98 protein-coding genes and 5 pseudogenes (2 of these 103 only partly in view) are annotated in these 115,343 nt (G+C 61.2%); 54 read left to right on the top strand and 49 right to left on the bottom strand.

Features of this window, described 5'->3' with window-relative positions; all coding sequences use genetic code 11:
• The 7 genes and pseudogenes from GIB19_RS09180 to GIB19_RS09210 all read left to right on the top strand — a co-directional run.
• On the top strand, positions 1–52 hold the 3' end of the coding sequence (locus GIB19_RS09180) for a GMC family oxidoreductase (RefSeq protein WP_238213912.1). It extends 1,733 nt beyond the left edge of the window; only the last 52 of its 1,785 coding nucleotides appear in the window; its start codon lies off the left edge, out of view; its stop codon occupies positions 50–52.
• 12 nt (positions 53–64) lie between these two features.
• A complete protein-coding gene (locus GIB19_RS09185; RefSeq protein ID WP_274885267.1) occupies positions 65–1,357 on the top strand; it encodes a cytochrome c in 1,293 nt (430 codons plus the stop codon).
• A 557-nt stretch (positions 1,358–1,914) separates the two neighbouring features.
• The gene (locus tag GIB19_RS09190) at positions 1,915–2,937 is read left to right on the top strand and encodes a LacI family DNA-binding transcriptional regulator (RefSeq protein ID WP_085272906.1); all 1,023 of its coding nucleotides are present in this window, start codon (positions 1,915–1,917) and stop codon (positions 2,935–2,937) included.
• A gap of 63 nt (positions 2,938–3,000) precedes the next feature.
• Complete coding sequence (locus GIB19_RS09195) at positions 3,001–3,780, top strand: sugar phosphate isomerase/epimerase family protein (RefSeq protein WP_274885268.1); 780 nt, start codon at positions 3,001–3,003, stop codon at positions 3,778–3,780.
• Entirely contained in the window at positions 3,773–4,723 is a 951-nt protein-coding gene (locus GIB19_RS09200) for a sugar kinase (protein ID WP_274885269.1), read from the top strand. The genes GIB19_RS09195 and GIB19_RS09200 overlap by 8 nt, the downstream gene beginning before the upstream one ends.
• 53 nt (positions 4,724–4,776) lie before the next feature.
• A pseudogene (locus GIB19_RS09205) lies at positions 4,777–6,043 on the top strand (MFS transporter); the annotation flags it as partial.
• 37 nt (positions 6,044–6,080) lie between these two features.
• Entirely contained in the window at positions 6,081–7,055 is a 975-nt protein-coding gene (locus GIB19_RS09210) for a 2-hydroxyacid dehydrogenase (RefSeq protein ID WP_085272905.1), read from the top strand.
• 18 nt (positions 7,056–7,073) lie between these two features.
• On the opposite strand, the gene GIB19_RS09215 is transcribed toward GIB19_RS09210, so the two are convergent.
• The 7 genes from GIB19_RS09215 to GIB19_RS09245 form a co-directional block, all read right to left on the bottom strand.
• Positions 7,074–8,039, bottom strand: coding sequence for an endonuclease (locus GIB19_RS09215; protein WP_027593346.1), 966 nt, complete (start codon positions 8,037–8,039; stop codon positions 7,074–7,076).
• Between the two features lie 198 nt (positions 8,040–8,237).
• Positions 8,238–9,875: a BCCT family transporter gene (locus GIB19_RS09220; RefSeq protein ID WP_274885271.1), complete on the bottom strand. Its 1,638-nt coding sequence runs from the start codon at positions 9,873–9,875 to the stop codon at positions 8,238–8,240.
• Between the two features lie 72 nt (positions 9,876–9,947).
• Positions 9,948–11,084 (bottom strand): hybrid-cluster NAD(P)-dependent oxidoreductase, encoded by a 1,137-nt coding sequence (locus GIB19_RS09225; RefSeq protein ID WP_274885272.1) that lies wholly within the window; start codon positions 11,082–11,084, stop codon positions 9,948–9,950.
• A 5-nt stretch (positions 11,085–11,089) separates the two neighbouring features.
• Positions 11,090–12,283 carry an aromatic ring-hydroxylating oxygenase subunit alpha gene (locus tag GIB19_RS09230; RefSeq protein ID WP_374707389.1) on the bottom strand — a complete coding sequence of 398 codons (1,194 nt, stop codon included), beginning with the start codon at positions 12,281–12,283 and terminating at the stop codon, positions 11,090–11,092.
• 320 nt (positions 12,284–12,603) lie between these two features.
• Complete coding sequence (locus GIB19_RS09235; protein WP_371918125.1) at positions 12,604–13,791, bottom strand: MFS transporter; 1,188 nt, start codon at positions 13,789–13,791, stop codon at positions 12,604–12,606.
• Positions 13,792–13,986: 195 nt separating this feature from the next.
• Entirely contained in the window at positions 13,987–15,216 is a 1,230-nt protein-coding gene (locus tag GIB19_RS09240; protein WP_274885273.1) for a pyridoxal phosphate-dependent aminotransferase, read from the bottom strand.
• Positions 15,213–15,881, bottom strand: coding sequence for an RraA family protein (locus GIB19_RS09245; protein WP_274885274.1), 669 nt, complete (start codon positions 15,879–15,881; stop codon positions 15,213–15,215). The genes GIB19_RS09240 and GIB19_RS09245 overlap by 4 nt, the downstream gene beginning before the upstream one ends.
• Before the next feature lie 104 nt (positions 15,882–15,985).
• On the opposite strand from GIB19_RS09245, the gene GIB19_RS09250 reads away from it, so the two are divergent.
• The 3 genes from GIB19_RS09250 to GIB19_RS09260 all read left to right on the top strand — a co-directional run bounded on the left by GIB19_RS09250 (position 15,986) and on the right by GIB19_RS09260 (position 19,362).
• A complete protein-coding gene (locus GIB19_RS09250; RefSeq protein WP_274885275.1) occupies positions 15,986–16,882 on the top strand; it encodes a LysR family transcriptional regulator in 897 nt (298 codons plus the stop codon).
• A 93-nt stretch (positions 16,883–16,975) separates the two neighbouring features.
• A complete protein-coding gene (locus tag GIB19_RS09255) occupies positions 16,976–17,791 on the top strand; it encodes an alpha/beta fold hydrolase (protein ID WP_274885276.1) in 816 nt (271 codons plus the stop codon).
• Positions 17,792–17,919: 128 nt separating this feature from the next.
• Positions 17,920–19,362: an alanine/glycine:cation symporter family protein gene (locus tag GIB19_RS09260; RefSeq protein ID WP_274885278.1), complete on the top strand. Its 1,443-nt coding sequence runs from the start codon at positions 17,920–17,922 to the stop codon at positions 19,360–19,362.
• Between the two features lie 278 nt (positions 19,363–19,640).
• Here the strand turns inward: GIB19_RS09260 and GIB19_RS09265 are convergent, their stop codons facing one another.
• The 10 genes and pseudogenes from GIB19_RS09265 to GIB19_RS09310 form a co-directional block, all read right to left on the bottom strand.
• Positions 19,641–20,636: an aldo/keto reductase gene (locus GIB19_RS09265; protein ID WP_186702758.1), complete on the bottom strand. Its 996-nt coding sequence runs from the start codon at positions 20,634–20,636 to the stop codon at positions 19,641–19,643.
• 116 nt (positions 20,637–20,752) lie between these two features.
• Positions 20,753–21,600 (bottom strand): annotated as a pseudogene (locus GIB19_RS09270) (LysR family transcriptional regulator).
• A gap of 37 nt (positions 21,601–21,637) precedes the next feature.
• A complete protein-coding gene (locus GIB19_RS09275) occupies positions 21,638–22,258 on the bottom strand; it encodes a TetR/AcrR family transcriptional regulator (protein WP_274885280.1) in 621 nt (206 codons plus the stop codon).
• A gap of 2 nt (positions 22,259–22,260) precedes the next feature.
• A complete protein-coding gene (locus tag GIB19_RS09280; RefSeq protein WP_265967648.1) occupies positions 22,261–23,085 on the bottom strand; it encodes an HpcH/HpaI aldolase/citrate lyase family protein in 825 nt (274 codons plus the stop codon).
• A complete protein-coding gene (locus tag GIB19_RS09285; RefSeq protein WP_274885281.1) occupies positions 23,082–23,924 on the bottom strand; it encodes an FAS1-like dehydratase domain-containing protein in 843 nt (280 codons plus the stop codon). Before GIB19_RS09285 ends, GIB19_RS09280 begins: the two co-directional genes overlap by 4 nt.
• Positions 23,925–23,964: 40 nt before the next feature.
• Positions 23,965–25,167 carry a CaiB/BaiF CoA transferase family protein gene (locus GIB19_RS09290; RefSeq protein WP_027593334.1) on the bottom strand — a complete coding sequence of 401 codons (1,203 nt, stop codon included), beginning with the start codon at positions 25,165–25,167 and terminating at the stop codon, positions 23,965–23,967.
• 63 nt (positions 25,168–25,230) lie between these two features.
• Positions 25,231–26,394, bottom strand: a complete 1,164-nt coding sequence (locus GIB19_RS09295) for an acyl-CoA dehydrogenase family protein (RefSeq protein ID WP_274885283.1) — start codon at positions 26,392–26,394, stop codon at positions 25,231–25,233.
• A 69-nt stretch (positions 26,395–26,463) separates the two neighbouring features.
• Positions 26,464–27,060: a thiamine pyrophosphate-dependent enzyme gene (locus tag GIB19_RS09300; RefSeq protein WP_027593332.1), complete on the bottom strand. Its 597-nt coding sequence runs from the start codon at positions 27,058–27,060 to the stop codon at positions 26,464–26,466.
• Complete coding sequence (locus GIB19_RS09305; RefSeq protein ID WP_027593331.1) at positions 27,048–27,578, bottom strand: thiamine pyrophosphate-binding protein; 531 nt, start codon at positions 27,576–27,578, stop codon at positions 27,048–27,050. The genes GIB19_RS09300 and GIB19_RS09305 overlap by 13 nt, the downstream gene beginning before the upstream one ends.
• Before the next feature lie 201 nt (positions 27,579–27,779).
• Positions 27,780–29,147, bottom strand: coding sequence for an MFS family transporter (locus GIB19_RS09310; protein ID WP_027593330.1), 1,368 nt, complete (start codon positions 29,145–29,147; stop codon positions 27,780–27,782).
• A gap of 190 nt (positions 29,148–29,337) precedes the next feature.
• Between GIB19_RS09310 and GIB19_RS09315 the strand changes: the two genes are divergently transcribed.
• Positions 29,338–30,261 (top strand): LysR family transcriptional regulator, encoded by a 924-nt coding sequence (locus GIB19_RS09315; protein ID WP_274885284.1) that lies wholly within the window; start codon positions 29,338–29,340, stop codon positions 30,259–30,261.
• On the opposite strand, the gene GIB19_RS09320 is transcribed toward GIB19_RS09315, so the two are convergent.
• Together GIB19_RS09320 and GIB19_RS09325 are read right to left on the bottom strand one after the other, a co-directional pair.
• The gene (locus GIB19_RS09320; RefSeq protein ID WP_274885285.1) at positions 30,258–31,457 is read right to left on the bottom strand and encodes an MFS transporter; all 1,200 of its coding nucleotides are present in this window, start codon (positions 31,455–31,457) and stop codon (positions 30,258–30,260) included. The genes GIB19_RS09315 and GIB19_RS09320 overlap by 4 nt on opposite strands.
• Before the next feature lie 92 nt (positions 31,458–31,549).
• Positions 31,550–32,485: a LysR family transcriptional regulator gene (locus GIB19_RS09325; protein WP_274885286.1), complete on the bottom strand. Its 936-nt coding sequence runs from the start codon at positions 32,483–32,485 to the stop codon at positions 31,550–31,552.
• Positions 32,486–32,591: 106 nt separating this feature from the next.
• Between GIB19_RS09325 and GIB19_RS09330 the strand changes: the two genes are divergently transcribed.
• Positions 32,592–32,864 (top strand): PepSY domain-containing protein, encoded by a 273-nt coding sequence (locus GIB19_RS09330; RefSeq protein WP_027593326.1) that lies wholly within the window; start codon positions 32,592–32,594, stop codon positions 32,862–32,864.
• A gap of 7 nt (positions 32,865–32,871) precedes the next feature.
• Here the strand turns inward: GIB19_RS09330 and GIB19_RS09335 are convergent, their stop codons facing one another.
• Positions 32,872–33,795: a LysR family transcriptional regulator gene (locus GIB19_RS09335; RefSeq protein ID WP_274885287.1), complete on the bottom strand. Its 924-nt coding sequence runs from the start codon at positions 33,793–33,795 to the stop codon at positions 32,872–32,874.
• A 102-nt stretch (positions 33,796–33,897) separates the two neighbouring features.
• On the opposite strand from GIB19_RS09335, the gene GIB19_RS09340 reads away from it, so the two are divergent.
• Positions 33,898–34,650: an SDR family NAD(P)-dependent oxidoreductase gene (locus GIB19_RS09340; protein ID WP_238214000.1), complete on the top strand. Its 753-nt coding sequence runs from the start codon at positions 33,898–33,900 to the stop codon at positions 34,648–34,650.
• 50 nt (positions 34,651–34,700) lie between these two features.
• Here GIB19_RS09340 and GIB19_RS09345 read toward each other — a convergent pair whose 3' ends face one another.
• Together GIB19_RS09345 and GIB19_RS09350 are read right to left on the bottom strand one after the other, a co-directional pair.
• Entirely contained in the window at positions 34,701–37,247 is a 2,547-nt protein-coding gene (locus tag GIB19_RS09345; protein WP_274885288.1) for an HWE histidine kinase domain-containing protein, read from the bottom strand.
• Between the two features lie 186 nt (positions 37,248–37,433).
• A complete protein-coding gene (locus tag GIB19_RS09350) occupies positions 37,434–38,441 on the bottom strand; it encodes a zinc-binding alcohol dehydrogenase family protein (RefSeq protein WP_274885289.1) in 1,008 nt (335 codons plus the stop codon).
• Between the two features lie 234 nt (positions 38,442–38,675).
• Here GIB19_RS09350 and GIB19_RS09355 point away from each other — a divergent pair, with 234 nt between their 5' ends.
• Positions 38,676–39,620 carry a GlxA family transcriptional regulator gene (locus GIB19_RS09355; protein WP_099429285.1) on the top strand — a complete coding sequence of 315 codons (945 nt, stop codon included), beginning with the start codon at positions 38,676–38,678 and terminating at the stop codon, positions 39,618–39,620.
• 39 nt (positions 39,621–39,659) lie between these two features.
• Here the strand turns inward: GIB19_RS09355 and GIB19_RS09360 are convergent, their stop codons facing one another.
• The 5 genes from GIB19_RS09360 to GIB19_RS09380 form a co-directional block, all read right to left on the bottom strand.
• Entirely contained in the window at positions 39,660–41,036 is a 1,377-nt protein-coding gene (locus GIB19_RS09360) for an amino acid permease (RefSeq protein WP_099429286.1), read from the bottom strand.
• A 331-nt stretch (positions 41,037–41,367) separates the two neighbouring features.
• Positions 41,368–42,756 carry a tripartite tricarboxylate transporter permease gene (locus GIB19_RS09365; RefSeq protein WP_099454212.1) on the bottom strand — a complete coding sequence of 463 codons (1,389 nt, stop codon included), beginning with the start codon at positions 42,754–42,756 and terminating at the stop codon, positions 41,368–41,370.
• A complete protein-coding gene (locus GIB19_RS09370) occupies positions 42,753–43,229 on the bottom strand; it encodes a hypothetical protein (protein ID WP_274885291.1) in 477 nt (158 codons plus the stop codon). The genes GIB19_RS09365 and GIB19_RS09370 overlap by 4 nt, the downstream gene beginning before the upstream one ends.
• Positions 43,230–43,287: 58 nt before the next feature.
• Positions 43,288–44,190: a hydroxymethylglutaryl-CoA lyase gene (locus GIB19_RS09375; protein ID WP_099429289.1), complete on the bottom strand. Its 903-nt coding sequence runs from the start codon at positions 44,188–44,190 to the stop codon at positions 43,288–43,290.
• Positions 44,190–45,599 (bottom strand): hydroxymethylglutaryl-CoA reductase, degradative, encoded by a 1,410-nt coding sequence (locus GIB19_RS09380; RefSeq protein ID WP_274885292.1) that lies wholly within the window; start codon positions 45,597–45,599, stop codon positions 44,190–44,192. Before GIB19_RS09380 ends, GIB19_RS09375 begins: the two co-directional genes overlap by 1 nt.
• A 15-nt stretch (positions 45,600–45,614) precedes the next feature.
• Here GIB19_RS09380 and GIB19_RS09385 point away from each other — a divergent pair, with 15 nt between their 5' ends.
• The 4 genes from GIB19_RS09385 to GIB19_RS09400 all read left to right on the top strand — a co-directional run bounded on the left by GIB19_RS09385 (position 45,615) and on the right by GIB19_RS09400 (position 51,304).
• Positions 45,615–46,994, top strand: a complete 1,380-nt coding sequence (locus tag GIB19_RS09385) for an aminotransferase-like domain-containing protein (protein ID WP_274885293.1) — start codon at positions 45,615–45,617, stop codon at positions 46,992–46,994.
• An 85-nt stretch (positions 46,995–47,079) separates the two neighbouring features.
• Positions 47,080–47,502, top strand: coding sequence for a PA0061/PA0062 family lipoprotein (locus GIB19_RS09390; RefSeq protein ID WP_027593315.1), 423 nt, complete (start codon positions 47,080–47,082; stop codon positions 47,500–47,502).
• A 14-nt stretch (positions 47,503–47,516) separates the two neighbouring features.
• Complete coding sequence (locus GIB19_RS09395; RefSeq protein ID WP_274885294.1) at positions 47,517–48,134, top strand: dTMP kinase; 618 nt, start codon at positions 47,517–47,519, stop codon at positions 48,132–48,134.
• A gap of 320 nt (positions 48,135–48,454) precedes the next feature.
• Complete coding sequence (locus GIB19_RS09400; protein WP_274885295.1) at positions 48,455–51,304, top strand: HD domain-containing phosphohydrolase; 2,850 nt, start codon at positions 48,455–48,457, stop codon at positions 51,302–51,304.
• A gap of 108 nt (positions 51,305–51,412) precedes the next feature.
• On the opposite strand, the gene GIB19_RS09405 is transcribed toward GIB19_RS09400, so the two are convergent.
• The 3 genes and pseudogenes from GIB19_RS09405 to GIB19_RS09415 all read right to left on the bottom strand — a co-directional run bounded on the left by GIB19_RS09405 (position 51,413) and on the right by GIB19_RS09415 (position 53,909).
• The gene (locus GIB19_RS09405; protein WP_027593312.1) at positions 51,413–52,054 is read right to left on the bottom strand and encodes a 3-oxoacid CoA-transferase subunit B; all 642 of its coding nucleotides are present in this window, start codon (positions 52,052–52,054) and stop codon (positions 51,413–51,415) included.
• Positions 52,055–52,062: 8 nt separating this feature from the next.
• A complete protein-coding gene (locus tag GIB19_RS09410; protein WP_027593311.1) occupies positions 52,063–52,758 on the bottom strand; it encodes a 3-oxoacid CoA-transferase subunit A in 696 nt (231 codons plus the stop codon).
• 246 nt (positions 52,759–53,004) lie between these two features.
• A pseudogene (locus GIB19_RS09415) lies at positions 53,005–53,909 on the bottom strand (LysR family transcriptional regulator).
• A gap of 114 nt (positions 53,910–54,023) precedes the next feature.
• Between GIB19_RS09415 and GIB19_RS09420 the strand changes: the two are divergent.
• From GIB19_RS09420 to GIB19_RS09445, 6 genes are all read left to right on the top strand, one after another.
• A complete protein-coding gene (locus GIB19_RS09420) occupies positions 54,024–55,214 on the top strand; it encodes a CaiB/BaiF CoA transferase family protein (protein WP_258704110.1) in 1,191 nt (396 codons plus the stop codon).
• A gap of 16 nt (positions 55,215–55,230) precedes the next feature.
• Positions 55,231–56,196 carry a hydroxymethylglutaryl-CoA lyase gene (locus tag GIB19_RS09425; RefSeq protein ID WP_027593308.1) on the top strand — a complete coding sequence of 322 codons (966 nt, stop codon included), beginning with the start codon at positions 55,231–55,233 and terminating at the stop codon, positions 56,194–56,196.
• Positions 56,193–56,570 carry a VOC family protein gene (locus GIB19_RS09430; protein WP_027593307.1) on the top strand — a complete coding sequence of 126 codons (378 nt, stop codon included), beginning with the start codon at positions 56,193–56,195 and terminating at the stop codon, positions 56,568–56,570. The genes GIB19_RS09425 and GIB19_RS09430 overlap by 4 nt, the downstream gene beginning before the upstream one ends.
• A gap of 38 nt (positions 56,571–56,608) precedes the next feature.
• Complete coding sequence (locus GIB19_RS09435; RefSeq protein ID WP_274885296.1) at positions 56,609–57,550, top strand: D-2-hydroxyacid dehydrogenase; 942 nt, start codon at positions 56,609–56,611, stop codon at positions 57,548–57,550.
• Between the two features lie 35 nt (positions 57,551–57,585).
• Entirely contained in the window at positions 57,586–58,884 is a 1,299-nt protein-coding gene (gene dctA, locus GIB19_RS09440; protein WP_274885297.1) for a C4-dicarboxylate transporter DctA, read from the top strand.
• 257 nt (positions 58,885–59,141) lie between these two features.
• Complete coding sequence (locus GIB19_RS09445; protein ID WP_274885298.1) at positions 59,142–61,211, top strand: hybrid sensor histidine kinase/response regulator; 2,070 nt, start codon at positions 59,142–59,144, stop codon at positions 61,209–61,211.
• Between the two features lie 48 nt (positions 61,212–61,259).
• Here GIB19_RS09445 and GIB19_RS09450 read toward each other — a convergent pair whose 3' ends face one another.
• Complete coding sequence (locus GIB19_RS09450; RefSeq protein ID WP_446731373.1) at positions 61,260–62,207, bottom strand: AraC family transcriptional regulator N-terminal domain-containing protein; 948 nt, start codon at positions 62,205–62,207, stop codon at positions 61,260–61,262.
• A 192-nt stretch (positions 62,208–62,399) separates the two neighbouring features.
• Here GIB19_RS09450 and GIB19_RS09455 point away from each other — a divergent pair, with 192 nt between their 5' ends.
• Both GIB19_RS09455 and arfB read left to right on the top strand, forming a co-directional pair.
• A complete protein-coding gene (locus GIB19_RS09455) occupies positions 62,400–63,593 on the top strand; it encodes an MFS transporter (protein WP_274885299.1) in 1,194 nt (397 codons plus the stop codon).
• A gap of 27 nt (positions 63,594–63,620) precedes the next feature.
• Positions 63,621–64,034, top strand: coding sequence for an alternative ribosome rescue aminoacyl-tRNA hydrolase ArfB (gene arfB, locus GIB19_RS09460; protein WP_085272877.1), 414 nt, complete (start codon positions 63,621–63,623; stop codon positions 64,032–64,034).
• A 311-nt stretch (positions 64,035–64,345) separates the two neighbouring features.
• Here the strand turns inward: arfB and GIB19_RS09465 are convergent, their stop codons facing one another.
• Together GIB19_RS09465 and GIB19_RS09470 are read right to left on the bottom strand one after the other, a co-directional pair.
• A complete protein-coding gene (locus GIB19_RS09465; RefSeq protein ID WP_274885302.1) occupies positions 64,346–65,422 on the bottom strand; it encodes an aromatic ring-hydroxylating dioxygenase subunit alpha in 1,077 nt (358 codons plus the stop codon).
• 36 nt (positions 65,423–65,458) lie between these two features.
• Complete coding sequence (locus GIB19_RS09470; protein WP_274885303.1) at positions 65,459–66,412, bottom strand: PDR/VanB family oxidoreductase; 954 nt, start codon at positions 66,410–66,412, stop codon at positions 65,459–65,461.
• A 285-nt stretch (positions 66,413–66,697) separates the two neighbouring features.
• Here GIB19_RS09470 and GIB19_RS09475 point away from each other — a divergent pair, with 285 nt between their 5' ends.
• From GIB19_RS09475 to GIB19_RS09530, 12 genes are all read left to right on the top strand, one after another.
• Positions 66,698–67,168, top strand: coding sequence for a MarR family winged helix-turn-helix transcriptional regulator (locus GIB19_RS09475; protein WP_099429307.1), 471 nt, complete (start codon positions 66,698–66,700; stop codon positions 67,166–67,168).
• Positions 67,169–67,537: 369 nt separating this feature from the next.
• Entirely contained in the window at positions 67,538–69,217 is a 1,680-nt protein-coding gene (locus GIB19_RS09480; RefSeq protein ID WP_274885304.1) for a DUF1302 domain-containing protein, read from the top strand.
• 12 nt (positions 69,218–69,229) lie between these two features.
• Positions 69,230–70,594 carry a DUF1329 domain-containing protein gene (locus GIB19_RS09485; protein WP_238214138.1) on the top strand — a complete coding sequence of 455 codons (1,365 nt, stop codon included), beginning with the start codon at positions 69,230–69,232 and terminating at the stop codon, positions 70,592–70,594.
• 58 nt (positions 70,595–70,652) lie between these two features.
• Positions 70,653–71,741, top strand: coding sequence for a WD40/YVTN/BNR-like repeat-containing protein (locus GIB19_RS09490; RefSeq protein ID WP_274885305.1), 1,089 nt, complete (start codon positions 70,653–70,655; stop codon positions 71,739–71,741).
• 4 nt (positions 71,742–71,745) lie between these two features.
• On the top strand, positions 71,746–74,211 hold the full coding sequence (locus tag GIB19_RS09495; RefSeq protein ID WP_274885306.1) for an efflux RND transporter permease subunit: 2,466 nt from the start codon (positions 71,746–71,748) through the stop codon (positions 74,209–74,211).
• Positions 74,212–74,323: 112 nt separating this feature from the next.
• Positions 74,324–75,529 carry an MFS transporter gene (locus tag GIB19_RS09500; RefSeq protein WP_274885307.1) on the top strand — a complete coding sequence of 402 codons (1,206 nt, stop codon included), beginning with the start codon at positions 74,324–74,326 and terminating at the stop codon, positions 75,527–75,529.
• A 46-nt stretch (positions 75,530–75,575) separates the two neighbouring features.
• Positions 75,576–76,148: a cupin domain-containing protein gene (locus GIB19_RS09505; RefSeq protein ID WP_274885308.1), complete on the top strand. Its 573-nt coding sequence runs from the start codon at positions 75,576–75,578 to the stop codon at positions 76,146–76,148.
• Complete coding sequence (locus tag GIB19_RS09510) at positions 76,145–77,137, top strand: fumarylacetoacetate hydrolase family protein (protein ID WP_274885309.1); 993 nt, start codon at positions 76,145–76,147, stop codon at positions 77,135–77,137. Before GIB19_RS09505 ends, GIB19_RS09510 begins: the two co-directional genes overlap by 4 nt.
• Positions 77,128–78,108, top strand: a complete 981-nt coding sequence (locus GIB19_RS09515; protein WP_274885310.1) for an NAD-dependent epimerase/dehydratase family protein — start codon at positions 77,128–77,130, stop codon at positions 78,106–78,108. The genes GIB19_RS09510 and GIB19_RS09515 overlap by 10 nt, the downstream gene beginning before the upstream one ends.
• Before the next feature lie 11 nt (positions 78,109–78,119).
• The gene (locus GIB19_RS09520; RefSeq protein ID WP_274885311.1) at positions 78,120–78,908 is read left to right on the top strand and encodes a cyclase family protein; all 789 of its coding nucleotides are present in this window, start codon (positions 78,120–78,122) and stop codon (positions 78,906–78,908) included.
• Between the two features lie 18 nt (positions 78,909–78,926).
• Positions 78,927–80,564 carry an arylsulfatase gene (locus tag GIB19_RS09525; protein ID WP_274885312.1) on the top strand — a complete coding sequence of 546 codons (1,638 nt, stop codon included), beginning with the start codon at positions 78,927–78,929 and terminating at the stop codon, positions 80,562–80,564.
• Complete coding sequence (locus tag GIB19_RS09530) at positions 80,561–81,568, top strand: formylglycine-generating enzyme family protein (protein ID WP_274885313.1); 1,008 nt, start codon at positions 80,561–80,563, stop codon at positions 81,566–81,568. Before GIB19_RS09525 ends, GIB19_RS09530 begins: the two co-directional genes overlap by 4 nt.
• A gap of 124 nt (positions 81,569–81,692) precedes the next feature.
• Here the strand turns inward: GIB19_RS09530 and GIB19_RS09535 are convergent, their stop codons facing one another.
• The 3 genes from GIB19_RS09535 to GIB19_RS09545 all read right to left on the bottom strand — a co-directional run bounded on the left by GIB19_RS09535 (position 81,693) and on the right by GIB19_RS09545 (position 85,085).
• Positions 81,693–82,628: a VOC family protein gene (locus tag GIB19_RS09535; protein ID WP_274885314.1), complete on the bottom strand. Its 936-nt coding sequence runs from the start codon at positions 82,626–82,628 to the stop codon at positions 81,693–81,695.
• A 22-nt stretch (positions 82,629–82,650) separates the two neighbouring features.
• On the bottom strand, positions 82,651–83,808 hold the full coding sequence (locus GIB19_RS09540) for an alpha/beta hydrolase family protein (protein WP_274885315.1): 1,158 nt from the start codon (positions 83,806–83,808) through the stop codon (positions 82,651–82,653).
• A gap of 353 nt (positions 83,809–84,161) precedes the next feature.
• Entirely contained in the window at positions 84,162–85,085 is a 924-nt protein-coding gene (locus tag GIB19_RS09545) for a LysR family transcriptional regulator (RefSeq protein WP_027593285.1), read from the bottom strand.
• 219 nt (positions 85,086–85,304) lie between these two features.
• Here GIB19_RS09545 and GIB19_RS09550 point away from each other — a divergent pair, with 219 nt between their 5' ends.
• From GIB19_RS09550 to GIB19_RS09570, 5 genes are all read left to right on the top strand, one after another.
• Positions 85,305–86,432, top strand: a complete 1,128-nt coding sequence (locus GIB19_RS09550; protein WP_274885316.1) for an FAD-dependent oxidoreductase — start codon at positions 85,305–85,307, stop codon at positions 86,430–86,432.
• Positions 86,433–86,496: 64 nt separating this feature from the next.
• Positions 86,497–86,886 carry a Rieske (2Fe-2S) protein gene (locus GIB19_RS09555; protein ID WP_274885317.1) on the top strand — a complete coding sequence of 130 codons (390 nt, stop codon included), beginning with the start codon at positions 86,497–86,499 and terminating at the stop codon, positions 86,884–86,886.
• Positions 86,868–87,791, top strand: coding sequence for a LysR family transcriptional regulator (locus GIB19_RS09560; RefSeq protein ID WP_274885318.1), 924 nt, complete (start codon positions 86,868–86,870; stop codon positions 87,789–87,791). Before GIB19_RS09555 ends, GIB19_RS09560 begins: the two co-directional genes overlap by 19 nt.
• Positions 87,792–87,899: 108 nt before the next feature.
• Positions 87,900–89,288, top strand: coding sequence for a metal-dependent hydrolase family protein (locus tag GIB19_RS09565; protein ID WP_274885319.1), 1,389 nt, complete (start codon positions 87,900–87,902; stop codon positions 89,286–89,288).
• Positions 89,281–89,718, top strand: coding sequence for a GlcG/HbpS family heme-binding protein (locus tag GIB19_RS09570; protein ID WP_099429322.1), 438 nt, complete (start codon positions 89,281–89,283; stop codon positions 89,716–89,718). The genes GIB19_RS09565 and GIB19_RS09570 overlap by 8 nt, the downstream gene beginning before the upstream one ends.
• 146 nt (positions 89,719–89,864) lie before the next feature.
• Here the strand turns inward: GIB19_RS09570 and GIB19_RS09575 are convergent, their stop codons facing one another.
• The 5 genes and pseudogenes from GIB19_RS09575 to GIB19_RS09595 form a co-directional block, all read right to left on the bottom strand.
• Positions 89,865–91,895 (bottom strand): pyrroloquinoline quinone-dependent dehydrogenase, encoded by a 2,031-nt coding sequence (locus GIB19_RS09575; RefSeq protein WP_274885320.1) that lies wholly within the window; start codon positions 91,893–91,895, stop codon positions 89,865–89,867.
• Positions 91,896–91,906: 11 nt separating this feature from the next.
• Entirely contained in the window at positions 91,907–92,305 is a 399-nt protein-coding gene (locus tag GIB19_RS09580; RefSeq protein WP_027593271.1) for a glucose dehydrogenase, read from the bottom strand.
• 31 nt (positions 92,306–92,336) lie between these two features.
• Positions 92,337–93,638, bottom strand: a complete 1,302-nt coding sequence (locus GIB19_RS09585; protein WP_274885321.1) for an MFS transporter — start codon at positions 93,636–93,638, stop codon at positions 92,337–92,339.
• A 128-nt stretch (positions 93,639–93,766) separates the two neighbouring features.
• The gene (locus GIB19_RS09590; RefSeq protein WP_027593269.1) at positions 93,767–94,768 is read right to left on the bottom strand and encodes a transketolase family protein; all 1,002 of its coding nucleotides are present in this window, start codon (positions 94,766–94,768) and stop codon (positions 93,767–93,769) included.
• Positions 94,765–95,623 (bottom strand): annotated as a pseudogene (locus GIB19_RS09595) (transketolase). The gene GIB19_RS09590 and the pseudogene GIB19_RS09595 overlap by 4 nt, the downstream one beginning before the upstream one ends.
• 150 nt (positions 95,624–95,773) lie before the next feature.
• Here GIB19_RS09595 and GIB19_RS09600 point away from each other — a divergent pair.
• The 8 genes from GIB19_RS09600 to GIB19_RS09635 all read left to right on the top strand — a co-directional run bounded on the left by GIB19_RS09600 (position 95,774) and on the right by GIB19_RS09635 (position 103,896).
• Positions 95,774–96,664 carry a LysR substrate-binding domain-containing protein gene (locus GIB19_RS09600; RefSeq protein WP_085272854.1) on the top strand — a complete coding sequence of 297 codons (891 nt, stop codon included), beginning with the start codon at positions 95,774–95,776 and terminating at the stop codon, positions 96,662–96,664.
• A gap of 164 nt (positions 96,665–96,828) precedes the next feature.
• Complete coding sequence (locus GIB19_RS09605; protein ID WP_085272853.1) at positions 96,829–97,740, top strand: LysR family transcriptional regulator; 912 nt, start codon at positions 96,829–96,831, stop codon at positions 97,738–97,740.
• 98 nt (positions 97,741–97,838) lie between these two features.
• The gene (locus GIB19_RS09610) at positions 97,839–98,759 is read left to right on the top strand and encodes a hydroxymethylglutaryl-CoA lyase (protein ID WP_274885322.1); all 921 of its coding nucleotides are present in this window, start codon (positions 97,839–97,841) and stop codon (positions 98,757–98,759) included.
• Complete coding sequence (locus tag GIB19_RS09615; protein ID WP_033694013.1) at positions 98,759–99,961, top strand: CaiB/BaiF CoA transferase family protein; 1,203 nt, start codon at positions 98,759–98,761, stop codon at positions 99,959–99,961. The genes GIB19_RS09610 and GIB19_RS09615 overlap by 1 nt, the downstream gene beginning before the upstream one ends.
• The gene (locus tag GIB19_RS09620; protein WP_027593263.1) at positions 99,962–100,486 is read left to right on the top strand and encodes a gamma carbonic anhydrase family protein; all 525 of its coding nucleotides are present in this window, start codon (positions 99,962–99,964) and stop codon (positions 100,484–100,486) included.
• Between the two features lie 67 nt (positions 100,487–100,553).
• The gene (locus GIB19_RS09625) at positions 100,554–101,870 is read left to right on the top strand and encodes an MFS transporter (protein WP_099429327.1); all 1,317 of its coding nucleotides are present in this window, start codon (positions 100,554–100,556) and stop codon (positions 101,868–101,870) included.
• 38 nt (positions 101,871–101,908) lie between these two features.
• The gene (locus GIB19_RS09630; protein ID WP_099429328.1) at positions 101,909–103,192 is read left to right on the top strand and encodes an OprD family porin; all 1,284 of its coding nucleotides are present in this window, start codon (positions 101,909–101,911) and stop codon (positions 103,190–103,192) included.
• 188 nt (positions 103,193–103,380) lie between these two features.
• Positions 103,381–103,896 carry a hypothetical protein gene (locus GIB19_RS09635; protein WP_172960358.1) on the top strand — a complete coding sequence of 172 codons (516 nt, stop codon included), beginning with the start codon at positions 103,381–103,383 and terminating at the stop codon, positions 103,894–103,896.
• 226 nt (positions 103,897–104,122) lie between these two features.
• On the opposite strand, the pseudogene GIB19_RS09640 reads toward GIB19_RS09635, so the two are convergent.
• A pseudogene (locus GIB19_RS09640) lies at positions 104,123–104,299 on the bottom strand (winged helix-turn-helix transcriptional regulator); the annotation flags it as partial.
• A 28-nt stretch (positions 104,300–104,327) separates the two neighbouring features.
• Between GIB19_RS09640 and GIB19_RS09645 the strand changes: the two are divergent.
• Together GIB19_RS09645 and rfaD are read left to right on the top strand one after the other, a co-directional pair.
• Complete coding sequence (locus GIB19_RS09645) at positions 104,328–105,032, top strand: NADPH-dependent F420 reductase (protein WP_446731374.1); 705 nt, start codon at positions 104,328–104,330, stop codon at positions 105,030–105,032.
• 933 nt (positions 105,033–105,965) lie between these two features.
• Complete coding sequence (rfaD, locus tag GIB19_RS09650; protein WP_274885325.1) at positions 105,966–106,997, top strand: ADP-glyceromanno-heptose 6-epimerase; 1,032 nt, start codon at positions 105,966–105,968, stop codon at positions 106,995–106,997.
• Positions 106,998–107,079: 82 nt separating this feature from the next.
• On the opposite strand, the gene GIB19_RS09655 is transcribed toward rfaD, so the two are convergent.
• From GIB19_RS09655 to paaY, 7 genes are all read right to left on the bottom strand, one after another.
• A complete protein-coding gene (locus GIB19_RS09655; protein WP_274885406.1) occupies positions 107,080–109,470 on the bottom strand; it encodes a TonB-dependent siderophore receptor in 2,391 nt (796 codons plus the stop codon).
• Positions 109,471–109,585: 115 nt separating this feature from the next.
• On the bottom strand, positions 109,586–110,434 hold the full coding sequence (locus GIB19_RS09660; RefSeq protein ID WP_274885326.1) for a FecR family protein: 849 nt from the start codon (positions 110,432–110,434) through the stop codon (positions 109,586–109,588).
• Positions 110,431–110,952 carry an RNA polymerase sigma factor gene (locus tag GIB19_RS09665; protein WP_238214287.1) on the bottom strand — a complete coding sequence of 174 codons (522 nt, stop codon included), beginning with the start codon at positions 110,950–110,952 and terminating at the stop codon, positions 110,431–110,433. The genes GIB19_RS09660 and GIB19_RS09665 overlap by 4 nt, the downstream gene beginning before the upstream one ends.
• 88 nt (positions 110,953–111,040) lie before the next feature.
• Positions 111,041–112,255, bottom strand: coding sequence for a type II toxin-antitoxin system HipA family toxin (locus tag GIB19_RS09670; RefSeq protein WP_274885327.1), 1,215 nt, complete (start codon positions 112,253–112,255; stop codon positions 111,041–111,043).
• Positions 112,255–112,599 carry a helix-turn-helix domain-containing protein gene (locus tag GIB19_RS09675; RefSeq protein WP_274885328.1) on the bottom strand — a complete coding sequence of 115 codons (345 nt, stop codon included), beginning with the start codon at positions 112,597–112,599 and terminating at the stop codon, positions 112,255–112,257. The genes GIB19_RS09670 and GIB19_RS09675 overlap by 1 nt, the downstream gene beginning before the upstream one ends.
• A gap of 135 nt (positions 112,600–112,734) precedes the next feature.
• On the bottom strand, positions 112,735–113,658 hold the full coding sequence (gene paaX / locus GIB19_RS09680; protein ID WP_186681513.1) for a phenylacetic acid degradation operon negative regulatory protein PaaX: 924 nt from the start codon (positions 113,656–113,658) through the stop codon (positions 112,735–112,737).
• A 77-nt stretch (positions 113,659–113,735) separates the two neighbouring features.
• Entirely contained in the window at positions 113,736–114,335 is a 600-nt protein-coding gene (gene paaY, locus GIB19_RS09685; RefSeq protein WP_274885330.1) for a phenylacetic acid degradation protein PaaY, read from the bottom strand.
• Positions 114,336–114,690: 355 nt separating this feature from the next.
• On the opposite strand from paaY, the gene paaF reads away from it, so the two are divergent.
• Positions 114,691–115,343, top strand: partial view of a 2,3-dehydroadipyl-CoA hydratase PaaF gene (gene paaF, locus GIB19_RS09690; protein WP_027593250.1) — the 5' portion only. Its footprint extends 121 nt past the window's final position; only the first 653 of its 774 coding nucleotides appear in the window; its start codon is at positions 114,691–114,693; its stop codon lies beyond the right edge, outside the window.

The following is a 115,343-nucleotide window of genomic DNA, read 5'->3' on the forward strand; positions in this document are numbered from 1 at the left end:
GGCGATCCGTGAGCAGTACCTGAAAAACCCTGGCCCACTGGTTCAGGCTTGAGGAGCGATGAGCATGAAGACAATGTTGATCGCAACGATCCTGTGCGGTGCAAGCCTTTCAGCCCAGGCGGACAGCGCGTTGGTCAAGCAAGGCGAGTACCTGGCGCGCGCGGGCGACTGCGTGGCCTGCCACACGGCCAAAGGCGGCAAGCCATTCGCCGGCGGGCTGCCCATGGAAACCCCCATCGGCACGGTGTACTCGACCAATATCACCCCTGATGCCAGCGGCATCGGCAACTACAGCTTCGAAGACTTCGACCAGGCCGTGCGCCATGGCGTCGGCAAGGACGGCAGCACGCTGTACCCGGCCATGCCGTATCCCTCGTATGCACGCGTCAGCGATGACGACATGCGCGCGTTGTATGCCTACTTCATGCAGGGCGTCGAGCCGGTGGCGCAGCCGAACAAGGCGACGGACATCCCCTGGCCGTTGAGCATGCGCTGGCCGCTGGCGATCTGGCGGGGGTTGTTCGCACCGCAGGTGAAGGCCTGGCAGGCCTCGGCTGCCGCCGACCCGGTCGTCAACCGCGGTGCTTATCTGGTCGAAGGGCTGGGGCACTGTGGCGCATGCCATACCCCGCGCGCCCTGACCATGCAGGAAAAGGCACTGAGCCCGCAGGATGGCGAGCAGTTTCTGGCAGGCAGCGCCCCGCTTGAAGGCTGGATTGCCAAGAGCCTGCGCGGTGATCACAAGGATGGCCTGGGCAGCTGGAGCGAAGCGCAGCTGGTGCAGTTTCTCAAGACCGGCCGAAGCGACCGCAGTGCGGTGTTCGGTGGCATGAGCGATGTGGTCGAGCACAGCATGCAGTACATGAGCGAGGCTGACCTGACGGCCATTGCCCGGTACCTGAAAACGCTGCCGCCCAGCAACCCCGATGACCAGCCGCATGCGTATGACAAGCAGGTCGCCGAGGCGCTGTGGAACGGCGATGACAGCAAGCGCGGCGCGTCGGTATACATCGACAACTGTGCCGCGTGCCACCGCACCGATGGCCATGGCTATAGCCGCGTGTTCCCGGCACTGGCTGGTAACCCGGTGGTGCAGACCGCCGATGCTACCTCGCTGATCCATGTGGTGCTGGCCGGTGGCACGGTGCCTGCGACGCACACCGCCCCATCGAACTTCACCATGCCGGCGTTTGGCTGGCGCCTGAGCGATCAGGAGGTCGCTGATGTGGTGAGCTTCATTCGCACCAGCTGGGGCAACCAGGGCGGGGCGGTGAAGGCGGGTGATGTCGCCAAGCTGCGCACGGATGACCTGAAACACACCTCTGGGGATGACCTTGGGCAGGTAACGAGCCACTAATACTGCGCAAAATTCAGTGCTTGCACGCCCCCCTGTAGGAGCAGCCTTGTGCTGCGAAGAGGCCGGTCCAGACCACAGAAATTCGTGGCTTATACCGGCCTCTTCGCAGCACAAGGCTGCTCCTACCTTCGCGCCAGCTGGGGTGAGGCGAGCGATGTCGTGAAACACACCTCTGGGGATGTCCTTGGGCAAGTAACGAGCCACTAATACTGCGCAAAATTCAGAGCATGCACCCCCCTGTAGGAGCAGCCAGCTGGGGTGAAGCGGGCGATGTCGTGAAACACACCTCTGGGGATGACCTTGGGCAGGTAACGAGCGACTAATATTGCGCAAAATTCAGCACTTGCACGCCCCCTGTAGGAGCAGCCTTGTGCTGCGAAGAGGCCGGTCCAGACCACAGAAATTCGTGGTTGGTACTGGCCTCTTCGCAGCACAAGGCTGCTCCTACCGGGAACGTGTAAACTTGCCGACGAACGGTAGGTGACGAAACGCGCCGGTTTTGGTGTATTGAAACCGGTTTCATAGCCTGTCACCGACAATAATCACAAGGGACACCCATGACCGATATGCCTGCCAATGCCCGCGAGCGGGTGACCATCAGCGAAGTAGCCCGTGTGGCCGGTGTGTCCAAGGCCACCGTCTCGCGCTATATCGGTGGCGATCGCCAGTTGCTGGCCGAGGCGACCGCCAAGCGCCTGGAAGAAGTCATCGAGCGCCTCGGCTATCGCCCCAACCAAATGGCCAGGGGCCTCAAACGCGGCCAGACCCGGCTGATTGGCATGCTGGTGGCAGACATCCTCAACCCCTATTCGGTGGCGGTGATGCACGGCGTCGAAACCGCCTGCCGCCAACACGGCTACAGCCTGGTGGTGTGCAACACCAACCGCGACGACGATCAAGAGCGCCATCACCTGGTGGCCCTGCAGTCCTACAACGTCGAGGGCCTGATCGTGAACACCCTCGGCCATCATCCCGGCGAACTGCTGAACCTGCAGCGCGACATGCCCATGGTGCTGGTGGACCGCCAACTGCCTGAACTCAATGTCGACCTGGTCGGCCTGGACAATGCCGACGCCGTCGAACAGGCCCTGGATCACCTGCAGGCGCAAGGCTACCGCGACATTCTGGCGGTAACCGAACCGCTCGATGGCACCAGTTCGCGCCAAGAGCGAGTACAGGCGTTCGGCGCTTCCATCAACCGGCGCCCGGGCATGCGTCAACAGGTGCTGGAAGTCAGCCCCGACCTTCACGCCGGCCTGGCTTCATTTCTTTCGGCCAGCGGTCATGGCCCTCAAGCAATCTTCACCTTCAACGGTGTGGCGACGCTGGCCGTCACCCGAACCCTGCACGACGCCGGCTGCGGCTTGTTCGACGACGTTGGCCTGATCGCCCTCGACGAACTGGACTGGTACCCCTTGGTCGGCAGCGGCATCACGGCATTGGCCCAACCCACCGAGCGCATCGGCGTGGCGGCATTCGAGTGCCTGCTGGGCCGCCTGCGCGGCGAACGCGGGGCGCCACGGCGCATCGACTTCAAGGCCGACCTGATCATCCGAGGTTCAACCCACTCACGCGACTGAACGAAAGGCACGTTGCGGCTTGACGTGCATAAAAATGAAACCGGTTTCATAAGGACAATAACAATGCGCTCGAACCCCGTTTCCATCAGCCTCTCCAGCTACGGTGCCAGCTTGGTACGGCAGCGCGGACAGGCGCATTTTCTGGGCATGCTGGCCGCTGCTGGCGTAACCCGTGTCGAATTTCGTGAAGAGCTGTTCGAAAGCGCGCCGGACACCCACGCACTGGCCGCCGCCGTCACCGCGTTGAGGCTCGAATGCCTGTATTCCACGCCCCTTGAACTGTGGACGGCGCAGGGCCTGCCAGACCCACGCCTGACGCAGAAACTGGCGCTGGCCCGCGCGATGGGCGCGGTGGCCCTGAAGGTATCGCTGGGGCATTTCGATGACACCTGCGATGTGGCGGCCTTACGCTCGCTGTTGCCTGACGATGGCCCCCAGCTGTTGGTCGAGAACGACCAGACCGAGCAAGGCGGGCGCATCGCGCCGCTGCTCACGTTCTTCCAGCGCGCCGATGACCTTGGGCTGGCGCTGGGCATGACGTTCGACATCGGTAACTGGCAATGGCAGGGCGAGCCTGTGCAGCAAGCGGCTCGCCAACTGGGGCATTGGGTGCGCTATGTGCACTGCAAGGCGGTCGAGCGCCAGCCCGGTGGGCGACTGGTCGCCGTGCCGCCGCAGGCTGACGATCTGCAAGCGTGGGATGCCTTGCTGGCCGCGTTCACGCCCGGCGTGGTGCGTGCCGTGGAATACCCGTTGGCCGCCGACGACTTGCTCACGCTGACCCGTGCCCAGGTAGTGGCGTTGTCCGCGCTGGGCCTGGCCGAGGAGGTCAGCCATGCATGAGCATGACGTGCTGTGCTTCGGCGAAACCATGGCCATGTTCGTCGCCGAGCAGGTGGGGGACCTGGCGCATGTCGGGCAGTTCGGCAAACGCATCGCCGGTGCCGACAGCAACGTTGCCATCGGCCTGTCGCGGCTGGGCTTCAAGGTCCGCTGGCTGAGCCGGGTGGGCGACGATTCTCTTGGGCGTTTCGTCCTCGACAGCCTGCGCCGGGAAGGCCTGGACTGCAGTGACGTTGAAGTCGACCCGCAACACCCCACCGGTTTTCAGCTCAAAGCCCGCTGCGATGATGGCAGTGACCCGGCAGTGGAATACTTTCGCAGCCATTCAGCGGCGCGCCGTTTGTCCCCGGCATTGATCCGCCCACATTGGCTGCAGGCCCGCCACCTGCATGCCACCGGCATTCCGCTGGCGCTTTCAGCCGAGTGCAGGGCCTTGTCGCATGCATTGGTGGATGGCATGCGCGCTGCCGGGCGCAGCATTTCCTTTGACCCTAACCTGCGTCCATCGCTGTGGCCGGACCGCACGCACATGATCCACGAGATCAACGCCCTGGCAGTCAAGGCTGACTGGGTACTGCCGGGGCTTGAAGAAGGCCGCCTGCTGACCGGCCAGCACGCACCGGCGGACATCGCCGCGTTCTACCTCGACAAAGGGGTGGAGTTGGTGGTGATCAAGCTGGGGGACGAAGGCGCGTATTTTCGCACCGCCAAAGGCGATGGCCAGGTAGCCCCGGTGCCGGTGGCCAAGGTGGTGGACACCGTCGGTGCGGGTGATGCCTTTGCTGTCGGCGTGCTCAGTGCGCTGCTCGAAGGCCGTGAACTGCACGAGGCGGTGGCGCGTGGCAACTGGTGTGGCAGCCGCGCCGTGCAGTCGCGCGGCGACATGGAAGGTTTGCCGCTGCGTCACGAACTCGAAACCCATGACCTGCGCATAAGCGCCTGAACGCCTGGCCCCTACCTGTTGCGACAAAAACAAAAAGCTCAGGAGTACACATGATGCAAACGACAAGTCTCGCGCGTCGCCGTTGGTGGTACATCATCCCAATCGTGTTCATCACCTACAGCCTGGCCTACCTGGACCGTGCCAACTATGGGTTCGCGGCAGCGTCCGGCATGGCCGACGACCTTAAAATCACCCCGGTGCTGTCGTCGTTACTGGGGGCGCTGTTTTTCCTTGGTTACTTTTTCTTCCAGGTACCTGGGGCCATCTACGCCGAAAAACGCAGCGTCAAGAAGCTGATCTTCGTCAGCCTGATCCTCTGGGGCGGCCTGGCCACCCTGACTGGCATGATCAGCAATGTGTACATGCTGATCGGCATCCGCTTCCTGCTTGGCGTGGTCGAAGCCGCGGTGATGCCGGCGATGCTGGTGTACCTCTGCCATTGGTTCACCCGTGCCGAACGGTCCCGGGCCAACACCTTCCTGATGCTCGGCAACCCGGTGACCATCCTGTGGATGTCGGTGGTGTCGGGCTACCTCATCAAGCACTACGACTGGCGCTGGATGTTCATCATCGAGGGCCTGCCTGCGGTGATCTGGGCGTTCTTCTGGTGGCGCCTGGTGGACGACCGCCCGGCTCAGGTCAAGTGGCTTAGCGAGCAGGAAAAGACCGATCTGGAAAACGCCCTGGCAGCAGAACAACAGGGCATCAAACCGGTGAAGAACTACCGCGAAGCGTTCCGCTCGCCTCAGGTGATCATCCTGTCGATGCAGTACTTCTGCTGGAGCATCGGCGTGTACGGCTTCGTGCTCTGGCTGCCGTCGATTCTGAAACAGGCGGCCAACGTCGACATCGTCCAGGCCGGCTGGTTGTCGTCGGTGCCCTATCTGGCGGCGGTGCTGGCCATGGTCGGGGTGTCCTGGGCGTCGGACCGCTTGCAGAAGCGCAAGCGCTTCGTCTGGCCGCCCCTGTTGATTGCGGCGCTGGCGTTCTATGGCTCCTATGCCTTGGGCAGTGAGCACTTCTGGTTGTCCTACGCATTGCTGGTGGTTGCCGGCGCCTGCATGTATGCGCCCTATGGGCCGTTTTTCGCCATCGTGCCGGAGATCCTGCCCAGCAACGTCGCCGGTGGCGCCATGGCCTTGATCAACAGCATGGGCGCGCTGGGTTCGTTCGGCGGCTCGTGGCTAGTCGGTTACCTCAATGGCGCCACCGGCGGGCCGGGCGCCTCGTACCTGTTCATGTGCGGTGCACTGCTGACGGCAGTCGCGCTCACGGCGGCGCTTAAAACCTCACACACCACTGGCCGGGCCAAGCGCGGCGGCTCTCATCTGGCCACGAGCCACTAGGAAATCCTGCTATGAAGAAGCGAATCGTCCTTTACAAGCGCCTGTCCGACACGTTGATGGCGCGCCTGCAGCAACAGGTTGACGTGACCTGGGTGGACACGGCCGGGCCCGATGGCCTTGCCCGCCTGCGCGATGCGTTGCCGGGCGCTCAAGGGCTGCTGGGTGCCAGCCTGCGCTTGGACAGCAGCCTGCTGGACCTGGCCCCGCAACTGGAGGTGGTCGCCAGCGTGTCGGTAGGCGTGGACAACTACGACATCGCCGACCTGACCCGGCGTGGCGTGATGCTCACCAACACGCCCGATGTCCTGACCGAAACCACTGCCGACACCGGCTTTGCCTTGATCCTGGCCAGTGCGCGTCGGGTCGTGGAGCTGGCGGGCTGGGTGCGTGACGGCCAGTGGCAAGCCAACCTTGGGCCTGCGCACTTCGGCACGGATGTGCACGGCAAGACCTTGGGCATCATTGGCATGGGGCGCATTGGCGAAGCGTTGGCCCGGCGCGGCGCGGCCGGTTTTGGCATGCGTGTGCTTTACCACAGCCCACGCGCCAAGCCTGCGGTGGAGGCCCGTTACGACGCCCGCCATTGCAGCCTTGACGACCTTCTGCAACAGGCCGATTTCGTCTGCCTGACCGTGCCGCTGAGTGCCGCCACCGAGGGCTTGATCGGCGCGCGTGAGCTTGCCCTGATGAAGCCTGAGGCAATGCTGGTGAACATTGCGCGTGGGCGTGTGGTGGACGAAGCCGCGCTGATCGAGGCCTTGCGGGAGAAACGCATCCGCGGTGCGGGCCTGGATGTGTTCGTCCAGGAGCCGTTGCCCAGTGATTCGCCGCTGCTGCAACTGGACAACGTGGTGGCGACCCCGCACATCGGTTCGGCCACCCACGATACCCGTGAGGCCATGGCGCGCTGTGCGGTAGACAACCTGCTCAGCGCGCTGGCCGGTGAGCGCCCGGCAAACCTGGTGAACCCAACAGCCGGGCGTTGATGCACCGAAGCGCAGCGGTTACCGGCAGTTGCCCGCCTTGCGGTAGCCGGCCGCTTGCGCCTCGCCCTCGGAGCCGAACATCACCTGGTTCTTCGAAGCCACCTGGGTGTAGCCCGGGCAGCCATTGGCCAGGTGATAGACATGGCTGTTGCGGTTGCCGAGCACAGCGCCTGTTGCTGCAGTGCTGGCCAGGCTGGGCTTGGCCGCTTCGCTGACCGGTTTGGCCGGCATGGCTTGCACCACGCCACTGCCAGCAGGCTTGTAGTCGGCTGTCCATTTGCGTTCGCCCGTCACGAACGGGTTGGCGTGCCCCATGATGGCGGCGATGCGCCGGTCACGTTCTTTTTCCCAGGCCGAGACGGGGTGCTGTTTGTCCCAGGCCATCAGCAGTTGCTGCTGTTGACGCGACATGCTCAGCTTGTAGCGGTCGAACATGTAGAAGGTGGTACGGGCAACCAGGCCCTTCACTTCGTCACGCGGCTCGGCGGCGCGCTGCACGAAATCGACCTTGGTCGAGCACTGGCCGTATTGCCCGGCGTTGCCAGCGACCATGCCGTAGTTGAAGTTGCTGCGGTCACCGTTGACTTCGCCCACGGCCGGGTAGAGGTTGAACAGGTCGGCTTCCATCGCGCGGAAGACCGGGTCGTCATCGACACAATGCTCGCGGCCGCCGTTTTTCCAGCATTGGCGCTGATTGCCGAAGGTGTAGGCCGGCACGATGTGTTCCCACTCGGTACGCTCGGCGCGGTTTTGCTGTTTGCGGGTTTCATAACCGCAGGAGGCAGCATCGATGCGCCCACCTGACTTGCCCACCCAGGTCCATTTGCAGCCGCAATACAGGTCGCCCATGGCGCTGCTTGCCTGGTCCAGGTAGACCTTTTGCTTGGCGACGACCTTGGCTTCGGTGAAGGTGGAAGGCGGGTTGGCGAAGGCGGGGAGGTTGACGGCGAGCAGGAGCGATACGGCATAAAGCAGTTTTTTCATGGGGGGCAGCAGGTCTCAGTTAAGGAACTGCATTCTAATCGAAATCTAACCTATTGATTTGGATTGAATCCCCCTCCGGTCAAGCGCGGTCCTGGTAGGAGCAGCCTTGTGCTGCGAAGAGGCCAGTACCAGAGACAAAATACTGTGGTCTGTACCGGCCTCTTCGCAGCACAAGGCTGCTCCTACAATGCGATGACGTCAGCTAGCTGCCAGTTCGTTGGCAGGCCGTGGGGTTTCTGCGCCCGCATGCACCGGCGCCGGTCCAGTAATCACCGCATCACTGGCAAACAAGCTGCGCATCAGGCTGTACCCGGTCAGCAGCATGTAGAACGCAATCGGCAGGCCGACCACGATGCTGGCCATCTGAATCGCCAGCAAGCCGCCGGCAATCACCAGGCTGGCCGCGATGGCGCCCTCCAGCACACACCACAGCACGCGTATCCAGTTGGGCGGGTCAATGCTGCCCAGCGAGTTGAGCATGCACAGCACCTGGGTCCCGGCATCGGCCGCAGTGACGAAATGCACGGCCAGCAGCAGGCAGATGATCACGCTGAGGATTGCACCCAGCGTCGGGCCGTCGAGGCGGTCGAGCAAGGTGAACATGGCCGTGGTGGTTTCCTTGCGCGTGGCTTCCAGAATCGGGCCACCCTGGAACGCGCCAGCCGCTGCCTGCTCGGCGACCGGCAATGCTTGATAGGCGTGGCGCACTTGCTGCTCATCCTTCAGCGCGGCCCCGCCGAACACGGCTATCCACAAAATAGTCACCAAGGTCGGTACCAGCAACGCGCCAAATACCAGTTCGCGGATGGTCCGGCCCCGGGAAATACGGGCAATGAACAGGCCAACGAACGGCCCCCAGGTCATCCACCACGGCCAATAGAAAGCGGTCCAGCTCTTCTGCCAACTGCTGTCGGCCTGGGCGTCGGTCCAGAAACTCATGCCGATGATGTTCTGCGCGTAGTCGCCCGCCGACTCGAACAGCAGGTTCATGATGTAATGGGTTGGGCCCAGGGCCAGCACCACCAGCATCAGCCCCAGGGAAATCCACATGTTCAGCGTCGACAGGCGCTTCATGCCGCGCGATACACCGGCCACTAGCGAGATCGAGGCGATCACGGTAACGACGGCGATGATGCTCAGCTTGAACGACAGTGTGACTGGCGTGCCGAACACCTGATGCATGCCCATGTTGATCTGCTCGACGCCCAACCCCAGCGATTGCGACACCCCGAATGCAGTGACCGCGCCACCAATGATGTCAACCGTATGGCCAATCGGCCCGTAGATGCGGTTGCCGATGATCGGGTAGAGGATCGAGCGCAGCGCCAGCGGCAGCCCTTCACGGTAGGCGAAGTAGGCCAGGCCCAGGCCGATCACGGTGAAGATCGCCCAAGGGTGCAGGCCCCAGTGCAACAGGGTAATGCGCATGGCCATGGACGCGGCCTGGTCGGTGAGCCCCGGTGTGAACGGGTTGCTGGCGTAGTGCAGCACCGGCTCGGCAACCGACCAGAAGATCAGCCCAACGCCCATGCCCGCGCTGAACAGCATGGCGATCCAGGCGGCAAAACTGAACTCGGGTTTTTCGTCGGGGCGCCCGAGCTTGAGGGTGCCATAGCGGCTGAAGGCGATGTACACCAGTAAGCCGAGGATGGCGCTGACCAGCGCCAGGTAAAACCACTTGAGGTGGTCAAGAATGGCGTCCGACGCGCCTTTGAATACACCCGCGGCTTGGTCGCCGTGTGAGGCGCAGAGCACCACGAACGCCACCACGATTGAGATCGACCCTACCGTTACAATAGGGTTCAGGCCTTTGAAAAGGCCTTGTTTTGCACGCATCGTCCATATCCTTTTTATTTTCTCAAGACGGCAAAAAAGGACGCCCCAGTAACAGGGCGTCCTTGTCGAATGTCAGAGGTCGATCACCAGGTCCGACGTCGGGCGGCTGCAGCACAGCAGCCGCAGGCCTTTGTCGATTTCACGCTGGCGAATGCCGCCGTTGTGCTTCATCTCGACGCTGCCCTGCAATACCGCGGTCTTGCAGGTACCGCATACACCTTGGCTGCACGAGGAGGGGACTACGGCACCGGCTTTTTTGGCAGCGGCCAGTACGGTCTGGTCGGCGCTCATGGTGAATTCCTTGCCAGAGCGGGCAAGGCGCACGGTGAAGCTGTCCAGGGCCTGGCCGGGGGCGGCGGGGGCGGCTGCCGGCTCGGCTTCGGCGTTGATGTCGAAGCTTTCCTGGTGGTAGCGGGCCAAGTCGAAACCAGCGCCCGCCAACAAGGCTTTGGTCGCCTCCATGTAGCCCTTAGGCCCGCAGGTGAACACCGCCCGCTCCTTGAAGTCGGGGATCTGGCGCTGCAGAGCGTCCAGCGACAGGCGCCCGATCGGGCCGTCCCAGTCGGGCTCGTCGCCAGCGCCTTCGCAGAAGAACAGCGTCCGCAGCCCTGGCATGGAGCGTTCGAGGCGCGCCAGTTCATCGCGGAAGATGATGTCTTTAGGCGTACGCGCACTGTGCACGAAGACGATGTCCAGGTCGGCGTGCAGGTCGGCGGCGGCGCGAGTCATCGCCATCAGCGGGGTGACGCCGGAGCCGGCCGACAGGTACAGCAATTTGCGCGCAGGGCCCGCCACTGGGGTAAAGACGCCCGCGGGGCCAGAGGCGGCCAGGGCGTGGCCAGGGCGCAGGTTATCGTGCAACCAGTTGGACACCATGCCGCCCGGCACCCGCTTGACCGTGATGGCAAAGGTGAACGGCCGGGTCGGTGTCGAGGACAGGGTGTAGCAACGCGACACGCTGGCCCCCGCAATCACAGGCGACACAGTGAGGAACTGGCCCGGTTCATAGGCAAGCGCCGGGTAGTCTGGGCTGTGGAAGGTGAAGGTCTTCACGTCGTGGGTCTCGTCCACGACGTGAAGGCATTCGATGCGTTTGCTTTCACCGCTGGCCCACTGGGCACCATGGGCGGCCCAGTGGTCGGTGTCGGTGAAGCGCTGGTCGGCACGCAGGCCGGCAATGTTCTGGGCAATGTTCTCGAGCACGGTCATCTCCTTCACACCCCATGTGCCGCGAGGCGCGAGGTGTACCAGCGGGCGAACTGGTCGACGTACGGCTCGGTGTAGGTGGAGTAGGGGCCTGGGACGAAGGCGGGGTCTTGGGTGCCACTGTGGGTGATGGCGACCAGGGCAGCGTCCTGTTGGGTGGTGGCGACCCAGACCTCGGTCAGGCGCTGCAGGTCGTAGTCGACCCCTTCGACGGCATCGCGGTGCACCAGCCATTTGGTGCGCACCAGGGTGCGGTCCGGCGAGAGCGGGATGATCCAGCTGATCATGGCGTGGTCGCTCATCACGTGAGCCCAGGCGTTGTTGCCCCACAGGTGGGTGTCGCCCAGGTCGCGACGGGTCAGGTTGCCCAACAGTTTGCGGCAGGCAACCTGGGTATCGAGTGTCTGCGATTCACCCGCACCGGCGATGATCATGCGCTGGGTGCGAAACTGCGTGGGGGCGTCATCCTGCAAGTGCTCCACAGTCTCGTAGAGCAGGCCCGAACTGGCCCAGTCAGCTTCGATGCCGGCCTTGCGAATTTGATAGGCATCGTAGGACGCGCGAGCCTCGTCGCTCATCTCTTCCAGGCTGACGCCAAGGTCTTCGGACTGGTAGGACACGATCAGTTCCGGGTGGGTGCCGGCGCAGTGGTAGCACTCACGGTTGTTCTCCATCACCAGCTTCCAGTTGCCGTTCTCGATGTAGTCGAGTTCGTAGGCGATGCGGGTATTGGTCAGGTCGAACGGCGCGAAGCGCGGCTCCATCACCGCTTCGAGGTCCTTGATATCTTCAGGCGGGTTGTCGCCCAGGCACACCAGTACATGGGCCCCGACAACCTTGCAGTGCACTGGGATCAGGCTGCGGCACTTGGGGTCGAAGCCCTTGCCCATGTGGCTGGCATGCTTAAGGCTGCCGTCCAGGTCGTAGGTCCACTGGTGGTAGGGGCATACCAGCATGCCGACGGTGGATTTGCCTGCTTCTTTCAGGCGCGCGCCGCGGTGGCGGCATACATTGCGGTAGGCGCGAATCTGTTCATCATCGTCGCGCAGGATCAGCACCGACGATTTGCCGATATCGACGGTAAAGACATCACCGGGTTCATCGACATCGGCGGTAACGGCGACCTGTATCCAATGCTGGTTGAAGAAGATTTCCATGTCGGTTTCGAAAACATCCTGGCGGCTGTACAGCGCGCCATTCATGCCAAAACCAGGTTGGCGGGATGCAATCAGTTCGCGATGGGTTTTGCTCGATGAAGGGCGCATTGTTGTCCTCAGGCACTTTTATTTTTAATCGACCAAGACGTCTGGCGCGGATTATTGAAGTGGCCCTGAAAAGGCGTCAATGCGCTTAATTTTCTGTGTGGTATTACTTGAGGTTATGCGAGCGGAAGGCTGTAGGGCGGGGGTTTTCAGCGATATTACGGATGGGACAATTAATAGAAGTTTGCTGCGTTAATTAATCCAAGTTGTTCTGTTTCATAGCGGGATCGGAGGCGCACAGCGCCCCCGAATAACCGGTTTTAATGCCCACCCTTCATACGCCGGGCAACGAGATAAATGCCCAAGCCGACCAACGCGGTTGCAGCGCCGATGTACCCCGTACTCGTCCAGCCCATGCCTGCGGTGATGGCCATGCCACCCAACCACGGCCCAAGCGCATTGGCCAGGTTGAACGCGGCGTGGTTCGAGGCTGCTGCAAGGCTGGGGGCTTCATGGGCAATGTCCATCAGGCGGATTTGCAAGGGGGCTGCCAGTGCAATCATGGTGCCCACCAGGCCGACGCCCAGCAGCAGGGTCCACAACGAATGCGCTGCGAAGGTAAAGAACAGCAGCACTGCAATCGACCAGATCAGCACCAGCCCGACGGCGCGGAACTGCAAGCGGTCGAACAACTTGCCACCGGCGATGTTGCCGACGATGCCGCCGACCCCAAAGGCCGCCAGTCCGAAGGGGATCCACTGCGGCGATACCTGGGTCACGTGCAGCATGGTGGGCGCCAGGTAGCTGAACACACAGAACATGCCGGCAAAGCCGATCGATGCAATGGCCAGCGCCATCCACACCTGGGGCAGGGCGAACGCTTTAAGTTCCTTGCGCGGGTCGCTGCGCACTTCATCGTGCGGTTGCGGCACGAAGCGCCAGACCAGGGCGATGGTGCACAGGGCGATCGCCCCGACCAACACAAAGGCAGAGCGCCAGCCGAAGTACTGGCCCAGTAAAGTGGCAACAGGGTTGCCCAGCAACATGGCCAGCGTCAGGCCCATCATCACCCGCGCCACGGCGCCTGCCCGTTGGTTGTTGGCGACCATGCTCGATGCCACCACCGCAGCGATGCCGAAGTAGGCGCCATGGGGCAGGCCGCTGATGAAGCGGAAAGCGACCAGGCCGCCGAACGAGGGGGCGAACGCCGTGGCCAGGTTGCCAAGGGCATACAGCGCCATCAACAGCAGCAACATGTGCTTGCGCAGCAGCTTGGCCCCCAAAATCGCCAGGGTCGGGGCACCGACCATCACGCCCAGCGCGTAGGCACTGATGGCGTGGCCCACCTGGGGCTCGCTCAGCTGCAGGTTGCTGGCGATGTCCGGCATCAACCCCATAATGGCGAATTCGCCGGTACCGATGGCAAAGCTGCCTAGCGCCATGGCGGCTTCCATCTTGGCGACAGTGCTTTTCGGCAGGGCTAGCGGTGGTGCTTCATGGACAGACATTTGAATCCCTTTTGAAACATGCTGAAACGTTCAACGCGGGATCATAGACAATCTCTGGCCAAAACGTCGAGGCCGCAGCCTCGCCCACAGGCGCAACCCTTAGGTGTACGAGCAGCCTTGTGCTGCGAAGAGGCCAGTGCAAGCAACGAAGACTGATGGTATTTTCACCGGCCTCTTCGCAGCACAAGGCTGCTCCTACCTGGCCGCGCGACAGAAGCGCCCGAGCGCATCACACGCCGCCATCAGCGACGCATCGTCCAGCGCGTAGGCAATGCGCAGGTAAGGCCCGAGCCCGAAGGCACTGCCATGCACCACGGCGACATCGGCTTCGTCGAGCAGTGCCAGCGCGACATCCTCGTCAGTGGCCAGGTAACGACCACCCGCGGAGGTCTTGCCGATCAGCCCGGCGCAATTGGCAAAGGCATAGAATGCCCCGGCCGGTTGCTCGCAGTGCAGCCCTGGGATCCCATCAATCGCCTTCACCATCAGGTCACGGCGGCGCTGAAACACGTCCCGGCTTTGATGGATGAAATCTTTCGGGCCTACCAGCGCCGCAACCGCCGCCTGTTGAGAGACCGAACACGCACCCGAGGTCTGTTGCCCCTGCAGCTTTTCCATGGCCGCCAGCAGCCAGCGCGGGCCCGTGGCGAAACCGATGCGCCAGCCCGTCATGGCATAGGCCTTGGATACGCCATTCATGGTCAGCGTGCGTTCGGCGAGCCGAGGCTCCACCTGGGCCAGGGTATGGAAGCGCTGATCGTCGAAAATCAGGTGCTCGTAAATGTCATCCGCCAGCACCAATACGTGTGGGTTTGCCAGCAGCACCGCAGCCAAGGCCTGCAGCTCGGCAACGCTGTAGACCGCGCCGGTCGGGTTGGACGGCGAGTTGAGGATCAGCCAGCGGGTGCGCGGCGTGATCGCGGCACCAAGCGCTTCAGGCGTCAGCTTGAAACCGCTGCTGGCCTCACACGTGACGATCACGCTGCGGGCGCCACACAGTTGGACCATCTCCGGGTAGCTGACCCAGTAGGGCGCTGGCACGATGACCTCGTCGCCGGCATTGAGGGTCGCTGCCAAGGCGTTGTAGATCACCTGTTTGCCGCCGCTGGCGACCAATGTGTCCTGCCACTCGACCTGCAAGCCATTCTCGTTGCGGAACTTGGCCGCCACCGCTTCGCGCAGGGCGCGGCTGCCAGCCACTTGTGTGTAGCGCGTATGGCCTTGGTCGATCGCCTGCTTGGCGGCGTCGCGGATGTGCGCCGGTGTGTCGAAGTCTGGCTCGCCCGCGCACAGCGAAATGATCGTGGCCCCCGCCGCGCGGCGTTGGGCAACGCGGTCCATGATGCCGTAGGTGGCCGAGGGGCGGGCGCTGGCCAGGTTCAGGTTCAGGCGCTGGATGCCGCCGTCGGTGTCCTGCTCGCTCATCGGTGGTGCTCCGTATTGATCGCATCAAATTGGCTGTCATGCATCACGTCGGTCACCGAGCGGCCAGCGTGCACGGCATCCACCATGCCGGCCTGGCGGCGGGCGATGCGCTCGGCCAGCTCCAGCACCTGGCCGATGTGGGCCTGGGCGACGAAGACGGTGCCGCAGTTGTCGGCAATCACGTAGTCGTTTTCATCCACTGCTACACCTGCCACCTGGACGGTGCAGGCCGCGTCGACCTGGACCACGCGATTGCGTGCGCTGACCATGGTCACGCCACGGCCGTACACCGGATATCCGATGTCGGCGCTGCCGTCGATGTCGCGGCTGCAACCGTCGATGATGCTGCCGCGCACGTTCCGGGCCACGGCGGCATTGGCCAGAATGTCGCCCCAGCAAGAGATCCCGTCGATGCCGCCGGCGATCACCAGTACGCGGTCATCACTGGCGATCGCTTCGATCACCGGGCTGATCAAGTGCACGGTCGGTGCACGGTCGGTCTTGGCGGCCAGTTGCACAGTGCTGGCGCGGCCGACCACCTTGGGGCAGTGCCATAACGGGCGCAGACCGAACGTGGCGCCAGGCAGGCCGAGGAAGTCGAGGGCGTCGGACACGGTGTTGGTGTCCAGCGCCGCCAGGCGTTGTAGCACGCTGTCTTGGCTCATGGGTGAACCTCTTTGGTGAAGGAAGCATGAGTGTCCGACAGGCTGTTTGATAGGTATATTCCTTATCAAGGATGTTAAACATATGCCCAACCTATGGAACCGCCATGATCAATTTCCGCCTTATCCGCCACCTTTGGCTGTTCCTGGCTGTTGCTGAGGAAAAGAACTTTGGGCGGGCCGCCAAACGCCTGGGCATGACCCAGCCGCCGCTCACCGAGCAGATCCAGATCCTTGAGCAGGCATTGAAGGTCAAGCTGTTCGACCGTTCCCGACGCGGTGCGGCGTTGACCCCGGTGGGCGCCGCCATCCTGCCGGCGGTGCGCAAGTTCGCCCACCAACTCGAACGCCTGGAACTGGCCGTGGAAGAAGCCGTGGCGGGCCATCAGGGCATGGTCACCATCGGTGCCATCTCGTCGGCCATGTTCGACGTGCTGCCGGAGGTGATCGAGCGCTTCAAGCAGGACCACCCTCAGGTCACGGTGTCGGTACGCGAAATCGACAGTGTCGAGGCGGTGCCTTCGCTGGAGGCGGGCGATATCGACCTGGCGTTCGCGAGGCTGGATGGCGACCTGGGCAAGGGCATCGAATGGCGCCCGCTCACCGAGGAGCAATTGATGGTGGCACTGCCGGTTGATCACCCTCTGGCGAACCATAGCGAGATCGCGCTGGCGAGCCTGGCCAGCGAGCCGCTGGTGATGTTCGCGCGCAAGGTCAGCCCCTTGTACTTCGATAACCTGATTGCCACCTGCCGCGCCAACGGGTTTTCGCCTCGAGTGCTGCACGAAGTGCGTTCGGTGGCGTCCCAGATAGCCTTCGTCAGCTGCGGGCAGGGTATCGCCCTGGTGCCGGCGGCCATGAAAAAGCTGGCGCCGGCAAACGTGGTCATACGCCCGCTGGCGCAGCAAGTGAGTGTGGTGACCACCACCTACGCCTGGAATGCCGAGCGCGCCAACCCACTGGTGCAGGCATTGGTAAACCAGCTGAGCGAATGCATTTCATAGGTTTGGCCTATGAAATTGATCGCTGATGAGGAATTTACAGATTGTTGGTGGCCGTCGAGAGTGTGCCTCTCAACTACAAGAGGAGTTTACGGCGTGCCCGAATCCCAATCGTTCCGCCAGTTCGTCCTGCCTTTGAACGTGGAGGGCGTCGACCTTGAACTGTCCACTGTCCACCGCGAGGGCCGTGGGGCGCCGATCCTGTTTCTGCACGGGTTCGGCTCGACCAAGGAAGACTATGCCGGGCTGACACGCCAGCCGGCGTTTGCCGGCCGCCCATTCGTGGCCTACGACGCACCTGGGTGCGGGCAGACCCACTGCAGCGACCTTTCACGTGTTTCGATTCCGCTGCTGCTGGCGACCGCGTTGCAGGTGCTGGAGCACTTCGGTATTCAGCGTTTTCACCTGGTGGGCCACTCGATGGGCGGCCTGACGGCGTTGCTGCTGGCGCATGAATGCCCCGAGCGGGTGATCAGCTTCATCGACATCGAAGGCAATATCGCCCCGGAAGACTGCTTCCTCAGCCGTCAGATCGATGACTACCCGGCCAACGACCCGCAGGTGTTCTTCGACGCGTTCATCGAGCGCACCCGGCACAGCAGTGACCCGGCCAGTGCCTTGTACGCTGTCAGCCTGCCTTACAAAGTGCGGGCAGAGGCCGTGCGGGGGATCTTCAGCTCGATGGTAGAGCTGTCTGACCACGGCGACCTGATGAGCAAGTTCCTCGGCCTGCAGTGCCCACGCATGTTCATGTATGGCGAGCAGAACAGTCACCTGTCTTACCTGGCGGACATTCAGGCGCAGGGTGTCGAGCTGGCCAGCATCCCCGCGTGCGGGCACTTCCCGATGTATTCCAACCCTATCGAAATGTGGCGCCGGATCGCCGGCTTCCACGCGCGTCACGCCGCCTAAGGCTGTCAGCACCCCGGCTTCGCGGGGTGCCATTTCCACCCTAAAGAAACGATGTGCGGCCGCGGCGCTGCGCAGGGGCACCCGTGTGCCCGTTTCAAGCCGCGAATAAAAACAAAGAGGTATTGACCATGCTTGAAGCCATCAATGGTTTTCTATCCGGCAAGGTGCTGATTGTGCTGATCGTAGGGTTGGGCAGCTATTTCACCTGGCGCTCACGTTTTTTGCAGTTTCGTTATTTTTTCCACATGTTTGCGGTGTTCAAGGACAGCCTACGCAAGAGCGGCGGCCAGCTCAGCTCGTTTCAGGCACTGATGCTGAGCCTGGCCGGGCGCGTAGGTGCTGGTAACATTGCCGGTGTCGGCCTGGCAGTGACCCTGGGTGGGCCAGGTGCGGTGTTCTGGATGTGGGTGACCGCGCTGGTGGGCATGGCCAGCAGTTTCTTCGAATGTTCGCTCGGCCAGTTGTACAAGCGCTGCGACGACCATGGGCAGTATCGCGGCGGCCCTTCGTACTACATTCACCATGGCCTGCATCGACCGTGGCTGGCCAAGCTGATGGCGGTTCTGCTGCTGGTGACCTTCGGCTTTGCATTCAACGGGCTGCAATCGCACGCCGTTACCCATTCGTTGCAGAACGCCTTCGGCTTTTCGACGGGCCATAGCGGTATCGTGATCGCTGTCCTGCTTGGGTTGGTATTCATCGGCGGCATCAAGCGCATCGCCGCCGTGTCAGACCTGCTGGTGCCGGTCAAGACGCTGGCCTATATCGGGGTAACGCTCTATGTGATCGTGCTGCAGTTCGAGCACGTGCCCGACATGCTGGCCACCATCTTCAAAAGTGCCTTCGGCCTGGAGCCGGCGTTTGCGGGCCTGGTGGGCAGTGCAATCGTCATGGGCGTGAAGCGCGGCGTGTTCGCCAACGAGGCTGGGCTGGGCAGTGCACCTAACGTCGCGGCGGTGGCCAAGGTCGAACACCCTGCCGCCCAGGGCGTGGTACAGGCGTTCAGTGTGTTTTTCGACACGTTCGTCATCTGTACCTGCACGGCGTTGCTGATTTTGCTGTCGGGCTTCTACACGCCTGGTTTCGAAGGGGATGGCCTTGTGCTGACCCAGGATGCGCTGGCGGCGGTGGTGGGCGACTGGGGGCGGGTATTTATCAGCGTTGCGCTGGCGCTGTTCGTGTTTACCTCGATTCTTTACAACTACTACCTGGGCGAAAACAATTTGCGTTACCTGGCGGGTAACCGACGGTGGCCGATACTGGTGTATCGTGGCGTGGTGCTGTTGCTGATTCTGTGGGGTTCGGTGCAGAACCTGGGCACGGTGTTCGCATTTGCCGACATCACCATGACCTTGCTGGCCCTGGTCAACCTGGTAGCACTGGCGTTGTTGGGCAAGGTGGTGCTGCGCCTGATTGACGATTATGACCAGCAGCGCAAGGCCGGGGTGCAGATACCGGTATTTGATGCTAGCCAGTTCCGCGATCTAGACTTGGACCCACGCGCCTGGCCGGAGGGCGATCAGGTTGCGGCTGAGGGGAGGAGCCAGACGCGTATGCCGCAAGTTTTTTAGCGCCTGTGAGATCGAGCGCCGCCCGCGCGGCGCTTCGCAGCACAAGGCTGCTCCCACATCTGTTTCGGGCCAGTGAGGCCTGTGATATTTGCGCGCGACCGCCTTGTGGATTTAACGCAATATTGCGCCATGCACCAAGACGGTCGCGTGCGTTTGCCCCAGGAATAATTGGCCCGAAACAAACGTAGGAGCGAGCGTTGCTCGCGATGCGCCGCGCGGGCGGCGCTCGATGTCCGCAGCCCCACAAAACGCCAGCCTTGCACCAGGGCCTACAACCCCTACTTAAACCCGGTAACCGCATGCGGCACATACGGTGCTTCCAACCGCGCAACCTCTTCATCAGACAACTGCACCCCCAATGCCGCAATGGCATCGTCAAGATGCCCAGGCTTCGATGCGCCAATAATCGGCGCCGACACGGCGCGGTGCCTGAGCACCCAGGCCAAGGCAACCTGAGCCATGGGTAAGCCACGCTCGCTGGCAATCTGCTCGACCACATCGATCACACGGCCATCCTCGACTTCCGTCCCTGCATAAAACGACTTGCCAGAAACATCGCTGAGCGTGCGCGCGGTTTCCTGGCCCTTGGGCCGGGTCAGCCGGCCACGGGCCAGCGGGCTCCAGGGCATCAGCCCGACGCCCTGGTCCTGGCACAAGGGAATCATCTCTCGCTCTTCTTCCCGGTACAGCAGGTTGAGGTAGTTCTGCATCGACACGAACCGGCTCCAGCCATTGGCCGCTGCGACGTGCTGGGCTTTGGCGAACTGCCAGGCATACATTGAAGACGCACCGATATAGCGTGCCTTGCCGGCCTTGACCACGTCGTGCAGGGCTTCCATGGTTTCTTCGATCGGCGTGTGATAATCCCAGCGGTGAACCTGGTAGAGGTCGACGTAATCCACGCCCAGGCGGGTCAGGCTGGCGTCGATGCTGCTGAGGATTGCCTTGCGTGACAGGCCTTGCTCGTTCGGCTTGCTTGCGCCTTGCCACATGTTCGCCGGGTAGAAGACCTTGGTCGCGATGACGGTGTCTTCACGGCGGGTGAATTCCTTCAGCAATTGGCCCAGGATTACTTCCGATGTACCCGCCGAGTAGCTATTGGCTGTGTCGAAGAAGTTAATGCCTTGCTCTACCGCGTGGCGAATGATCGGGCGGCTCTGTTGCACATCCAGGGTCCAGGGATGGGTACCGGCATCCGGGTCACCGAACGTCATGCACCCCAGGCACAGTCGGGAGATGTCCAGGCCGGTGTTGCCGAGTTTGACGTACTGCATCTGTGAATCCTCTTGGTCAGCATTGCCCAGCGTGTGCAGCCGAGCGATGGAACAAGGTTAGCGGCGCGACGTGAGCGTGCAAATCCCCAGGATGTGCAGGTGATATCTGCAAAAATTCACAAGCGCAGCAGGGGTTTGACCTGCTCGAGCAGAAAATCCGTTACGGCTTTGATGCGGGGGGTGTTGCGCACGTCCTCGTGCACGGCCAGCCAGATTTCGATGCTCATCGACCTGTCGTCCTCGCAGGCTTGCTTGAGCCCGTACTCCTCGGCCATGAAGGCGGGCAGGCAACCCCCACGCCACCGGCCGCAGCCTGGGCCTGGATGCGCAGGTCGTTGCTGTGCAGGGCGAAAGGGCGACCTGCGGCCTGCTCAAGCAGCCAGCGCTGCTGTGGGGATTTCGCCTGAGAGTCGTCGTAGCCGATGTACAGGTGCGGTTGGCGTCGGCGCACGTAGGCCGCCGATGCGTACAGCCTGTATTCGAGATGCCCGAGCAGGCTGGCCACCAGGGTTGGCTCGGTGGGCCTGGCCAAGGTGATTGCCACGTCCGCCTCGCGGCGGGCCAGCGACGCGCGCGACTTGCTGCCGACCAAGGTGAGTTGCAAGGCAGGGTAACGTTTGTACAGTTCGCCCAGCCTACGCGCCACCATGCTGCCCAACAGCGCGGGCGGGGCGGCAATCACGACTTCGCCTTCAACGGCCTGTTGGTCGGCACTGGCGAAGTGCTCCAGCGCAAACGAGGATGCCAGCATCTGCTCGGCAAACTCGCCAACGCGCACGCCCTGCTCGGTCAGGGCGTAAGCCCGGGGGCGGCGGTCCACCAGCTTCAACTGCAGTGAGGCTTCCAGCGAACTGATCCGCCGCGCCACGGTGGCATGGTCAACCCCCAGGCGCTTGGCAGCGGCCGACAGCGAGCCGGCGCTGATAAATGCAGAAAAATGACGCAGGTCTTCCCAATCGAACATGACAGGCCTCTGGTGTGAGGCCCGATGATACGCGGTTTCAGGCGGCTCCCGTCAGCCGGGCGGCGTGTGCCGGTCGTTTCGCAGGCGGGCATGCTGACAGCAGCGCAAGGCTCATCTGTATCACCCAGGCCTCGATTTTCGCGTCATCCACCGGCATTGGCCGACGGCGCATACCTTCGGCGGTGTCTATCAGGGCCAGAATCGCCTCGGCTGCGCTGGCGATATCCCCTACCGTGAAACGCCCCTGTTGCTGGCCGTGTTCGATGATCTGGCACAAAGGCGCTCGTGAACGATTGAGCGCCTGCTCCAGCCACTCACGTTGGCCAGGCTCGACATGGCGTGATTCGTGGCGCAGCAACAACGCCTCAAAGGGATGCGATGCCTGGCGCGCGAGTTGAAACCGCAGGTAGCCGCGCAGGTCGCGGGTGTAGGGCCCTCGGCGCCAGGCTTCGAGGCGCTGCGCGAGAATGTCCAGCAATACATCGAGCAGCAGGTCCTGTTTGCTCGCAACGTGGTGGTAAAGGCTGCCCGGCTGCAGGCCAGCCCGGGCCGCGAGCTGGCGCATGCTCATGGCGCCATAGCCGACTTCTGCCATCAAGCCCTGTGCCACAGTGAGCAGAGGGCTGGGGCACTGTTGCACGTGACGGGCGTCGGGCATAGCTATTCACCCTTGCCTGCGGCGTGCACAAGGGCACGGGCGCGCAGGATCACCGGCGCATCCACCATCTGCCCATCCAGGGTGAACACGCCGGCACCGCCTTCGGCCGCAGCCAACACGCGGTGCGCCCATTCCAATTCGTCGGGCGAAGGTTGCAGGGCGCGATGAATCACGCTGACCTGGCTGGGGTGAATGCACAAGGCCCCGCCAAAGCCCATGTCGCGAGCGAACTGTACGTGCCGCTGCAGGCCAGCGACGTCCTGAATGGCCGGGTGCACGCCATCGAGCGGCGGCGCAAGGCCGGCAGCGCGGCTGTGCAGCAAGACGGCATAGCGCGCATGCCCGAGCACCTGTTCGGCGGCTTCGCTGGCCGTGCGCAGGTTCAGGTCCAGGCCGAGGTCGAGGCTGCCAAAGGACAAGCGTTCGACGCCCTCACAGGCCGCCAGCAAGGGCAGGGCGACCAGCCCACGTGCGCTCTCGATAATTGGCCAGACCGGCTTGCCGGTAGCACGCGCACGCTGCACTTGCTCGACCGTTTCGGCCTTGGGCAGCAGGATGCCACTGACACCGGCATGACGCTGGCACAGCGCAAGGTCAGCCGCGTGCGCCCAATGCTGCGGGGCGTTGACCCGCACCAGCACGCAGGCCTCGGGCTGCTCGGCCAGAAATGCCTGCAGGTTGTCCCGCGCCTGCGCCTTCGCCGCTTCTTCAACGGCGTCTTCCAAATCCACAATCACCCGATCAGCGCCGCTGGCCAGCGCCTTGGCGATACGTTCCGGGCGGCTAGCCGGGACAAACAGGGCAGAGCGCACAATGGCCTGGCTCATTGGCTGGCCTCCAGGCTGAATTCGACTTCTGCGGTTTGCGCAATGCCCGCTTCGGCGGTTGCCCAAAGCTGCGCCTTGCCGCGTTCGAGCAGGCGCCCACCCACCTCGAAGGTGTTCGGCGAAATCAACGGCCGCAAGCCGCGGAAGCTGAATCGGCGTATCTGGGCGGCGGGGTTGGCACGGGCAAAGGCGCGCAGATTGAGCGTGGCAATCAAGGGCCCGTGCACCACCAGCCCCGGGTAGCCTTCGGTTTCGGTGACATAGGGCCAGTCATAATGGATGCGATGGCCATTGAAGGTGACGGCCGAGTAGCGGAACAACAGGGTTGCGTCGGGCGTCACGGTCTCCTGCCAAGCGCCGACGGGTGCCGGCTCGGTACCGCCAAGCTTGGGTGGGGTGGGCTCGCGGTAGACGATGTCCTGTTCTTCGATCAGCGCTTCATGGCCATCCTGGACATACACGTGCCTGACGGTGACAAACAGCAGCGACCCGGTGCGGCCGTGTTTTTCTTCGACGTTGAGAATCGTCGAGTGGCGTGCTACCTGCGCTTCCACCTGTAAAGGGCTGATGAAGGTCAGGCGGCTGCCGGCCCACATCCGGTTGCGGTTGTCTGCTGGCGGCAAGAAACCGCCGCGCGCGGGGTGGCCATCGGCGCCCAGCCCGGTGGCCTCGACGGGGTCCTGGAAGAACGCCCAGTGCCAGAGCAGGGGCAGGGGTTCTCCCGCCGAGGGTGCGGGCTCGCTGAGGGTCGCTGCGAGGCGCTTGACCAGGTTGTGGGTGATGCGATCGTGGCTGGTTTCGCTACGGCCAATCCAGCGGCTGAGGTCGTGTGTTGTCATTGTCGTGGTCCTCGATCATTCAACGCTGAGCCTGAAGGGGTCAGATGACCCCATCGCGGCGCAGTTCCTGTATACGTTCGGCAGACAGCCCAAGCTGGGCGAGGATGCATTCGCTGTGCTCCCCCAAGGCTGGCACCGGGTCCATGCGTGGGCGGTAGGCATTGCTGCTGGCCGGGGGCAGCAGGCTGGGTATGCTGCCGTTTGCCGTGGCTACCTGGCGCCAACGGTCGCGGGCTTGTAACTGCGGGTGCTGCCACACCCCCTGCATGTCGTTGACCCGTGCGTTGGCAATGCTGGCGCTATCAAGGCGCGCAACCACCGTGTCCAAGTCCAGGGCGGCGAACGCCTCGATGATCAGTGCACGCAAAGCCTCACGGTTGGCCACCCGCAGGTAGTTGGCAGAGAACCGCGCATCGTCGGCCAGCGCGGGTTGCAGCAGCACCTGCTCACAGAACAGGCGCCATTCGCGCTCGTTCTGCAAACCGAGCATTACGGTATTGCCATCGCCGGTGGGGAAGGGGCCGTACGGGTAGATGGTCGCGTGCGCCGCGCCGGCGCGTGGCGGCGGGGTCGCGCCTTCGTAGGCGTAGTACAGCGGGTAGTTCATCCACTCCACCAGGCTTTCCAGCATCGACACCTCCACATGGCTGCCTTCGCCGGTGCGGCCACGCAGCAGCAGGGCCGACAACACGCCGGTGTAGGCGTACATGCCGGCCGCGATGTCGGCAATCGAGTTGCCCGCCTTGGCCATCTGCTCGTCACCCGGGCCGCCGGTTACCGATAAAAAGCCGCCTTCGCTCTGAATCAGCAAGTCGTAGGCCTTTTTCTGTTCAAAAGGGCCGCCCGCGCCGTAGCCCGAAATGTCGCAGACGATCAGCGTGGGGAACCGCGCATGCAGCGCCTCGAACGACAGCCCCAGGCGCGCAGCGGCGCCCGGCGCCAGGTTTTGCACCAACACGTCGGCCTGCTCCAGAAGCTGGTCGAGAATGTCGCCGGCGATGTCCTGCTTAAGGTCCAGAGCGAGGCTTTCTTTCGAGCGGTTGGTCCAGACGAAGTGCGAAGCCAGGCCGTTGACCCGTTGATCGTAGCCCCGCGCAAAGTCACCGACCCCCGGCCGTTCGACCTTGATCACGCGCGCGCCAAGGTCCGCCAGTTGGCGGGTGCAGAAGGGCGCAGCAATGGCATGTTCGAGGCTGATGACGGTGATGCCGTCTAGCGGGCGGATTGCCGTAGGCTGGCTCATGATGGTTATCTCTCTTGTCATGGCAGGGCCCCTTGGCGCCTTGGCGACCAGGGGCGGCATCGGTCAGAACGAGCGTGGCAATTCCAGCAGGTGCTCGGCGACGTACGACAGGATCAGGTTGGTCGAGATCGGGGCCACCTGGTACAGGCGCGTCTCACGGAACTTGCGCTCGACGTCATATTCGTTGGCAAAGCCGAAACCGCCGTGGGTTTGCAGGCAGGCGTTGGCGGCTTCCCAACTGGCCTTCGCCGCCAGGTACTTGGCCATGTTGGCCGCGGCGCCGGCGTTCTTGCCGCTGTCGTATTCGGCACAGGCACGCCAGCGCATCAGGTCGGCGGCCTCTATCTCAATGTGCGCCTCGGCGATCGGGAACTGCACGCCCTGGTTCTGCCCGATTGGGCGGCCGAACACCACGCGGTCGCGGGCGTACTGGCTGGACTTTTCGATGAACCAGCGGCCATCGCCGATGCACTCGGCGGCGATCAGCGTGCGCTCGGCGTTGAGGCCGTCGAGGATGTAGCGGAAGCCTTTGCCTTCTTCGCCAATCAGGCTGCTGGCAGGGATTTCCAGGTTGTCGAAGAACAGCTCGTTGGTCTCATGGTTGACCATGTTGGCGATGGGCTGCACGGTCAGGCCGTTGCCGATGGCTTCGCGCAGGTCGACGAGGAAAATCGACATGCCTTCGGATTTTTTCTTCACCTCTGCCAGCGGTGTGGTACGGGCCAGCAGGATCATCAGGTCGGAGTGCTGGATGCGCGAAATCCAGACCTTCTGGCCGTTGATGACGTACTTGTCGCCCTTGCGCACGGCCGTGGTCTTGATCTTGGTGGTGTCGGTGCCGGTGGTGGGCTCGGTGACCCCCATCGACTGCAGGCGTAGTTCGCCACTGGCGAGTTTTGGCAGGTAATAGCCTTTTTGTTCTTCGCTGCCGTTACGCAGCAGCGTGAACATGTTGTACATCTGGCCGTGAATGGTGCCGGAGTTACCCCCGCAACGGTTGACTTCCTCAAGAATCACCGAGGCCTCGGCCAGGCCCAGGCCCGAGCCGCCGTACTCTTCCGGAATCATCGCCGAAAGCCAGCCCGCATCGGTCATGGCCTTGACGAAGGCCTCCGGAAAGCCCTTTTCTTCGTCGATCTTGCGCCAGTATTCGGCAGGGAAATCACCACACAGGGCGCGCACGCCCTCGCGGATGGCGTTGAGTGCTTCGTTGTCGTAGTCGCTCATTATTGTTCTCCAGGCGGCGCAGGCTGGCAGCCTTGTCGTGGCTCGGTTGCCAACCTGCGCCTAACACAGTCAAAGAGGCTGGAAGCCCAGGGCAGCGCGGAAGCGGTTCTTGATGTAGTGGCCGTCACGCGGCGGCAGCACGCGGGGTGGGTTCTCGGCCTTGATCTTGACGGTAGCCAGCTTCACACCTTCGCGGCTGGCGAAGCGTTCGCGCAGGTCATGCACGCCTTCCATGTCGCGAATCTCGCGGGTCCAGCTGAAGCCGCAGGTTTGGGCAACCTGGTCGAGCTTGATGCCGAAACCGGCGTGGCTGACCTGCATGCCGGTCTCGCCGAAGTGGCCGTTGTCCAGCACCACAATGGTCAAATTGGCAGGCTTCTGCAGGGCGACAGTCGCCAGGGCGCCGAAGCCCATCAGCAGCTCGCCATCACCGGTGACGACCACCACCGACTTGTCGGGTTGCGCGTTGGCCAGGCCCAGGCCTACGGTGATGGCACTGCCCATGGCGGCCCACAGGTAATAGTTGCCATCGTGGTCACCGGCAGCCATGACGTCGTAAGACGCCGAACCCAGGCCGGTCACGACCAGTACATCCTGGCGATCAGCGAGCAGGGTACGCACCACCTCACGGCGGCACAGCGTGTGGTTGGCGCTTACTTGACCCATTTCTTTTCTCCGATCAGGCGCTGGCCGAGCAGCAAGGCAGTGGCGGAATCACCATTGAAGGCCATGGTGGCGGCGCCATGCAGCAGTGGCGCAACGTCTTCTGGCACATCGGCACGCCAGGTCATGACCTTCATCAGTTGCAGCGAGGCCTCGGTGGCCTGGCCCATGGGGTTTTGCCAAGCGTTGAACTCGGCCCAGTCACCGCGCATGGTCACCACCATCAGCAGGGGGAAACCCGCGCAGTTCTGCAGGGCCAGGGTGTTGATGCAGTTACCGACGCCGCTGGACTGCATCAACAGTGCACCGCGTTCGCCGCCCAGCCAGGCGCCGGCCAGATAACCAATGCCTTCTTCTTCGGTGGTGAGGACGACGGCCTTGATATCAGGGTCCTGGTACGACATGCGGATCGCGGCCGAATGGCCGGCGTCCGGAACGAACACGACATGCTTGACGTCGTGGGCCTTGAGGACGCGGAAAACGTCTTCTTGCCAGCTTTGTTCAGCTTCTTGCGATGACATGGTTGTCTCCAGTGCTGCTCTTGTTTTGCCTCATCATGCAGGCAACGCGGGGTACCGACGACTACCGTTTTTCTCTTTGAGATATGCCGGCATGGCATAGCTCGCGGAGTGACCGGCCAGGCAAAACGAAGCGGCCCTGGTGGCTTTCTTGGGGAAGCCATCAGGGCCGCGCGGGTCAATAAAGGGGCAATGTTGGCGAGGTCAGGCCTTGGCGGTCTGCACCTTGCTGGCCGGCATACCAGTATTCTCCTCGACCCTGCCATCGCCACTGATGTACCCATGCCGCGTCAGGTTGGGCATTAGCATCGATGCGATGAAGGTCACGCACAGGACGGCGGCCACGTAGAAAAAGAAGTAGTCCTCGGCCCCTTCGGCCCTGAACGACAGCGCGACATATTCAGCGGTCCCGCCAAACGCCGCGTTACCGATGGCATACGGGAACCCGACCCCCAGCGCACGCACTGCGGGGGGGAACAATTCGGCTTTTACGATGCCTGCGATCGGGGTGTAGAGCGAGGCGATGACCAGCCCGCCGAAGACCAGCGCAAAGGCCATGAAGGGGTTGTGGGTATGCTTGATGGCGAACAGCAGCGGGATCACCAGCAACACGCCCAGGCTCGAGAACATCAGCATGTGCGTCCTGATCCCGAGCCGGTCTGCCATCAGGCCGAACAGCGGCTGGCAAAGCATGAAGCCGATCAGCGCCGAGGTCATGATGAAACTCACCGTGGCCGCGTCGAAGCCTGCCGATATCACCAGAAACTTCTGCATGTAGGTGGTGAAGGTATAGAAGTACAGCGACCCACCGATGGTAAAGGCGATCACCAGCCCGACGGCACGCTTGTGCTTGAACATGCCGCGCAACGACCCGGCACCCTCGCGGTGCATGTCCTTTTTCGAGGCGGTTTCGTGCATCGAGCGGCGCAGGTACACGACAACCACGGCGCTGATGGCGCCAATGAAAAACGGAATCCGCCAGCCCCATTCACGCAACTGCTCATCGCTGAGCGTCTGCTGCAGGATGACTACGGTGAACAGGGCCAGCAATTGCCCGGCGATGATCGTGAAGTACTGGAACGAGCCATAGAAACAACGCCGGCCTGGTGTCGCGATTTCGCTGATGTAGGTTGCGCCGGTGCCGTATTCGGCACCCACCGAGAGCCCCTGTATCAGCCGTGCAACGACTAGCATGATCGGTGCGGCGATACCTACCGTTTCATAGGTCGGCATCACCGCGATCAGCAGTGACCCGGCGCACATCATGAACACCGAGATGATCATCGAGACTTTGCGCCCTCGGGTGTCGGCCAGCCAGCCGAAAATCCACCCACCCAGGGGCCGCATGAAGAAACCGACGGCGAACACACCCGCGGTGGCCAGCAACTGCGTGGTGGTATCGCCTTTGGGGAAGAACGACGCCGCGAAGTAGATTGCCGTATAGGCGTAGATGAAAAAGTCATACCACTCGACCAGGTTGCCGGAGCAGGCCCCCATGATCGCTCTGACACGATTGGGTTGGCGGGCGGGGGCATCTTCAACGAGGGTGGTGCTGGAGCGGGGAGTTGGCATGGTAGTCAGCCTCTGGTCTTATTCTTGTAGCGGGCGTCCGATCGGTGATCGACCCTGTTTTCACGCTACTCCAGAGTGGGCCCGTCAATAAGGGGACTAGCTGACTAACTGATATGCTGAAATTCTATAGCTGCTGACAGGTGTGCTGTTTAGACTGCCAGTTACCTTCTGCCTCGACACGGGCCTGCCGATGGACGTCGTTCAACTCAAAACCCTGATCCATGTTGCCGAGCTTGGCAGCCTCAGCAAGGCGTCCGACCGGCTGCACATTGCACAGCCCGCCTTGAGCCGGCAGATCCGGCAACTGGAAAAGGAGCTTGGGGTCTACCTGTTCGAGCGCCATGGCCGCGGCATGATCATCACCGACGCCGGCAGCGAAGTGCTGCAGCACGCCACGCGGATCATGGATGAACTGGAGGCCATTCGCAGTTCGGTAGTGGGCGGGCATGCATCGTTTCGCGGGGCCGTGGCGATCGGCACCACACCGACCATCGCGGAGATCGTCACCGTGCCCCTGGTGACCCGGATCCGCGAAGCCCACCCGGACTTGTCGATCCGTTTCTCGTCGGCCTTCAGCGGTTACCTGGTGGACTGGATTCAGCGTGGCGAACTGGAGCTGGCGATCTCTTATGACCTGGAGCCGCTGCACACTTTGCGCATCGTGCCGGTGATGATGGAGAACCTGGTATTGGTCGGGCCGCCCAGCGCAGGCTTGGCGTGGGACAACCCGGTCAACTTCGCAACCCTGGCCCAGCAGCAGTTGGTGCTGCCCAGCCCGCGCCATGGCTTGCGCAAGATCATGGACCACTGCGCCGCGGACGTCGGCTACAAGATTGCCGCCAATGTCGAGGCCGATTCGTTCGGGGCGATGATCGACCTGGTGCGTCATGGCTTCGGCTTGACTGCGCTGCCCTTGGCCTCGATCTACACCCACCTGCAGAACGGCACCTTGTGTGCAGCGCCACTGATTGAGCCGACTCCGATGCGCAAGCTGGTCATGGTGTCGCCTGCGGACAGGCATGTCAGCCCAGCCACGCGCTATGTGGGTGAAACCTTCGTCGAGCTTGCTTCAGAGCTGGTAGCGCAGGGCATCTGGGCGGGGCACATGCTTTAAGCGCTGGGTGCCTGACGCTGCAGCCGCGCCACGGCGGGCACACACAGCAACGCCAACAGCGCCACCCCTGCGGCCACATAGCCCAGCGTCGACACCCCGAATGTTGGGATGACCAGCCCACCCAACAGCGCGCCCAAGCCAATACCGGCATTGGCGGCAGACACGTTGGTGGTGCCAGCCAGAGCCTGAGAGTGCGCCACCGAATGCATCACGCGCACCTGGCAGATAGGGTAGAGCGCCGTATTGGCGATGCCCCACAGTGCCAGTGCGCCCCAGAGCGTTACAGGCGCAGCGGCCAGTGGGCTGAAGGCCGCCATGCCCATCGCCAGCAGTACAAGAAACAGCGCAGTGGCCTTGATCGGCGAATGCCTGACAGCTCGCCCCCCCAGCCAGTTGCCCAGCAAACCAATGGCGCCGAAGCCCATCAGCCACCAGCCGACATCCGCAGTTGCAACACCTGCGGTACGCTCGAGCATGTCGGCCAGGTAGGTGTAGGCAATGAACATGGCGGTGAACACCATGATCGACAGCGCCACATTGGCAAGGAAGTTCGGTTCACGGAAGATCCGCGCCTGGTGGCGCAAGTCGACCCTGGGCAGGCGCGCAACCGCTGGCATCCAGGTGAGCACGGCAAAGGCCATGGCCGCCGATGCAGCAGACAATATCCAGAAAGCGCCGCGCCAGCCTATGGCGTCAGCCGCCAACGTCCCTAATGGAATGCCCAGCAACAGCGCAGCTGAGATGCCGAGGTAGACCCGCGCGACGGCCTGCCCTTGGCGATCGGGGCTGACCATGCTGGCGGCCGTTTCGCTGGCTGTACCCCAAAAGACAGGCAGTGCCAGGGCGGGCAGGAAACGCGCCACTGCCAAGACCCCGATGTTTGGCGCAAGGGCCGCCAACGCATTGGACGCCGCGAACAAGGCGAGGATGGCTGCGAACAGCTTGCGCCTGTCCAGGTGGGCAAGTGCCGCCGTCAACGGCGGGCCCGCCAGCATGACGGTGAAGGCAAACAGCGTGATCAACTGCCCGGCAGTCGAAATCGAGACATCAAGGTCGCGTGCCAGCCCGGGCAGCAGGCCGACCATCAAGAACTCGGTAGTGACAATCAAAAAGGCGGAGGCGGCGAGGACCAAAGTCCCCAAGGTCGCGCGTCGGTCGGTCGCCAAGCCCACGGGTGGGCGTTCAACAGCAGTCATGCAGGCAGTTCCTCAATCAGGGGCTGCCATTGTATTGATTCTTAAAAAGCCTATTGCGGGCAATATTTCAGATGGCACGCGAATTATATTCACTAATCGCAGCGCGCTAGGCGGTGGCCGTCTTTTCGCAGTGCGTTCAGCAGCACATCCAGCAACGCCCTGACGCGGGGGAGGGCCTCGCGTTTTTTGAGCCACACTACGTTCATCGGCAGCCCATCTGTTGCCAAGTGCGGCAACACTTCAATCAACGCGCCACTTTCCAGCTGTTGATTGACCAGCCAGGTGGGCACCTGAGTGACCCCCAAACCCTGCACGACTGCCTGTACCACCCCTTCGCCATCGCCGATGGCAAGCCGCGCCGGCATGAAGCGCCGCTCCATTTCACCCGGTTGCATACCGGTCATGTGCCAGGGGCTGCCCACCCCGTCGGGCTGCCCGTAAACCACACAGTCATGGGCTTGCAGATCCGCCTCATCGAGCGGTGTGCCACGGGCTTGCAAGTAGCCCGGTGAGGCACAGAAGATGAACCGTTGAGCACCGATGAACTGGTGCCCAAGGTCCTCCGGCCAAACGTCCGGGCCGCCGATACGTACCACGATATCGATACCCTGCTCGGTCGGGTTGACGAAGCTGTCGGTAAAGGACACGTGTGGCTGCAACTGGGGATGGCGTTTGAGGTAGTCGAGAATGACCGGCAAGACGTGCAGCCGCCCATACGCTGCGGGCAGGTCGATGCGCACCCGACCCCGCGGCTCGAAGTAGTCTTCATGCAGGGCCAATTCCGATGCTTCGAGGTCGGCCAGCACGCGTGAGCAGGTTTTGTAGAACGTTTGCCCCGCATCGGTCAGGGCAAGCCGACGCGTCGTGCGCTCGAACAGGCGTAAGCCCAGGCGAGCTTCCAGCCGCGCGACACCTTTGCTGACAGCCGAGCTGGTCAGGTTCAGGCGCTGCGCCGCCGCGGCAAAACTGCCGAGGTCTGCCACGCAGACAAAAACGTCAATGCCCTTCAAACGTTCGGAGGAGTGCACCGTCAACCCTTTGTGTAATGAACGTGGCTGCAAGCGTAACGATGATTGAACCGAAACGACAGCGCCCAGGTCGCATCCTTTAACTCAGGCAAAAAGGATGTTGACGATGAAAACCATGACGCGCGTATTGACGGGGTTGGCACTGGTTGGCGCACTGGGCGCTAGTGCCGCGTGGGCTGACCAACCAGGTGCCGACTGGAAGGTGAACAAAGACCAGGCCGAGACGGTGCTTAAAGGCGCCGGCTACACCCAGATCACCAAGATCGAAGCGGATGACGGCCACTGGGAAGGCGAGGGCATCAAGGCCGATGGCAAGCAGTACGAATTCCACGTTGACCCACACTCCGGCAACATCACCAAGGATGAACTGGATAATTGAGCCACCGTCAGGTCACGTTTGGCATCAGCCATTGTGACCCGGCCAGCCGCTCGATGAAAAAATCAGCCAAGGCCTGGACCTTTCTCGGCCGGCTTCGGGCTGAAGGTGTGACGAAATACAAGCCGCCTTGGGTCATGCTCCACGTTGGTAGCAGGTGCTCAAGGCGGCCGTCCGCCAAGTATTCGGAGGCGATGAAATCCGGTAATTCGGCGATCGCCAAGCCCTCAAGCAAGGGCGCCACCAACGCATCCGAATTGGTCACACGCAGGGGCCCCCGCGGCACGACGTCTTGTTCGGTGCCGTCACTGTGGGTGAACCGCCAAACCTGGCTGCGGGCGCGGTAGGCGTAGCTCATGCAGGCATGGTCAACCAGGTCGCGCGGGTGCTCAGGGCGCCCATGACGCGCAAGGTATGACGGCGCGGCTACCAGGTATTGGGTGACCGCGCAGATACGTCTCGCCACCAAGGACGAATCCGGCAGTGCTGCAATGCGCAGTGCTGCATCGAACCCCTCGGCAACCAGATCGACTGTCGAATCTGACAAGTGAAGGTCGAGTTCCAACTGGGGGTACCTGGCCATCAACGTGGGCAGCAGCGGCGCTACCCAGCGCAAGCCGAATGACATAGGCACCGCCAGGCGCACCAAGCCCCGTGGCTGCACCGACATCTCCTGGGCGGCGCTTTCCATCTCTTCTGCCTGGCGGTACAACGCGCTGGCCTGTTCGACCATGCGCTGGCCGAACTCGGTGACGCAAAGCTGGCGTGACGTGCGATTGAACAGACGACCGCCCAAGCGTGCCTCCAGACGCGCCACCGCACGCGATACCGTCGGTACTGACACGCCCATGGCGCGCGCCGCCGCTGCGTATGAACCTTCTTCCGCCACTTTGGCGAACATTGCCAGCCCTTCGAAATCGGGGATTCTTTCCATTTCAATTCTGCAATGATGAGTTTCAAATGATTCTATTTTGAAAATAACAGTGCGTCGATAAGCTTCTCCCACAGCCAATCACTACCCCACGGGAGAAACACCATGAGCAACAAACTTGAAGGCAAGATCGCACTGGTAACCGGCGGCACCACCGGTATCGGCCTGGCCACCGCCAAACGTTTTGCAGAGGAGGGCGCCCATGTGTACATCACCGGCCGCCGCCAGAGCGAGCTGGACAAGGCCGTAGCGCTGGTCGGTAACGCCACCGGCATCGCCGTCGATTCGACCCGGCTTGATCAGTTGGACGCTCTGTATGCCCAAATCGGCCAGCAACAGGGGCGTCTGGATGTGCTGTTCGCCAACGCGGGTGGCGGCTCGATGCTCCCATTGGGAGACATCACCGAAGCCCACTACGACGATACGTTCGACCGCAACGTCAAAGGTGTGCTGTTCACAGTGCAGAAAGCGTTGCCGTTGCTGGCGCCGAACGCCTCCATCATTCTTACGGGCTCTACCGCCGGTAGCTCCGGGACTGCGGCATTCAGCGTGTACTCGGCGTCCAAGGCCGCCGTTCGAGCATTCGCACGCAGCTGGATCCTCGACCTGAAGGACCGCGGGGTCAGGGTCAACACTCTCAGCCCTGGTGCCACGCGAACCCCAGGCCTGGTTGACCTGGCGGGCCCCGGTGCAGAGCAACAGCAGGGGTTGCTCGACTACCTGGCCTCCCAGGTGCCACTGGGGCGTGTGGGTGAGCCTGTGGAAATTGCCAATGCCGCCGTCTTCCTGGCGAGCGATGACTCAAGTTTCGTCAATGGCGCCGAGCTGTTTGTCGATGGCGGTCAGGCTCAGATCTAGAGCGTGAGCCTGGGCAGGGTAGGCAGCGGACGATCGTGTGCTCCCGCTGCCTACTGCCCGCTGTCGATCAGGCTTTCCAGGTTCGACAGAATCGTCAGGGCATCGTAGGGCTTGCGCACAACAGGGACGTGCTTCAAATGCGCAGGAATGCTAATGCTGTCGCCATAGCCGGTGGCGAACAGGAACGGGATGTTTTTGCGCGTGAGTTCTTCGGCGACGGCAATCGACGTGCCCGTCCCCAGGTTGATATCCAGCACCGCGACATCCGGCCTGCGGCTGGCGAGCAGCTTCATCGTCTCGGCTTCGGAGCTTGCGGTAATCACGTCTTCGACCAGCGCATCGGCCAGAATCTGTTCGAGGCCTACTGCAATAACCAGCTGGTCCTCGAGAATCAGCACGCAGGATTTGACCAGGTCCGAGCCGCTGACATGAGGCGCAGCCGGTGGCGCCATTGGCGCAACGGCATCGACCGTTTCGACCTGGGTCAGGTGTTTGGCAGGGATCTTGAAATACCCCTGCAGCCCTTCTGGCCTGTATTCGAGCGTGCTGGTGCCGCCGAGGTCGAAGGGGATGCTGCGTTCGATCAGCACCGAACCGAAACCACTTCGGCTGGGTGGGCGAACCGTTGGCCCACCGCTTTCGCACCACGTGATGTCGCACGCCCCACTCACATCGACCTGCCAACTCACGGCCAGCTTGCCACCTGCCCGAGACAGCGCGCCGTACTTGGCGGCGTTGGTCGCCAGTTCGTGGAGCACCAAGGCCAGCACCGAGTAGGCGCGGGCATCAAGCAGCAGGCTGGGGCCGTTCAGCTCGATGACATCGGCCGAGGTGCGGTAGGGCGACAGCTCGGCTTCCAGAAGCGTGGAGAAGCGCCCACCGCCATCACCTCGCACGACCTGGTCATGCGCCAGGGAAAGCGCCTGAATGCGGCCTTTGAGCGTTGCCACGTAGCTGTTGAGGGTCTGGTTTTCGGCGGTGGGGTGGGCCACCAGCGCACCGATCAGCGAAAGAATGTTCTTCACCCGGTGGTTGAGCTCTTCGTTGAGCATCCGTTGGCGGACGTCCGCCTTGGAGCGCTCGTCGGCCATGAGCTCACTGTTATGCAGCACCACCTCGACTATCGCGGCGCGGATGGCCTCGCCAAACTGGCGGTCTTGCTCGGACCAAGGCTGTGAGTGGTGGTGAACGGTCTGTTTCCACACCGCGAAGCTCTTGCGTGGCGTCAGGCGTTCACCTAACGGGCCGCTGTCGTAGGTCTTGTTAGGGTCGCCGGCCCAATCCAGGGTCTCGATCACCTCTTTGCGAAACAGCATCAGGTAATCCCGGGGCTGCTGTGACATCGGAATGACCAACACGCCTGAAACGTCGACGGCGTAATCCTGGGCCGGCGGGTGCGCCATCGAGAGGCAGTTCGAAGCCCAGGTACGGCCCTCGGCGACACCTTCGGCGAATCTCAACAAGCTGGGCAACGCCACGTTTGGCGGTGTCAGTGCCTCAGCGGTCCAGCGGCCTTGCAGCGACATGCCGATGCCGTCGCAGGGGATGAGCGCCTTGAAGTCCGTCATGCGAGCACGCAGCAGTTCCCCGAAGTCGGCGGTGCGGTGTGCATCACGCAGCAGGTTGTCGAGCACTTCGCGTGCGTAGGCGGCGGCCTCCAGGCTTCGTTTGGCGCGCAGGGTCTGGATATGCAGCGAGAAGAATTCGCCGAACATTTCTGCCGCGACGCGTTGGCCCATGGATAACGTGCGGGGTGCGTAATGGTGGCAGGCAACCAGCCCCCAGAGCGCGCCGTCGACGATGATCGAAATGGACATGGACGCGCCCACGCCCATATTGCTCAGGTACTCGCAGTGAATGGGCGAGACGCTGCGCAGGTGCGCGTAGGACAGGTCGAGCGGTTCACCATTCAGGTCCAGCACAGGGGTGATGGGCACGGTCTTGAACTGGGCATCGGAAATGATGCGGACCGGATTGCGCAAGTACAGGGCGCGCGCCTGCTGCGGAATGTCGGACGCGGGGAAGTACTGCCCTAAAAAGCTTTCCAGGCCGCTGCGCTTGGCCTCGGCAATCACCTTGCCAGCGCCGTCAACGCCAAGCTGGTAGATCATCACCCGGTCGTAACCCAGCAACGCTCGCACGCGTCGTGCAGTATCGGCGAATAGCTTCTCGGAGCGATCGATCTCGCGCAGTTGGGCGATGACGGTGCGGACCAGCTCCATCGGCTCGGCGATGCTTGCACCGCAGGGCTCGAACTCGAGGATGGCGGTGCCTTTGTAAATATGCGCGGCAATATCGAACGCCTGACCGGACGGCAGGCTCACGGCAAACGACAGTGCCGGGCGAGAGCCCTCTTTGACCCGTGCCAGTGCGTTGCGAAGGGTATGTGCAGCCTCGGTGCCGATAATTGCTTCGAGGCGTTGACCGTTGATGTCCCCGGCAACGCCCAGCATGCCTGGGGTATTGGCCGAGTGACGCAGGACCACGCTTGCTGACGCATTGCAGGCCAACAGGCAACCGTGCGGCTGGATGCTGCCCGGAATCTGGATGGGTTCGCGATCGCAGTTGGTCAGATTGACGGGAGGTTGCAAAGTCATAGGCGGCCCCTGCCGGTTTACCAGACACCGGCTGCCTGTATGACCGCCGAACAGTTTCAGGCAAACGAAGTGTTTACGGTCACATTCAGCGTTTGATTCTAGCGGGCGCGTTACGCTTCGTCATCAGGGGCGCAAGAGGGCCAGCGCAAAGTTGGCCCTCTTGGAAGTTGCAACAGTGTGCCGGGATCAGAAACCTTCCAAAACAATCTTGCCCCGGGCCTGGCCACGCTCTATGAGGGCATGGGCACGCTTGAGGTTTTCCGCGTTGATGGTGCCGAAGTGCTCGCCGACGGTGGTCTTGAGTACACCTTCATCGATAAGCGCTGATACTTTCTCGAGTAGTTGGTGTTGTTTGATCATGTCTTCGGTGTGGTAAAGCGAGCGCGTGAACATGAGTTCCCAGTGCAGCGACAGCGATTTGCGCTTGAGTGGCATGACGTCCAACTGCGCGGGGTCATCGATGAGTGCGAGTTTGCCTTGTGGGCGAAGCACCTCCACAAGCTGCGGCAGGTAGGTATCGGTATGCGCCAGGCTGATCACATAATCAACGGGATTGCCCCCAAGTGCTTCCAGTTGCAAGGCGATCGAAGCCGAATGGTCGATGACATGGTGGGCACCCAGTTCGCTGACCCATTGCTGGGTTTCGGCCCGGGAGGCGGTGCCGATGACCGTGAGTTGCGTGAGCTGCCGGGCCAGTTGCACCAGGATTGAGCCGACGCCGCCACCAGCCCCGATCACCAACAGGCTTTGCCCCACGCCACCGTTCGGTGCGATACCCAGTCGATCAAACAACAGTTCCCAGGCAGTGATGGAGGTCAATGGCAACGCGGCGGCACTGGCATCGTCGAGGCTACGCGGTTTGTGCCCGACAATGCGTTCGTCGACCAGGTGATATTCGCTGTAGCTGCCCGGGCGATCGATGGCGCCGGCATAGAAAACCTCGTCGCCTGGCTGGAACAACGTGACCTCGGCGCCTACTTCGCGCACGATCCCCACCGCGTCCCACCCCAATACCTGCGGCTGGCCGGTCTGGCGTGAGGCGCGCACTTTGGTATCGACCGGGTTGACGGCAATGGCCTTGACCTCGACCAGCAGGTCTCGGGGGCCGGGTGTTGGCTTGGGCAGGTCTGTTTCGAACAGCGAATGTGGGTCTTGAATCGGCAAACCGGCTTGGGTGTATACGACGGCCTTCATTGGCATTACCTCAGTGGAATGGGAAGTTGGGCGCAGGCTATCCGCTTGGGTTTAGTCCAGAAACCAGCTGAATGAAGTAAGACTTTCACGCTGGGGGTGAAAATGGCGGAGCGAACGCTTTGGGTCATGGTGCAGCTCCGCGGGTAGGGACTGGCGCCATGATGCTCAAGATTGCCCGCGGCTTAAATGACGCATAAAGTACTGATTCAGGACATGGCATTAAGGAGCACAGCAATGCATCGAGTCGGCTATCTGATCACGGAGGGCTTCCAGGTCATGTCCCTGGCAACGCAGACCGTGTTCGAGTTCGCCAACCTTGTGGCGGGCAAAGAGGTCTACAGGATTCAGAACTACTCAATCGGCGGGGGGACTGTGCGCTCTTCTTTAGGGATGCACATCGATACGCTGCCCTTGGGGGCGCCGGGCCTTGCTGACAGCTGGATGGTCACCGGAACACTCACCCCGTTGACGCCGCCTTCCGACGACGTGCTGAAAAGCGTGCGGGGGTTTGTCGACGGCGCGCGTCGCACTGCTGGGTTGTGCACCGGTACATTCGTGCTCGCCCAAGCGGGTGTACTGGAGGGCCGTCGCGCCACCACGCACTGGGCCTACGCCAAAGCCTTGCAACGGATGCACCCGCAAATCAAGGTCGAGGACGACAGTATCTTCATCGTCGACGGCCCTGTGTGGACCTCGGCGGGGATGACCGCGGCGTTGGACATGGCGCTGGCGATGGTGGAAAAGGACTTGGGGGCTGAGCTTGCCCGTTCTATTGCGCACAAGTTGGTGATGCATCAACGCCGCTCTGGTGGCCAGTCGCAGCATTCGGAATTGTTGTCGCTGGCGCCCAAGTCAGACCGCATCCAGAGCGCGCTGGACTACGCGCGCAAGCACCTTAACTGCCCGCTCAGTGTTGAGGAACTGGCGGATGTAGTGCACCTCAGCCCCCGGCAATTCACCCGTGTGTTTACTGCGGAGACGGGGCAATCACCGGCCAAGGCCGTGGAAAGCCTGCGCCTGGAGGCCGCCCGGTTGATGATTGAGCAAAGCCGCCACAGCCTGGATACGGTGGCGAGGGAAACGGGGTTCAGGGATCGCCGCCATATGCGTGAGGTGTTCATGCGCGGCTTTGGCGTGCCGCCGCAGGCCGTGCGCAGGGATGCACGGCGGGTTCTGTAGTGCCTGTCCCAGCCGTATGGGCTGGGATCAGGCTGACCATCAGCTACCTACATAGCTAACTGTCTTCCCCGCCAGCCGATTACGCATCACCAGGTACGCCCCCAGCACAACCAGTGAGGTCACCGAGGTGAACCAGAACTGGAACCGCGAGGCCGGGTCGAATGCCTGGGTGACAATCACCGCCAGCAGTGCGAACAGCGCAACGATGTTGGCGTAAGGGAAGAACCACGCCCGGAACGCCGTAGGGTCGACCGCTTCATGTCGGGTTTTCCAGCGCATGGCAAAGTGGGCGACGATGATGAAGATCCACACGATCATCACGAACGTGCCGCTGCTCTTGGCCAGGGTCATGAACAGGTCGCCGCCGCTGACAAAGTGCACGGTCAGGATCAACAGGCAGATGCTCAGGCTCAGCAGCAGCGCATTGAGCGGTACCCCTTTGGACGTGGTGCGGGAGAACAGCTTCGGCGCATGCCCACGCTGGCTCAGCGAGAACAGCATGCGCGAGTTGGAGAACATGAAGGAGTTCATCACCGACATGAACGAGATGAACAACACAATCTTCATGGCCACTGCGGCGCCACTGAACCCAGCCAGGCTGAACAACGACACATACGGGGACGCCAGGTTCTCCGTGTCTGTCCACGGCAGGCAGAGGATCAGGATCGACACCGAACCGACATAGAACAACATCACCCGCAGAATGACGCTCTTGATGGCCCGGATGACGTTCTTGCGAGGGTTCTCTGATTCGCCGGCGGCAACGGCAGCGATTTCACTCCCGCCCAGCGAGAAGATCACCACCACCACACCCGCCATGACCGGCGACAGGCCATTGGGCATGAAACCATCGTGCGCGGTCAGGTTGACCCAGCCAGGGGAAGGGATGTTGCTGTGCAGGCCGAGCAGAATCGAAAGCCCCAGCACCATGAAGATCAGAATGGTGGCGACCTTCATCGCGGCCAGCCAGTACTCCACTTCAGCGAAAGATTTGACCGAGTAGGCGTTGCTCGCCATCAACGTCACCAGCATGATGAACGCGCCCGCCCAGATGGGCAGCCAAGGCAGAAAATCGTTGAGGATGGCGCCCAGCAGAACCGCCTCCAAGGTGATGGTCAGCATCGACTTGAGCCAGTACAGCCAGCCGACGGTAAACCCTGCCCATTCGCCGAGGTAGCTGTTGGCATAGGTTGAAAACGATCCTGCATCCGGGTTGCGACAGGCCATCTCGCCGAGCATGAACATCACCAGGGTGACCACAATGCCGCCGATAAAGTACGACAGGATGGCGGCAGGCCCTGCCGAGGCAATCAACTTGCCCGACCCCATGAACAGCCCCGCGCCGATCACCCCGCCCAGCGCGATCATGGTGATGTGCCGTTGTTTCAGGCTTTGCTTCAGACTGTTGGATTGCATTTCCTTGTCCTCTCTTATTATCTGGGAGGCGTCGGCAATGATGCTGCAGTGCAAGGTTTGCCACTGCAGACATTGTCGCCCCACCCACAGGCATCGTCGTGCGCCTGCGTCCACGCCCTGCAGCCTTTTATTCAGGCAATAGCTGTCAGGCTGGCCACCATGGGCAAAGCGGCCGTGCATCTCAAGCGAATTCTGCGCACAACATCCTGCGTTTTTTTCCTATGGGCGAAATGATGGGCAAGAATGGGTGCGATTTGTTGGTTGGGGAATTGGGTGAAATGGGTTGGGGAAATGGTGCGTAGATCGAGCGCCGACTGCGCGGCGCTCGATCTTATACCCCCAACAGGGCAATCATCGCCGGCACGGTCAACACCGCGGTGTAGTACCCCATGAACTGCACGCCGATGTTGAAACCGAGAAAGCGTGAGAGAAAACCACCCAGCAGGCCAATGGTGACAATCACCAGCAACCCCAACAGGCCGCCTTCCCAGATGCCAATCACCAGGATCAGGCCGACAAAGGTCGCGATCACCGCTTCGTGGCTGATCTTGCGCGACACATAGGCAGCAGCTCGGTGCGCGTAATTCATGGTGAAGGGGTAGGCGATCAGGATCGCGACCACCACCGCCAGCATGCCGTAGCCCAGAAACTCCCAGGTACTGAGCAACGAATGCAGGTTATTCACCTCACCGCTTGCAGCATCGACGCTGAAGCGTGGCGGGGCGTTGAACAGCGGTGCGGCGGGGCCGGCGGCGACCGGGCTCAGCGGCAGGCCGAAGGCGATCAGCGGAATCAAGGCTTCGGCCAGGTAAGTCGATTCGGTGACGCCGTTGCGCGCGGTGATGACCGTGGTCAGGCGATGGTAGACGTGCTTGACCCGTGAACCGACGGCCTCGCCCATGATTACGGTCATCGCCACCGGGCTGAACACGAACGTGGCGCTGGAGACAACGGCAGTGATCGCCGTCCACAGGGTTTGCTTGCTGTCCAGCACGCGCAGCGGGTTGGGGAAGAACCCGCCCCAGCGCTTCACATCGGGCGACAACGAGAACGTGCGCACCTGCTGGCGGCGCATGCTGGCGCGTTCGGCGGGCGCGAGCAGGCAGAACAGCGCCGCAATCAACGGGCCGATAGCGATGCCGAGGAAGTAACTGACGCTGAGCTTGACGCCGTACTGCGCGGTCAGGCTTTGCAGGCCGACAATCACCATGACGAACGGGATCAAGGTCAGCACCGCTGCCAGGCGGCCCTTGGAGAACCAGGCGATGGCCACTGCCGCCAGCAGAAAGACCCAAGGCGCGGCCTGTTTGATCATGTCGCCGAACGGCGCCAGCATCACGGCGAACAGCACCGCCATCGGTACCGCGATCAACGCTGCGATCACAGCGCCGGAAATCATCTTGCGCAGGGCAATGTGCGGCACGCCGAGGTTGCGCAGAAAGTTGGCTTCGCGCATCAGTGGCGTTGCCATGGTGTCGCCGGGGATACCCAACAGCGCGGTCGGTACCGCGTGGGTCATGTGCTTGGCCACGGCACCGGCCAGGAAGAACGTCAGCACACCGGCCGCCGGCACGCCCAGCAGCACCACCAGCAGGGTCAAGGGGGCGAGGGTAGTGGTTTCGTCGCTGCCGGAAATCAGGCCGATGCCGGCAAAGATCACCGCACCGAGGATGCCCATGCCCAGGGCTATGAGGAACTGATCCATCACCAAGGCGATCATGGCTGGCCTCCGTGAGCAGTGGCGGCCTGTACAGGGGCGGCAGCAGGGGCGCTCTGGTCGTTCTGCAGCGCAGGCAGGCCTTTTTCGTACTCGGCGAACAGGTCGTACAGGTCCATTTCTTTCAGCTCTGCAAGGGTCGCCGCAGGCAAGTCGGCGAGGCTGCCTAGCGGGCCGAACTCGTTCTGCAATTCGACCAGGATCTTGGCCCGCCAGCCAGGGTCGGCCAGGTGCTCGACGACATTGCGCTTGGGCTTGAACAGCGCGGCACTGATGCCGCCACCGACCAGGCAGCCGACAATGCCGATCAGCATTGCGTAGGCCCGTGCCATTTGCGCCGACGCCACCCAACCCACCAGCAGCTGTTGCGCTGTAAAGAACGCGCCGAGGCTGACCACGGCGCCAATGGCGATGGCGTAGACCAGGTGGCGACCGTCTACGGTGTCGCCCCAGACTTCGTACAGTTCGGACTTCATGAAGAATCTCCCACTGCCCTTGCGGGCTTTTATTGTTATGAACGTGAAGAGAGGACGTTTAAGCCATTGTGCACTGGGCGAGCAGGGCGCGCGCTACCCTGGAGGCCGTTGGCCGGCCAAGCTGGGCACCGATGAACTCACCGGCTTCGATCACCGCATCCAGGTCGACACCGTGGCGCACGCCCAGGCCATCGAGCAGGTACAGCAGGTCCTCGGTGGCGACATTGCCGGTGGCACCTGGCGAATATGGGCAACCACCCAGGCCGCCCACCGAGCTGTCAAACACCCGCACACCCGCCTCCAACGCGGTATGGATATTGGCGATTGCCATGCCATAGGTGTCATGGAAGTGCCCGGCCAGTGCGCTCACCGGTACGACCTGGCGGCAGGCCTGGATCAGTGCCCGGGTCGCCGCCGGTGTACCCGCGCCGATGGTGTCGCCCAGGCTGATCTCGTAACAGCCCATGCCGAACAGCGAGGCGCTGACCGCGGCCACGGCCTGCGGCTTGACCGGGCCGCTGAACGGGCAGCCCATGACGCATGAAACATAACCGCGCACGCTAACACCGGCCTCGCGAGCGCGCACCAAGACCTGCTGGTATTGACGCAGGCTTTGATCTATCGAGCAGTTGATGTTGCGCTGTGAGAATGCCTCGGAGGCCGCCGCAAACACGGCGACCTCGCGACAGCCCGCCGCTATGGCCGCTTCCAGCCCTCTGAGGTTGGGCACCAGCGCCGTCCAGGCCACACCTGGGCGCACCGGCAACGCCTTGAACACTTCATCGGAGCCGGCCATCTGCGGCACCCAGCGAGGCGAGACAAAGGCCCCGGCCTCCAAGGTTTGCAGCCCGGCGTCGGCCAACCGCTGCAGCAGTTGCACGCGAATCTGCGGCGAAAGCGTCAGTCTTTCATTCTGCAGGCCGTCCCGCGCGCCCACCTCGACCAGCCGTACCGCCTCCATTACTGCGCCCGCTTGTGCTTGAGCAGTTCTGCGGCTTTGTCAGCACGCACATCGCGCGCCTCGACCATCTGCTTGACCAGCCAGTTCAGCTCGTCGCCGCGGGCACCCGCCGACAGCGCAATGTTGCGCGCGTGCAAGGCCATATGGCCGCGCTGGATGCCTTCGGTCGACAGTGCCCGTAGCGCGCCGAGGTTCTGTGCAAGGCCGACGGCAACGGCGATTTCGGCCAGCTCCTGTGCGGTTTTAACCCCCAGGATGCGCAGTGACAGCCGCGCCAGGGGGTGCGTCTTGGTGGCGCCGCCGACCAGGCCGACCGGTATGGGCATCTCCAGGGTGCCGACCAGATGGCCCTGGCTGTCCTTCTCCCAGGTGGTCAGCGAACCGTAGTGCCCATTGCGGCATGCATAGGCATGGGCGCCGGCCTCGACCGCACGCCAGTCATTGCCGGTGGCGACGATCAACGGGTCGATGCCATTCATGATGCCCTTGTTGTGGGTGGCGGCGCGGTACGGGTCGACCACGGCAAAGTTGTAGGCATCGAGGATGCCTTCGATGACCTCTTCACCTGTGTAGGCGCCGGTACTTAGCAGTTCTGGTGCAATACGCACCTGCGCGCGGGCCAGGCGCAGGTCGGCCAGGTTGGAGAGGATACGCAGGCGGACTTTGCCGCCGGTAATTTCTTCCAGCAAGGGCGCCACGGCCTCGGCCATGGTGTTGACCGTGTTGGCGCCCATGGCATCTCGTACGTCGACGATCAGGTGGGCCACCAGCATCGGCCCGCGCGGGCTCTGGGCGAAAGTATGCACCTCGATGTCACGGCAACCGCCCCCTAGGCTGTTGAGCAACTGGTCCTTGCGGTTGGCCAGTTCGATGATTTCGTCTTTGTGGCGCAACAGGCTCAAGCGTGCGTTGAAGGGGTCGGCGACCTCGACGATCTGTACCTGGGCGCGCATCAGCGGCAGAGAACTCGACGTCTTGAAGCCGCCGGCCTCGCGTGCCAGCTTGGCCATGAACGACGCCGCAGCAACCACCGAGGGCTCTTCCACCACCAACGGCACAATCACATCGCGGCCGTTGATCTGGAAGTTGCTGGCCACGGCGTAGGGCAGCTCGAAGGTGCCGATCACGTTCTCGATCATGCCGTCGGCGATGTCCAACGGCAACGCGCCAGCGTCACGCAGCAGGGCGACGTCTGCCTGGGGCAGTTCGAGTGCGTCCTGCAAGTGGCTGAGGCGTTCAGCGGGTGACATGGCGCGGAACATGGGCAGGCGGGAGTCGATGCTCATGGGGAAGGTTACCTTGCAGTTATTGTTGTGAGTTGGCGCCACCGTAGTCCGATCTGTCTGGTGAAAGAAGGTACAGTTTGGCCAGACAGTACCTAAGCTGTACCCTTTGTTCAGACAATGCATTCGGGACACCTGGCGATGGCGCAGCAGACACTCGCAGAGCAACTGGCAGCATCCTTGGCAGTGCAGATCGGCAATGGCACGTACCGCATTGGCGAACGCCTGCCGTCCCTGCGCGAGTGCATGCGTTTGTTCGGCCATTCGAAAAACACCGTGATCAATGCCTATGAGTCGCTGGCCTCGCAAGGCCTGGTCGAAGCGCGCCACGGGCAAGGTTTTTTCGTCAAGCAGGGCGCGCTACGCAGCAATGAGCCAGAGGAGCCACTGCCCTACACCCGGGCGATGGACACCATTTGGCTGATGCGTCAGCAGTTCGTCCGCGAGCCTGGCCATTCGCCGTTGGGCGAGGGCTTCCCGCCGGTGGAGTGGTTGATGGACATGCGCCTGGACAAGTTCACCCGGCAAATCATGCGCACCGGCGTCACCACGCTGTTTCGATATGGCAACCGCCTGGGCAACGCCAGCTTGCGTCAACACCTGGTGCAAAAGCTCGCCAGCTATGCAATCACCGCCAGCCCCAGGCAAATCGTCACCACCCACGGCGCCAACCATGCGCTGGACCTGATCATTCGCCGCTTCATCGCCCCAGGCGACAGCGTGTTGGTGGAAGACCCTGGCTACTACCCGCTGTTTGGCAAGCTGCAGTTGCAAGGCGCACGCATGCTTTCGGTACCTCGGCTGCCAGATGGGCCGGACATCGAGGTGCTGGAGCAGCACCTGCGCCTGCATAAACCCAACCTGTTCTTCATTCAGTCTGTCGGCCACAACCCGACGGGGTCTGATATTTCACCCAGCAAGGCGCATCGGTTGGTGCAATTGGCTGAAGAACACAACTTCCTGCTGGTGGACGATGATGCGATGGCCGACTTCAAACCGGCCTCGGCGATCAAGGTGTCGGCACTGGACCAATTGCAGCGCTCACTGTATGTCGGGAGCTTCTCCAAGTCGGTGTCTGCGGCCTTGAGAGTGGGCTTTATCGCCGGCAGCAAGGAGGTGATCGATGAACTGGGCGACCTCAAGATGCTGCTGCACACCAGCACCTCGGAGCTGTGCGAGCGCACGGTCGACGTCATCCTCACCGAAGGGCACTTCCTGCGCCACGTGATCCGCCTTCAAGAGCGCTTGAAAGCCGCTACCAGCGCAGGCTTGCAGATGCTCGATGCGATCGGCGCCGAAGTATTCGCGCGGCCCGAGCAAAGCCTGTACCTGTGGGCCAGGTTTGCCCATGTCGACGACGCCAGGGAGCTGACCCGGCAATTGCTGCCCAAGGGTTTCATGATTGCCCCGGGGCATATTTTTGCGCCGGAGCAGGCGCGGGTTAACCCTTGGACGCGCTTGAACGTGGCCTATTTGAATGATGCGTTGCTCAAGGCGGTGTTGGGGCGTGAGGCAGGCTAGGGTGCCCTGTCAGCGCAGCCAACGGCGTAGCGCGTATTGCCGTAAACTGGTTATCAAGGGTTTACCTGTGCAGGAGGCCTTCATCATGCGCAGATTCATGCTGTTGCTCGCTATCACAGCGATCGCGGGGTGCCAGGCGCCCATGCCAGCCGCCAACCCGCAGATGGCCTGGGTCGATTTCTCGGTGCCGTTTCCCAACGACAGGGTGCTGATGGCCGAACGTCTCGACAATCAGCGCCTGCGCGACGGTCGCTTTTTCCAGGTCAGCCCTGGCAGCCATGAGCTGATTGTCCGTTTCGACTTCGAGGCCAGCGGTGGCTCAGGCATGAGCATGATGGGGGGCAGCACCGTTCGCGAATGCTACCTGACCCTCAACTACCCGCACTTCAAGGCGGGCCAGCGCTACGTGCTGGAGGCACGCTCGATGGCCTTGACGCCGGAGGCGCGGTTGTACGATGCCCAGGGGCAGAAGGTTGCAGAGGTGAGCGAGTTCTATTGTCTTATGTGAGTGAAACCTGCCGTATGAATCGTCCGCTGTTCGTTTCTCTGGATGGGCCCAAAGGCACCGGCAAGACCACCTTGCTGGAGGCCATTACGAAAGTATTGAGGGCAGGCAACAACAAGGTAATTCGGCTTTGCGAGCGCAATAACGACCCCAACAGGGGTGAAACCATGGCCTTGGTCAACCAACTCGCCAGAACCCCCTGCCGGGAACTGGAATTGGGGGTTTGTGAGCGCTTGGCCGATAGCCGAAGCTGGATCTCACAGCATGTGCTGCCCAAGCAGCCGCCTGGCAGCATCATCCTGATCGATCGCTGGTACCCCTCCGATGCCGCGTTTCGGCGGACAGTGCCGTTTGCGGAGATTCTGCGGTTGAACATCGAGCGAAACGTGCGCGTGCCAGACCTGCATGTCGGCGTGGTCACCGACCCTGAGGTTTCATGGGCGAGGGCTGCGGCGCGCTCGCGTGGGTTGGGGAGCACGGTGATGTTCAACCTGGGGGAACAGGTGGCCAGTACCGAGGCATTCGAGCGGGCGGTGGCGGAGCAGGGGTGGGTGTTGTGCCGGAATGAAGGGACGGTGGAAGAGGCGACGATGCAGGTGGTTTCGCAGATTTACAGGGTGCTGGGATGCCCGTGAATGCTGCTTTATCCACGAGGAGGGTGAAGAGATCCTTGGGCGGAGTACAAGTGTACTCTCTGCTGCCGGTTTCAAACCTAGATGTCAGTATTAAGGGCCATGCTGCTGCCCGGCCGGGTACGGTCTATGCTCGAACCGTGAATCACGCATTGCCCTTCTACAGCCAGCCTGTTCGTCCTGGCTGATTACACTGTTCGCATCGCCACACATGGAGTACCCGGGATGGGCTGCATGTTGATCGCTCGTGCTGCTCTGAAGCCAGGCGGCCTATGGCTTGTGCTTATTGCTACAGCGCCTTCGGGCGGCAGAGGGTCGCAGGCATGAGCAATCCAGGGCGCGGCTATTCCTTGCAATGGCTGGTGGCGTTGGCCATTGTGCTGGGCATGTCGCTGTTGGGCGCGGGGCTTGCCTGGCAAGGCTATCGCGGTATTCAGCAGACGCTGGTCGCCGCCGCCGGTGACACCGCTCGGCAGTTCGGCAAGACCATCGATGAACGCGCCCGGCGCTTGGTCGACCCTGTGCAGAGCAGCATCCGCCTGCTGGCCTTCAACCCGACGGCCAGCACCCTCGCGCAGCGCCTGGAGCGGCTGCCGCAACTGGTCGAAAGCCTCAACGCGAACAAGATGCTGAGCGCCGCTTATATGGGCTACCCCAATGGCGAGTTCTTGCTGGTGCGCAGGCTCAAGGACCCGCAACTGCTCCAGCGTTACGCCGCACCTGCAGGAACCGCGTTTCTGGTGCAGAGCGTCAGCAAGGGCGACGACGGCACGCTGCTGGGGGAGTGGCGGTTCTACGACCCGGCGCTGGCGCTACTCAAGTCCGAGGCCAAGCCGAACTACCGCTATGATCCCCGCGTACGCCCCTGGTTCGTCGAAGCATCCGGGCAATCCACCACTGTCTTTACCCACCCCTACGTGTTCTTCACCACCCGCGAGATCGGCATGACCATGGCTCAGCGCAGCGTCGACGGCGGCTCGGTGGTCGGCATGGACGTCTCGGTCGACGACCTGGCCAGCGAAACCCGCGACATGCGCATGACCGCAGGCACCGAGATCGCCGTGGTAGACGGGAAGGGCAGTGTGGTGGCGTACCCGGACCTGGCGCGGGTCATCGTGCATGAAGGGGAGGCCGTGCGCCTGTCCCGTATCACCGAGCTGGGCATCCCGAGCCTGGCACAGCTCTACGCGCGCTTGCCCCAGGGCAGCCAGCCTGAAGCGTTCCAGGTGGACGGTGAAACCTGGTACGGCATGCTCGAGCAACTGACGACCCTGGCCGGGCAAGACTTGCAGGTGCTGATTGCCGTGCCGGCCCACGAACTGCTGGCCGACGCACGCAAGGTGCTGGTCGAGCAGTTGCTCTGGGCCGCAGTGCTGATGGGGGTGTTGCTGCCGCTCGGTGGCTTGCTGGGCCGGCGAATCGGCCGCCCGCTGCGCCTTCTGGCCGATCAGGTGCGTGGCCTGGCCAGCTTCGATTTCAGCCGTGAGGTGGGGGTTGAGTCGCAGGTGACCGAGGTGCGTGAGTTGAGCCGGGTGCTTGGTCGCATGTCCGGGACTATCCGCAACTTCCAGGCGATCACCCTGACGCTCAGCCGTGAAAGCCAGTTGGAACACATGCTCGACGGGGTGCTCACCCCACTGGTGGATGCTGCCGGGGCCAGCGCTGGCGCGGTGTACCTGTTCGATGCCGAGCGCGACGTGTTGCGCCTGGCCGCCGCCTGCCGAGGCGAGGGCTACCCGGAGGCGTTGCCGATTGGCGAGCACGCCCCTGATAAGCTGACGAACGCCGCGACACAGGCCCTGGCACTACAGGGCCGCGGTCACGCGGTGGTGCTCAATGATCGTGGTCATGCGTTGCTCGGCATCTTGGTGCTGCAGCTGGCAAGTGAGCAGGCGCTTGATGGAATGGGCGAACCGTTCCAACGCTTTGTCGAGGAACTGTCCGGCGCTGCTGCCGTGGCAATCGAGACCCGCCAGCTGGTCGAGGACCAGCAGCGCCTGCTCGATGCCATGATCAAGCTGCTGGCCGATGCCATCGATGCCAAGAGTGCCTACACCGGAGGCCACTGCGAACGCGTGCCGCAACTGGCGCAGATGCTGTTGGACAAGGCCGTGGCGGCCGACAGCGGCCCCTACGCCGGTTTCACCATGAGCGAGGCCGAGCGTTATGAGTTTCGGGTAGCGGCCTGGTTGCATGATTGCGGCAAGGTCACCAGCCCCGAATATGTGGTGGATAAGGCCACCAAGCTGGAGACCCTGTACAACCGCATTCATGAGGTGCGCATGCGCTTCGAGGTGCTCTGGCGCGACGCCGAGCTGGTGTACTGGCAAGGCGTGGCCAGCGGCGCGGATCGGCAGGTGCTGCAATGTACGCTTGAGCAGAGCAAGGTTGAACTGCAGGAGGCGTTCGCCTTCGTCGCCAAGGCCAATATTGGCGGCGAGTGCATGCAGGACGAAGACGTCGAGCGTTTGCGCCGCATCGGCGAGCGGCGCTGGCAGCGCCATTTCGACAACCGCCTGGGCATCTCCCGCGACGAAGCGGCGCGCTTTGCCGGTGCGCCGCCTGTGCAACTGCCGGTGGACGAACCACTACTGGCCGACCGCAGCGAACACCGGGTGCCCTGGGGGCCGCGCAAACCACCGGTGGCCAAAGGCGACCCGCGCAATGTCTGGGGGTTCGACATGCGCCTGCCGGCCAATGCCAGCGATTACGGCGAGTTGTACAACCTATCAATCCGCCGCGGCACGCTGAACGACGAGGAGCGCTTCAAGATCAACGAACACATCGTGCAGACCATCATCATGCTCAGTTCGCTGCCGTTTCCGCGTCAGATGCGGCGTGTGCCCGATATCGCCGGCAACCATCATGAAAAAATGGACGGCACTGGCTACCCGCGGCGGTTGGGCAAGGCAGACCTGGGTATCGCCGAACGGGTGATGGCGATCGCCGATATCTTCGAGGCACTGACGGCGGCGGATCGGCCGTACAAGGCGCCGAAGACCCTGTCCGAATCAGTGAAGATTCTGGTGTTCATGGCGCGGGACAGCCATGTGGATGGTGAACTGCTGCGCTTGTTCCTGAGCAGTGGCGTGTATCGGGAATATGGCGAGCGGTTCTTGCGGGCAGAGCAGATGGATGAGGTGGATGTGGGGTATTGGCTAGGGCAGATCTAGGCGAGCTTTGGCCCGAAATTGCTAACGCGCACTGTAGAGTCCGCCTTGGCGGCGATGCGACCTTTTAGGCCCATTCGCCGGCAGGCGGATACCTACGCGTTGCGCGGATTACTTGATCAGCGGTACGCCACTGAGCTTCTGCAACTCGTCGAAGTCGATGTCGGCGCAGATCTCGACCACTTTCAGCCCGTCGGACGTCACGTCCAGCACGGCCAGGTCGGTGTAGATGCGGCTGACGCACCCAATGCCAGTCAGCGGATAGGTGCACTCGGGCACGATCTTGCTTTCGCCGGACTTGGTCAGGTGGTCCATCATCACGAACACCTGGCGGGCGCCGGTGGCCAGGTCCATCGCGCCGCCTACGGCCGGGATCGAGCCTTCGGCGCCGGTGTGCCAGTTGGCCAGGTCACCTTTGGCCGACACTTGGAAGGCGCCCAGTACGGCGATGTCCAGGTGGCCGCCACGCATCATCGAGAACGAGTCGGCGTGGTGGAAGAAGGCACCCCCGGTGAGCAGGGTCACGTGCTGCTTGCCGGCGTTGATCAGGTCATCGTCTTCTTCGCCCGGCGCGGGGCTTGGGCCCATGCCCAGCAGGCCGTTCTCGCTGTGCAGGAACACTTCCTTGTCGCCCAGGTAGTTGGCCACCATGGTCGGTGCGCCGATGCCCAGGTTGACGTAGGCGCCTTCCTGAATGTCTGCGGCCACGCGCTGGGCCATCTCGGTGCGGGAGAGCTTTTTGGTGATGGTCATGGCAGGCCTCAGACAGCGTTGGCGATCGAAGAAGCGGCAGCGCCGGTGACGGCGACCACGCGCTGGACGAAGATACCCGGGGTGATGATGTGTTCCGGGTCCAGTTCACCGAGTTCGACAATCTGGTCGACCTGGGCAATGGCGGTTTTGGCGGCCATGGCCATGATCGGGCCGAAGTTGCGAGCGGCCTTGCGGTAAACCAGGTTGCCCCAACGGTCACCCTTGTGCGCCTTGATCAGCGCGAAGTCAGCGTGCAGCGGCATTTCCAGGACGTACTGGCGGCCGTCGATCTCACGGGTTTCTTTGCCTTCGGCCAGCAGGGTGCCGTAGCCGGTCGGCGAGAAGAACGCACCGATGCCCGAGCCCGCGGCGCGGATACGCTCGGCCAGGTTGCCTTGTGGTACCACTTCGAGCTCGATCTTGCCGGCCCGGAACAGTTCGTCGAAGACATAGGAGTCGGACTGGCGCGGGAACGAGCAGACCACCTTGCGCACGCTGCCCGCCTTGAGCAGCGCGGCCAGGCCGACCTCACCGTTGCCGGCGTTGTTGCTGATGATGGTCAGGTCGCGGGTACCGGTGGCGATCAGAGCATCAATCAGCTCAGACGGCATACCAGCAGTGCCGAAGCCACCGACCATGATGGTCGAACCGTCGGTGATGCCTTCCACCGCGCTGGCGATGGACTCAAACGTTTTATTGATCAAAGCGAGCTCCTGGTTTTTCCTGGAGTAGGGATTGTCGACCTGGCCGGCGCGCTTCGAAGCGACTGGGCCAGTCAGCGCCTAGGAAATGTTTGCTGACTGCCGATAGCGTGCCGCAAGATTGGGCACAAGTAGAGAGAGGGGAGCGGATTTTGTGCGATTATCGAACTGTTGTGCGGTGTGCGGGTATTGTTGATGGGCATCTCACCCCAGGTTTTTCTTTGAATCGTGCGGGCGTCATTGCGCAAATTACAGGTCGTTTTCTCTACCCGCGAGATACTCGAACAGCTTGGCCGCCTCAGGCGATAGCTGGGTCTCACCTGCAACCCCTACATACAGCGTTCGCATGGCCCAGTCATCGGTGAGCCTGATGGCTTGGATCTGCGTCCCTAGCAGCTCTTTCCTCACTGATGCCAGTGGCAGAACGCCCACGCCAAGGCCGGCCTCGATCATCCTGCAGATCCCATCGAAGCTGCTGACCTGAATGCGAACCTTCAGCATCTTTCCGTTCGCTACTGCTGCGTCAGTCAAGCGCCGCAGCAGCGAACTGCCTTGGTTGAGTGCCACGAAATCGTAGTCTAGCGCGTCCACCAGCGCTATCTCGCTCGATGCAGTCAGTGGGTGATCAGTGGGCACCAGCAGCACCAGTTGATCACGCCGGTAGACCCTCTTCAACAGCCCCTCAGACGCGACGTTGTCAGCAAAAATCCCGATGTCAGCTCGGCCATTGAAACAGCGTCCACAATGTCGTCGCTGAGCGCTTCGTCCATCCCTATGCGGACAAGCGGGTTATCGGCAAGGTAGCTCGCCAGATCCTGGGGTAGAAATTGCACGACAGCAGACGTGTTGGCGGTCAGCCGAACGTGACCGCGCACGCCCATGGCAAAGTCATTTGCATCGCAAGCCATGCGGTTGACGCTCTCGAGTATATGCCGAGCGTGATCAGCGATGCCTCGACCCGCTGCAGTCAATTCCACCCCGCGTGGCAAGCGGACGAACAGTGCGCAGTCGGTAATACGCTCCAGCTCAGACAGGCGCTTGCTCGCGGTGGAGAGCGTCATGTTTGCGCGATGGGCCGCTTGGGTCAGATTGAGCGTTTCTGCCGCGAAGACCAGGAGGCGTAGGGATACCAAATCCACATGTAGAAGACTCATCAACGGCTCCTAGCCTTTCGATTTTGGAAAGGGTACTGGATAATTTCGCAATTTTCATCATGCACAATGAGAGGGATCATCCTGCCATAACAACCAACAAGAGCGGATGACGCCATGACCCTCCCATTACAAGGCATCAAGGTCATCGAAATGGGGCAGCTGATTGCTGGCCCGTTTGCTGCCAAGATGCTCGCCGAGTTCGGTGCCGACGTTATCAAGATCGAGCCACCTGTGACCGGCGACCCTCTGCGCAAATGGCGCATGCTCCACAACGGAACGTCCGTATGGTGGGCTTCTCAATCGCGCAACAAGCGCTCTATTACGCTGGATCTGCGTCAGGCTGAAGCCCATGATGTGGTCAAACGGCTGGTTGCAGACGCTGATATCCTCATCGAAAACTTCCGCCCCGGCACGCTTGAAAAGTGGGGCCTAGGGTGGGACGTCCTGCGCGAAATCAACCCACGCCTGGTCATGCTGCGTGTGTCTGGCTACGGGCAGAGCGGCCCGTACCGTGACTTGCCGGGCTTTGGTGTCATTGGGGAGGCCATGGGTGGCTTACGCCATCTTTCCGGTGAGCCAGGGCGTACGCCTGTGCGGGTTGGGGTGTCGATCGGTGACTCTCTGTCTGCGCTTCATGGGGTGATTGGCGTTCTTCTGGCTTTGCGCCATAGAGAGCAGAACAACGGCGAGGGGCAGCAGGTTGATGTCGCGCTGTACGAGTCTGTGTTCAACATGATGGAAAGCCTGATCCCTGAGTACTCGGTATTCGAGTCCATTCGCCAACCGGCTGGCAGCAGCCTGCCTGGGATCGCACCCACAAACGCATACCGTTGCAAGGATGGAAAGTATGCGCTGATCGCGGGTAATGGGGACAGCATCTATCGCCGCCTGATGGAGAAGATTGATCGTCTCGATCTCGCCAATGATCCTGAGCTTGAGCAGAACGATGGCCGCGTTCGACACGTGGCCCGCATCGACGCTGCGATCTCGACCTGGACGGCCGAGCGCTCGCTTGAAGAAGTCCTGGATGCGCTGAACGATGCGCGCATTCCTGCCGGCAAGATCTACGACGCCGCCGATATCGCAGCCGACCCCCATTACCAGGCTCGTGACATGTTGCTGGCGAGCACGCTGGACGATGGAACACCGGTCACCCTGCCAGGCATCGTGCCCAAGCTCCTTTCCACGCCAGGGCAATTGCGATCAAGGGCACCGACCCTCGGCGAGCACACCGACCACGTCTTGAATGCGTACGGCATCGATGCGCAAACCCGTGAACAGTGGCGCGCACGCGGCATTATTTGAAGTACGGAGTAACCTGATGAAACGCCTATTTATGCAAGAAGTCGCAACCCGTGACGGCTTCCAGAACGAAGCAACCTTCATCGAGACGGCTGACAAGATTTCGATGATCGACACGCTTAGCCAGTGCGGCTTCGCCAAAATTGAAGTGACCTCGTTTACCTCGCCCAAGGCGATTCCGGCGCTGCGTGACGCAGAAGCCGTGATGCATGGCATCAAACGCCAGCCCGGGGTCGAGTATACGGTGCTCGTTCCCAATGTCCGGGGTGCCGAGCGCGCATTGGGTTGCGGAATCGACGAGGCCAACCTGGTCATGTCGGTGAGCGAACCCCACAACAGGTCCAATCTGCGCATGACCCGTGAAGACTCCTTTGCTCAATTGAAGGAAGTAGTCTCGGTTATTGGCCAAGGCCCCGTTGCCGTGAACGTGTCGCTCTCTACGGTATTCGGTTGTCCGATGCAGGGCGATGTGGCGTTTTCAGAGGTAATGAGCTGGGTTGCCCGCTTCGCAGATTTGGGTGTGCGTGGGGTTACGCTGTGTGACACCACAGGCATGGCGTTCCCTTCGCAGGTGCAGGCCTTGTCAACTGAGGTGCTCAAACGCTTCCCTGAACTGCAGGTGACGCTGCATTTCCACAACACCCGCGGCATGGCCCTGGCCAACACGTTGGCCGCACTCGAGGCCGGGGTCGATCGGTTTGACGCTTCACTCGGTGGGCTGGGCGGCTGTCCCTACGCCCCGGGCGCGAGTGGCAATGTGTGTACTGAAGACCTCGTTCATATGCTCGACCTGATCGGATACGACACCGGCGTCGACTTGGACAAAATCCTCCTGGCCTCAGCACGCCTACCGGGGTTGATCGGGCACTCAACGCCCAGCCAGATCCTCAAGGCGGGTAAGCGCCTGAACCTGCATCCCATCCCGGATCACGTCCACAACATGACCAAGCAAGTCGTGTCGGCAATACCGGAGGTGGCGAAATGATTGACCACCTGGACCATCTGGTACTTACCACCATTGATGTCGAGGCGTGCAAAGACTTTTATGTCCGCGTCATGGGCATGCGCCTCGAGACCTTCGGGGCAGGGCGCCTGGCGTTCTGTTTTGGCAATCAGAAGATCAATGTCCACGTCCGCGGCCAAGAGTTCGAGCCAAAGGCCCATCTACCCGTTCCCGGCGCATTGGACTTGTGCTTCATCGCCAGCGTCGGTCTTGAACAGGTGATTGCACATCTGCAGGCCCAGGCGTGGCCAATCGTTGAAGGGCCCATTCAGCGCACGGGCGCCACTGGGCCTATCCGTTCAGTCTACGTGCGCGACCCAGATCTCAACCTGATCGAGATTTCCGAGCCGCTGTGAACGCGCTCGCGACCTGACAAAATAACAAGAGGTACTTCATGAATATCGTATTCCTGGACGGCGCCAGCCTGCCGTCTGCCATGCCGCGCCCAGCACTGGCTAGCAGTTGGACTGTCCGCGAGCGCACAGGCCCTGACGAGGTGGTCGCTGCGCTTGCAGATGCCCAGGTTGCCATTACCAACAAGGTGAAATTGGGGCGGGTGCAGCTTGAACAACTCCCTGGGTTGAAGCTGATCTGCGTTGCAGCGACCGGTTATGATTGCATCGACATCGCAGCGTGCAGGGATTTGGGCGTTACCGTTTGCAATGCACCGGCTTACTCAGCGGTAAGCGTTGCTGAAGCAGTTGTCGCCTCGCTGTTCGCACTCCGCAGGCGCCTCTTTGAATACCGTGAGGCCGCGTCACGTCAGTGGCCCACCTCCAATCACTTCTGCGTGCACAGTACGCCGATCCTCGACATCCGGGGCGCCACCCTGGGTATTGTGGGGCGCGGTGATATCGGAAGTAGGGTGGCCCGGTTGGCTTCAGCGCTCGAGATGAAGGTGATCTTCGCCGAGCATCGCGGCGCGGCCACTGTCCGTGACGGTTATGTCTCGTTCGAAGACATGCTGCAGAATTCGGACGCCATTACGCTGCACTGCCCGCTGACCGCGCAAACCCAGCATCTGATCGGCGCACCGCAGCTTGCTCAGATGAAGCCCGGAGCCCTGTTGATCAACACCGCTCGAGGGCCGCTCATTGACGAGCACGCACTGCTCGAAGCCTTGCAGTCCGGTCACCTCGGTGGCGTTGCGCTTGATGTGCTGGATGGTGAGCCACCGCGCGCTGATCACCCATTACTGAGCTGCCAACTTCAAAATCTCATCATCACCCCTCACGTTGGCTGGGCAAGCCAGAGCAGCGTATCCCGCCTCAAGGACATCTTGCTTTCGAACATCCAAGCCTTCGCCGCAGGGAAGCCGATCAACGTGGTCTGCTGACCGCTAGCACTTACAACTTGAACAGGTAGAGCGCCATGACAAAAACAATCAGCTCTTCATCCGATATTCCTGACGCCCCGGTGATCAAACGCAAGCCGTTTTATCACCACCTCTACGTGCAGGTTTTAGCGGCCATCTTGCTGGGTATCCTGCTGGGGCACATAAGCCCAGGTCTGGGTGAGCAGATGAAGCCGCTAGGCGATACGTTCATCAAGATGATCAAGATGCTGATCGCGCCGATCATTTTCTGCACCGTCGTGAGCGGCATCGCCAGCATGCAGAACCTCAAGAAGATCGGTCGTATTGGCTTCAAGTCTCTCGTGTATTTCGAAGTCTTGACTACCTTGGCACTGATTGTTGGCTTGATAGGTGTAAACCTGTTCAAGCCTGGGGTAGGGATGCACATTGATCCCGCTACGCTGGATGCATCCGCTATTGCTGGCTACACCAAGGCGGCACACGATCAAAGCGTTGTTGGCTTCCTGACTCACATCATTCCCACCACCGTGTTTGGCGCCTTCGCTGACGGCGAGATCCTTCAGGTACTGTTTATCTCAGTGTTGTTCGCCTTTGGGCTCCAGCTGCTAGGGCCTATCGGCAAACCGCTGTTGGCGACGATTGATCTGGTTGCTCAAGCGTTCTTCCGGATGCTCAAAATCGTCATGTACGTGGCACCGCTGGGCGCTTTCGGTGGCATGGCATTCACGGTGGGCAAGTACGGTATCGGATCGCTCGCGGCCTATGGAAACCTGCTGATCTGCTACTACGTGACCGGCCTTGTGTTCGTGTTCGTGATCTTGAACCTTGCCGCTCGGCTGGCTGGCTTCAGCTTCTGGAAGTTTTTGAAGTACATCAGGGAAGAGCTGTTTCTGGTGCTCGGCACATCGTCCTCTGAGTCCGCGCTGCCGCGACTCATGACCAAGCTTGAGAAGCTTGGCTGCGAGAAGTCCACGGTGGGCCTGGTGGTGCCGTCAGGCTATTGCTTCAACCTGGACGGTAGCTGCATCAACATGACGGTGCTGGCCATCTTTATCGCCCAAGCCCTGGATATCGATGTATCACTCTACCACCAGATAACGCTGCTGCTCATCCTGCTGCTGACTTCCAAAGGGGCAGCGAGCGTGACCGGGGGCGCGTTTATCACGCTGGCTGCGACGCTTGGCTCCATCGACGTCATTCCCGCTGCCGGCCTGGTGTTGGTGCTGGGCGTCTACCGGTTCATCTCTGAAGGCGGTGCACTGATCAATGTGATTGGTAACGGTGTCGCCGCACTGTTTGTGGCTCGCTGGGAAGGTGTTCTCGATCAAGAACAACTCAAACGCGAGCTGGGCTAGGTTTACGTGCTGGCCTTCCTGATGCCTGCCACGCACAGGTAGCAGGCGGGCTGGCGCGTAACTTTTCAGGTATGAGGCAAGCATGCCTCAGCCGTTCCGGTGTAAGCGCTATATGAGATATTCCGCGTGGAGTACAAATGTACTCCACGCGAGTGCGCTTCCAAAACGCGAAGCGCTGTGCTCGCTATCGCTCAGCATCACGCTTTAGAATCGCCTCCAGTGGCAAGTCGCTCATAAGCGTAAGAAAGAGGCAATTTATGGATCGCGAAGGCGCCGGCTCTTCAGGAGACTTGGATGCTCCCGCATCACCCCATCAGGAGTCCGCGTTTCCGACGAGCGTTTTGGAGCGCCTGCAGTTGGCGCTCGATGCTGGCGCGATCGTTGGAACGTGGGTGTGGAACATCCTCGACAACCAAGTGACTGCGGATGAGCGATTCTCGCGATCTTTTGGACTTCCAGCAGATAAATGCATGGCGGGTATCCCGATTGAGGAAGCCTTCGCCTCTATTCACCCTGACGATCGTGAACGTGTCTCTGCCGATATCGAAGAGGCGATGACCCGCGGGGGGGCCTACCGGTGTGAATACCGCGTCAGACAGCATGATGGCAACTACCGTTGGATTGAGGCTAATGGTAGAGCTGAGCTTGACGATGAAGGTCGCGCTGTTCGGTTCCCTGGCGTTCTCATGGACATTGAGTCACGCCGCTCAGCAGAGGCTGAGCGCGACAGGATGTCAGCGTTGCTTCGTACCTTCACTGCTGCCGTTCCGGGTGTTGTCTACGCCAAAGATCTAGCGGGGCGGCTGATCGTTGCCAACGATGGTGTCACCCAACTGGTTGGCAAGCCACCGGAGCTCTACCTGGGCAAAACCGATTTGGAGTTTTTGGAAGACAAAGCCCAAGCACGCCAGATAATGGAAACCGATCGGCACATTATGCAGGGCGGGCAGGCCGTTCAGATCGAAGAGCGTGTCGACATGCCGGATGGCACAGCCACCTACTGGCTTTCGGTCAAAGCGCCACTGTGCGACGAAGCAGGCGAGGTCATCGGGCTGATCGGCTCGTCAATCGATGTAACCGCGCGAAGAAATGCCGAGGCGGAACTGCTTGAACTCAACCGCACCTTGGAAGCGAGGGTTGCAGAAGCCGTGGCCGAGCGAGAAGCGGCGCAAGCAGCGCTGCGTCAATCGCAAAAAATGGAAGCGGTCGGCCAACTGACCGGAGGTATCGCACACGACTTCAACAATCTGCTGGCGGGCATCACGGGGAGCCTTGATTTGATCAAGCTCCGCTTGAAGCAGGGACGCATAGCTGATGTAGAGCGCTACCTGACGGTGGCCCAAGGTGCGGCGCATAGGGCGGCCTCACTCACTCACCGGCTGCTAGCGTTCTCTCGCCGCCAGACACTGATGCCTGTTCATACCAATGTGAACACCCTCATCAGCGACATGGAGGAGCTAATAAGTCGGACAGTAGGGCCAGCCATTCAACTCAAGGTGGAGCTCCATGCGGCATCGAGTACCTGCCTGGTCGACCCGGCCCAAGTGGAGAACGCGCTGCTGAACTTGTGCATCAACGCGCGTGACGCGTTGAAAGGCGGAGGCTCAATCGCCATCAAGACCTACAACGAGGAACTGGTGCAAGGGGCCGAGCTGGATCCGGAATTGGAGCCTGGAACCTACTTCACAATCTGTGTCGCCGACGACGGTCTCGGCATGAGTTCCGAAACGCTCACTCGAGTATTTGAGCCGTTCTTCACGACCAAACCCGTAGGGGCGGGCACCGGGCTTGGGCTGTCCATGATTTATGGCTTTGCCAAACAATCGGGCGGGCAGGTCAGGATCGAGTCGGAAGAGGGGCGAGGAACCCGGGTATTCCTTCAATTACCCAGCCTTGCAGCCAGCGTCGAAGCTGCACCTCGCGCAGAGTCCTTGCCTGAATCGCCAATGGCCTTGCCAGGCGAGACGGTACTGGTCGTCGATGATGAGCCCTCCGTCCGCATGTTTGTGAGTGAAGCGCTGGGGAACTGCGGCTATATCGTCATTGAGGCGGCCGACAGTCTAGCGGGCCTTCAATTACTGCGTTCGGATACCCGCATCGATTTGCTGGTAACCGACATTGGCCTCCCAGGAGGCATTGACGGCAGGCAGATGGCCGATGCCGGCCGCTGCACTCGGTCGGGGCTTCCGGTCTTGTTCATGACGGGGTATGCGCAGCCGCACGTGTTGGACAATGCCCAGCTAGAGCCCAACACGGCTGTGCTGACGAAACCGTTCACGCTTGAAGCGTTGACGTTGAACGTTAATGCTTTGCTCAAGGGTTGCTAATCGGTACTTGTAGTATCGCAGCTTGGCCGGCTTATCCAGCGTCGGGGTTCACGCCACGATTGGTGTGGAGGTAGCTGTTCTCTCCGCACTTTGGCGCAGTTCTGCGATATCACGTTTGGGCGGCATGCCGAACTGGCGCCCGTACTCTCGGCTGAACTGCGAGGGGCTCTCGTAGCCGACCTTGAAGGCAGCGGTGGCAGCATCCAGGTCTTCGTTGAGCATCAACCGTTTCGCCTCGTTCAACCTCAGCCATTTCTGGTACTGCAGCGGGCTCATGGCGGTGAGCTGACGGAAATGCTGATGGAAGGTGGAGAGCCCCATCTGCACCTGGGAGGCCAGCTCGTCCACTCGCAAAGGCGCGGCGTAGTTCAGCTTCATCCAGTCGATGGCTTTGGCAATTCGATGGCCCTTGCTGCCTACGGAAGCGATATAGCGCAGCAGAGGGGCCTGGTTACTCAACAGCAAACGATAGTGGATCTCTCGTTGAATCAGGGGCCAGAGCACCGGTATCGCATCCGGCTCCTCTAGCAGCTGAATCAGACGGGCGAAGCTCTCCAACAATTTCGGGCTCAGTTCACCCACGCCAGCGCTGGTATGGAAGGACTGACCGTTCACAGGAAGACGACCATCGTGCGCGATCAGCTCCGCCAGCGTGCGCAGGTCGAGCTTGAATACCAGGCCGAGACAGGGCGCTGCATCGCTGGCCATCGTCACCGCTGAGTTGGCGGGTATGTTCAGCGAGGTGACCAGGAAGCGAGTCGTATCGTAGGGGAACACGTCGCTGCCGATGACCATTTCCTTGGCGCCCTGCACGACCAGCACAATGCTCGGCTCGACGATGCAGGTGATCGGTGGGGCTGGGGCGTTACGTCGGTAGACGCTCAGGTCTGCAATGCCTGTCGGGAAATCGCCCGCAGTGGGGGCGTGCGCGCCGATAACCCTGCACAGCGTAGCCATTGGGTTCGTGCTTGAAGGCGTTAATGCGTTGGTGGCCATGGCGTGGGTTCCGATCATCGTATGGCAAAACATTACTTTCATGTCACTTCACCTGTCCATGTCCGGTGACCAGGGGCTGGACATTTAGGCAAGAAAACTACCCGTTTGCTCTACTGGTGTGCTGGTTTAAGCGAGGAATATTGGCGGCAGTTGAGGCCCGTGCACTTTGAAATTGATACAACGAGAACCGCTATGAACAGCCCAGCAATACCCCTTCAACACTCAAGCCGTCACGTCTGGGGCGCTGTCCTGGCGATGTCACTATGTGCTTTTGCCCTGGTGGCTTCAGAGTTCCTGCCGGTGAGCTTGCTCACGCCGATCGCGTCCGATCTGTCACTGACTGAAGGCCAAGCCGGGCAGGCCATTTCCATCTCGGGTTTCTTTGCTGTCATCACCAGCCTGTTGCTGGCAGCCGTGACCCAGGGGATCGACCGCAAGCCGGTGCTGTTGGCCACTACTGCGCTCATGCTGGTTTCCGGCACGATGGTGGCGTTTGCCCCGAACTACCTGACATTGATGGTAGGGCGCGCCGTGCTTGGGATTGCCATTGGTGGTTACTGGTCGATGTCCACTGCAGTGATGATGCGCATCGCGCCAGAGGCACTTATTGCGCGGGCTATTGCCGTGATGCAGGGCGGTACGGCGTTGGCCACGGCAATCGCGGCGCCCGTTGGGAGCTACCTGGGCGGCTTGATTGGCTGGAGAGGGGCGTTCTTTTGCGTCGTGCCGTTGGCTGCATTGGCGTTGATCTGGCAGGCCTTCACGCTGCCGGCTATGCCGAGCCAGCGCACTCAGGTATCGGCCTTCGGCCCCCTGCGCTTGCTGGGGGACTGGAAGATCGCCCTTGGCATGAGTGCAGTAGCATTCCTCTTCATGGGACAGTTCACACTCTTCACGTATCTGCGGCCTTTCCTGGAGAAGGTCACGCTTGTCGACCTGCCCACGCTCTCGCTCCTGCTGTTGGTCATTGGTGTCGCAGGTCTGCTAGGCACCCTGTTAGTGGGCGCGCTTGTTAACCGAAACCTGAACAGGATTTTGGTGGGAATACCGCTGATCATGAGCGCTATCGCATTCGCCGTTATCGCGGTGGGTACCTGGGTGGTCCCAGTCGCGTTTTTGCTCGGCCTTTGGGGACTGATCGCAACGTGTGCGCCCGTGGGGTGGTTCACCTGGTTGGCCAAGGCGCTGCCGCACAACGCAGAAGCCGGTGGTGGCTTGATGGTTGCGGTGATTCAGTTGGCGATCACAGCTGGTGCCACAGTGGGCGGTTTGCTGTACGACGGGAGCGGTTACCAGGCTACCTTTATGGCCAGTGGCGTATTTTTGCTCATCGCAGCCACACTGAGTGTTATCACAAATGCTATGGGAGATCGGCGCAGGCGGTGATAATGGGGGCAACTACAAGGGCCAGTCATGCTAACCATCTCCAATAACGTGCATCTGCCGGATGCCGAAATCGAACTGACATACATCCGCGCGCAAGGCGCGGGTGGGCAGAATGTCAACAAGGTGTCCAGCGCTGTGCACCTGCGCTTCGACATCCGTGCCTCATCGTTGCCCGAGTTCTACAAGGAGCGGCTGCTGGCGCTGCGTGACAGCCGCATCACCGGTGACGGCGTGTTGATCATCAAGGGCCAGCAGTATCGCACCCAGGAGCAGAACCGTGCTGACGCACTGGCGCGTCTTGCCGAGTTGATCATCAGTGCCGGCAAGACCGAGAAGAAACGCCGCCCCACCAAGCCGACCCTCGGCTCGAAGACCCGCCGCCTCGAAGGAAAAGCCAGGCGGAGTACGGTCAAGGCGGGTCGGGGTAGGGTGGACTTCTAGTGAGGGTAGGCCAGCACCTCTGGGTCAATGCTGTGATTGCGCCTGCAGGTTGTGAGTTGGAGCCGAAGCGGCGAGGGCAGCAGGCCTGGATGACAGGGCTGCGATTGCTGCTATCAAGGCGAGGCCACCAATGAAGCACGGCGGCGACCGTTTTTGCCGAGCTGTTGAGGCAATGGTGTGCTCAGGTGCAGCCCCAAAACTGAGCGACTGGATGGGCCTCAATATCGACTGACCTGCAGCAGGTGGTGATGGGGGGCGATCCCGCTCGCCCCCGTAGCCTGATACCCGCACGATATAAATGCACTGGGCATTCAGCGGGTGGCGTGACAAAGCCTTTCTATGATCCGGCGGGCCCTGTTGGCACCGACGTCAACATGAATATCAATCATCTGCCGTTCACCGAATCGACACAGGTTCTTGTATTGAGATTCGATAACAACTTTGTCCTCATCAAATGTCATTATGGTTTGCTCAACTACTTTCGCTTTGACTTCTTCGTGATTGCTTTCCGGGTTGGTGGCGATGGTCCAGAAGTAATGGCTAGTGGTTTCGGTTTCCGGGGTCACGCCATGGAAGCCGCGCATGTGGAAGCCGCCCCGCTGGGGATTGTCCAGGGGCTCGGTTCCGGCATCTACAGCGCCGGTCCAAATACGCAAGTGGCTGATATGAAACTCAATTTCCTGCCAGCGATCGACAGTGCCCTTGAATGGGTAGGCGGCGACATAGGTCGGAGGCGGGACGGAGTCAGGCATGTGTCGAACAACGCGAACCGAATGGTCGTCGCTTTCTACCGTCATCTGGGCATTCATGTGAACGCTGGCGTTGCCGCCAATGGTGCGTAGGTGGACATAGCCCAAATGGCTTAGATCCATCAAGTTGTCGTGTATGAGCTGATAGGGCGCGTCGTAGTGATACACGTCACCCTCAAAAAGATAATGCCCATTCGTGTGAACATCGTAGGCAGGAGGTTCATCGATAGGCTCTGGGTTTTCGGGGCTGCCAAACCAGATCCAAACGATCTGGTCTTTTTCCACTACGTGAAAGGCTGTCACTTTTGCTTTGCTAGGTATTTTTTCCTGGCCGGGGACCTCAATGCATTTACCGGCTTCATTGAACAAGAGACCGTGATAGCCGCAGCGAAGGCCGCTGGCTTCAAGTGTTCCATCAGACAGGGGTAGTGCCCTGTGACAGCATCGGTCTTCGAGTGCCGCCACCTTGCCATCCGCTGTGCGGAACATCACGACTGATGTGTTCAGCAAGGTTCGGCCCACGGGACGATCCTTGAGTTCCCAGCCCAACGCAGCCACATACCATTGATTGAGCGGGAATGTGGAAGGCTTGGCGGGTGCAATATCCTGGGCGAGTGACTGAAGGGGAGAGGCAGTCATAGGAGTCTCCGTTGCAGTGAATGTGTTGGTTAGAGATCAGAGGTCAAGTACGAGTCGAGGTGACTTTGCCCGGGAGCAGCACGGCGTGAAGCAATCATTCCTGGCGTGTTCATCGGCGGTCATGAATTGATCCCTGTGATCCGGGATACCCTCCAGCACGCGTGTCACGCAGGTCCCACACACGCCTTGTTCGCAGGATGTTTGAACTTCAATTCCCGCGTCGTCCAACACCTCGAAAACGCTGCGGTCGACTGGAATTTCAAAGGTTCTACCGCTCCTGGCGAGCACTACCTCGAAGGGCGTGTTCGAACCCTGGTCACTGATCTGGCCCGCAAAGAACTCCCGATGCATGCGCGCTTGCGGCCAGCCGGCAGCCTCGCCGGTTTCCAGAATGTGGTTCATGAAGCCAGTGGGGCCGCACACATACAGATGGCAACCTTGATCGACCGTATCGAGAATGGCGGCGGCATTCAGTTTTTGTTGCTGCACGCCGCTGTCATCATGGAAAGTGATGCGGTTCGCGAACGGCGCATGAGCAAGTGCGTTAACGAATGCTGCACGGTCGCTGGAGCGGAAGCAGTAATGAAGCTCGAACTCCAGGCTGCGATGCGAAAGCTCATAAGCCATGGCCAGGATTGGGGTAATACCAATGCCTCCGGCAAACAGCAGATGGCGCTTAGCGCTGTGGTCGAGCTGGAACAGATTGCGTGGCGCACTGATCGTGAGCGTTTGACCTTGCTCTACAGCAGAGTGCATTGCCTGCGAGCCGCCGCGGGAGCTAGGCTCCCTCAGAACACTGATGAGATAGCGATTACGCTCTCGTGGGTCATTGCACAGCGAGTACTGGCGAATGAACCCGCCTGGTACATGAACGTCGATGTGGGCACCGGCTTCAAAGGGCGGAAGTGATCCGCCATCCAAGGGGCTCAATTCAAAGCTGCAAACACCTTCTGCTTCGATTGCCTTGCGGCTGACGTTGACTTCAAACATGACTCATCCCTCCACATTCAAGTGGCTACTGAAAATTCACAGGTAAAAGATCGACCGGGAGGAGGTCAGCCTGGCGCGAAGGGCGGCAGCTCTGGCTTGCAGCCAGGCACGCGGGAAGTGACTAGGTGACGGGTGTTCATGGCATTACCTGATAATTATTTTTGTGAGGTACGGTGACGGCATATCATGCTGGGCTGGCCCCAGCTATCGGTTGAGTAAATCCTCGGATCAATTGGTTGCGGTGTCAACTAATTTTCTCCAAGGCCAATTGAAGGTGTGCTCTCTATGTCCACAGCCCCCCAGCTAGACCTCGCCCGCTATGTGCCCGCGCTGCTGAATTTTCTGTCCAACAAACTCTCCTCAGGGGCTTCGCAGTGCTATCGAAAACACTTCGGGATTGGCGTTGTGGAGTGGAGGATGCTGTCCATGCTGGCAGTGGAAAGCGGGATAACGGCGAATCGTATCTGCCAGGTGATCGGCCTCGACAAAAGTGCTGTTAGCCGCTCTCTACAGGCGCTGGAGGTGGCAGGGCGAATTCGTACGGAAGTAGATCCTGCTGACGGAAGGCGCTACACCGTTTCGCTTACCGAGAGCGGTGTGCAGTTGTACAACCGGGTCTTGATGGTTGCGCTTGAACGAGAGCGTCGCTTGCTGAGCGGCCTCTCGTCAGCCGAAGTCGATACCTTGATCAACTTGCTTGGACGCTTGAACAGCCAGGTCTCTCACGTCAACGACTACGATCCAGAGAACCCCTGAGCGTGATGACAATGATCTTCATCCGTTCGACGACCAAGCTGCACCTGAGATAACACTACCGGCTACCGGCGCCCCCTTCCGGTATCAACCTTCCAGGCTGCCTTCGCACCTTTGCGCGGGCATACCCCCCTCGGACCAACGCAACCGCACGATTCAATGCTTGGCCACAAGTATCGCGATTGCCGATAGGTCACATCCCAACAAGCGATTAGTCAGAGCCCTGCACTGAGGTCAACCTGTTCCCGTCGTCTGGTCTATCCCGCCAGCTGACTTCACTTCGGCAGGTCGATCGCATCGATCCCGTTCGCCTCGTCCGGCCGTGGTGGCAAAGAAAATTGCCAACAAAAACAATAAAAGAGGGTTCGTTCGATGGCTATTCGCTCCATCGCCGCAGCGCGGCGTGCGCCTTTCACTCTGACGCTCGCCACTGCCTTGGTCTGCGGTCTTCCATGTGCCCAGGCGTTTGAAGTGCAGACCGACAACCCTGACCTCAGTCTGCGGTGGGACAACACGCTCAAGTACAGCTCTGCCTGGCGCCTGAAGGACCAAAGCAGCAAGCTCAGCAGCGGCTCGGTAGCGTTGAACCAGGACGATGGCGACCGCAACTTTGACAAGGGCCTGATCTCCAACCGCCTGGATGTACTCTCTGAACTGGACATTGGCTACCGCGAATACGGCGCGCGGATCAGTGGCGCGGGCTGGTTCGATACCGAATACCAGAAAGACAACGACAACAATGACCCGACGCGGGCCAACCAGCGTTCGGTTGCCTACGACGAATTCACCGACGATACCCGCCACTTGCACGGCGGCGACGGCGAGCTACTGGATGCCTTTGTCTACTGGAACGGTGATCTGGCCGACCGCGCGCTCTCGGTACGTCTGGGCCGCCACGGGCTGATCTGGGGCGAAAGCCTGTTCTTCGGCGCCAACGGTATCGCTGGCGGCATGGCACCGGTAGACGTGGTCAAGGCAGTGTCGGTACCCAACACCCAGTTCAAGGAAATCACCCGGCCGGTCAGCCAGCTGTCGACCACCTATCAACTGACCGATGCATTGTCAGTCGGCGCTTACTACCAGTTCGAATGGGAAGAAACCCGTTTGCCGGGGGCTGGCAGCTATTTTTCGGTGAGCGACACCATTGGCGAAGGTAACGAGCGACTGATTGTCGGCGCACCGTTCCCGCCATTTCTGGGCGGCAACCCCGGCAGCCCGGCAGCCTTTTTCCACGGCAACGACAAAGAAGCCAAGAGCTCGGGGCAGGGCGGCCTGCAGTTGCGCTACACCGCCGACACCGTTGAGTACGGCCTTTACGCCATCCAGTACCACGACAAATCCCCCAAGCTGTACTTGAAGCCAAGCGCTACCGGACCGAACTTCGCCACTGGCCAGGTCGGCGAATACTACTGGGTCTATCCCGAAGAGATCCGTGCACTGGGCGCAAGCTTTGCCACCACGCTGAATGAGTACAGCTTCGCCGGTGAAGCCTCCATGCGCTGGAATATGCCGCTGGTTTCCAACGGCCAGACCGTTACGCCGGGCATGGTTGCCGACAATGACGACCATCCGCTTTATGCCGTGGGCCGCACGGCGCACCTGAACCTCAACATGCTGGCGTCGCTGGGCCCCTCGTTCATCGCCAATGAGGCAAGCCTGGTCGGCGAAATCGCTTGGAACCGCTTGCTCAGTGTCACCAAGAACCGTGCTGCGCTTGACCCGAGCGCTACCGACGACGGCGTTGGTATCAAGCTGGTGTACAGCCCGACATATCGGCAGATTTTCCCTGGCATCGACCTCAGTGTGCCAGTGGGCGTCAGCTACTTCCCCATGGGCAAATCGGCGGTGATCAGCAGCTTCGGCCCGGACCGCGGTGGCGATTTCAACATCGGCCTGAGTGCCACCTACCTGGACCGAGTCACCTTCGGCCTGACCTACACCCACTACTACGGCCCAGAGGACACCAACCTCAACGCCGCCAGCCAGTTTACGTTCAAACAATCACTGAAAGACCGGGACTACCTGGCCTTCTCGGTCAAAACAACATTCTGAGGGGACGCGTGCATGAACATTCCTTTCTCACTCAAGCACTTTTGTGTGGCCCTGCTCGGCGCTGCCGCGCTCAGTTTGCAACCCGTGCAAGCCGCTGGCCCGGATGATCTGGGCAAGCAACTGACGCCGCTGGGCGCTGAGCGCGCCGGTAACGCCGACGGCAGCATTCCGGCCTGGGACGGCGGCTACACCAAGGTGGACCCCGCGTTCAAAGAGGGTGGCAAGCGCGGCGATCCGTTTGCCGCTGACAAACCGCTGTTCAGCATCACTAGCAAGAACATGGACCAGTACGCGGCCAAACTCAGCGATGGCACCAAAGCCATGTTCAAGCGTTACCCGGATACCTATCGCATCGACGTTTATCCAACCCGGCGCAGCGCTGCAGCTCCGCAATGGGTGTACGACAACACCCTGAACAATGCCAAGCACGCCAAGCTGGTGCAAAGCAGTGCAGGCCTTGTGCCCGAAGGTGCCTACGGCGGTATTCCGTTCCCGATCCCGAAAGACGGCACAGAGGCGATGTGGAACCACATCCTCAACTGGCGCGGCACGTCACTGGCGATGGATTTCCGGCATTACCTGATCACCGCCGATGGCGCCCAAGTACTGACCACTGACGGCAAAGCGGTGCAGGAGATGCCGTATTACTACAAGGATGGTAACGCCGCCAGCTTCGACGGTGACTATTGGCTGTTCCGCCTGCTCAACGTTGGCCCGCCATTGCGGGCAGGCGAACAAATCATGGGACGTACCAACCTCAATGGCGACAAGTCAGAGGCCCACGTCTACCTGACCGGTCAGCGACGAGTACGCAAGCTGCCCAACGCCTGCTGCGACACCCCTACGCCGGCGACCGCAGGCGTGATGTCGTTCGATGAGCTGAGTGTATTCCAAGGTCGGCTGGACCGCTTCAACTGGAAGTTGGTGGGCAAGCAAGAGATGTACATCCCCTATAACACCAACAAGGTCCAGGCTGCCGGCAAGCCTGAAGACCTGTTCGACAAACATCACCTGAACCCCGATCAAGTGCGCTGGGAGCTCCATCGTGTGTGGGTGGTAGACGCCGAACTTGCACCCGGCAAGCGTCACCAGTTGCCCAAAGGGCGGTACTACCTCGACGAGGACACATGGCAAGCCATGCTCGGTGACCGCTGGGACGCCAATGGCCAGTTGGCCAAGACCCTGTGGTCGCTGCCTGCGGTGATGCCAGACCTGCCGGCGGTGGCCCAGTTGTCTTCGGGCTTCTACGACCTGGTGTCCGGTGCCTGGTTCATCCAGAACGTTTACACCGGCAAAGCTCAGCAGTACGCCTCGGTCGAACGTTACAAACCTGCTGAATTCTCACCTGCCGCAATGGCCGGGCGCGGCGTGCGCTGACGATGTTCAGGGGAGGGTGCATAGCGCCTTCCCCTCCTGCGACAGAATCGAGGTAGATATGAACACACTGCGTCAGTTGAGTGGCCTGTTGTTGGCCCTCCTTATGCCTTTTGCGCCGTATTGCCTGGCTCAAGGGCTGGTGGTCGGCGACGTACTACAGAGCCCGGCGGCCAAGGTTGCCAACCCTCAGCGCGGGGTTTTCACTGCCCTGGCCTTGGCGGGCCAGCGCCTGGTGGCGGTAGGTGAACGCGGTCTGATCCTGCTATCCGATGACAACGGCGAGCATTGGCGTCAAGCCAGCGTGCCGGTGTCGGTGGGGCTCACCGCAGTGCAGTTTGCCGATGCCAATGTCGGCTGGGCCGTGGGCCATGGCGGTGTGGTACTGGGGACGGGCGACGGTGGCGAAAGCTGGCGACTTCAGCTCGATGGCCTGCGTGCAGCGCAGCTTGAATTGCAGGCAGCGCAAAGCGCGCTGTCGACCCAGGCGGATGACGAAGTGGCGCAAGTACGCGTACAAACCGCCGAACGCCTGATCGCTGAAGGGCCCGACAAACCACTCCTGGCGCTGTCAGCCCGTGACACCAAGCATGTGCTGGTGGTCGGTGCCTACGGCCTGGCTTTGCGCAGCGATGACGGCGGCGCTAGCTGGCATTCAGCGATGGGCCAGATCGATAACCCAATGGGCCTGCACCTGTATGCCGTGACGTACCAAGGTAATGACTTGGTGCTGGCCGGCGAGCAGGGCTACTTAGCGCGGGCGCTGGACGGTGAACACTTCGAACAGATAAGCAGCCCCTATGCCGGCACGCTGTTCACCTTGGCAACGCGCGGCGACGGTGCACTGCTCATTGGCGGGCTCAAAGGCCACGCGTTTGTCTTGGCGCCCGGTGCCGAGCGCGCCGAAGCGTTGCCGACCCTGGCGCCGGTGTCCTTCAGTGATGCCCGTGTTCTAAACGATGGTCGCGTGTTGCTGGCCAATCAAGCGGGCGGATTGTTTGCAAGCGCTCCCTCGGGATTCACCCCGGTCTCCGAATCATTGCGCAAACCGGTCTCAGGCATCGTCCAGGCCGCCGATGGCAGCCTCGTTGCCGCGGGGTTCTCCGGGCTTTCGCGCCTGCCACAGCCCACCGTTTCCGCTTTGGAGTGAGTCAATGAATTCCGCTCGCCAAACCCTGTCATGCGCGTCCGATAACTTCGATCCTCGCTCTGGATCGCTGATCGAACGCGCACTGTTCAATCACCGCCATTGGGTGCTGTTGCTGTGCCTGCTGACCACCGTGCTGCTCGGCTGGCAGTCGGGCCGTCTGGAGCTCAATGCCAGCTTCGAGAAGATGATCCCCACCGGGCACCCCTACATCGCCAACTACCTGGACAACCAGAAGGAGTTGTCCGGCATCGGCAATGCGGTGCGTATCGCCGTCACCAACCGCCACGGTGATATCTACGACGCCGATTACCTGCGTACCCTGCAGGCGCTGAGCGACCAGATCTACCTGTTGCCGGGTGTTGACCGCGCCTACATGAAATCGCTGTGGACGCCTGCCACCCGTTGGGTTTCGGTGACCGAAGAGGGCCTGGACGGCGGCCCGGTGATTCCTGACGAATACGATGGCAGCCCGTCATCGCTGGGCGAACTGCGGCGCAACGTGCAATTGTCCAACGAGATCGGTCAATTGGTAGCCTTCGACCAGCGCTCCAGCATCATCTACGTGCCGCTGATGGCGCGCACGCCCGATGGCAAGCCGTTGGACTACCGGGTGTTGTCCGATCAGTTGGAGACCCTGCGGGCGAAGTACCAGAGCGACAGCGTCGATATCCACATCACCGGTTTCGCCAAGAAAGTCGGTGACCTGATCGAAGGCCTGGAGCAGATCCTGCTGTTCTTCGCTGTTGCCATCCTGATCACCACGGTGGTGCTCTACGGCTACACGCGTTGTGTGCGCAGTACCTTGCTGGTGGTGTTCTGCTCGCTGGTGGCGGTGGTCTGGCAGCTTGGCCTGCTGCCCCTACTGGGCTACGAGCTGGACCCCTATTCGGTGCTGGTGCCGTTCCTGGTGTTCGCCATTGGCATGAGCCACGGCGCGCAGAAAATGAACGGCATCATGCAGGACATCGGTCGCGGCATGCACCGCGTGGTGGCTGCGCGTTTCACCTTCCGCCGACTGTTCCTCGCCGGCCTCACTGCGCTGCTGTGCGACGCCGTGGGCTTTGCCGTTTTGATGCTTATCCAGATCCAGGTGATCCAGGACCTGGCGATCATCGCCAGCATCGGTGTGGCCGTGCTGATCTTCACCAACCTGATCCTGCTTCCGGTGCTGCTCTCCTATGTCGGCGTCAGTCCTAACGCTGCTGCGTTGAGCCTTAGAAGCGAGCGGGCCGAGGAGGGGGGCCAAGTGCGTCATGCATTCTGGCGCTTCCTTGACCTGTTTACCCGCAAGCCCTGGGCCGCCGTCTGCGTGGTTGTCAGCCTGGTGATGGCAGTGCTCGGCTTCCTGGTCAGCCTGAACTTGGCCATCGGCGATCTTGACGCCGGGGCCCCGGAGTTGCGCGCCGACTCGCGCTACAACCTGGACGATGCCTTCATGACCCGCAGTTACGGGGCCAGCAGCGATCTTTTCGCGATCATGGTGCGTACACCAAACAGCGCCTGCGCACGCTACGACATCCTGCGCAAGGTCGATGAGCTGGACTGGCAACTGCGCAGCCTGCCGGGCGTGGACTCGACCAACTCGCTGGCGCTGCTCAACCGTCGGATGCTGGTGGGTCTCTCCGAAGGCAGCCCGAAGTGGTACGAACTGCAGAACAACCAGGCGATGCTCAACATGATCACCGCCAGCGCGCCGCGCGGGCTGTACAACGAGTCGTGCAACTTGCTCACGCTCTATGTCTACCTCTCCGACCACAAGGCGCAAACGCTGACCCGGCTGGTGGAGCACGTCGAAGCCTTCGCCGCTGCCAACGACACCGACGAAGTCAAATTCCAGTTGGCTGCCGGTAACGCCGGGATCGAGGCCGCTACCAACATCGTGGTCAAGGAAGCCAATCGCGAGATGCTGTTCTGGGTCTACGGCGCGGTGATCTTGCTGTGTCTGATCACCTTCCGCTCCTGGCGCGCCACCCTCTGTGCGGTGATTCCGCTGATGCTTACCTCCATTCTCTGCGAGGCGTTGATGGTCTGGCTGGGCATCGGCGTCAAGGTCGCCACCTTGCCGGTGATCGCCTTGGGCGTGGGCATTGGCGTCGACTACGCGCTGTATGTGATGAGCATCATGCTTGGCCACCTGCGCCAGGGCGCCTCCCTTTCCGAAGCCTATTACCGCGCGCTGGTCTCCACCGGCAAGGTGGTGATGCTCACTGGCGTGACCCTGGCCATCGGCGTCGGCACCTGGATCTTCTCGCCCATCAAGTTCCAGGCCGACATGGGCGTGCTATTGGCCTTCATGTTCGTCTGGAACATGGTCGGCGCACTGCTGCTGTTGCCAGCGCTCGCCTATTTCCTGCTACCAGCGACCCGCCGCAGCGATGCAGTCGTCGGCGCCGAGCCAGTCGCCGATATGCAGCCCGGCAAGGCAGCCGCCACGGGTCGCCCGTTGTTGCTGGATACCGCCACCCGCTGACCTTCGCCCCAACAACAAGAGCACATGGGTATGACACCACTGATCGAGACTTTGCAAACCCTCTGGCTCGCACTGCCGCGCGTCCTACAGACGGCCATGGAGGCGCATTGCAATGAGCACTGATCGCCAGGCGGGTTTGCCGCAATCCTTGTTGCTACTGTTTGGCAGCTGTTTGCCGGTGCTGGGCGCGGTGCTGCTGGCACCTGTACTGCCGCGCATGCAGGCGCATTTTGCCGATACACCCGGCGCCGAAGTGCTGGTGCCTATCAGCCTGACCATTCCGGCGTTAGTGATCGCGCTGCTGGCGCCGTTTGCCGGTGTCATCGCCGACCGTCTGGGGCGCAAGCCGCTGTTGCTGGCCTCGATGATGCTTTACAGCCTCTGCGGGCTGCTGCCGCTGTGGCTTGAGTCGCTGCTGGGTATCGTCATCAGCCGTGCAGGCCTGGGCCTGGCGGAGGCTGGCATCATGACCTGCTGCACGACGCTGATGGGTGACTACTACCAGGGCGGGCGGCGCGAGCGCTTGTTCGCCCTGCAGATGGTCGCCACTTCGCTTTCGGCGGCAGTGTTCATCGCCTTGGGCGGCGCACTTGGGCAAAACGACTGGCGTCTGCCTTTCGTGCTGTACGGCGCCGGCCTGTTGCTCCTGCCGCTGATGGCAATGCTGCTCTGGGAGCCGAAGGTCGCTGAAGCCGCGGCGTTGTCTGGCAAGGCTGAGGACTTCCCGTGGCGCAGGCTCTTGCCGTTGTACCTGCTCACCGTACTGGCGGGCATCAGCCTATTCATCGTGCCGGTGCAAGCCGGCTTCCTGCTCACCTTGCTGCACGTCGATTCGCCCCAGCAGATCGGCATGACGATGGGCGCCAACCAGCTCGGCGTGCTGGCCGGTGCACTGAGCTTCCGCCTGCTCAACGCCCAGCGCCGGCAACACCTGCTGCTGCTGGCTTTCGCCACAGCCGGGGGCGGTGGGCTCCTGATGGCCACCACCGACAACCCAGCGCTGGTGGTGGTTGCGGTGCTGATCAATGGCCTGGGCATCGGATTGATGCTGCCGACCCTGATCACCGGGGTGATGAGGCAGGTCGATTTCACCCAGCGCGGCCGCGCCACCGGAGGCTTCACCGCGGCCCTATTCGCCGGCGAGTTCATCAGCCCTCTGGTGGTGCTGGGCCTTAATGGCGGCGTGGTCGCCCAATTGCCTGGCGCCCTGACCGTGGTGGCTGTCGCCCAGTTGCTGCTGGCGCTCGCCTGCGTGGTGCTGGCGAAGTGTTTCCGTTCGCGCGGCGCTGGCGCTACCACCACGCCTGATCACATCTAGAGGTAGCCATGCCCCTCGTGACGGCAATTGATTGAAAGGAGTTTTCATGCAAGCACTTCCCCCATTCCAGCGCGTGGTCACCGGCCACGACAATGAGGGCCGCGCCGTGGTCACCCTGGCAGGCGCTACGCCCAACAACTTCCCGCTCAAGGCGGTGCCCGGCACCCTGTTCTATGAGGTCTGGAACAGCAGCGTCAGCCCGGCGCTGCTGGACAATGGCGCCGACCCAACCGACAAGCCCCTGCAACTTTCCCCGGGTGCCCAGGGCAGTGTTATCCGTGTGGTGGATATCCCGCCAGACAGCGTGCAGAACCAAGTTAGCGCCGAGGATGCCGCCGCGGCCTTCGCCGAGATCGGCCAAGCCCATGCAGGCACTGGCAAGGCGGACTCCAGACATAAGCTCATGCACCGCACCGAAACCCTCGACTACGGCCTCGTCACCGAGGGTGAGGTGTGGCTGGTGCTCGACGGCGAGGAAGTCCACCTCAAACGCGGCGACATCGTGGTCCAGCGCGGCACCAACCATGCCTGGAGCAACCGCACCGAGAACATGGCGCGGATGGTCTTCATCCTGCTTGACGGCCGCTACGCCCCCGAACTCAAGGAGATGCTGCAATGAAGCTTGCCACACTCGACGACGGCAGCCGCGACGGCCGCCTGCTACTGGTTTCCTGTGACTTGAGCAGTGCGGTGGACGCCGCCGATATCGCCCCCACGTTGCAAGCGGCCGTGGATGACTGGCCGAACGTGGAGGCCGACTTGCGCGGCCGCTATGATGCCCTTAACAAAGGTGAACTCGCCTGTGCCTTCGACTTCGAACCCAACCGCGTGATGGCGCCGCTGCCGCGTGCCTGGCAATGGCTGGACGGCTCTTGCTTCCTCAGCCACGGCGAGCTGATGCAGCGAGCGTTCAACCTTGCGCCCATCGAAGGCGTAGAGTCCACGCCGCTGATGTACCAGGGCGCTGGCGACGACTTCCTTGGCCCGCAGCAAGACATTGCACTGCCCAGCGAGGCCCACGGCATCGACTTCGAAGGCGAGTTCGCTGTGCTGGTGGACGAGGTGCCCATGGGCTGCACGGCCGAGCAGGCACTGGCGCATATTCGCCTGGTACTGCAGGTCAACGACGTCAGCCTGCGGGCGTTGGCACCACGGGAGATGAAGACCGGCTTCGGCTTCGTCCAGGCCAAATCCTCCTCCAGCTTCGCCCCGGTGGCCGTTACCCCAGACGAGTTGGGAGGTGCCTGGCGCGACGGTCGCGTGCACCTGCCGCTGAACGTGGAGTGGAACGGCCAGTGGTTTGGCCACCCGCATGGCGGCGCCATGCACTTCGGCTTCCACCAGTTGATCGCCCATGCCGCACTGACCCGTCGCCTTGGCGCCGGCAGCGTGATTGGCTCTGGCACCGTTTCCAATGCCGATCGCAGCGTGGGGTCGGCGTGTATTTCCGAGCGCCGCGCCATTGAAATGATCGAGCATGGCGCGCCGCGCACCGGCTTCCTGCAATTCGGTCACCGCATTCGCATGGAGGCCCGCAACACGGATGGTTCGCCGTTGTTCGGTGCCATCGACCAGCAGGTAGTCCAGGCTGCCCCGCCATGCGCGTGATGATTACCGGAGCTGCCGGTTTCCTTGGACGCTTGCTGGTGCAACAACTGCTGCACAAAGGCCAACTGCGCGGCCAGCCGTTGGAAGCGCTGGTGTTACTGGATCAGCAACTGGAGGGTTTTCCTTCCGACCCGCGCCTGCGCTTGCTCGCCGGCAGCATCGCAGAACCGACCCTGTTACGCCGCGCCCTGGCCGATGGCGTGGATGTCGTGTTCCATCTGGTGAGCGTCCCCGGCGGCGCAGCCGAGGAGCACTATGCATTGGGCCGGCAGGTGAATCTGCTGGCGACCCTGGAACTGCTCGACCAGTTGCGCAACGCTGCGCGGCCACCGGTGCTGGTCTACGCCAGCAGCGTGGCCGTGTACGGCGCGCAACTACCGGCACGCATGGACGAGCAGTGGATGCCGCGTCCGGCGCTGTCTTATGGCGCGCACAAGGTCATGGTGGAAACCCAGCTCAATGACCTCGCCCGCCGTGGCGAGGTAGATGGCCGCGCATTGCGGCTACCGGGCATCGTCGCAAGGCCCCGCGAGCCGAACGGCTTGCGTTCGGCCTTCATGAGCGACCTGATGCACGCCCTTGCCGCGGGAGAAAACTATTGCTGCCCGGTATCGCCGCAGGCCACCGCCTGGTGGATGTCGGCGCGTTGCTGCGTCGACAACCTGCTGCATGCCGCCGAACTGCAAAACCCCGGCCCTCAGCGGGTGTGGCAGTTGCCAGTGCTGCACCTGGCCATGGACCAAGTGGTCGAGGCTCTGGCCGAGGCCTTCGGCGACGACCGTCGGGCCTTGGTGAGCTACCAGCCGAACGCGGACCTGGAGGCCTTGTTCGGCCGCTTTCCGCCTTTGCGTACCCCGCAATCGCGAGCCCTGGGATTTCATCACGATGGCTCTGCCCAAACCCTGGTGCGTAACGCCCTTAGCCTGAGCCAACGCCCGCGCCATGCGCGCGCGTCATTACAAACCCTTTGAGACCTGCTGCCATGACCCTTGCCCGTAAACGCCGCCTCGTCGACCTCTCGGTAACGCTGGACAACAACCCCTACACCGACCCGCCGCCGCTGCTGCCCAAGATCGACTACATGGACCACCAGCAGGGTTGGCCAGAAATGGTCGCGATGTTCCCTGGCCTGTCCCTGGACCAGATGCCGGGGCACGAGTCGTGGGCAGCAGAGCGCCTGTCCATCACCACCCACAGCGGCACTCACATGGATGCGCCTTGGCACTACGCCTCTACCACCGACGGCGGCAAGCCGGCGTTCGGTATCGATGAGCTGCCGCTGGAGTGGTGCCTGCAAGCGGGAGTGAAGCTGGACTTTCGCCACCTGCCCGATGGCCATGTGGTGACTGGCGCCGAGGTGCACGCTGAGCTTTCGCGTATCGGCCATGAGTTGCAGCCGCTGGACATCGTGCTGGTGAACACCCGTGCCGGCAGCCTGTTCGGCGAGCCGGGGTATCTGGAAGCAGGCGTCGGCATGGGCCGTGAAGCCACCCTCTACCTGCTGGAGCGCGGCGTGCGGGTCGTGGGTACCGACGCTTGGAGCTGGGACGCACCCTTCAAGTACACCCGCGAACGCTTCGCCGAGAGTGGCGATGCGTCGATTATCTGGGAAGGCCACAAGGCTGGGCGCGACATCGGCTACGGCCAGATGGAGAAACTGGCCAACCTTGATAGCCTGCCGGCCAGCGGCTTTTTGGTGTCTTGCTTCCCTTACAAGATCAAGCATGCCTCGGCCGGCTTCGTCCGCGCCGTGGCCATCTTCGAAGAATAAGAACAGGAGCAACTCCCCATGCGATTACGCATACTGTTGGCGGCCTTAGCGTGCCTTGCGCCAGTGCTCGCCGATGCGGCCGAGCGCCCCAATATATTGCTGATCGTGGCCGATGACCTGGGCTACTCCGACCTCGGCGCCTTCGGTGGTGAAATCGCCACACCGAGCCTCGATCACCTGGCGGCCAGTGGTCTGCAACTGACCAACATGTACGCTGCGCCGACCTGTTCGCCGACCCGATCCATGCTGATGTCCGGCACCGACAACCACCTGGCCGGGCTGGGTACCATGGCCGAAGGTATGCAGCCATTCCAGCGAGGCAAGCCAGGCTATGAGGGCTACCTCAACCAACAGGCGCACTCCATCGCCGGCCTGTTGCGCGATGGTGGTTACCGTACCGCCATGGTCGGCAAGTGGCACTTGGGCCTGGCCCCGGAGCAGGGCCCGGACCGTCGTGGCTTCGAGCAGTCTTTCACCCTGCTTGAAGGGGGTGGGGTGCACTTCAAGCCCGCCCCTGGCTCGACCGCGAAGATCGAACAACTCTCTTACCGCGAGAATGGCAAGCCAGTGGAGCTTCCGGATGACTTTTATTCCACGGACTTCTATACCGACAAGTTGCTGGCGTACCTGAAGGCGGGGCAGGGCAGTGGCAAACCCTTCTTCGCGTATGCGGCTTACACCTCGCCACACTGGCCGTTGCAAGCACCGCAGGCTTACCTGGATAAATACCGCGGTCGCTACGACGGCGGCTACGACGCGGTTCGCCAGGCGCGAATCGAGCGCATGAAAGAAAAAGGCCTGCTGCCTGCCGACTTCCAGAGCGCCGCGCCGCTCCCGGTCACCCCGCAGTTGCCTGGCTGGGACCAACTGGACCCCCAGCGCAAGCGCATCGAGGCGCGCAAGATGGAGATCTACGCCGCGATGGTGGACAACCTCGACCACAACGTCGGTCGCCTGCTGGAATACCTGCAGACCAGCGGCCAGATGGACAACACCTTGATCGTTTTCATGTCCGACAACGGCCCCGCTGGCGAACGCCACGAGCAGTACTACCCCGCCGGTCCGAATACCGACAACCGCCTGGAGAATCTCGGCCGACGCGGGTCGCAGATCGACTACGGGCTGCGCTGGGCAGAGGTGAGCGCGGCGCCACTGCGGCTGTTCAAGGGCAGCACCTCCGAAGGCGGTATCAGCGTGCCGGCCATCGTACAATTGCCGGCCAGCCTGCGTCGCCAGGGGCTGGAGCGTGGCGTGGCACGGGTGGATGACCTAGCGCCGACCTTCCTCGCTCTGGCGGGTCTGCCGGACCCGGGTGACCAGTACCAAGGCCAGCCCAAGCATCCCATCACCGGCCGCTCCATGCTGCCGATGCTCGAAGGCAAAGGCCGGGCTGAGCCGGTAATGGCCGGTGAGCTGTTTGGCAGCCGCTATTACCGCGAAGGTAACCTGAAACTCCTTGGCCTGGTGCCCTGGAGCATGCCGGGCCAGCCCCAGCCACCGTTGCGTTGGCAGTTGTTCGACTTGTCGCACGATCGCGGCGAGCAGCACGACCTCTCCGCCAGCCAGCCGGAAACGACGCAACGCTTGCAGCAGGCCTGGCAGGACTACGCCCGCCGTGTCGGAGTGGTCGCACCGCCTCTGGCCAAGGCCCCATGAGGCGCCAGCTGATCGTTGTCGGTTGCGTGAGTGTGCTGGCCCTGGCGACGGTAGCTGCGCGGCCGCCCACCAGCCTGCCCTTGGGCAATGTCGCCGGCTGCGAGGCCTACGGTGGCTTGCCGGCGGGTTGGGGCAACGACCCGCTGGCCGGGATGGTCCGCGTCAGCGGCGGGCGTTTTACCCCCGGCACTGATGGGGGTTACCCGGATGAGCGACCGTTCGCCGCAGTGCACGTCGGCGACTTCTGGATCGATCGCACCGAAGTTACCCGCGCGCAGTTCGGCGCCTTTGTCGAGGCTACCCATTACATCACCGAGGCTGAGCGCTCCGGTGGCGCCGCGTTGTTCCACGTACCGCTGGACACGGCCAGCGACGGGTCGGCGTTGCCTTGGTGGCGTTACGTAAGGGGGGCTGACTGGCGCCACCCATCGGGCCCGGGCGGGCCGTTGGCCAACCTAGACCAGTACCCAGTGACCTTGGTCACCCTGGCGGACGCCCAGGCCTACGCACAGTGGCGCGGCAACGACCTTCCCAGCGAGGCCGAGTGGGAATATGCAGCGCGCGGCGTTGCCCCCTCGCAACGTCTCGGCGAGGAACCACGCGACAGCAACGGCCAGCCCGCCGCAAATTACTGGCAGGGCGTGTTCCCAGTGCATGACGCAGCCGAGGACGGTTTCGCTGGCGTTGCCCCAGTGGGCTGTTTTGCCACCAACGCCACTGGGCTGTTCGACATGATCGGCAATGTTTGGGAATGGACGGCAGATGCCCAATGGGGGCCGCTGATCAGCCACGCCAATGGCGATCCGAGCCAATTGCGTAGCGCGCTTGCACCGTCGCGTCCCCAGGTCATCAAGGGTGGCTCCTACCTTTGCGCCGCGTCCTATTGCGCCCGCTATCGCACGGCGGCACGTGAGCGCCAGGATGCGGACCTGGCGACCTCTCATGTGGGCTTTCGCACCATTCGCCGTATCCCGCCAACAACCTTGACCCACTCCGAGTGGTAGGGTAGTACAAGCAGTCTGAATGCCCCCTCGCCAACCGGTTTGCCGGGAAACGAAGAGCGGGTCGCCCCAGGGTATAGGGGGCGACCCGCTCACGGTGTGTCAGCGTTCGTGGAGCCACCCACCCTCAATGTTTGGGTGGCGGGCCGCCAGGGGCCCATTTTTCCTGGTAGTGGAAGAGGAAGTACTGCGAGTTATCGGCACCGGGCGCTGCAACCCGCGCGGTCCAGCGCTCGTCATGCAGGTCCATGTCGGCGTCGTATTCCACGTGGCAGCCCATGGGGCTGTTGAAGTACCAGAACCAGTTGGACCCCAGCTGGTGACGCCCTGGCCCCCAGAACGACTCATAGCCTTTCTCGACGAAGCGGGTACCGGCAATCATCACCTCGGTTGGGCCACCCATGTGGAAGGTAAAGTGTTCGATACCTTTCATGAACGGCGGCGTCTGGATCAGGAACAGGGTGTGGTGGTCCTGGGTGCCAGCTGGGCGCAGGAAGGGGCCGGTGTCGACGAAGCGGTCGGTGCAGACAAAGCCCAGGCGGGTGTAGAACGCTTCAGCCTTGGCCTGGTCAGGCACGAAATAGACCACATGCGACAGGCTGCGTGGCAAAGCCGGCATGTCGTCGCTGGCGCCCAGCGAGTTGATGGCACGGCCCAGCTGTGCGCCGGGGGCGTTGCTTATTTCGCCGGGCATCGCCAAAGGGCGGCGCAGGGTGATGCGAAAACCCAGGGCGAAGCCCATGTCGTCCACCACGCGCAAAACGCCGTCCTCCCCACGCACAACGGTGCGGTCCTTGGAAAGTTCGGCCTCGATGGCCTGCAGGGTGGCTTCGTCGGCTACGCCGTAAACGGTTTCGCGCAGGGTGTTCGCGGTCTCCATGGCCTTGGGCAGGCGTGGGTCGTCGCGGTGGCGAATTTCAATACCTGTGCCGTCCAGGGCCTCGAGGTAGCCGCCGGCTTCGTCCAGCTTGCCCGGCTTCAAACCGTAGTCGGTGAGGTATTGCACGCAGGCGTCGACGTTGTCGACGCCGAATACAAGGTAATCAGGTCCGATGATTTTCATGGTCGGTTTCTCTTCTTGTCTATCAGGCGGTACGACCACCGAGGTTTTCGGCGACCCAGTCGGCGATGTACTGGCCGGCGTTAATGGAGTTATCGAAGCTGGAGTGCTGCACACCGCCTTCGCGCGGGGTGAAGATCTTCAGTTCGCGCTTGGGGCTATTGACCAGTTGTTCGTAGGTGCGGTGGGCCCATTTGAGCGGGATCTGTGAGTCCTGCTCGCCATGGGTGACCAGGAACGGCACCTTGATCCGCTCCACGACGCCGTCCAGGTGGACGTTTTCGGCGATGGTCATGAATTCGTCGATGTTTTTGCCGCCCCAGACCCAGCGCACGTGCTCCCAGTAATGCGGCACCGGGAAGCTGCCTTCGCGTTCCAGGCGGCGCTTTTGCACGTCGCGCCAGTCGTGGTTGGCGCCCCACACCACGCCACAGGCAAAGCGCGGCTCGAAAGCCACCACACGCGGGCAGTAGTAGCCGCCCAGCGACACGCCTTCGCAGCCGATGCGCTTGGGGTCCACATCCGCACGGGTTTCCAGCCAGTCGAACACGCGGCTGCCCCAATGCTCGGCGTCATAACGGGCTTTCAGGTCGTGCAGGCGCAGCGCTTCGCCGGTGCCCGGCTGGTCGATCACTAGCGATGACACGCCCCGCTTGGCGAGCCAGGCCGGTAGGCCAACCCGGTATTTCATTTCTTTCGTGGAATCCAGGCCGTTGAGTTGCAGCAGTAGAGGCGCCGGCCCCTGTACGCCTTCGGCACGGATGAATAGCCCGGAAATGACTTTGCCCTCATAGGGGATCTCGACCCGCTCGCAGTTCTCCCCGTACAGCGCGATGCCGCGGGCGAAGGTGTCGAGGAAGCGTTGGTAAAGCTCCATGCGACCTGGGGCGCCGTGAGCTTGCAGGCGTTCACCTGTGAGGTAGTAGGTTGCGGCACGGTTGTACTTTTCGCCGGCCGAAAGCAGGCGGCCTTTCTCTTCGTCCTCGCGGGCCAGGTCGCAGAGTTTGTCGGCCGTTTTCGACCAGGCTTCTCGAAAGGCGCGGGTTCCGTCGGCGTCAGGTTGCTTGGCGGCTTCCTGAAGCGGTTCGCACATTTCGACGATTTCACCGATGCGCGCGCCCATCTCGATAGCGAGGTTTACCGAGAGGTTCCAAACGTAGTTGGTGGGGAAATAGCGGAACATATTGTTGTTTTTCCTTCTTCTGGTCCTGGCCGCCATCGACCCTGCATAGCGAGGGCTATCGCCCGAGGCGCTGTTCGCAGATCGGCAGGGCTCAAGTCGGGCAACCCGGTGTGAACGCTCCCGCATCAAGCAGTGGCGCGGGCGTCGGCCGCCCCTTGGGGCAGCTTGCGCAAGCTCGCATGGGCCAAAGGATTGGACAAATCGCTTGTTCGGATGCCAGCTATCGGATTGCGAGATACCTGGCGTGCCGCCGTGACGGCAGGCATGGCGAACGCTGAGGGCACGCATCGCCAGTATCGATTGGTTGGCGCATCCGGGATGGGGCCGTAGCAGGGCCCCGAATGCCGAGGGGCTCAAGCGGTAACGGCAGACTCTGGGCGGCTGACCATCTCCGTCAGCTTTTCGCGCAGCCAGCGCAGCATGGGGTCACGGTCCAGGCTGCGGTGCCAACTCATGTATTCCTGCATGGCCGGCAGCTCCACCGGCGGCGGCAGGATGCGCAGCGGCAGGTTGCGTGCATAAAGCCGTGCCAGGCGGCTGTGCATGGTGGCGATGCGTTGGGTCCCAATGACCAGTTGCGCCAAGGTATTGAAGTCGTGGGTGATGACTTCCACGCGGCGTTTGCAGCCGTACTGGCTCATGAACCACTCCTCTATGCCGGGCGTACGGCTGCGCCCGAAGGCGACGCCGACATGCCCCAGCTCAAGGTAGCGTTCCAGTGTCAGGCGCTCGCCGATGCTGTGGTTCTCGGCGCACACCACGCAGACGTGCTGTTCGTCGAACAGGAGCTGTGAGGGGTGCTCCTTAACGATGAAGTGCTCTGGCGCGATCATCAGGTCCACTTCGCCGCGCATGAGCATTTCCATGGCGGTCTGGCCGGGGCTGATGAGTTCGAAGGTGATGTTCGGGGCTTCGTGGTTGATCTCGCGAATCGCCTCGGCGAACAGCACGCTGATCAGGTAGTCCGAGGCCATGATGCGGAAGTGACGTTTACTCTCGGAGATGTCGTGCACTGGTTTGGCGGTGATGGAGGTCTGGATTTTCAGCAGTACGTCGCGAACTGGTAATGCCAGTTCCTTTGCCAGTGGGGTGGGCATCATCTTGCGGCCCACCTGCACTAGCAGGTCATCTTCGAAGTAGGTCCGCAGGCGTCCGAGCACACCGCTGGTGGCCGATTGGGTCATGTGCAGGCGGGCGGCGGCACGGGTGATGTTCTGCTCTTCCAGCAGTACATCCAGCGCCACCAGGAGGTTCAAATCCAGGTGTTTAAAGCGCATCACGGGCATCTCTTGTTGTATTTATTTTCGCGATACCCTGCATCCCGACTAACGATTAGTCAAATTGTTCCTGCCTTCCTAGCCTGTGCTCCTAAGGGCCCCTCTGTTGTTGTGCTACCCAGCCGCGCTGGCGTGGTCCCGGTCAAAACACTGTTAATGCTCGGGTTGTCACGCTCGCGATCGACCCTGCGCTCCCACAACAAGAACAAGGATTCATCCATGAGCAGCGATATCAGCAAGGTACTCGTAGTCGGCGGCGGGATTGGTGGCCTCTGCGCGGCCATCGCATTGCGCCGCCAGGGCATCGCGGTGGACCTGGTGGAAATCAAGTCCGAGTGGACCGTCTATGGTGTCGGCATCATTCAGCAGAGCAACGTGGTGCGAGAGATGGCCCGCCTCGGCGTGCTCGAAGGCTACCTCGAAGCAGCCTATGCCTTCGAGGATGTTGGCATCTACGATCTGCAGGGCAATGCCCTGGTACGCATCCCAGGCCAGCGCCTGGCCGGCCCGGAGTATCCCGCCAACGTCGGTATCTCGCGCCTGTCTCTGCACCAGGTGCTGAGCACCACTGCGATCGACCTTGGCACCCAGGTACGCCTTGGCTTGTCGGTAGATTCCTTCCAACAAGACGCGGCCGGCGTGGATGTGAGCTTCACCGATGGCAGCGCTGCTCGCTACGACTTGGTTGTGGGGGCCGACGGCGTTTATTCGAAGATTCGCGGCATGCTCTTTGGCGACACCTACAAGCCGCGTTTCACCGGGCAGGCCGTGTGGCGCTACAACTTTCCTAGACATCCTTCCATTGATCATCTGGCGAGCTATGTCGGTGCTGAGGGCAACGCCGGCCTGGTACCGCTGTCCGACGAGCTGATGTACATGTTCTCCACCTCTCACGAGCCGGGTAACCCGCGCTATGAGCCGGCACAGTTGGCCGAACTGATGCGTGACCGCATCAGTAAGATCGCAGGCCTGGTGGGCGAGTTGCGCGAGCAGATTACCGACAGCAGCCAGGTGGTCTACAAACCCATGGAAGTGGTGTTCGTCGACGAACCTTGGTTCAAAGGTCGTGTTCTGCTGATTGGCGACGCGGCTCATGCAACCACGCCGCATCTGGGGCAGGGGGCCGGGATGGCAATCGAAGACGCGCTGGTTCTGAGCCTGGAGCTGTGCGGCAGCGGTTCGGTGGAGGAGCGGCTTGAGCGTTTCATGACGCGCCGCTTTGAGCGCTGCAAGTACATCAGCGAGAACTCGATCATGGCCGGGGAGAGGGAAATGGCCCGTGACGCGACGTTCGATCGCATCGGGCTGACCAAGGCGATGCTCAAGCTGACCGCCGAACCGATCTGAAACTGCTAGCCGTGGCGGCTATTCCGGTGTTTACGCGTTCACCCCCTGAGTTATCGAGGTCTCTGTGTCCCAGGATTTGACATTGCTCTGCCGCGACGCCCAGTTGCAGGAAGGCCTAGCACGTGGGTTCGACCCCTGGGCCCAGGGGCGTGACACCGTGCTTGCGTTGCGCTGGCGTGGCCAGGTGCGTGTCTATCGAAACCTGTGCCCGCACCTGGACGTGGCCATGCAGTACCGCAAGGACCGCTTCATGTCTGGCGATGGCCGGCACATCGTCTGCTTTGCTCATGGTGCGCTGTTTCAGCCCGACAACGGCTTCTGCGTGCTCGGCCCCTGTCAGGGCCAGTCGCTGCAAGCACTGAGGGTAAAGGTCGACGTTTCGGGAAACGTATGGCTGGAGGAGGGTGGCCCTCGGGCAAACGATGAGGCTATTGCGTGCGCTTCCATGGACTAGACCTGAACCTGCTGGTGGTGCTGGACGCTTTGTTTGTCGAGCAGCACGTCACGCGTGCCGCGGTGCGCCTGCACCTGACCCAGTCAGCGGTCAGCGCGGCCCTAGGTCGCCTGCGGGAGCATTTTAACGATCCGCTGTTTGTCCTCGTGGGCGGCGCCATGCTGCCCACGGCGCTGATGCAGTCACTGCACCCACGTATCGACCAGGTACTGGAAAACGCGCGGGGCATTGCCTTCGCCAATGCAAGCTTCGACCCGGGAGCGGCGCGCCGCAAATTCCGCATCATTGCGTCGGATTATGTGATCGCGGTGCTCATGCCGGCGCTAATGCGACGGTTGGCCAGCCTTGCGCCCCAGGTCGACTTGCAACTTCTCACGCTGGTGCCGCTACGCGGTGCCGAGCCGGGCAGCCTGGTGGATGAGGCCCTGGAGCACCGGCACTGCGACCTGGTGATCCTGCCGCTTGCCCATGGCTCGGCGCGTCATCCGCAACAACCGTTGTTCGAAGACAGCTTCAGCGTCATTGCCTGCAGGGATAACTGCGCCCTGATGGACGGCCTCACGCTGGAGCATTACTTGGCAGCGCCACATGTGGTCCGCGAGACCGGCGCAGGCGCCCAGGGCAGCATGGAAGCGGAATTTATCGCAAGCCAGGGGCTGACGCGGCGGGTGGCTGTGGCTGTGGACCAGTTTGCGTTGATACCGGAATTCATCGTTGGCGGCCCCTGCCTATCGACCCTGCACAGTCGCCTGGCGTACCTCTACGCGCAGCGCTTTCCTCTGCGCCTGCTGCCACCACCACTCGCCATTCCCGCCACTCTGCAGGTGATGCAATGGCACGCCTACCAAGACAGTGACCCGGCGCTGGTCTGGCTGCGCCAGTTGTTGGCGGAGTTGGCGGGCTGACCACGACCGCTATCAATTTCTGTCATGGCCGGCTAGCAGGAAACTTCACTTCCTCAGGCATTGGCTGCCCAATACCGTGTCGGTACGACAACAACAGGACAGACCGCCATGCCCAGACGCCACGTTCACTGCCAAACCCTCTTTACTGGCCTTGAGGACCAGGCTCGCCACGACCAGGTGCTGATCATCGAAAAGGGTGTGTTCACCCATGTCGGCCCTCGTCAGACCGCTCCTCAGCCATTGCCTGGCGAACGCGTGATTGACACTGGCGGACACTTCGTCATGCCCGGCCTGGTGGATGTCCACACCCACCTGGTGTTCGGCAACGCCAAGAGCGAGGAAGACATCGACCTGCACGTCTCGCCGGAATTTCGCGCCCTGCGCGGTCTGTTTTTTACCCAGCATGTACTGGCCGCCGGCTACACCTCGGTGGTGGTGCCGGGTGACGCCGGGCATTGCAGCATTGCCGTACGCAACGCTATCAATGCCGGTATGTTCACTGGCCCACGCATTGCCGCCAGTAGCAATGTAATCGCCAACCGGCAGAGCCTGAACGATTGGTTCCCCAGTTGGGTCGGTACGCCTGAGTATTTCTCTGGCCGCCTGTGCGCTACCCGCGACGAGCAGATTGCGGAAATCCGTCGCCAGGCCAAGGACGGCGTGGACCTGATCAAGATCGCTATGGACGGCCCGCACATGCGTCCCAACGGGGAACATATCGCCGCGTTCACCCAGGACGAAACCCGCGCGATGGTCGAGGAAATCCATCGCCTCGGAAAAAAAGTCGCCGTGCATGCCTATGGCCGCGAAGCGGTGCTGTATGCGGCGAAGGTGGGGGTGGACGTGATCTTCCACGGTTTTTTCCTGGACGATGCCTGCATCGAGGCGATACTCGAATCGGGTAGTCACCTCGCTCCGACCTTCACCATGCTCGCCAACAACGTCGAATTTGCCGAGGATTACGAGCCTTCGACCCGCTGTGGTTACGCTGCGATGCAGCGCCGTGTGATCGAGGTGGGTTGTCGCAACTTGCGCCGCGCCCGCGAAGCCGGTGTGCCGTTCATGACCGGCAGTGACAGCGGTTTCGCCATCACTCCCTACGGTGAATGGCACGCCCGTGAAATCGAGATTTTTGTCGACTGGTTGGGTTTCAGCCCTGCCCAGGCATTGCGCGCGGCAACCTCGGTTGCCGCGCGGATGATGCCCGTGTCGCAGCAGGTGGGTGCCATCGAGGTGGGCCGTCGCGCCGACTTTATCTGTGTTGATGGCTCCCCCCTGCAGAACGTCTCGATTCTTCAGGAGCGCGAGCGCATACGTGACGTGTACCTCGGCGGGCATCGCGTGGAGGCCCAGGTGCCGGGCTACGATCCCTACAAGGTCAGTGACTTCAACACGGTGAAATGGGCCGAACTTCACACCCGGCAACGGGCTATGGAAATGGGTAAGCGCAGCACACCTGGATCTGTACCAGAGCAGAAGGTAGGCCGGCATGAATAAGCTCACCCTGGAACTGGCGTCGCGGATGGTCGACACGGCGCTGGCAGAGGGCCGGCGGTTAGCCTTGCAGCCACTTTGTGCTGCGGTACTGGATGCCGGTGGTCACCTGCTGGCGCTCAAACGCGACGAGCGCGCCAGCCTGCTGCGTCCGCAAATCGCGTCGGGCAAGGCCGCCTCAGTGCTCGGCATGGGCTTTGGCGGCCGCGAACTTGCCCGTCGTGCTGCCGCGCTACCTGCATTCTTCAATGCATTGAGTGACCTGGCCGGCGGCAACATGGTTCCGGTGCCCGGCGGGGTGCTGGTGCGTAACGGGGCAGGGGAGGTCATCGGCGCTATCGGTATTAGTGGTGACAGCTCCGACAACGACGAACGCTGTGCGATTGCCGGCGTGCTGGGGGCAAACCTGATGCCCGACAGTGGGGCGTGTTGATAGGGAAAAAAGCCACTTTTGCCCCAGCGGCTTGGGTGGCTTTTCTCATTTCATACGCTTATTGGGTGCGCTCAGTCTCGGATATCTGAAAAAGTTTCAGTCTGAATCAGTGTCAAGACGGGGCCCACGCGGGCCCCATCAAGGCATTACTTACGCAGCTTGTATGCGATGATTTCGTCGCTGGTGCCGGTTTCCATGAAGGCGTGGCCGGACGCTGAGACGAGCACATACTGCTCACCATCAACCTCGTAAGAGATCGGGTTGGCTTGAGCGCCCGCCGTCAATACGTCTTCCCACAGCACCTCACCGGTAGCCGTGTCGATAGCACGGAACAAGTTGTCAGTCGCAGCGCCAACGAAGGTAAGTCCACCTGCGGTGACCACCGTTCCGCCATTGTTTGGCAAGCCGATATTCAGTGGCAGATGCGACGGGATGCCGAACGGCCCGTTGCGACGCGCGGTACCCAGCGGCTCGTCCCACACGGTCTTGCCGGTATCCAGGCTGATTGCACGAATTCCGCCATACGGTGGTGCCGAGCACGGTACGCCGGTGCCCCAGTTACGCCATCCCGCATTCACACTGATCGCGTAAGGCGCGTTGACCTGCGGATAGGTCGATGCTCCACTTTCGCCCTTGCCCGATTTGCTGCCAGCCTTGTTCAGCGAGGTCTCATCAACCTTTGGCGCATAGATAGGTTTGAGCCCCATCTTGTCTGCTTGTTCACGCGGTATGAGCTGGTTGAGGTTAGGAATGTCGTTGTAATTGGCGATTAGCAGTCGTCGAACTGGGTCGATCGCGACCGAACCCCAATCGGAGCCACCGTTGTAGCCTGGGTATTGAATCCAGGGACGATCCACCGATGGCGGCGTCAGGTAGCCTTCGTAGTTGGCCTGGCGGAACTGGATGCGGCACATCAACTGATCGAGTGGTGAGAAGCCCCACATGTCCGCTTCGGTTTTCGGCGCCTTGCGTAGAGTGTGCCACTCGGAGGTAGGTTGAGTATTAGCCAGGAATTGGGGTTCAACGGAGCCGCCTTTTGGTGCCTTGACTTCACCAATCGGAACCAGAGGCTCGCCAGTTGCGCGATCCAGGATGTAGATGTCACCCTGCTTCGTCGGCAGCAGCACTGCAGCCACTGGTTTTCCGTCCTTATCAGGGAAATCAAGAAGGGTTGGCTGACTGCCCAGATCATAATCCCACACATCATGGCGGATGGTCTGGAAGTGCCATACGTCCTTGCCCGTCTTCACGTCGACGGCCACCAGTGAGGTCGAATACGTGTTTTCTTCCTCGCTACGGTTGGAGCCGAAGTAATCAATTGAGGAGTTGCTGATCGGCAGGTAGACGTAGCCAAGCTGCTCATCGCCCACTGCAGCCGTCCACATATTCGGGGTGCCACGGGTGTAGGTGCTGCCTTCGGCTGGGCCATGAACGTTTTCAGGGTTACCCAGATCCCAAGCCCAGGCCATTTTCCCGGTGATCGCGTCGTAGCCGCGAATCACCCCAGAAGGTGCATCCTCGTCCTGACCGTCGCGGATTTGTGCTCCCGTGACCACCACGCCATTGACGATGGTAGGTGGCGCTGTAACCGCATACCAGCCGGGGACTTTTTTGCCCAGACCTTCCCAAAGATCTACGGTGCCGTTTTGCCCGAAGTCCTTGCAAGGCTCGCCCGTGCGCAGATCTACAGCTACCAGCCTCGCATCCAGTGTCGCTTCTACCACACGGCTGCGGCATTGTGCGGACTCAGGGATCTCTGGCGCGGTATACACCGCTACGCCGCGGCATGCTGCTGCGTGAGGAATGGCCTGATCAGGAACTCCAGGGTCGTGAAGCCAGTTTTCCTTGCCGGTTGCAGCATTGATCGAAATAAGGATGTTTTTAGCAGAGCACATCAGCAGGTCGTTGCCGACCTTGACCGGGGTTGTTTCAGGCGAGTACCGACTGCCAGGATTCGGCAAGTCCCGTGTGTGATACACAAATGCGCGCTCCAGGCGCCCGACGTTTTCTGGGGTAATCTGCTTGAGTGGGCTGAAGCGCTGAGCGTTGTGATCGCCGCCATAGAATGGCCAATCGCTGCCTACCTGAGGCATCTGCTGAGCTTGAGCGAACTGCATCTGAAGCACGCAAGAAATGGCGAGCGCCAGCGCGCTTCTGCATTTGACTGTTAGGAACATTACAAACCTCTTTACGCAGCAGAGCGGGGGGCGCGACGCAATGACGGCGACACGGCAAGGATCAACAACAGGATGACGGTGATTGCCACGAGACGTGGTACAAGCCCCCACCAGTTGAGTCCGACTTCCCATAAAGCCCAGACCAGTGTCAGGCCCCAGATCACGGCGAACAGGTACACAGCTGCTAATCGTTGCCTGCACAGCAGAACAGCGGTTACTACGCATCCCGCCCCGGTGAGGGCGTAATACCAGCTACCGCCCAAAGCCATCAGCCATACGCCTCCGCCAAAAAGGGCCATGCCAAATGCCCCCAGCGCCAGGGCTAACACGACGGTCGCCAGCCGCCATTTCCCGCTGTGACCAGCCGAGGCCCGGCCGTTGCTGCGGGATTCACTACTACGTTGATTCATGACGCCACTACTTCCTTCATTTGCTATTGATTCAGGCCACGGCCTGTTTGCCGGAGGCTGTAAAGCCGATGGGCCGACGTGTGCAGAACATCGAGAGGACTGAGCCGATCACAAGTAATGCGCCGACGACGACGAAGGCCAAGGCGAAGCTGCCAGAGCCGGCCACCACGTAGCCAGTCACGATCGGAGCGAGGAGACCGAACAGATTGCCGACTGCAGTGATAAAGCCAGCTGCAGTGCCGACATCGTCTTCCGAGCGCACCAGATCGTTGACCAGCGAGAGGTTCAGGGAAATCGCTGAGGCACAAGTGGCTAGCGAAAGCGTGATTACGAAAAGAATTGCCCAGGTATTGTCGATTGCAGGAACCAGGAAGATGATCGAAGACGCCAGCAAGACGCTGGCAACGACCATGCGCCTCTGTCCCGATTCTGCGGCCCCTGGGCGCATCACTTTGTCACTCCAGCGACCAATGACGATGGCAAGAATTGCAGCGCCCAGATACGGAATCGCGGTGTAGATACCGCTCGACATCACCGTCAGACCTTTCTCGGCTTGCAGATAGCTTGGCAACCAGGTCAGGAAGAAGTAGGTGGCATAGACCGCACATCCATGGGACAAGGCGATGGCCCACATGCTGCTAGAGCGAGCGAGGCCTTTCAGACCAAGGGAAACAGTCCGGGCAGGGTCTGCACTGGAAGAGACGCTGCCAGCGGCAATTTCTGCGCGTTCGGCATCCCCCAGCCACGGCGCTTTAGCGGGATGGCTGTACCACTTCAACCAGGCAGCCAGCCAGACGAAGCCCAATGCACCGGCCACGACAAATGCGATGCGCCAGCCGAATGTACTGATCAGCCAGCCGAAACCAATTGCACCAATGGCCGGCCCAACCAGGCTGCCGCTGTGGAAGACCGCAGTGGCCATACCGCGCTCTTTAAGCGGCATCCATTCGCGAATGACCCGGGCACCGGCGGGGTAGGTGGTAGCTTCTCCCATGCCCATGATCAGCCTGCAACTGAGCAAAGAGATGAAACCAGTCGACAATGCAGTGCAGGCCGTTGCAACCGACCAAACACCGATCCCATAACCATTAACCTTCTTGGGGCCGAAGCGGCCCACCAGATAGCCCATGGGGATGAGAGCGAGGAAATAGAGCCACACGAACGATGAGAAGAGGTATCCCATCGCAACTGGCGAGATATCGAATTCTTCCTTGAGGACTTTGGATGCGACTGAGAGCGAGACCCGGTCGACGTAGTTGATCAAGGTCAGGGTGAAGAGAAACGCATAGATCCATACACGTTTTTTCTTCAGGAGACTGGTGCCTTTTTGCATCGCCATCACCTTTGTACTTATTGGGACGATCCAGAGGAGTATCGGGCTGTACGGCACGAGCCCGCTCAACGAGCCCAGGCAGAAGGGCGTTCAACGTGAGCGGGTACCACCGTATGGTCAGAGAATGGTCAGCCTAGCCAGCGCTGAATGTTGGCGACCATGACGTCTTTGGAGATGCCGTAGCGGTCGTGCAATGTCGGCAGTGCGCCTGCATCCAGGAACTGATCGGGCAGCGCAACGTGACGTACTTCAGGCTGTACGCGGGCCTGCAACAACGCCATGGCGATGGCCTCACCCAGGCCGCCGATTTGAGTGTGGTTTTCCGCAATGACCACCAGACGGCCTTCGCGCCGGCATTGCTCCAGGATGGTCTGGACATCGAGCGGCTTAATTGTCGGAACGTGCAAAACGGCGGTGTCCACTTTGTGCTTGGCCAGTTCGTCTGCGACTTCCAGAGCACGCATCGTCATAAGGCCGGAGGAAATGACCAGCACATCGTTGCCATCTCGTAGGAGCTGGGCTTTACCGAGTTCGAATCGGTAATCGTACTCGTCGAGAATCAGCGGTACCCGCCCACGAGGCAGGCGCATATAGACAGGGCCGTCGTGCTCGGCGATCGCGGCCACGCACTGCTCGGTTTCCAATGCATCGCAAGGATCGATAACCATCATCTGCGGAATCGCGCGCATCATCGCCAGATCTTCTGTAGCCTGATGGCTCGGGCCGTACCCAGTCGTCAAGCCCGGCAGCGCTGCGCAGATTTTGACGTTCAGGTTTTCCTCAGCGATCACTTGATGAATGAAGTCATAAGCGCGTCGGGTGGCGAATACCGCGTAGGTGGTGGCGAAAGGCACGAAGCCTTCCTTGGCCATGCCGCCGGCAGCAGCCATGAGCAACTGCTCAGCCATGCCCATCTGCAGGAAACGCTCTGGATAGCGCTGGGCGAAAATGTGCAAGTCAGTGTACTTGGCCAAATCTGCAGTCATGCCGACAATGCGTGGGTTCTTTTGGCCTGCCTTTATCAAGGCGTGGCCGAACGGTGCTGACGTGGTGCGCTGACCCTCGCTTGCGATAGAGGCGATCATGGACGAAGTGGTGAGTTTCGGCTTTGTAGAGGAGGCGGCGTTCATTGTGGGCTCCGGGTCGCATAGATCTCGTCGAGGTCTGTAAGTGCTTGCTGCCACTCCTCGGGCTCGACCCTGATGAAGTGGTTCTTGTCCCGCTGCTCCAGGAAAGGCACACCCTTACCCATTAGCGTGTCGAACAGGATCACGCGAGGTTTGTCCCCCCGTAAAACCGCGAGCAATGTCGAACGCCTCGATCACGGTTTGCAGGTCGTTGCCGTCTACACGCTGTACATGCCAGCCAAACGCTGCCCATTTATCGACCAGGGGTTCGAACTGGAGGATGTCATGGGAGGGGCCATCAGCCTGCTGGCGGTTGATGTCTACCAAGTTGATCAGGTTGCCCAACTGATGATGCGATGCCGACATTGCTGCTTCCCACACCGCCCCCTCATCCAGTTCTCCGTCGGACATCGAGTTGTAGACGAAGGCATCGTTGCCCTTCATGCGCAGAGCAAGAGCTTGGCCTACCGCGATCGCCAAGCCTTGACCGAGTGAACCACCCGAGATCTCCATGCCGGGCGTATAGGTCGCCATCCCGGACATCGGCAGTCGGCTGTCGTCGGAGCCGTAGGTTTCTAGCTCTTCTTCTGGAAGAACCTCTGCTTCCAAGAGGGCGGCGTATAGAGCAATGGCGTAATGCCCGTGTGACAGTAGGAAGCGGTCACGACCTTCCCATTCCGGGTCATCAGCACGAATATTCATGGCGTGGCAGTAGGCGACAGCAAGCACGTCGGCCCAGCCCAGCGCCTGGCCCACATAGCCTTGGCCTTGAACCTCTCCCATGCGCAAGGCGAAACGCCGAATACGCCACGCGTGTTCCGACATCCTGGCCAAAAGCGGGTGGTGAATCTCGGTCATATTGTTCTCCATTGGTGACCAGCGATCCGGGTTTACTGACGCAACCTATTCATCAGTCAGCAACCGTATTGGGTAATGCCATGATATTCATGTAAAAATAGTGGCTCGACAAAAGGTTTAAATTCGTCAACTAATGAACTGGATTCATCAATGAAGCTTTTGAAACGGGTGCCTCTCCCTGCCCTCAGAGTTTTTGAAGCAGCGGGTCGTACCTGCTCTTTTGTCGAGGCAGCAAAGGAGCTCGATCTTTCCCCGAGCGCGGTCAGCCATGCGATTCGCAAACTGGAAGCGGCCGCAGGACTTACCCTCTTCACGCGGAACACGCGCCACACATCCCTGACGCTAGAAGGCGCCATGCTGCTGGATCACGTTCAGCGCGGGTTCGAAGAAATGAGTCGAGGCCTTGCGATCGCGACCAACGAGCCTGCGGTACCTCTACGTCTGCACACGGCGCCCACCTTCGCCAGCCAGTGGTTGGTGCCGCGGTTAGCGAGTTTCCTAGAAGACCACCCAGGAATTGATCTGCGTATTTCAGCGAGCACAGACTATGCGCTGTTCGATAACGATGATTTCGACCTGGACATCGTCTACGGTGAGCCCAGACCGTCGCCTCATGAGAAGACGCCGCTGCGCATCGAGGAGTTAACACCGCTGTGCAGCCCGGAGGTAGCCAAGCATCTGCGCACCCCTCAGGATTTATATTCTCAGTTCCTAATCCAAAGCGACGGTCAGTCCGTCCAGTGGAGAGGCTGGTTTGCAGCGAATGGAATGCAGCCACCGAGTAACTACGGCTTGGCGTTTGACCGGAGCTCTATGGGCATAGCTGCTGCTGCAGGAGGTCTGGGCGTAGTACTTGAATCTGATTTGTTAGCCGAGCAGGAATTGGCGAGCGGTCGCTTGGTCAGTCCGCTTCGCCATGTCAGCAATAGCGTTCGGTACGTTGGTCACTACCTAGTGCATCCACGCCGACCTAGGCAGCCTCATGCAGTTTCTCAGTTTAAGCAGTGGATGTTCAAAGCACTATCGGCTCAAGCAATTTGAGCTGCCGAAGCCCAAGGCGTTGACACTGGAGAATCAGACGGTGTGCACTGGCTTCTTGGAAATCCCCGCCGGCGGAGTCAAGCTAAGGCGATGAAGGAAATGCAAGCACCCTGGCTCGGCTGCTGCGGCAGCTATGCTCGTCGTCTCTAGTAGTGGGAAATGTGATGCAGCACCTCGATCACTTATCGTTGCACCTGTTCGTAATCATTTGCGAAGAAGGCACTATCGCCCGAGCCAGCGAGCGTGCATACATGGCGCCCTCCGCTGTCAGCAAGAGAATCTCGGATATTGAGGCGCGCTTTGGCATTACTCTGCTCAAACGCAGTAAGCGTGGCGTCGAACCTACCCCGGCGGGTGTCGCACTTTTGCGCCATGCACGAGGACTGACCCGCGCCATCGAATCTCTGCAAAGCGAACTGAGTGAATACGCGGACGGCGCACGCGGGCATGTGCGTGTGCTAGCCAATGTCTCGTCGATCATGGAGTTCCTTCCCGAGGAATTATCGGACTTCATGCTCGACAATCCGTTGATTCAGGCGGATATCGAAGAACGCTTCAGTCCGGATGTGGTGCGCGGGGTAGCGGAGGGCAATGCAGACCTGGGCATCTGCCGCAAGTCGATGGCCGTTGGCGACCTGGAGTTCGTCCCGTACCGGCAGGATCATCTGGCCGTGGTAGTTGGCGCCGATCACCCGCTGGCCGGGCGGGGCAGTATCGCGTTCGAAGAGACGCTGGATTACGAGCATCTGGGTTTGTCGGCATTCGCCACGCTCAATACCTTCATGCGCAACAGCGCTGAGGCGGCGGGCAAGGAATTGCGTTTTCGCTCGTACGTGTCGTCATTTGACGCGGCCTATCGTCTGGTGCAGTTCGGCCTGGGCCTCGCAGTGTTCCCGCAGGAGGCGGTGGCGCGCTATGCGCAGCTGTTCGACCTGAGAGTGATCCCGCTGACCGATGACTGGGCGCTTGGCGAGTTCGTCATTTGCATGCGCGACCGGCATGCCTTGAGCCTGTCTGCGCGTCGCTTGCTCGACCATTTGCTACTGCGTGCGCCGGCTTGGCAAACACGGAGCTGATCCATCGCGGCTGACGATGGATCAGCCCGTGAAACACGTCTTTTCTGCCTGTCGTCCTGCTCTTAGTCTGGCCCCACGCTTCAGACAGAGAGACCGCGATGACAACAATAACAATCAACGAAGTCGGCATGCGCGATGGCCTGCAAAGCCTGCACACGGTAATGCCGACTGCCGCCAAGCTGCGCTGGATTGATCGCGCCTATGCCGCTGGCGTGCGCCATATGGAAGTCGCCTCGTTCGTGCCGGCCCGGCTGCTGCCGCAGATGGCCGATGCCAGACAGGTGGTGGGCCATGCCCTGACGTACCCCGATCTGCTGGTGACGGTGCTAGCACCCAACCTGCGTGGTGCGCAGGATGCGCTGGAGTCAGGCGCCCAGCGTATCGTCGCGCCGGTATCCGTCAGCACCGCCCACAGCCTGGCCAACGTGCGCCGTACGCCGCAGGAAATGGTCGAGGAACTGGGGCGCATGTGCCAACTGCGCAGCGAGCTGGGGCGTCACGATGTGCAGATGATCGCCGGCATGTCAGTGGCCTTTGGCTGCACCCGCCAGGGCGATGTGCCATTGGCCGACCTGTGCGAGCTGACCCGCCAGGTGATCGAGGCGGGCTGCGACCTGGTCTCGCTGGGCGACACCACCGGCTACGCCAACCCCGGCCAGGTGGCTACTGTGATCCAGGCCGTTCGCTCCATTGCCGGCAAGCGACTGCGTGCCGCGCACTTCCACGACACCCGTGGCCTGGCCCTGGCCAACAGCCTGGTGGCGGTGCAGCAGGGTATTCGCGAGCTGGATGCATCGCTTGCCGGCCTTGGCGGTTGCCCGTTCGCACCAGGTGCGTCGGGCAATACGGTGACCGAAGACCTTGTGTTCATGCTGCAGAGCATGGGTTTTGACACTGGTATCGACCTGCCAGCGCTGATCGCTTCCCGCCAGCTGCTGCGCGAGGTGCTCCCGGATGAACCGCTTTACGGCGCTATTGCCCGCGCCGGCCTGCCGCTCAACTACCGAAGGAACGCGTAATGTCCAGACTCCCCTTGGACGGCATTCGTGTCGTCGAGATTTCGCACATGGTCATGGGCCCCACCTGCGGCATGATCTTGGGTGACCTGGGTGCCGAAGTGATCAAGATCGAACCCACCCGCGGGGACGGCACTCGCCGCTTGCTCGGGGCGGGGGCGGGGTTCTTCCGCACCTTCAACCGCAACAAGCAGTGCATCGCCGTCGACCTCGACACCCTCCAGGGCCGTGAGGCGGTGCTGACGCTGATCGACAGCGCCGACGTATTCATCGAGAACTTCAAACCCGGGCGCATGCACACACTGGGCTTCGACTACGCCACGCTGCGCCAGCGTAATCCACGGTTGATCTATGCCTCGCACAAGGGCTTCCTCAGTGGCCCGTACGACAACCGCCTAGCCTTGGACGAAGTGGTGCAGATGATGGCCGGCCTGGCCTACATGACCGGGCCGGTGGGCCGCCCCTTGCGCGCCGGCAGTTCGGTAAACGACATCATGGGCGGCATGTTCGGCGCCATTGGTGTACTGGCCGCGCTCAACGAGCGCAACACCACGGGTGTGGGCCGCGAAGTGCAGAGTGCACTATACGAAAACTGCGTGTTGCTCGCGGCCCAGCACATGCAGCAGTACGTGGTGACCGGCCAGGCAGCGGCGCCGATGCCCAACCGCATCAGTGCCTGGGCGGTCTACGACGTGTTCACCTTCGCGGGCGGCGAGCAGATGTTCGTCGCTGCCACGGGTGAAGGCCAGTGGCAGGCCCTGTGCCAGTTGCTGGGCCAGACCGCCTTGCTCGACGACCCGACCTTGGCGACCAACAATGACCGGGTATTGCAGCGGCCGCGGCTGCTGGCGCATCTGGCCGAGGTGTTCGCCAATCTCGATGCCCAGCAATTGGCTACGGAACTGGAGGCGAACAGTATTCCGTTCGCGCCGATCCGCCGCCCAGAAGAACTGTTCGACGACCCGCACCTGATCCAGAGCGGTGGCATGGCGAACCTGCTGCTGGAAGATGGCAGCAGCACGCCGATGCCCTTGCTGCCGCTGTCGCTGGATGGCCAGCGCCTGCAGCCGCGCCGGCCGATCCCGCGGATTGGCGAACACACGCACAAGGTCATGCGCGAGCTGGGCTATAGCGATGAACGCATCGCCGAGCTGTGTGCGGCGGGGGTGCTGAAAACCGACGACCCGGCCCAGGGAGTGCACTGAATGGCCATCTATCGATACGACACACTGACCCCGACCCTTCACCCGGAAACCTTCATCGCCGAGGACGCCACGGTAATCGGCGATGTCACCCTGGAGCAGGGCGTGAGCGTGTGGCCGCAGGCAGTGTTGCGCGGTGACAACGAGCCGATCCGCATCGGCCAGCACAGCAATGTTCAGGAAGGGGCGGTGCTGCATGCCGACCCAGGGTTTGCCCTGACCGTGGGTCGCAACGTCACCATCGGCCATCAGGCCATGCTGCACGGCTGCAGCATCGGCGATGGCGCGCTGGTCGGGATCCAGGCGGTGGTGCTCAATGGCGCGGTGATCGGCCGCAACTGCCTGGTCGGAGCCGGCGCCATCGTCACCGAAGGCAAGGTGTTCCCCGACAACTCGCTGATTCTCGGCGCGCCGGCCAAGGTGGTGCGTGAGCTGAGCCCCGAAGCCGTCGCCGGCATGCACGCCAATGCCGCCGAGTACGTGCGCAAGGGCCAGGCCTTCAAGGAAAAGCTCGTGCGCATTGGCTGACACGTTGTACGCGGCGCCCTCAACGGGCGCCGTCGCTCTCCAATAATTACAAAAATGGAGATTCACCATGGTTGCCTTGACTGGCGAAGTGGCGCGCGAGCGCGCCGACAGCCACATCGACGAACTGCTGCTTTACCGCCGCGTGGCTTGGCGCATCATGCCGCTGGCCATCATCTGTTTCCTTTTTTCCTACTTCGACCGCATCAACATCAGTTTCGCCAAGACTCAGATGCAGGCTGAGCTGGGCCTGAGCGACGCCGCCTACGGACTGGCCGCGAGCATGTTCTTCATCGGCTACGTGCTGTTCGAAGTGCCGAGCAGTTTGGGCCTCAAGCGCTACGGGGCGCCGGCCTGGATCTGCCGGATCATGGTGTCGTGGGGCCTGGCCACGGCGGCCCTGGTATTCGCCTACACCCATTACACGCTGTATTTCCTGCGCTTTCTGATCGGGGTAATGGAAGCGGGTTTCGGCCCGGCGATCCTGTTCTACTTGGCCTGCTGGTTCCCTAAGAAACACTTGGCAAAAATGAACGGCTTGTGGTTCCTTGCCGTGCCCTTGGCCGGGGCGGTGGGCGGGCCGGCTGCGGGCTTCCTGCTGGGAACCATGGATGGTGTATTGGGCCTGGCGGGCTGGCACTGGCTGTTTCTGATGTCGGGTTTGCCATGCGTGTTTCTGGGGCTGCTGGTGCTAAGGAAGCTTGACCGCGACATCGAGTCGGCCAGATGGCTTAGCCGCCAGGAGAAAGACCTGCTGGCGGAGAACTTGGCTCAGGACAGGCGCGTGCAGAAACCAATGCTGGGGTCGATCTGGCAGGTGCTGCTGACCCGCGAAGTGGCGATCATGGCGTTCATTTACTACGTGGTGAAAACTGCTTCCTACGGCCTGAACTTTTGGATGCCACACCTGATCAAGTCGTCCGGCGTGCAGGACATGCTGTGGGTCGGCGTGCTGTCGGCATTGCCGTATGCAGTGGCCTGCATTGGCATGGTGTGGCTGACCCGCCGATCCGACCGCACGGGTGAGCGTAAGCGCTACTTGGTGTACTGCCTTCTGGCGGCCGCTTGCGGTTATCTGTTGGCTTGCCTGTACTCCGACTCGTCGGTGGCCATGATGGCTGCGCTGGTGCTGGCCACCGCAGGCACATTCATCGCCATCCCGATCTTCTGGACAATTCCCCAATCGACTTTCTCAGGGCTGGCCATCGCCACGGGCACTGCGGCGATAAACTCGGTTGGCCAACTGAGCGGCATCGTCGCGCCGGTGATGGTTGGTAAAATCAATGACCTAACCGGCAGTAACTACATGGGCATGCTGTCGATTGCACCGCTGATCCTGATCGCTTGCCTGGTGGTGATGCGCTGCGTCAGAAATCCCAAGGCTTGAACAACAGCGCTTTCCAACAAGAACAACAAGGCGTAACCATGAATGTATCCTCCTCCCGGCGGGCATCGCTGATGCTCGCGGCGCTTGGCTGCGCGTGCCAGGCGGCCCAGGCAGGCTTTGCCGACGACGGCAAGGGCAGCCTGGAGCTGCGCAACCTCTACTTCGACCGCGATTTCCATGGTGATACCGCCAGCCAGTCGCGCCGCGCCGAGTGGGCCCAGGGCTTCATGCTCAAGTGGCAGTCCGGTTATTCCGATGGCGTTGTCGGCTTTGGCCTGGATGCAGTCGGTATGTTGGGCATCAAGCTAGACTCCTCGCCCGACCGCAGCGGCACCGGCCTCTTGCCGCGTGGCAGCGACAAGCGTGCAGCGGACGACTACGGGAAGGCAATTGCCACGTTCAAGGCGAAGCTGTCGCAGACTGAACTGCTGGTCGGTGGGCTAAGCCCGCAACTGCCGCTGCTAGCAGCGAACTACAGTCGCCTATTCCCGCAGTGGTTTAACGGGGTGCAATTGGTCAGCAAGGATCTGGACGACTTCACCTTCACCGTGCTGCAGGTGAATGCGACCAAGCTGCGCGACTCCACCGATTTCGAAGACCTGACGGCAATGGCGCAACAGGGCGCCTACCCAGCGACGGTGAGCAGTGACCGTTTGTATTACGCCGGGGCGGATTACCAGCCGCTGAAGAACCTCACCGTGAGCCTACACACCAGCGACCTCGAAGACCTGTTCCGCCGTGATTTTGCTAGTTTCAAGTATCGCGTCGCTGCGGGGCCAGGTGAGGTATTCACTGAGTGGCGCTGGTTCAACGCCCAGGATCAGGGTAGGGCGTTGCTAGGGGAGGTGGACAGCCGCACCCTGAGCACCAACTTCGGCTACAACCTGTTCGGCCATACCTTCAGCGGCGGCTATCAGAAAGTCAGCGGCGATACCGCTTACGCCTATGTGGGCGGCACCGATACCTACCTGTTCAGCGAACAACAGGTCAGCACCTTCGCCCTGGCCAAAGAGCGCGCCTGGATGTTGCGCTATGACTACAACTTTGCTGCCTTGGGCATTCCGGGTCTTACCTTTAACGTGCGATACGTGAAGGGTGACCAGGTTGATCCGCAGCGCATTGCCACAGCAAAGGGCAGGGCGCTCAAGGCGCGCGGGGGGGAGGGCGAGGAATGGGAGCGCACCACAGACATCACTTACGTGGTGCAGTCAGGATTCTTGAAAAACTTATCTCTACGTTGGCGCAATGCAAGCATGCGCTCTAATTTTGCCGATGCAGCAGACGAGAATCGGTTGATCCTTGGCTATGTAATCGAGTTCTGATGGCATTGCCGTATCCCTCGGATGACACACATTGGCTGACAAAGGCAGCGCAGGAGGGCGTGGAGAAAGGGCTTTCGCTACAGTAAGGCGGAAGTTCTGATACTTGAATTCGACGTATCGCTCAAGAGATCTGCTCTATGCATCCAACGACACTAGACGGACGCTATTTTGTCGTCGAAGGTCAGCCTATGATCGTCGTCGCCCCCAGGCTCTTCAGATACGCTTCTTCGCTGGATTTTCCGGTGGCGGCAGTGACGGTGTACCCAGCAGCTGCCAGAAATGCAGAGCATGGCGGTGTATCACACGCCTTGATGGAAGAGGTTGAGACCTTCTTCAACGGCTTGGCGATGCTTGATCACAAGCTTCGGTCGCTGAAGAGCAGTGTTAAATCGAGTCTGCGACTGGCAGTGCATCCCGCGTATGGAAATTTCCTGGCTCCAATGGCCATTGCACGCTTTCGTCAGAAGCTCGATGTGCCTGTATTCTTTGAGGTGTGCAGCTCAGCAAGCGCTTACCAACGGGTACACTCTGGTGAGATTGACTTTGGCATAGACGGTATATGCGACATCACCTTGGAGTCCCGTGTATTGGGCGGTGCTTCCTATGCGTCCGGCGTGTCCAAGATCGTCAGCTCAGCCATGACTAATCAGCTCGAAAACCGCACCTACCTGGTTGATGAGTTCGTGACGAACCGTTGGATCTGAGGCATGGAAAACCCCTCATCGGCTACGGGCTTCCTGTACCCTTTCCACATCCGATCTCGGCCTTGATCGTATGGGTTGAAGGCCAGCCTAAGTAGTGTCCCTTTTCGGTCACTCTCGCGGGCTCTAGTAGGGGAAACAGCGGAAAGGTGGTAAGCGTCCGGCAAACCCGTCTCGAAAGCTATTTTCTAGGAGTAGAGCGTACTGAGCGGCGGATTCTCGACCGCAATCAATTGTGATCGCGCCTCATCTCGGCCCACTCGATCAATGCCTGGATTGACGGCCCGAGTGCATGGCCGATCTGGGTGAGCTGGTACTCCACCCGGGGTGGCACCTGCGGGTAGACCGTGCGCAGCACGATGCCATCCTTTTCTAACTGCTTTAGCTGTTGAATCAGCATCTTCTGAATTGGAACGGGTAACATCGGCGGCACCATTGCTCGTAAGTTAAGAGCTGCTGGCCATGAGATTCGCGTGGCAAATTCTGGAGGTGTCAACGGAGTTCGTGCATTCGCCGAAGAAATCGGAGCAGAGCCTGTAGACATTCGGGGCGCAGTGGACGGCGCGGATGTGGTAGTGCTGTCGATACCTCTGCCAGCATTGAGCGCACTCCCTCCTGACTTATTTATCTCCGTACCGGATAGCATCCCTGTTGTGGATACCAGCAACTACTACCCTGGTTTGCGTGACCCGCGCATTGCTGAAATTGATCAAGGGATGACGGAAAGCGTTTGGGTGACGAAGCAGATTGGGCGACCGGTAATCAAGGCTTTCAACAATGTGCTCGCGTACACATTGGCAGAGTTGGGCGTTCCGGACGGGACACCAGGTCGTTTGGCAGCGGCGGTAGCGGGTGATGATGAGAAAGCCAAAGAAACAGTGATGACTCTGGTAGATCAGGTAGGCTTCGATCCGGTTGACGCAGGCTCGCTTGAGGAGTCCTGGAAGCAACAGCCGTCTACACCAGGCTATTGCTGTGATTACGATGCTGAGACTATGCGCAGAGCTTTATCAGCAGCTATCAGGGGGCAGGCAGCCGCTAAACGAGATCAATTGCCTGAGCATTTCAAGTGGCTCGGGCCGAACCCGACCCATGGCGACGTGATAGCCATGAATCGATCATTCAATCCACTCGACTAAGGTTTTTTGCTGAGCATGGAGCAAGCTCAAGAATGACTGATCGCTTGAGACGATGAATGACTCCAGCATTGGGGTAACAACTTTACAATCTCACTTGCCCGCTGTGTCGGCAGCCGAGTCCGCCAGTACCATCCATCAAAGGCAGCAGCGGACTCTGAGGGGTAATATCTGAATTCTGACTGCGTCTGAACTGGGCGTAACGACGGAAATAGGCCGCGAACTGAGCCGGTGAGGTCTGTTTTTTGCCTGTTGCTCGGGAACCCGCGCCGTCGGCTTTAAAGTTTGAAAACGTGAGTCTCTTAATCGATGTCCGCGCTGATTTCATCATGACTTAAAGCTCCTCAGGCGCTAGTAGAGCGACTAGTGCTAGGCAGGTCTGCGTTTTGAAAAACATAGCGGTGGCCGTGAGACGCACTTAGGTCTCTAGGACGCGGCGTGATAAGACCGCCGGCATTGAGCTGCTTGCTGGGATCCGGGCTTGGCCCAAGGTGAGCCGACGCTGGGGCCTAGGCTGTGGAGTGCCAAATTAACAAAAGAAATTGTAGACGCCAAAGGATGCTGGCGGAGGCAGTAGCCGTGAGGCTTGATTGTGAATTGGCTTGTACGCTGGATTACGCAATTGTGCCGATCGTCGAGCAGAGCACAGGCATGAGAAGGAGCGTAACGGCTTGATTCGAGGGTTGTATGGTCAATCGAGGCAAGTTTGGTTTTCGGGGGCTGGTGACAAACATGAGCACCTCTCCGCAACACTTCATTTAACATAATATGCATTATGCGCACACTCGTATAAACCCACACGCCCGTGGTTACCCAGATTCAAAACCAGTACCACGCCAGCAACCCACCCAACCATCCCATCCTTTGACCCTGGTTAACATCCCTGCAGATTCCCTCCACTAAAATCCGATCTCCGCACCCTTATGGGGATCTGGCATGACCATCATCGTAACCGGCGCCGCGGGATTCATCGGTAGCAACCTCGTACAGGCGCTCAACCAACGCAACCAAACCGAGATCATCGCCGTCGATGAACTTACCGCAGGCGACAAATTCCTCAACCTGGCTGACTGTGACATCGCTGATTACCTAGACAAGGATGACTTCCTGGACCGGTTTCGGCGCGGACAATTTGGCAACGTACGCGCGGTGCTGCACCAAGGCGCATGTTCCAGTACCGTCGAAGCCGACGGCCGTTTCATGATGGACAACAATTATCGCTACAGCCGGGACTTGCTGGAGATTGCCCAGGCGCAACAGGTTCCGTTCCTGTACGCCTCATCGGCAGCAGTCTACGGTGCTGGCCAGGACTTCCGTGAACAGCGCGATTGTGAGCGCCCATTGAACGTCTACGGCTATTCCAAATTCCTGTTCGATCAGCATGTGCGCCGGCAGTTGTCAGCTACGCGCAGTCAGGTCGTTGGATTGCGCTATTTCAACGTTTACGGGCCCCATGAGCAGCATAAAGGCGCGATGGCATCGGTCGCCATGCACTGTTTCAACCAGTACCAGGCCCGCGGCAAAGTCAGCCTGTTCGGCAGCTACGGCGGCTACCCCAGCGGTAGCCATTTGCGTGATTTCGTCTCGGTGGATGATGTGGTCAGGGTCAATTTATTCTTCCTTGATCACCCGCAACTGAGCGGCATTTTCAATGTGGGTAGCGGACGCGCCCAGTCGTTCAATGATGTTGCGCTGGCGGTGATCAACCGATTGCGCAAATACCAGGGCCAACCCCCATTGTCCTTGGAGATAGCCTTGCTGGAAGGCATACTGGAATACAGTGAATTTCCTGAACATTTGCGCGGCAAATACCAGTGTTACACCTGTGCAGACCTGGAGCGCTTACGCGATGCAGGTTACAAGACGGCAACATTGACGGTCGAACAAGGCGTAGGTCTGTATTGTGATTGGTTGCAGAGCCTGCAAAGCCCGCCGCCTACGCCTTTCAGGCAAGCGACGGCAGCTTGATGTTCGCAACTTCGTGACATAACTACGCTAAATATTCATTTAGTGTAGTTATGTTTAAACCCGCCTAAAGAGGCCCTGCCGATCACCACTGGTGGGTATAACTTGCCGTCAAAACGGTGCCAGGCGCAGGCAAATGGCTGGTGTTGTTACTGTTGCGCATCAGTTGACTGTACAGCGGATAGTAATAACGATTGAACAAGTTCTGGATGCCCACGCTGATCTGATCATGCTCACTCAGCTGGTATTGGCTGATGATATCCACCGTGGTGTAGCCATCTACCCTGCGTCTGCCAAAGCTTTCGACACCTTTGAGGCGGTAATCCTCTGCACCGAAGTAAGTCGCCTGCACGCGATGGCTCCAATCCTCGTCTGGCTTGTATTGAAGATACGCTGTCAGTTTCACAGGTGGAATGCGATAGCCTGTCATGTCTTGCCAATCGCCACCGTCTGGTTGCTCGCGCCCTTTCATCCAGGTGAAGCTCCCCCCTGCCCCCCAATGCTCGTCGCTGGTCAACCAGTCAGCGCTGCCTTCAACGCCATAGATTCGCTCCTGAGTGCGGGTCAGGATCAGGCCATTGTTGAAGCTCTGAACATCACCCAGTTTTGATGCGGTGTAGAAAACAGCCAGCGACGCCAGGGTCTCCTCGCCCAGCTCGCCGCGCCACCCGAGTTCGTAGTTATTGGTCTTGACCGGCTCCAGGTTGGACGAGCCAATATCGAAACCACGGCGTGCGTTACGCAGCTGCACGCCAATGTCAGGTAACTGGAAGCCTTGGCTGAAGGCGGCATAAACCGCCTGGCCGCTGACGGGCGAGTAAGTCAGGCTGATATTGGACAGCAATGCATCGTAATGCACTGTGCCGCCTTCCACCGTGGCGGGGTTGGCGGTGCTTGATTCAGACAGCGGAATGAAGTCCCCGTATTCGGCGGTGGCATATTCATAACGGATGCCGCCTTCCATGGACCACTGCTCGTTGAAACGGTGCTGTAACTGTGCAAACGCACCTACGCTGCGTGACGTCAGGTCAGGCATGTAGCTCAACTTGCCGATTTTATTGAATACCGTTCCGCCGCTCGCATCAAACGCTTGCGGGTCGAAGATATCGATCGGCATGTCGCTGCGCTCCTGGTTGAAGTCGCCGCCCCACAACAGTTCGGTATCTGCCCCGCCGATCGGGGTTCGCAAGGTAATGCGACTACCAACGACTTCGCTGTTCTGCATGACTTGATCGACATTGCGCCCACGTGTGGCAACGCCACGGGCATCGAAGGGCGTGAAGCGGGTGAAATAGTCGCGGTAGTAAAGCTGGGCATTGAAGGTTCCGCCGAGCACTTCCGAGTGACCGTATTCAAGGTTCACCAAGGTGTTCTTGATCTGGTTCTGTTCGTCGAGGGACAACCCGGACAACGGTTGTGCGGGTACGGAACCAGGTGGCAATCGGCTGACCGCTGGGTCGGCGGTATAGTCACTGTTTTGCTCGGCGTTGTAATGGCTGAGGGACAACTGAATACGTTGCAGCTCGTCGATGCGCCAACCCAATTTCCCGCCAATGTTGTAGGTGTTGGAATCGAACAGGTCACCTTGGCTAGGCTCGGGCGCAATGCGGTGCCCTTTGGCATCGTAAGAGGCGCCGATATGGCGTGCACCGAAATCGAATGCGTAATCCAGGGCACCCTGGGCGCCGGCAACATGATGCTGCAACTGCCCTCCCAGGCCATCGCTGTCCACTTGGCTCAAGGGCGAAACGCCCGTTAGCGTGGTCTCGGCCATTTGCTCGCCGCCAGCGGGCCGCGTGGTGATGGAGATGATCCCTCCCGTCGCACCGGCGCCGTAGATAGCGCTACTGCCGCGAATCACCTCGATGCGCTCGATCAATGCAGGGTCGATATTGGCCAAGTTCCGCGAAGAGTCGCGGTTGGTGTTCAGCGGCACGCCATCGACCAGGACCAGCATCGTACGGCCGCGCAGCGTTTGCCCGTAATCGGTGATGGTACGGCTGGAGTCGGCCATCCCAGGGATGCTTTTGGCCAGCAGCGTCGCCAGCCCATCAGAGCCCTGTCGCAATTGCTTCAGTTGCTCGCGTTCGATCACATTGACCTGGCGTGCCTGCGGTACTACACCGCTAGAAAGCCGAGAGGACGTGATCTCCGTGCCTGCCAGTTCAATGGTGCTGGCGGTCGTAGACGGCGCATTACCTGACGCTGCTTCGTTTGATGGTAAAACGATGAAAGTCCGCTCATCACGCGGCTGGACGACCAGCCCACTCTGCTCGAGCACCTGGCCCAGCGCCTGCTCCACTGTGTAACGTCCGTGCAGCGCCGGCGCCTGCTTGCCCGCAGTCAGCTCGCTGGAAAACAGCACTTGAGCACCTGTTTGGCGTGCCACTGCATTCAGCGAGCTTTCCAGCGTTGATGCAGGAATATTGAAATCGACTACTACCATGGTTTGCGCGAACGACCACTGGCTGGCCATCAAGGTGCTGGTCAAAATCGAGACGTGCCAAGGTGTACGCAGGAAGAGCTGACTCACTTGTTATTCTCCACTAGATGAGGTGCAGAGAGTTAGCCGCTTCGCGACGGCCCCAACCCTACCTCGTTGGAGAATTATTTTTTTCCGCTTGGGGCTGAATGCGTACGGCCCCGCCTTCCCTGCTCAGCTTAACCGGGAGAATCTCCGGCAGTAACGCCAATAGCGTTTCGACGCTGTCGCTGCTGAAAACACCTGAAAGCGGCAATTTGCCGACATCAGGGTCCGTCAGTTCGATCGGCTGGGCGTAATACCGTTGCAGTGCAGCAACCACCTCAGCCAGTGGCGTACCGGCGAAAACCCAGCGGCTTTCTTGCCAGGCGCTAGCGTCTTCGGCATTGCCTTTGACCACCTCACCGGGGACGCCCTGTTGCACGAGCACCTGCTGCCCAGGCATGAGCAGCGAGGTACGGTCCGCCGCGCGCCCTGTGACTGCCACCTTGCCTTGCGCAACGGTAACCCGCACGTCACCCGCGTACATGTTGACGTTGAATCGGGTGCCGACCACGCGTATGTCGGCGTTGCCTGCATCGACCAAGAACGGCCGATATTGCATGGGCGAAATGTCGAATAAGGCCTGGCCACGCACCAGTGCCACTTGCCGGGTGCGCAAATGCCAGCTGACGCGTACCTCAGTGCCCCCATCCAGCTTGATCTTGCTGCCATCAGCCAGCTGTACCGCCTGGCGTTGTCCCACCTGCGTGACAAAGTGTTCATTGCGGTACGCAGGATCCTTCCAGGCCACACCTGCGGCGAGGGCCAGCAATACAAGCGGGAGTACCTTGCTGCCTTTGCGGGGCTTGCGGGCAGGTGGCGAGCTGGGTAAAGGGAAGCGCTGCTTCAAGGTCTCACGACACGCGGCCAGCGCGTCATCGACTGCAGCATCGTCTTTGTTTCGTGGACGGCTCACTGCGCCACCTCGGATTGCAGATGTTCACGGCAAGCGATCATACCGACGCGCAAATGCTTTTCTACGGTTTTCAGCGAGATCCCCAGGCGCTGCGCGACTTCAGCCTGGGGGATCTCATGCAGCTTGTGCATGATGAACACGGCCTGGCAACGCGGCGGCAATCGGGAAATAGCCGCAATCAGCCTGTCCAGTGTCTTCGCCGCGTCGACATGGCGCTCCTGTGGCGCTGCGTTGCAGGCGACGTCGGGCAGTTCTGCCACGGCGACGATCAAGCTGCTGCGCCGACGCTCGCGGCGGCAATGCGAGATGGCGTTGTCGTGGGCGATCTTGCGTAACAGCGCCAGGGGCTTGCGCACCCCTTCTTTCTCGTCATCCTCCAGCAACTGAACACACAGGTCGTGAACGACTTCACGCGCGAACACCCGCTCGCCGAAGCGTCGGCGCACATGATCGACCAGGTCGTCGTAGTGACGGACCAAGGTGGCGAGCAAGGATGGCTTTGGAGGATCTGCCTGCACGGTAGCGATAACAGAGAGGAAATGAGATGCAAGTATAAATGGGAATGCATGTCATTTGAAAGCAGTGTCACCCGCCTCCGCCTACTTCTTAACTGAGCATGCGAACCGAGCTCACCGCATCAACCGCCATGTCCAGGTCGCTGCCGGCAAGCACCTGCGCGTAATACGCCTTCAGTTCGTCCTCCCACCCCGCCACCTCCACCAGCAGATGCTCTGCATGCTCCCGCGTCAGGGCAAAGTGCGCGTGATGGCTGAGCATATTCGCGCGGCTAATCTGGCTGCCTTCCCGGCCAACTGCCATGGCCAAGGTCTGTGCGGGGCCTTCTTCAAGCATGGGCAGCACGTCGTACATGGGCGACAGGCGCCATCCGCCGTCAACCCAGATCACCGCATGGTTGCGTGGATGGTCGTCGGAGTTGCCCACCAGGGCGTTGTAGCACATGCGCTTGAACAGCGCCTGCAGGTCGGTATCGGGCACACCCCGGCGGCGCATTTCATCGGCCACAGCGGCATAGCGCCAATCCCGATGGTGCGCGCCGTTCCACTCCGAATCCAGCAAGGTCAGCGCGCTGAGCATCGGGATACGTCGGGCACCTTGTGCTATGGGCGTGCGGTCGAAGCGTTCGATCAACAACGTCGAAGGGTTTTCAGCATGCAGCGCGGTCTTGGCCACGTTCAAGCCCTTCCCTGCGGCGAATGTCATGCAGGCGTATTCGATCGAGGGCAGATCGTAATGGTCGAAGCGATCCCGCGGCTTGGCCAGAATCAGCATACCGTTATCCTGCAGCGTACGTTTTGGCCGTGCACCTCCCAGAGCCGAACGCTGTTGGCGCACGTTGAGTGTGGCCACCGACTCGGCGTCGAGCTGGCCGTCGTACACCGCTTCACACGCAGCGACGAACTTGGCCAGGCCTTTCAAGGTCGGTACTGCGCCATCGCCTAAGCCGGGTGCGGGTGTTGTTGCGCCGCCTGCCATCAGGTTGCCTACGCGGTCGTTGTTGGGTGACTTGAGCAAGAAGTCGAGGGGGCCGAGTTCTTGGCCGTACGCCCGATGCAGCAGCCGCTCGCCCCAGCCATCGGGCATGGCGTCATTGATGAAGCCGGGTATGCCGCGGTTCTTGGCGATGCCGGTGTAGGCCTCGGCGCGTAACGGGTAATTGATTGGGTCGGGGACCCAGCCGCCGCGCGCGACGTGGTCAGGTGCATAAAGAAATTCACCGAGCTTGCCTTTGAGGGTCAGCCGGCCAAGGGTGATGACTTCACCTGTCTCGGGGTGCTCCATATAGATGTAGGCACGGGACATCAGAACTCCTCAGGCTTGGGTTTGGCCAGCCGCACGCGGCGGGATGCCAGGCTCTGGTGGGTATCATCGTCATCACTGAACCGAGTGATCTGGGAGGTTTGCTCTATGCCTTCCAGCGAGGCGAAAACGGTTTCGCTGATACCCAGGCGCCACAACACCAGCATGAATGAACGCAGGTCGACGAGCTCCGAGCCGCCTTCGATCTTGCGAAGGGTATGCGCGGAGACGCCGATGGCAGCGGTAAGGTCCGCTTGGCGCAGGCCGAGTGCCAGGCGCCGTGCCTTGACCAAAAGGCCGATTTTACTGAGGGTATCGGCACAAGCGACTGGAAAATAAGTCGTCATAAGGCACGCCATGGTTAACATTAACTGAGTTAAGGTTAACCATAGCACACTTAAAGATTTTATAATTGATGCATAATACTCACCATGGTAAGTATTATCGAAGATAAGGTTAACCAAGGTTAATCTTAAAAATCCCTATGCAAGGCCACCAAAGCGCTTGTAGAAGCTTTCATTCACGTCAGGCAATGGGCCGTCAGCCGTTTCAAGTGCACTGTTCAACCACTCTTCAGCCTTGGCAAACACCAGCCGATACAGGTTGCGACACAGCTGCCGTGCTGCCCTGCCCTCCCAATCACCTGGCAGCAACTCATCAGGCAGTTGCGGGTCGCGCAGCAGCAGCCGACGGTACTCGTGAATCAGTAGCGTGCGTGCCAGGAAGCAATCCTGCGCATCGAGCTGCGGCTGCTCTTTAAGGCCCTGCCACAGCGGCCTGAATAACTGGATGAATTCACTGTACTGCTGCCCCAGCTCGTCGATACGCCAACTCTCGCGCACTTGCGCGCGCATGGCCTTGGAAGCAAGCACTTCCTGGGTGTGCGTTTCAAACACGATGCTGTCATCACTGGCCTCCAGCTCGCGCAGGGTTGCGGCCAAGTCCGCGCGGTCAGCACGGGGGCAGCCCATCACGTTGGGCGCCATCACCCCGAAGCCCTGCCATTCCAGCTCCTCACGCAGGGTTTTGCGCTTGCCGGCTTCCAGTTGTGACAGCAGCACCAGGGTCCAGGCGCCATCCCATGCGGGTTGGCTGGGGCTGTAGACACGCTTGAACGCTTTTTCGAAGCGCCGACGGCCAGTGCCCGTCAGGCTGTAATAGCTGCGTCGGCCGACTTTTTCGGCGGTCAGCCAACCTTCCTTGGTCAAGCGGAAGATCGAGGTGCGGATCAGCCGTTCGTTGATGCCGATCGGCTCCAGCAGGTTGATCAGGCTGCCCAACCACACCGTGCCACCATGCGGTTCGATAGCGTCGCCGTACAGGGTGATGATCAGCGAGCTGGCGCGGATCGGCGTCTGTTCCTGAAAACGAGTGATCAGGTTGTTCAGTGGGGCAAGTGTGCTCATGGAGGAACTGTGTGCGGGGAAAGCACCGACTATACCTGCGCGGCGGGTTGCCTGGCCATTGCGTGACACGGACAGGCTCATGCCGGCGCCTTGCCTTTGGGCCGGATGCCGGAGTCACCCATACGCGGGCGACCCTGCTCGGCTTCGGTCAGCGGTGGGCATTCGACCAGCGCGGTCATGCAGCGCTGCGTCAGGTGCTGATACTCCGCCGTGCCGCGCTGCTTCCAGGCCAGCTCCTGGTCGGTCACCGGGCGCTTTACCTGTGCCGGGCTACCCACCACCAGGCTTTGTTCGGCGCATTCGAACCCCGCCTTGACGAAGGCCGTGGCAGCTACGATGCAGCGCGGGGCTACATGGGCGCCATCCATCACCACGGCATTCATGCCTACCAGGGCATCTTCACCCACGCGGCAACCGTGCAACACCGCGCCGTGGCCGACATGCCCATTGCGTTCTATGACCGTGTCGCCCCCCGGAAAGCCATGCATCACGCAGGTGTCCTGCAGGTTGGCGCCCTCCTCCAGCACGATGCGGCCGAAGTCGCCCCTGAGTGAGGCCAGCGGGCCGACGTAGCAACGAGGGCCAACGATGACATCGCCAATCAGCACCGCGCTCGGGTGCACATAGGCAGTTGGATGAACCACGGGGGTCAGGCCGTCTAGCCGGTAGCAAGGCATGGCGAAGCTCCTGAAATGATTTGAAATGTGACGAATCCTTGTATCACAAAAATGTAGCGCGTCAATTGTGCGAATGGCTGTATCGCTTTGTTGTCATCCTTAGTTGCATCCGTTTTTTGCAAAATAAGCCCTATTTTTCTGAGGATGAATCGTTAAATCACTTTTTTGAAGCGCTCACATTTCGCACAGAAATCACCACAAAGAGATACGTGAAACACTTTTTGATGTTGCTTTGGTGTATCGCATAAGGCATATACTGTCCGCACCTGAACGTGGTGCAGCCCACGTCCCTGCAAACAATTCCAAGAAATGCCGGCCAATCGATGTGCCGTGCGAGCAGCCAGAGGAACCCGATATGCCTCGTTATCTCGATGCGCAAGCGCCGGAGCACGGCGTCCGGCTCATCACCCTGCAACGGCCAGAAGCGCTGAATGCTCTGTGCACAGCGTTGCTGGCCGAGCTGGCCAGCGAGCTGGATGCCGCCGAGCGTGATGATCAGACCCATGCCGTGGTGATTACCGGCAGCCGCAAGGCGTTCGCCGCCGGCGCCGACATTGGCGAGATGGCCGAGCGCGACCTGGTCGGCATCCTCAATGACCCTCGCGTTGCTTGCTGGCAACGGATCGCCGCGTTCTCCAAACCGCTGATCGCCGCCGTTAACGGCTACGCCCTGGGCGGCGGTTGCGAGCTGATGATGTGCGCCGACATCGTCATTGCGGGCAGCGACGCCCGTTTCGGCCAGCCGGAGATCAACCTCGGCATCATCCCCGGCGCGGGCGGTACCCAGCGCCTGCTGCGCGCGGTCGGCAAGCCGCTGGCCATGCACATGGTGTTGACCGGTGAAGCCATCAGCGCCCAGCACGCCTTGCAAGCCGGCCTGATTAGCGAAATCACCCAGCCGGAACTGGCCGTGGAGCGTGCCGTGCAAGTGGCCCGCATTATCGCGGCCAAGGCGCCGCTGGCAGTGCGCCTGGCCAAGGAAGCCTTGCTCAAGGCCGGCGATACCGA

This window comes from Pseudomonas sp. ITEM 17296, assembly GCF_028895205.1.
In the GTDB taxonomy this organism is placed as follows: Bacteria; Pseudomonadota; Gammaproteobacteria; order Pseudomonadales; family Pseudomonadaceae; genus Aquipseudomonas; species Aquipseudomonas kermanshahensis.

What these genes read in the sequence shown, in the direction of transcription:
- GIB19_RS09585 (WP_274885321.1), bottom strand. Translation starts at nt 93,638, where the DNA reads ATGCAAAAAGGCACCAGTCTCCTGAAGAAAAAACGTGTATGGATCTAT.
- GIB19_RS09600 (WP_085272854.1), top strand. Translation starts at nt 95,774, where the DNA reads ATGAAGCTTTTGAAACGGGTGCCTCTCCCTGCCCTCAGAGTTTTTGAA.
- GIB19_RS09215 (WP_027593346.1), bottom strand. Translation starts at nt 8,039, where the DNA reads ATGAAAAAACTGCTTTATGCCGTATCGCTCCTGCTCGCCGTCAACCTC.
- GIB19_RS09565 (WP_274885319.1), top strand. Translation starts at nt 87,900, where the DNA reads ATGCCCAGACGCCACGTTCACTGCCAAACCCTCTTTACTGGCCTTGAG.
- rfaD (WP_274885325.1), top strand. Translation starts at nt 105,966, where the DNA reads ATGACCATCATCGTAACCGGCGCCGCGGGATTCATCGGTAGCAACCTC.
- paaX (WP_186681513.1), bottom strand. Translation starts at nt 113,658, where the DNA reads ATGAGCACACTTGCCCCACTGAACAACCTGATCACTCGTTTTCAGGAA.
- GIB19_RS09450 (WP_446731373.1), bottom strand. Translation starts at nt 62,207, where the DNA reads ATGGCCACCAACGCATTAACGCCTTCAAGCACGAACCCAATGGCTACG.
- GIB19_RS09580 (WP_027593271.1), bottom strand. Translation starts at nt 92,305, where the DNA reads ATGAATCAACGTAGTAGTGAATCCCGCAGCAACGGCCGGGCCTCGGCT.
- GIB19_RS09370 (WP_274885291.1), bottom strand. Translation starts at nt 43,229, where the DNA reads ATGAAGTCCGAACTGTACGAAGTCTGGGGCGACACCGTAGACGGTCGC.
- GIB19_RS09605 (WP_085272853.1), top strand. Translation starts at nt 96,829, where the DNA reads ATGCAGCACCTCGATCACTTATCGTTGCACCTGTTCGTAATCATTTGC.
- GIB19_RS09520 (WP_274885311.1), top strand. Translation starts at nt 78,120, where the DNA reads ATGACCCTTGCCCGTAAACGCCGCCTCGTCGACCTCTCGGTAACGCTG.
- GIB19_RS09190 (WP_085272906.1), top strand. Translation starts at nt 1,915, where the DNA reads ATGACCGATATGCCTGCCAATGCCCGCGAGCGGGTGACCATCAGCGAA.
- GIB19_RS09265 (WP_186702758.1), bottom strand. Translation starts at nt 20,636, where the DNA reads ATGCAGTACGTCAAACTCGGCAACACCGGCCTGGACATCTCCCGACTG.
- GIB19_RS09670 (WP_274885327.1), bottom strand. Translation starts at nt 112,255, where the DNA reads ATGTCCCGTGCCTACATCTATATGGAGCACCCCGAGACAGGTGAAGTC.
- GIB19_RS09540 (WP_274885315.1), bottom strand. Translation starts at nt 83,808, where the DNA reads ATGTTCCGCTATTTCCCCACCAACTACGTTTGGAACCTCTCGGTAAAC.
- GIB19_RS09295 (WP_274885283.1), bottom strand. Translation starts at nt 26,394, where the DNA reads ATGAGCGACTACGACAACGAAGCACTCAACGCCATCCGCGAGGGCGTG.
- GIB19_RS09485 (WP_238214138.1), top strand. Translation starts at nt 69,230, where the DNA reads ATGAACATTCCTTTCTCACTCAAGCACTTTTGTGTGGCCCTGCTCGGC.
- GIB19_RS09620 (WP_027593263.1), top strand. Translation starts at nt 99,962, where the DNA reads ATGGCCATCTATCGATACGACACACTGACCCCGACCCTTCACCCGGAA.
- GIB19_RS09490 (WP_274885305.1), top strand. Translation starts at nt 70,653, where the DNA reads ATGAACACACTGCGTCAGTTGAGTGGCCTGTTGTTGGCCCTCCTTATG.
- GIB19_RS09575 (WP_274885320.1), bottom strand. Translation starts at nt 91,895, where the DNA reads ATGTTCCTAACAGTCAAATGCAGAAGCGCGCTGGCGCTCGCCATTTCT.
- GIB19_RS09500 (WP_274885307.1), top strand. Translation starts at nt 74,324, where the DNA reads ATGAGCACTGATCGCCAGGCGGGTTTGCCGCAATCCTTGTTGCTACTG.
- GIB19_RS09590 (WP_027593269.1), bottom strand. Translation starts at nt 94,768, where the DNA reads ATGAACGCCGCCTCCTCTACAAAGCCGAAACTCACCACTTCGTCCATG.
- GIB19_RS09330 (WP_027593326.1), top strand. Translation starts at nt 32,592, where the DNA reads ATGAAAACCATGACGCGCGTATTGACGGGGTTGGCACTGGTTGGCGCA.
- GIB19_RS09275 (WP_274885280.1), bottom strand. Translation starts at nt 22,258, where the DNA reads ATGCCCGACGCCCGTCACGTGCAACAGTGCCCCAGCCCTCTGCTCACT.
- GIB19_RS09390 (WP_027593315.1), top strand. Translation starts at nt 47,080, where the DNA reads ATGCGCAGATTCATGCTGTTGCTCGCTATCACAGCGATCGCGGGGTGC.
- GIB19_RS09185 (WP_274885267.1), top strand. Translation starts at nt 65, where the DNA reads ATGAAGACAATGTTGATCGCAACGATCCTGTGCGGTGCAAGCCTTTCA.
- GIB19_RS09385 (WP_274885293.1), top strand. Translation starts at nt 45,615, where the DNA reads ATGGCGCAGCAGACACTCGCAGAGCAACTGGCAGCATCCTTGGCAGTG.
- GIB19_RS09355 (WP_099429285.1), top strand. Translation starts at nt 38,676, where the DNA reads ATGCATCGAGTCGGCTATCTGATCACGGAGGGCTTCCAGGTCATGTCC.
- GIB19_RS09675 (WP_274885328.1), bottom strand. Translation starts at nt 112,599, where the DNA reads ATGACGACTTATTTTCCAGTCGCTTGTGCCGATACCCTCAGTAAAATC.
- GIB19_RS09535 (WP_274885314.1), bottom strand. Translation starts at nt 82,628, where the DNA reads ATGAAAATCATCGGACCTGATTACCTTGTATTCGGCGTCGACAACGTC.
- GIB19_RS09510 (WP_274885309.1), top strand. Translation starts at nt 76,145, where the DNA reads ATGAAGCTTGCCACACTCGACGACGGCAGCCGCGACGGCCGCCTGCTA.
- GIB19_RS09515 (WP_274885310.1), top strand. Translation starts at nt 77,128, where the DNA reads ATGCGCGTGATGATTACCGGAGCTGCCGGTTTCCTTGGACGCTTGCTG.
- GIB19_RS09240 (WP_274885273.1), bottom strand. Translation starts at nt 15,216, where the DNA reads ATGAGCGAGCAGGACACCGACGGCGGCATCCAGCGCCTGAACCTGAAC.
- GIB19_RS09625 (WP_099429327.1), top strand. Translation starts at nt 100,554, where the DNA reads ATGGTTGCCTTGACTGGCGAAGTGGCGCGCGAGCGCGCCGACAGCCAC.
- GIB19_RS09375 (WP_099429289.1), bottom strand. Translation starts at nt 44,190, where the DNA reads ATGGAGGCGGTACGGCTGGTCGAGGTGGGCGCGCGGGACGGCCTGCAG.
- GIB19_RS09320 (WP_274885285.1), bottom strand. Translation starts at nt 31,457, where the DNA reads ATGACTGCTGTTGAACGCCCACCCGTGGGCTTGGCGACCGACCGACGC.
- GIB19_RS09435 (WP_274885296.1), top strand. Translation starts at nt 56,609, where the DNA reads ATGAATATCGTATTCCTGGACGGCGCCAGCCTGCCGTCTGCCATGCCG.
- GIB19_RS09405 (WP_027593312.1), bottom strand. Translation starts at nt 52,054, where the DNA reads ATGACCATCACCAAAAAGCTCTCCCGCACCGAGATGGCCCAGCGCGTG.
- GIB19_RS09610 (WP_274885322.1), top strand. Translation starts at nt 97,839, where the DNA reads ATGACAACAATAACAATCAACGAAGTCGGCATGCGCGATGGCCTGCAA.
- GIB19_RS09200 (WP_274885269.1), top strand. Translation starts at nt 3,773, where the DNA reads ATGCATGAGCATGACGTGCTGTGCTTCGGCGAAACCATGGCCATGTTC.
- GIB19_RS09395 (WP_274885294.1), top strand. Translation starts at nt 47,517, where the DNA reads ATGAATCGTCCGCTGTTCGTTTCTCTGGATGGGCCCAAAGGCACCGGC.
- GIB19_RS09550 (WP_274885316.1), top strand. Translation starts at nt 85,305, where the DNA reads ATGAGCAGCGATATCAGCAAGGTACTCGTAGTCGGCGGCGGGATTGGT.
- GIB19_RS09245 (WP_274885274.1), bottom strand. Translation starts at nt 15,881, where the DNA reads ATGAGCCAAGACAGCGTGCTACAACGCCTGGCGGCGCTGGACACCAAC.
- GIB19_RS09380 (WP_274885292.1), bottom strand. Translation starts at nt 45,599, where the DNA reads ATGCATTGTCTGAACAAAGGGTACAGCTTAGGTACTGTCTGGCCAAAC.
- GIB19_RS09495 (WP_274885306.1), top strand. Translation starts at nt 71,746, where the DNA reads ATGAATTCCGCTCGCCAAACCCTGTCATGCGCGTCCGATAACTTCGAT.
- GIB19_RS09195 (WP_274885268.1), top strand. Translation starts at nt 3,001, where the DNA reads ATGCGCTCGAACCCCGTTTCCATCAGCCTCTCCAGCTACGGTGCCAGC.
- arfB (WP_085272877.1), top strand. Translation starts at nt 63,621, where the DNA reads ATGCTAACCATCTCCAATAACGTGCATCTGCCGGATGCCGAAATCGAA.
- GIB19_RS09470 (WP_274885303.1), bottom strand. Translation starts at nt 66,412, where the DNA reads ATGTTTGAAGTCAACGTCAGCCGCAAGGCAATCGAAGCAGAAGGTGTT.
- GIB19_RS09635 (WP_172960358.1), top strand. Translation starts at nt 103,381, where the DNA reads ATGATCGTCGTCGCCCCCAGGCTCTTCAGATACGCTTCTTCGCTGGAT.
- GIB19_RS09260 (WP_274885278.1), top strand. Translation starts at nt 17,920, where the DNA reads ATGCTTGAAGCCATCAATGGTTTTCTATCCGGCAAGGTGCTGATTGTG.
- GIB19_RS09465 (WP_274885302.1), bottom strand. Translation starts at nt 65,422, where the DNA reads ATGACTGCCTCTCCCCTTCAGTCACTCGCCCAGGATATTGCACCCGCC.
- GIB19_RS09480 (WP_274885304.1), top strand. Translation starts at nt 67,538, where the DNA reads ATGGCTATTCGCTCCATCGCCGCAGCGCGGCGTGCGCCTTTCACTCTG.
- GIB19_RS09235 (WP_371918125.1), bottom strand. Translation starts at nt 13,791, where the DNA reads ATGTCTGTCCATGAAGCACCACCGCTAGCCCTGCCGAAAAGCACTGTC.
- GIB19_RS09340 (WP_238214000.1), top strand. Translation starts at nt 33,898, where the DNA reads ATGAGCAACAAACTTGAAGGCAAGATCGCACTGGTAACCGGCGGCACC.
- GIB19_RS09250 (WP_274885275.1), top strand. Translation starts at nt 15,986, where the DNA reads ATGATCAATTTCCGCCTTATCCGCCACCTTTGGCTGTTCCTGGCTGTT.
- GIB19_RS09290 (WP_027593334.1), bottom strand. Translation starts at nt 25,167, where the DNA reads ATGAGCCAGCCTACGGCAATCCGCCCGCTAGACGGCATCACCGTCATC.
- GIB19_RS09615 (WP_033694013.1), top strand. Translation starts at nt 98,759, where the DNA reads ATGTCCAGACTCCCCTTGGACGGCATTCGTGTCGTCGAGATTTCGCAC.
- GIB19_RS09285 (WP_274885281.1), bottom strand. Translation starts at nt 23,924, where the DNA reads ATGACAACACACGACCTCAGCCGCTGGATTGGCCGTAGCGAAACCAGC.
- GIB19_RS09350 (WP_274885289.1), bottom strand. Translation starts at nt 38,441, where the DNA reads ATGAAGGCCGTCGTATACACCCAAGCCGGTTTGCCGATTCAAGACCCA.
- GIB19_RS09400 (WP_274885295.1), top strand. Translation starts at nt 48,455, where the DNA reads ATGAGCAATCCAGGGCGCGGCTATTCCTTGCAATGGCTGGTGGCGTTG.
- GIB19_RS09315 (WP_274885284.1), top strand. Translation starts at nt 29,338, where the DNA reads ATGGACGTCGTTCAACTCAAAACCCTGATCCATGTTGCCGAGCTTGGC.
- GIB19_RS09210 (WP_085272905.1), top strand. Translation starts at nt 6,081, where the DNA reads ATGAAGAAGCGAATCGTCCTTTACAAGCGCCTGTCCGACACGTTGATG.
- GIB19_RS09570 (WP_099429322.1), top strand. Translation starts at nt 89,281, where the DNA reads ATGAATAAGCTCACCCTGGAACTGGCGTCGCGGATGGTCGACACGGCG.
- GIB19_RS09365 (WP_099454212.1), bottom strand. Translation starts at nt 42,756, where the DNA reads ATGATCGCCTTGGTGATGGATCAGTTCCTCATAGCCCTGGGCATGGGC.
- paaY (WP_274885330.1), bottom strand. Translation starts at nt 114,335, where the DNA reads ATGCCTTGCTACCGGCTAGACGGCCTGACCCCCGTGGTTCATCCAACT.
- GIB19_RS09525 (WP_274885312.1), top strand. Translation starts at nt 78,927, where the DNA reads ATGCGATTACGCATACTGTTGGCGGCCTTAGCGTGCCTTGCGCCAGTG.
- GIB19_RS09505 (WP_274885308.1), top strand. Translation starts at nt 75,576, where the DNA reads ATGCAAGCACTTCCCCCATTCCAGCGCGTGGTCACCGGCCACGACAAT.
- GIB19_RS09345 (WP_274885288.1), bottom strand. Translation starts at nt 37,247, where the DNA reads ATGACTTTGCAACCTCCCGTCAATCTGACCAACTGCGATCGCGAACCC.
- GIB19_RS09230 (WP_374707389.1), bottom strand. Translation starts at nt 12,283, where the DNA reads ATGAATGGCGCGCTGTACAGCCGCCAGGATGTTTTCGAAACCGACATG.
- GIB19_RS09300 (WP_027593332.1), bottom strand. Translation starts at nt 27,060, where the DNA reads ATGGGTCAAGTAAGCGCCAACCACACGCTGTGCCGCCGTGAGGTGGTG.
- GIB19_RS09335 (WP_274885287.1), bottom strand. Translation starts at nt 33,795, where the DNA reads ATGGAAAGAATCCCCGATTTCGAAGGGCTGGCAATGTTCGCCAAAGTG.
- GIB19_RS09445 (WP_274885298.1), top strand. Translation starts at nt 59,142, where the DNA reads ATGGATCGCGAAGGCGCCGGCTCTTCAGGAGACTTGGATGCTCCCGCA.
- GIB19_RS09305 (WP_027593331.1), bottom strand. Translation starts at nt 27,578, where the DNA reads ATGTCATCGCAAGAAGCTGAACAAAGCTGGCAAGAAGACGTTTTCCGC.
- GIB19_RS09225 (WP_274885272.1), bottom strand. Translation starts at nt 11,084, where the DNA reads ATGACCGTGCTCGAGAACATTGCCCAGAACATTGCCGGCCTGCGTGCC.
- GIB19_RS09280 (WP_265967648.1), bottom strand. Translation starts at nt 23,085, where the DNA reads ATGAGCCAGGCCATTGTGCGCTCTGCCCTGTTTGTCCCGGCTAGCCGC.
- GIB19_RS09220 (WP_274885271.1), bottom strand. Translation starts at nt 9,875, where the DNA reads ATGCGTGCAAAACAAGGCCTTTTCAAAGGCCTGAACCCTATTGTAACG.
- GIB19_RS09455 (WP_274885299.1), top strand. Translation starts at nt 62,400, where the DNA reads ATGAACAGCCCAGCAATACCCCTTCAACACTCAAGCCGTCACGTCTGG.
- GIB19_RS09425 (WP_027593308.1), top strand. Translation starts at nt 55,231, where the DNA reads ATGAAACGCCTATTTATGCAAGAAGTCGCAACCCGTGACGGCTTCCAG.
- dctA (WP_274885297.1), top strand. Translation starts at nt 57,586, where the DNA reads ATGACAAAAACAATCAGCTCTTCATCCGATATTCCTGACGCCCCGGTG.
- GIB19_RS09630 (WP_099429328.1), top strand. Translation starts at nt 101,909, where the DNA reads ATGAATGTATCCTCCTCCCGGCGGGCATCGCTGATGCTCGCGGCGCTT.
- GIB19_RS09475 (WP_099429307.1), top strand. Translation starts at nt 66,698, where the DNA reads ATGTCCACAGCCCCCCAGCTAGACCTCGCCCGCTATGTGCCCGCGCTG.
- GIB19_RS09545 (WP_027593285.1), bottom strand. Translation starts at nt 85,085, where the DNA reads ATGCGCTTTAAACACCTGGATTTGAACCTCCTGGTGGCGCTGGATGTA.
- GIB19_RS09655 (WP_274885406.1), bottom strand. Translation starts at nt 109,470, where the DNA reads ATGGCCAGCCAGTGGTCGTTCGCGCAAACCATGGTAGTAGTCGATTTC.
- GIB19_RS09530 (WP_274885313.1), top strand. Translation starts at nt 80,561, where the DNA reads ATGAGGCGCCAGCTGATCGTTGTCGGTTGCGTGAGTGTGCTGGCCCTG.
- GIB19_RS09430 (WP_027593307.1), top strand. Translation starts at nt 56,193, where the DNA reads ATGATTGACCACCTGGACCATCTGGTACTTACCACCATTGATGTCGAG.
- GIB19_RS09360 (WP_099429286.1), bottom strand. Translation starts at nt 41,036, where the DNA reads ATGCAATCCAACAGTCTGAAGCAAAGCCTGAAACAACGGCACATCACC.
- GIB19_RS09310 (WP_027593330.1), bottom strand. Translation starts at nt 29,147, where the DNA reads ATGCCAACTCCCCGCTCCAGCACCACCCTCGTTGAAGATGCCCCCGCC.
- GIB19_RS09420 (WP_258704110.1), top strand. Translation starts at nt 54,024, where the DNA reads ATGACCCTCCCATTACAAGGCATCAAGGTCATCGAAATGGGGCAGCTG.